At 72.6% G+C, this 112009-nt stretch carries 108 protein-coding genes (1 of these 108 cut by a window edge); 38 read left to right on the forward strand and 70 right to left on the reverse strand.

Annotated elements, in window-relative coordinates; genetic code table 11:
- Window positions 1-37: 37 nt before the first annotated feature.
- The 7 genes from ACZ4U4_RS00265 to ACZ4U4_RS00295 form a co-directional block, all read right to left on the reverse strand.
- Complete coding sequence (locus tag ACZ4U4_RS00265; protein ID WP_467867763.1) at window positions 38-217, reverse strand: hypothetical protein; 180 nt, start codon at window positions 215-217, stop codon at window positions 38-40.
- A gap of 45 nt (window positions 218-262) precedes the next feature.
- Entirely contained in the window at window positions 263-910 is a 648-nt protein-coding gene (locus ACZ4U4_RS00270) for a hypothetical protein (RefSeq protein WP_467867765.1), read from the reverse strand.
- Between the two features lie 185 nt (window positions 911-1095).
- Window positions 1096-1893, reverse strand: coding sequence for a type III pantothenate kinase (locus ACZ4U4_RS00275; RefSeq protein ID WP_467867766.1), 798 nt, complete (start codon window positions 1891-1893; stop codon window positions 1096-1098).
- Window positions 1894-1898: 5 nt separating this feature from the next.
- Entirely contained in the window at window positions 1899-2966 is a 1068-nt protein-coding gene (nadC, locus tag ACZ4U4_RS00280) for a carboxylating nicotinate-nucleotide diphosphorylase (RefSeq protein ID WP_467867768.1), read from the reverse strand.
- A 55-nt stretch (window positions 2967-3021) separates the two neighbouring features.
- Window positions 3022-4833, reverse strand: coding sequence for an L-aspartate oxidase (locus ACZ4U4_RS00285; protein WP_467867771.1), 1812 nt, complete (start codon window positions 4831-4833; stop codon window positions 3022-3024).
- Window positions 4833-6023: a pantoate--beta-alanine ligase gene (gene panC / locus ACZ4U4_RS00290; RefSeq protein WP_467867773.1), complete on the reverse strand. Its 1191-nt coding sequence runs from the start codon at window positions 6021-6023 to the stop codon at window positions 4833-4835. The genes ACZ4U4_RS00285 and panC overlap by 1 nt, the downstream gene beginning before the upstream one ends.
- A complete protein-coding gene (locus tag ACZ4U4_RS00295) occupies window positions 6020-6982 on the reverse strand; it encodes a Rossmann-like and DUF2520 domain-containing protein (protein WP_467867775.1) in 963 nt (320 codons plus the stop codon). The genes panC and ACZ4U4_RS00295 overlap by 4 nt, the downstream gene beginning before the upstream one ends.
- A 354-nt stretch (window positions 6983-7336) precedes the next feature.
- Between ACZ4U4_RS00295 and ACZ4U4_RS00300 the strand changes: the two genes are divergently transcribed.
- Window positions 7337-8560 carry a threonine aldolase family protein gene (locus ACZ4U4_RS00300; protein ID WP_467867777.1) on the forward strand — a complete coding sequence of 408 codons (1224 nt, stop codon included), beginning with the start codon at window positions 7337-7339 and terminating at the stop codon, window positions 8558-8560.
- A gap of 49 nt (window positions 8561-8609) precedes the next feature.
- On the opposite strand, the gene ACZ4U4_RS00305 is transcribed toward ACZ4U4_RS00300, so the two are convergent.
- Window positions 8610-8945, reverse strand: a complete 336-nt coding sequence (locus ACZ4U4_RS00305; protein WP_467867779.1) for a hypothetical protein — start codon at window positions 8943-8945, stop codon at window positions 8610-8612.
- A 99-nt stretch (window positions 8946-9044) separates the two neighbouring features.
- Here ACZ4U4_RS00305 and ACZ4U4_RS00310 point away from each other — a divergent pair, with 99 nt between their 5' ends.
- Window positions 9045-10148, forward strand: coding sequence for a DUF5937 family protein (locus ACZ4U4_RS00310; protein WP_467867781.1), 1104 nt, complete (start codon window positions 9045-9047; stop codon window positions 10146-10148).
- 71 nt (window positions 10149-10219) lie between these two features.
- On the opposite strand, the gene ACZ4U4_RS00315 is transcribed toward ACZ4U4_RS00310, so the two are convergent.
- The 3 genes from ACZ4U4_RS00315 to ACZ4U4_RS00325 form a co-directional block, all read right to left on the reverse strand.
- On the reverse strand, window positions 10220-10927 hold the full coding sequence (locus ACZ4U4_RS00315) for a glycoside hydrolase family 75 protein (protein ID WP_467867783.1): 708 nt from the start codon (window positions 10925-10927) through the stop codon (window positions 10220-10222).
- 212 nt (window positions 10928-11139) lie between these two features.
- The gene (locus ACZ4U4_RS00320; RefSeq protein WP_467867785.1) at window positions 11140-11829 is read right to left on the reverse strand and encodes a response regulator; all 690 of its coding nucleotides are present in this window, start codon (window positions 11827-11829) and stop codon (window positions 11140-11142) included.
- 176 nt (window positions 11830-12005) lie between these two features.
- On the reverse strand, window positions 12006-13205 hold the full coding sequence (locus ACZ4U4_RS00325) for a sensor histidine kinase (protein ID WP_467867787.1): 1200 nt from the start codon (window positions 13203-13205) through the stop codon (window positions 12006-12008).
- A 219-nt stretch (window positions 13206-13424) separates the two neighbouring features.
- Between ACZ4U4_RS00325 and ACZ4U4_RS00330 the strand changes: the two genes are divergently transcribed.
- On the forward strand, window positions 13425-14471 hold the full coding sequence (locus ACZ4U4_RS00330; RefSeq protein WP_467867789.1) for an SAM-dependent methyltransferase: 1047 nt from the start codon (window positions 13425-13427) through the stop codon (window positions 14469-14471).
- Between the two features lie 64 nt (window positions 14472-14535).
- The gene (locus tag ACZ4U4_RS00335; RefSeq protein WP_467867791.1) at window positions 14536-15678 is read left to right on the forward strand and encodes an NADH-quinone oxidoreductase subunit D; all 1143 of its coding nucleotides are present in this window, start codon (window positions 14536-14538) and stop codon (window positions 15676-15678) included.
- Between the two features lie 96 nt (window positions 15679-15774).
- On the opposite strand, the gene ACZ4U4_RS00340 is transcribed toward ACZ4U4_RS00335, so the two are convergent.
- From ACZ4U4_RS00340 to ACZ4U4_RS00355, 4 genes are all read right to left on the reverse strand, one after another.
- Entirely contained in the window at window positions 15775-17181 is a 1407-nt protein-coding gene (locus ACZ4U4_RS00340) for a hypothetical protein (protein ID WP_467867793.1), read from the reverse strand.
- Between the two features lie 64 nt (window positions 17182-17245).
- Window positions 17246-18214 (reverse strand): ABC transporter substrate-binding protein, encoded by a 969-nt coding sequence (locus ACZ4U4_RS00345; protein ID WP_467867795.1) that lies wholly within the window; start codon window positions 18212-18214, stop codon window positions 17246-17248.
- Window positions 18215-18355: 141 nt separating this feature from the next.
- Window positions 18356-19105 carry an ABC transporter permease gene (locus ACZ4U4_RS00350; RefSeq protein ID WP_467867797.1) on the reverse strand — a complete coding sequence of 250 codons (750 nt, stop codon included), beginning with the start codon at window positions 19103-19105 and terminating at the stop codon, window positions 18356-18358.
- Window positions 19106-19107: 2 nt separating this feature from the next.
- On the reverse strand, window positions 19108-19920 hold the full coding sequence (locus ACZ4U4_RS00355) for an ABC transporter permease (protein WP_467867799.1): 813 nt from the start codon (window positions 19918-19920) through the stop codon (window positions 19108-19110).
- 155 nt (window positions 19921-20075) lie between these two features.
- On the opposite strand from ACZ4U4_RS00355, the gene ACZ4U4_RS00360 reads away from it, so the two are divergent.
- Window positions 20076-21242: an ABC transporter ATP-binding protein gene (locus ACZ4U4_RS00360; protein WP_467867801.1), complete on the forward strand. Its 1167-nt coding sequence runs from the start codon at window positions 20076-20078 to the stop codon at window positions 21240-21242.
- A 131-nt stretch (window positions 21243-21373) separates the two neighbouring features.
- Here the strand turns inward: ACZ4U4_RS00360 and ACZ4U4_RS00365 are convergent, their stop codons facing one another.
- The 6 genes from ACZ4U4_RS00365 to ACZ4U4_RS00390 form a co-directional block, all read right to left on the reverse strand.
- Entirely contained in the window at window positions 21374-21868 is a 495-nt protein-coding gene (locus tag ACZ4U4_RS00365) for a DUF3180 domain-containing protein (protein WP_467867803.1), read from the reverse strand.
- 171 nt (window positions 21869-22039) lie between these two features.
- Window positions 22040-22636, reverse strand: a complete 597-nt coding sequence (gene folK, locus ACZ4U4_RS00370; RefSeq protein WP_467867805.1) for a 2-amino-4-hydroxy-6-hydroxymethyldihydropteridine diphosphokinase — start codon at window positions 22634-22636, stop codon at window positions 22040-22042.
- Window positions 22633-22992, reverse strand: coding sequence for a dihydroneopterin aldolase (folB, locus tag ACZ4U4_RS00375; protein ID WP_030288515.1), 360 nt, complete (start codon window positions 22990-22992; stop codon window positions 22633-22635). The genes folK and folB overlap by 4 nt, the downstream gene beginning before the upstream one ends.
- A 376-nt stretch (window positions 22993-23368) precedes the next feature.
- Complete coding sequence (locus ACZ4U4_RS00380) at window positions 23369-23845, reverse strand: nuclear transport factor 2 family protein (RefSeq protein WP_467868910.1); 477 nt, start codon at window positions 23843-23845, stop codon at window positions 23369-23371.
- A 5-nt stretch (window positions 23846-23850) separates the two neighbouring features.
- Complete coding sequence (gene folP, locus ACZ4U4_RS00385) at window positions 23851-24741, reverse strand: dihydropteroate synthase (protein ID WP_467867808.1); 891 nt, start codon at window positions 24739-24741, stop codon at window positions 23851-23853.
- Window positions 24742-24839: 98 nt separating this feature from the next.
- Complete coding sequence (locus ACZ4U4_RS00390; RefSeq protein WP_467867810.1) at window positions 24840-26687, reverse strand: phosphatidylglycerol lysyltransferase domain-containing protein; 1848 nt, start codon at window positions 26685-26687, stop codon at window positions 24840-24842.
- 139 nt (window positions 26688-26826) lie between these two features.
- Between ACZ4U4_RS00390 and ACZ4U4_RS00395 the strand changes: the two genes are divergently transcribed.
- Window positions 26827-27942: an alpha/beta hydrolase gene (locus ACZ4U4_RS00395; RefSeq protein WP_467867812.1), complete on the forward strand. Its 1116-nt coding sequence runs from the start codon at window positions 26827-26829 to the stop codon at window positions 27940-27942.
- A 72-nt stretch (window positions 27943-28014) separates the two neighbouring features.
- Here the strand turns inward: ACZ4U4_RS00395 and folE are convergent, their stop codons facing one another.
- From folE to dacB, 6 genes are all read right to left on the reverse strand, one after another.
- Entirely contained in the window at window positions 28015-28620 is a 606-nt protein-coding gene (gene folE, locus ACZ4U4_RS00400; RefSeq protein ID WP_467867814.1) for a GTP cyclohydrolase I FolE, read from the reverse strand.
- Window positions 28621-28724: 104 nt separating this feature from the next.
- Window positions 28725-30743 carry an ATP-dependent zinc metalloprotease FtsH gene (gene ftsH, locus ACZ4U4_RS00405; RefSeq protein WP_467867816.1) on the reverse strand — a complete coding sequence of 673 codons (2019 nt, stop codon included), beginning with the start codon at window positions 30741-30743 and terminating at the stop codon, window positions 28725-28727.
- Between the two features lie 291 nt (window positions 30744-31034).
- Window positions 31035-31574, reverse strand: coding sequence for a hypoxanthine phosphoribosyltransferase (gene hpt / locus ACZ4U4_RS00410; protein WP_030288495.1), 540 nt, complete (start codon window positions 31572-31574; stop codon window positions 31035-31037).
- A gap of 87 nt (window positions 31575-31661) precedes the next feature.
- On the reverse strand, window positions 31662-32669 hold the full coding sequence (tilS, locus tag ACZ4U4_RS00415; protein WP_467867818.1) for a tRNA lysidine(34) synthetase TilS: 1008 nt from the start codon (window positions 32667-32669) through the stop codon (window positions 31662-31664).
- A 192-nt stretch (window positions 32670-32861) separates the two neighbouring features.
- A complete protein-coding gene (locus ACZ4U4_RS00420; protein WP_467867820.1) occupies window positions 32862-34025 on the reverse strand; it encodes a zinc-dependent metalloprotease in 1164 nt (387 codons plus the stop codon).
- Between the two features lie 74 nt (window positions 34026-34099).
- Window positions 34100-35776, reverse strand: coding sequence for a D-alanyl-D-alanine carboxypeptidase/D-alanyl-D-alanine endopeptidase (dacB, locus tag ACZ4U4_RS00425; protein ID WP_467867822.1), 1677 nt, complete (start codon window positions 35774-35776; stop codon window positions 34100-34102).
- A gap of 86 nt (window positions 35777-35862) precedes the next feature.
- Here dacB and ACZ4U4_RS00430 point away from each other — a divergent pair, with 86 nt between their 5' ends.
- Complete coding sequence (locus ACZ4U4_RS00430; protein WP_003968257.1) at window positions 35863-36357, forward strand: inorganic diphosphatase; 495 nt, start codon at window positions 35863-35865, stop codon at window positions 36355-36357.
- 125 nt (window positions 36358-36482) lie between these two features.
- Here the strand turns inward: ACZ4U4_RS00430 and ACZ4U4_RS00435 are convergent, their stop codons facing one another.
- A complete protein-coding gene (locus tag ACZ4U4_RS00435) occupies window positions 36483-38237 on the reverse strand; it encodes a threonine/serine exporter family protein (RefSeq protein WP_467867824.1) in 1755 nt (584 codons plus the stop codon).
- A gap of 342 nt (window positions 38238-38579) precedes the next feature.
- Complete coding sequence (locus ACZ4U4_RS00440; protein WP_467867827.1) at window positions 38580-39284, reverse strand: DedA family protein; 705 nt, start codon at window positions 39282-39284, stop codon at window positions 38580-38582.
- 311 nt (window positions 39285-39595) lie between these two features.
- On the opposite strand from ACZ4U4_RS00440, the gene ACZ4U4_RS00445 reads away from it, so the two are divergent.
- From ACZ4U4_RS00445 to ACZ4U4_RS00455, 3 genes are all read left to right on the forward strand, one after another.
- Window positions 39596-39964, forward strand: a complete 369-nt coding sequence (locus tag ACZ4U4_RS00445; protein WP_030288486.1) for a YbjQ family protein — start codon at window positions 39596-39598, stop codon at window positions 39962-39964.
- Window positions 39965-40173: 209 nt separating this feature from the next.
- On the forward strand, window positions 40174-40893 hold the full coding sequence (gene leuE / locus ACZ4U4_RS00450) for a leucine efflux protein LeuE (protein WP_467867829.1): 720 nt from the start codon (window positions 40174-40176) through the stop codon (window positions 40891-40893).
- Window positions 40894-40977: 84 nt separating this feature from the next.
- On the forward strand, window positions 40978-42372 hold the full coding sequence (locus ACZ4U4_RS00455; protein ID WP_467867831.1) for a glutamate decarboxylase: 1395 nt from the start codon (window positions 40978-40980) through the stop codon (window positions 42370-42372).
- A 43-nt stretch (window positions 42373-42415) separates the two neighbouring features.
- Here ACZ4U4_RS00455 and ACZ4U4_RS00460 read toward each other — a convergent pair whose 3' ends face one another.
- The 3 genes from ACZ4U4_RS00460 to ACZ4U4_RS00470 all read right to left on the reverse strand — a co-directional run bounded on the left by ACZ4U4_RS00460 (window position 42416) and on the right by ACZ4U4_RS00470 (window position 45571).
- The gene (locus tag ACZ4U4_RS00460) at window positions 42416-43057 is read right to left on the reverse strand and encodes a PadR family transcriptional regulator (RefSeq protein ID WP_467867833.1); all 642 of its coding nucleotides are present in this window, start codon (window positions 43055-43057) and stop codon (window positions 42416-42418) included.
- Window positions 43058-43165: 108 nt separating this feature from the next.
- Complete coding sequence (locus ACZ4U4_RS00465) at window positions 43166-44623, reverse strand: aldehyde dehydrogenase family protein (protein WP_467867835.1); 1458 nt, start codon at window positions 44621-44623, stop codon at window positions 43166-43168.
- Between the two features lie 84 nt (window positions 44624-44707).
- A complete protein-coding gene (locus ACZ4U4_RS00470; RefSeq protein ID WP_467867837.1) occupies window positions 44708-45571 on the reverse strand; it encodes a helix-turn-helix domain-containing protein in 864 nt (287 codons plus the stop codon).
- A 314-nt stretch (window positions 45572-45885) separates the two neighbouring features.
- Between ACZ4U4_RS00470 and ACZ4U4_RS00475 the strand changes: the two genes are divergently transcribed.
- Entirely contained in the window at window positions 45886-46368 is a 483-nt protein-coding gene (locus tag ACZ4U4_RS00475) for an ATP-binding protein (protein ID WP_467867839.1), read from the forward strand.
- A gap of 283 nt (window positions 46369-46651) precedes the next feature.
- On the opposite strand, the gene ACZ4U4_RS00480 is transcribed toward ACZ4U4_RS00475, so the two are convergent.
- Window positions 46652-46891, reverse strand: coding sequence for a DUF397 domain-containing protein (locus ACZ4U4_RS00480; RefSeq protein ID WP_030288466.1), 240 nt, complete (start codon window positions 46889-46891; stop codon window positions 46652-46654).
- 318 nt (window positions 46892-47209) lie between these two features.
- On the opposite strand from ACZ4U4_RS00480, the gene ACZ4U4_RS00485 reads away from it, so the two are divergent.
- Both ACZ4U4_RS00485 and tatA read left to right on the forward strand, forming a co-directional pair.
- Complete coding sequence (locus tag ACZ4U4_RS00485) at window positions 47210-47353, forward strand: hypothetical protein (protein WP_345077515.1); 144 nt, start codon at window positions 47210-47212, stop codon at window positions 47351-47353.
- Between the two features lie 110 nt (window positions 47354-47463).
- Window positions 47464-47697 (forward strand): Sec-independent protein translocase subunit TatA, encoded by a 234-nt coding sequence (tatA, locus tag ACZ4U4_RS00490; protein WP_467867841.1) that lies wholly within the window; start codon window positions 47464-47466, stop codon window positions 47695-47697.
- Between the two features lie 79 nt (window positions 47698-47776).
- Here tatA and ACZ4U4_RS00495 read toward each other — a convergent pair whose 3' ends face one another.
- From ACZ4U4_RS00495 to ACZ4U4_RS00525, 7 genes are all read right to left on the reverse strand, one after another.
- Window positions 47777-48622, reverse strand: coding sequence for a nitrilase-related carbon-nitrogen hydrolase (locus ACZ4U4_RS00495; protein WP_467867843.1), 846 nt, complete (start codon window positions 48620-48622; stop codon window positions 47777-47779).
- A 576-nt stretch (window positions 48623-49198) separates the two neighbouring features.
- Window positions 49199-49609, reverse strand: a complete 411-nt coding sequence (locus ACZ4U4_RS00500; protein ID WP_467867845.1) for a rodlin — start codon at window positions 49607-49609, stop codon at window positions 49199-49201.
- A gap of 697 nt (window positions 49610-50306) precedes the next feature.
- A complete protein-coding gene (locus ACZ4U4_RS00505; RefSeq protein ID WP_467867847.1) occupies window positions 50307-50717 on the reverse strand; it encodes a rodlin in 411 nt (136 codons plus the stop codon).
- Window positions 50718-50948: 231 nt separating this feature from the next.
- Window positions 50949-51140 (reverse strand): hypothetical protein, encoded by a 192-nt coding sequence (locus ACZ4U4_RS00510; protein ID WP_467867849.1) that lies wholly within the window; start codon window positions 51138-51140, stop codon window positions 50949-50951.
- A gap of 371 nt (window positions 51141-51511) precedes the next feature.
- Window positions 51512-51745 carry a chaplin gene (locus tag ACZ4U4_RS00515; protein ID WP_467867851.1) on the reverse strand — a complete coding sequence of 78 codons (234 nt, stop codon included), beginning with the start codon at window positions 51743-51745 and terminating at the stop codon, window positions 51512-51514.
- Between the two features lie 359 nt (window positions 51746-52104).
- Entirely contained in the window at window positions 52105-52515 is a 411-nt protein-coding gene (locus ACZ4U4_RS00520) for a rodlin (RefSeq protein ID WP_467867853.1), read from the reverse strand.
- A gap of 239 nt (window positions 52516-52754) precedes the next feature.
- A complete protein-coding gene (locus tag ACZ4U4_RS00525; protein WP_467867855.1) occupies window positions 52755-52997 on the reverse strand; it encodes a chaplin in 243 nt (80 codons plus the stop codon).
- Between the two features lie 313 nt (window positions 52998-53310).
- Here ACZ4U4_RS00525 and ACZ4U4_RS00530 point away from each other — a divergent pair, with 313 nt between their 5' ends.
- Both ACZ4U4_RS00530 and ACZ4U4_RS00535 read left to right on the forward strand, forming a co-directional pair.
- Complete coding sequence (locus ACZ4U4_RS00530) at window positions 53311-54990, forward strand: bifunctional 3'-5' exonuclease/DNA polymerase (RefSeq protein ID WP_467867857.1); 1680 nt, start codon at window positions 53311-53313, stop codon at window positions 54988-54990.
- A 160-nt stretch (window positions 54991-55150) separates the two neighbouring features.
- The gene (locus tag ACZ4U4_RS00535; RefSeq protein WP_467867859.1) at window positions 55151-56197 is read left to right on the forward strand and encodes a DeoR/GlpR family DNA-binding transcription regulator; all 1047 of its coding nucleotides are present in this window, start codon (window positions 55151-55153) and stop codon (window positions 56195-56197) included.
- Between the two features lie 82 nt (window positions 56198-56279).
- On the opposite strand, the gene ACZ4U4_RS00540 is transcribed toward ACZ4U4_RS00535, so the two are convergent.
- The 9 genes from ACZ4U4_RS00540 to ACZ4U4_RS00580 all read right to left on the reverse strand — a co-directional run bounded on the left by ACZ4U4_RS00540 (window position 56280) and on the right by ACZ4U4_RS00580 (window position 65021).
- Entirely contained in the window at window positions 56280-57458 is a 1179-nt protein-coding gene (locus ACZ4U4_RS00540; protein WP_467867861.1) for an acyltransferase family protein, read from the reverse strand.
- Between the two features lie 212 nt (window positions 57459-57670).
- Window positions 57671-58582 (reverse strand): glycerophosphodiester phosphodiesterase, encoded by a 912-nt coding sequence (locus ACZ4U4_RS00545; RefSeq protein WP_467867863.1) that lies wholly within the window; start codon window positions 58580-58582, stop codon window positions 57671-57673.
- Between the two features lie 258 nt (window positions 58583-58840).
- A complete protein-coding gene (locus ACZ4U4_RS00550; protein WP_467867865.1) occupies window positions 58841-60115 on the reverse strand; it encodes a carboxylesterase family protein in 1275 nt (424 codons plus the stop codon).
- A 206-nt stretch (window positions 60116-60321) separates the two neighbouring features.
- The gene (locus tag ACZ4U4_RS00555; protein ID WP_467867867.1) at window positions 60322-61359 is read right to left on the reverse strand and encodes an amidohydrolase family protein; all 1038 of its coding nucleotides are present in this window, start codon (window positions 61357-61359) and stop codon (window positions 60322-60324) included.
- Complete coding sequence (locus tag ACZ4U4_RS00560; RefSeq protein WP_467867869.1) at window positions 61356-61889, reverse strand: 3-hydroxyanthranilate 3,4-dioxygenase; 534 nt, start codon at window positions 61887-61889, stop codon at window positions 61356-61358. The genes ACZ4U4_RS00555 and ACZ4U4_RS00560 overlap by 4 nt, the downstream gene beginning before the upstream one ends.
- A 66-nt stretch (window positions 61890-61955) precedes the next feature.
- Entirely contained in the window at window positions 61956-62375 is a 420-nt protein-coding gene (locus ACZ4U4_RS00565; protein WP_467867871.1) for a RidA family protein, read from the reverse strand.
- Entirely contained in the window at window positions 62372-63217 is an 846-nt protein-coding gene (locus tag ACZ4U4_RS00570; protein ID WP_467867873.1) for a 2-keto-4-pentenoate hydratase, read from the reverse strand. The genes ACZ4U4_RS00565 and ACZ4U4_RS00570 overlap by 4 nt, the downstream gene beginning before the upstream one ends.
- A gap of 32 nt (window positions 63218-63249) precedes the next feature.
- Window positions 63250-63546 (reverse strand): hypothetical protein, encoded by a 297-nt coding sequence (locus ACZ4U4_RS00575; protein ID WP_467867875.1) that lies wholly within the window; start codon window positions 63544-63546, stop codon window positions 63250-63252.
- Window positions 63543-65021 carry a 2-hydroxymuconic semialdehyde dehydrogenase gene (locus tag ACZ4U4_RS00580; RefSeq protein WP_467867877.1) on the reverse strand — a complete coding sequence of 493 codons (1479 nt, stop codon included), beginning with the start codon at window positions 65019-65021 and terminating at the stop codon, window positions 63543-63545. The genes ACZ4U4_RS00575 and ACZ4U4_RS00580 overlap by 4 nt, the downstream gene beginning before the upstream one ends.
- Before the next feature lie 85 nt (window positions 65022-65106).
- On the opposite strand from ACZ4U4_RS00580, the gene ACZ4U4_RS00585 reads away from it, so the two are divergent.
- The gene (locus ACZ4U4_RS00585; RefSeq protein WP_467867879.1) at window positions 65107-66039 is read left to right on the forward strand and encodes a LysR substrate-binding domain-containing protein; all 933 of its coding nucleotides are present in this window, start codon (window positions 65107-65109) and stop codon (window positions 66037-66039) included.
- A gap of 113 nt (window positions 66040-66152) precedes the next feature.
- Here ACZ4U4_RS00585 and ACZ4U4_RS00590 read toward each other — a convergent pair whose 3' ends face one another.
- Complete coding sequence (locus tag ACZ4U4_RS00590; RefSeq protein ID WP_467867881.1) at window positions 66153-66644, reverse strand: hypothetical protein; 492 nt, start codon at window positions 66642-66644, stop codon at window positions 66153-66155.
- Window positions 66645-67026: 382 nt separating this feature from the next.
- On the opposite strand from ACZ4U4_RS00590, the gene ACZ4U4_RS00595 reads away from it, so the two are divergent.
- A complete protein-coding gene (locus ACZ4U4_RS00595) occupies window positions 67027-67467 on the forward strand; it encodes a VOC family protein (protein WP_467867883.1) in 441 nt (146 codons plus the stop codon).
- Between the two features lie 67 nt (window positions 67468-67534).
- Here the strand turns inward: ACZ4U4_RS00595 and ACZ4U4_RS00600 are convergent, their stop codons facing one another.
- The 4 genes from ACZ4U4_RS00600 to ACZ4U4_RS00615 form a co-directional block, all read right to left on the reverse strand.
- Complete coding sequence (locus ACZ4U4_RS00600) at window positions 67535-67789, reverse strand: hypothetical protein (RefSeq protein ID WP_467867884.1); 255 nt, start codon at window positions 67787-67789, stop codon at window positions 67535-67537.
- A 282-nt stretch (window positions 67790-68071) separates the two neighbouring features.
- Window positions 68072-68758: an MOSC domain-containing protein gene (locus tag ACZ4U4_RS00605; RefSeq protein ID WP_467867886.1), complete on the reverse strand. Its 687-nt coding sequence runs from the start codon at window positions 68756-68758 to the stop codon at window positions 68072-68074.
- Between the two features lie 54 nt (window positions 68759-68812).
- Window positions 68813-69088 (reverse strand): hypothetical protein, encoded by a 276-nt coding sequence (locus ACZ4U4_RS00610; RefSeq protein WP_467867888.1) that lies wholly within the window; start codon window positions 69086-69088, stop codon window positions 68813-68815.
- Window positions 69085-69438, reverse strand: a complete 354-nt coding sequence (locus ACZ4U4_RS00615; protein WP_467867890.1) for a hypothetical protein — start codon at window positions 69436-69438, stop codon at window positions 69085-69087. The genes ACZ4U4_RS00610 and ACZ4U4_RS00615 overlap by 4 nt, the downstream gene beginning before the upstream one ends.
- Window positions 69439-69575: 137 nt before the next feature.
- Here ACZ4U4_RS00615 and ACZ4U4_RS00620 point away from each other — a divergent pair, with 137 nt between their 5' ends.
- The 3 genes from ACZ4U4_RS00620 to ACZ4U4_RS00630 all read left to right on the forward strand — a co-directional run bounded on the left by ACZ4U4_RS00620 (window position 69576) and on the right by ACZ4U4_RS00630 (window position 70998).
- Window positions 69576-70370, forward strand: a complete 795-nt coding sequence (locus ACZ4U4_RS00620; protein WP_467867892.1) for a helix-turn-helix domain-containing protein — start codon at window positions 69576-69578, stop codon at window positions 70368-70370.
- Entirely contained in the window at window positions 70363-70584 is a 222-nt protein-coding gene (locus ACZ4U4_RS00625; protein WP_467867894.1) for a DUF397 domain-containing protein, read from the forward strand. Before ACZ4U4_RS00620 ends, ACZ4U4_RS00625 begins: the two co-directional genes overlap by 8 nt.
- Window positions 70585-70776: 192 nt before the next feature.
- Window positions 70777-70998 carry a DUF397 domain-containing protein gene (locus tag ACZ4U4_RS00630; protein ID WP_467867896.1) on the forward strand — a complete coding sequence of 74 codons (222 nt, stop codon included), beginning with the start codon at window positions 70777-70779 and terminating at the stop codon, window positions 70996-70998.
- Window positions 70999-71143: 145 nt separating this feature from the next.
- On the opposite strand, the gene ACZ4U4_RS00635 is transcribed toward ACZ4U4_RS00630, so the two are convergent.
- The 4 genes from ACZ4U4_RS00635 to ACZ4U4_RS00650 form a co-directional block, all read right to left on the reverse strand.
- A complete protein-coding gene (locus ACZ4U4_RS00635) occupies window positions 71144-72148 on the reverse strand; it encodes a D-alanyl-D-alanine carboxypeptidase family protein (protein ID WP_467867898.1) in 1005 nt (334 codons plus the stop codon).
- 845 nt (window positions 72149-72993) lie between these two features.
- The gene (locus ACZ4U4_RS00640; protein ID WP_467867900.1) at window positions 72994-73725 is read right to left on the reverse strand and encodes a DUF7873 family protein; all 732 of its coding nucleotides are present in this window, start codon (window positions 73723-73725) and stop codon (window positions 72994-72996) included.
- Between the two features lie 68 nt (window positions 73726-73793).
- The gene (locus ACZ4U4_RS00645; protein ID WP_467867902.1) at window positions 73794-74825 is read right to left on the reverse strand and encodes a LysR family transcriptional regulator; all 1032 of its coding nucleotides are present in this window, start codon (window positions 74823-74825) and stop codon (window positions 73794-73796) included.
- Between the two features lie 132 nt (window positions 74826-74957).
- Window positions 74958-75332: a tautomerase family protein gene (locus tag ACZ4U4_RS00650; protein WP_467867903.1), complete on the reverse strand. Its 375-nt coding sequence runs from the start codon at window positions 75330-75332 to the stop codon at window positions 74958-74960.
- Window positions 75333-75470: 138 nt separating this feature from the next.
- Between ACZ4U4_RS00650 and ACZ4U4_RS00655 the strand changes: the two genes are divergently transcribed.
- Window positions 75471-76517, forward strand: coding sequence for a S66 family peptidase (locus ACZ4U4_RS00655; protein WP_467867905.1), 1047 nt, complete (start codon window positions 75471-75473; stop codon window positions 76515-76517).
- A 203-nt stretch (window positions 76518-76720) separates the two neighbouring features.
- On the opposite strand, the gene ACZ4U4_RS00660 is transcribed toward ACZ4U4_RS00655, so the two are convergent.
- On the reverse strand, window positions 76721-77494 hold the full coding sequence (locus tag ACZ4U4_RS00660; RefSeq protein ID WP_467867907.1) for an rRNA methyltransferase: 774 nt from the start codon (window positions 77492-77494) through the stop codon (window positions 76721-76723).
- A gap of 197 nt (window positions 77495-77691) precedes the next feature.
- On the opposite strand from ACZ4U4_RS00660, the gene ACZ4U4_RS00665 reads away from it, so the two are divergent.
- Together ACZ4U4_RS00665 and ACZ4U4_RS00670 are read left to right on the forward strand one after the other, a co-directional pair.
- Entirely contained in the window at window positions 77692-78771 is a 1080-nt protein-coding gene (locus ACZ4U4_RS00665) for a methyltransferase domain-containing protein (protein WP_467867909.1), read from the forward strand.
- 65 nt (window positions 78772-78836) lie between these two features.
- Entirely contained in the window at window positions 78837-80135 is a 1299-nt protein-coding gene (locus ACZ4U4_RS00670) for an HNH endonuclease signature motif containing protein (protein WP_467867911.1), read from the forward strand.
- Window positions 80136-80142: 7 nt separating this feature from the next.
- Here the strand turns inward: ACZ4U4_RS00670 and ACZ4U4_RS00675 are convergent, their stop codons facing one another.
- From ACZ4U4_RS00675 to ACZ4U4_RS00695, 5 genes are all read right to left on the reverse strand, one after another.
- The gene (locus tag ACZ4U4_RS00675) at window positions 80143-81000 is read right to left on the reverse strand and encodes an STM4011 family radical SAM protein (RefSeq protein ID WP_467867913.1); all 858 of its coding nucleotides are present in this window, start codon (window positions 80998-81000) and stop codon (window positions 80143-80145) included.
- Window positions 81001-81010: 10 nt separating this feature from the next.
- A complete protein-coding gene (locus tag ACZ4U4_RS00680; RefSeq protein WP_467867915.1) occupies window positions 81011-82432 on the reverse strand; it encodes an STM4012 family radical SAM protein in 1422 nt (473 codons plus the stop codon).
- A complete protein-coding gene (locus ACZ4U4_RS00685; protein ID WP_467868911.1) occupies window positions 82429-83238 on the reverse strand; it encodes an STM4013/SEN3800 family hydrolase in 810 nt (269 codons plus the stop codon). The genes ACZ4U4_RS00680 and ACZ4U4_RS00685 overlap by 4 nt, the downstream gene beginning before the upstream one ends.
- Before the next feature lie 97 nt (window positions 83239-83335).
- Window positions 83336-84544, reverse strand: coding sequence for an STM4014 family protein (locus ACZ4U4_RS00690; protein WP_467867917.1), 1209 nt, complete (start codon window positions 84542-84544; stop codon window positions 83336-83338).
- Window positions 84541-85482 (reverse strand): STM4015 family protein, encoded by a 942-nt coding sequence (locus ACZ4U4_RS00695; RefSeq protein WP_467867919.1) that lies wholly within the window; start codon window positions 85480-85482, stop codon window positions 84541-84543. The genes ACZ4U4_RS00690 and ACZ4U4_RS00695 overlap by 4 nt, the downstream gene beginning before the upstream one ends.
- A 346-nt stretch (window positions 85483-85828) precedes the next feature.
- Between ACZ4U4_RS00695 and ACZ4U4_RS00700 the strand changes: the two genes are divergently transcribed.
- Both ACZ4U4_RS00700 and ACZ4U4_RS00705 read left to right on the forward strand, forming a co-directional pair.
- Entirely contained in the window at window positions 85829-86062 is a 234-nt protein-coding gene (locus tag ACZ4U4_RS00700) for a hypothetical protein (RefSeq protein ID WP_467867921.1), read from the forward strand.
- Window positions 86059-86925: a sensor domain-containing protein gene (locus ACZ4U4_RS00705; protein WP_467867923.1), complete on the forward strand. Its 867-nt coding sequence runs from the start codon at window positions 86059-86061 to the stop codon at window positions 86923-86925. Before ACZ4U4_RS00700 ends, ACZ4U4_RS00705 begins: the two co-directional genes overlap by 4 nt.
- A gap of 14 nt (window positions 86926-86939) precedes the next feature.
- On the opposite strand, the gene ACZ4U4_RS00710 is transcribed toward ACZ4U4_RS00705, so the two are convergent.
- Complete coding sequence (locus tag ACZ4U4_RS00710; RefSeq protein WP_467867925.1) at window positions 86940-88133, reverse strand: RNA-guided endonuclease InsQ/TnpB family protein; 1194 nt, start codon at window positions 88131-88133, stop codon at window positions 86940-86942.
- A 162-nt stretch (window positions 88134-88295) separates the two neighbouring features.
- Here ACZ4U4_RS00710 and ACZ4U4_RS00715 point away from each other — a divergent pair, with 162 nt between their 5' ends.
- A complete protein-coding gene (locus tag ACZ4U4_RS00715) occupies window positions 88296-90437 on the forward strand; it encodes an ABC transporter permease (RefSeq protein ID WP_467867927.1) in 2142 nt (713 codons plus the stop codon).
- A 206-nt stretch (window positions 90438-90643) separates the two neighbouring features.
- On the opposite strand, the gene ACZ4U4_RS00720 is transcribed toward ACZ4U4_RS00715, so the two are convergent.
- From ACZ4U4_RS00720 to ACZ4U4_RS00730, 3 genes are all read right to left on the reverse strand, one after another.
- Window positions 90644-90877, reverse strand: coding sequence for a hypothetical protein (locus ACZ4U4_RS00720; RefSeq protein WP_467867929.1), 234 nt, complete (start codon window positions 90875-90877; stop codon window positions 90644-90646).
- Window positions 90874-91257 (reverse strand): ArsR/SmtB family transcription factor, encoded by a 384-nt coding sequence (locus tag ACZ4U4_RS00725; protein WP_467867931.1) that lies wholly within the window; start codon window positions 91255-91257, stop codon window positions 90874-90876. Before ACZ4U4_RS00725 ends, ACZ4U4_RS00720 begins: the two co-directional genes overlap by 4 nt.
- Before the next feature lie 419 nt (window positions 91258-91676).
- A complete protein-coding gene (locus tag ACZ4U4_RS00730) occupies window positions 91677-92378 on the reverse strand; it encodes a histone deacetylase (RefSeq protein ID WP_467867933.1) in 702 nt (233 codons plus the stop codon).
- 102 nt (window positions 92379-92480) lie between these two features.
- Between ACZ4U4_RS00730 and ACZ4U4_RS00735 the strand changes: the two genes are divergently transcribed.
- The 3 genes from ACZ4U4_RS00735 (at window position 92481) to ACZ4U4_RS00745 (ending at window position 94895) form a co-directional block, all read left to right on the forward strand.
- Complete coding sequence (locus ACZ4U4_RS00735; RefSeq protein ID WP_467867935.1) at window positions 92481-93149, forward strand: response regulator; 669 nt, start codon at window positions 92481-92483, stop codon at window positions 93147-93149.
- Between the two features lie 58 nt (window positions 93150-93207).
- Window positions 93208-94380 carry a sensor histidine kinase gene (locus ACZ4U4_RS00740; protein WP_467867937.1) on the forward strand — a complete coding sequence of 391 codons (1173 nt, stop codon included), beginning with the start codon at window positions 93208-93210 and terminating at the stop codon, window positions 94378-94380.
- A 116-nt stretch (window positions 94381-94496) separates the two neighbouring features.
- Window positions 94497-94895 carry a hypothetical protein gene (locus ACZ4U4_RS00745; RefSeq protein WP_467867939.1) on the forward strand — a complete coding sequence of 133 codons (399 nt, stop codon included), beginning with the start codon at window positions 94497-94499 and terminating at the stop codon, window positions 94893-94895.
- A 6-nt stretch (window positions 94896-94901) separates the two neighbouring features.
- Here ACZ4U4_RS00745 and ACZ4U4_RS00750 read toward each other — a convergent pair whose 3' ends face one another.
- Together ACZ4U4_RS00750 and ACZ4U4_RS00755 are read right to left on the reverse strand one after the other, a co-directional pair.
- A complete protein-coding gene (locus ACZ4U4_RS00750; protein WP_467867941.1) occupies window positions 94902-95315 on the reverse strand; it encodes a response regulator transcription factor in 414 nt (137 codons plus the stop codon).
- Between the two features lie 194 nt (window positions 95316-95509).
- Entirely contained in the window at window positions 95510-95959 is a 450-nt protein-coding gene (locus ACZ4U4_RS00755; protein WP_467867943.1) for a MerR family transcriptional regulator, read from the reverse strand.
- Window positions 95960-96015: 56 nt separating this feature from the next.
- Here ACZ4U4_RS00755 and ACZ4U4_RS00760 point away from each other — a divergent pair, with 56 nt between their 5' ends.
- The 9 genes from ACZ4U4_RS00760 to ACZ4U4_RS00800 form a co-directional block, all read left to right on the forward strand.
- Window positions 96016-96963 (forward strand): oxidoreductase, encoded by a 948-nt coding sequence (locus tag ACZ4U4_RS00760; RefSeq protein WP_467867945.1) that lies wholly within the window; start codon window positions 96016-96018, stop codon window positions 96961-96963.
- 413 nt (window positions 96964-97376) lie between these two features.
- The gene (locus tag ACZ4U4_RS00765) at window positions 97377-98327 is read left to right on the forward strand and encodes a 3-oxoacyl-ACP synthase (protein WP_467868912.1); all 951 of its coding nucleotides are present in this window, start codon (window positions 97377-97379) and stop codon (window positions 98325-98327) included.
- On the forward strand, window positions 98324-98593 hold the full coding sequence (locus ACZ4U4_RS00770) for an acyl carrier protein (protein WP_467867947.1): 270 nt from the start codon (window positions 98324-98326) through the stop codon (window positions 98591-98593). The genes ACZ4U4_RS00765 and ACZ4U4_RS00770 overlap by 4 nt, the downstream gene beginning before the upstream one ends.
- On the forward strand, window positions 98577-99806 hold the full coding sequence (locus ACZ4U4_RS00775) for an acyl-CoA dehydrogenase family protein (RefSeq protein ID WP_467867949.1): 1230 nt from the start codon (window positions 98577-98579) through the stop codon (window positions 99804-99806). Before ACZ4U4_RS00770 ends, ACZ4U4_RS00775 begins: the two co-directional genes overlap by 17 nt.
- The gene (locus ACZ4U4_RS00780; protein WP_467867951.1) at window positions 99803-100852 is read left to right on the forward strand and encodes an HAD-IIIC family phosphatase; all 1050 of its coding nucleotides are present in this window, start codon (window positions 99803-99805) and stop codon (window positions 100850-100852) included. Before ACZ4U4_RS00775 ends, ACZ4U4_RS00780 begins: the two co-directional genes overlap by 4 nt.
- Before the next feature lie 89 nt (window positions 100853-100941).
- On the forward strand, window positions 100942-102774 hold the full coding sequence (locus ACZ4U4_RS00785) for a non-ribosomal peptide synthetase (RefSeq protein ID WP_467867953.1): 1833 nt from the start codon (window positions 100942-100944) through the stop codon (window positions 102772-102774).
- 31 nt (window positions 102775-102805) lie between these two features.
- A complete protein-coding gene (locus ACZ4U4_RS00790; protein ID WP_467868913.1) occupies window positions 102806-107683 on the forward strand; it encodes a condensation domain-containing protein in 4878 nt (1625 codons plus the stop codon).
- 32 nt (window positions 107684-107715) lie between these two features.
- Window positions 107716-108663: a 3-hydroxyacyl-CoA dehydrogenase family protein gene (locus ACZ4U4_RS00795; RefSeq protein ID WP_467867955.1), complete on the forward strand. Its 948-nt coding sequence runs from the start codon at window positions 107716-107718 to the stop codon at window positions 108661-108663.
- A protein-coding gene (locus tag ACZ4U4_RS00800; RefSeq protein WP_467867957.1) for an amino acid adenylation domain-containing protein crosses the window boundary here: on the forward strand, window positions 108656-112009 show its 5' portion. Its footprint extends 927 nt past the window's final position; 3354 of the gene's 4281 nt are visible here — the first part of the coding sequence; it begins with the start codon at window positions 108656-108658; its stop codon lies beyond the right edge, outside the window. The genes ACZ4U4_RS00795 and ACZ4U4_RS00800 overlap by 8 nt, the downstream gene beginning before the upstream one ends.

The following is a 112009-nucleotide window of genomic DNA, read 5'->3' on the forward strand; positions in this document are numbered from 1 at the left end:
AAGTGCGGATGGCGGTGTCGCCGGATTGTGCGGAAGGTCAGGCGCCGCGGGTGGTGGGCTCCTGGCCGGAAGTGGCCGATTCGGCGAACGCGGCATCCACCGCGGCATCTTCCTTGGCCTTGTTCGCACCACCCTGACTCTTGACCATGACCACAATCAGCGCGGTGAACGCCACGGCCATTAGTGCGGGCGGGAAGAGCGCGGCGACGTAATCCATGGCGGGGGCCTCCTCGGGGCGTGAGGATTCCAGGGTACGCAGCACTCAGACCGTACGGGCCGCGGGGGGCGGCGCGGGGCGACGGCGCGGGAAGACCTCGCCCGGGGTGGGCACCGGGCGGTCGGGCCGCGGCTCCTTGGGGGCGGGCCGCGGGGCGGGCCTGGACGCGGGGTCGGGCGCGGGGCGGCGGGGTGCGGGACGGGGTTCGTCGGCGCTGCGGGCGCCCGGCAGGGTGATCCGGGGGCCGTCCGCCGGGTGGGCCGGGGCGGCCCGTCCGGCGCGTGCCTCGCAGCGGTGCAGCAGTCCGGTGCGGCGGGCGCCCTCGGCGGTTCCGGCGGCCCCGGGGGTGAGGGCGCGCAGGGTGGCGAGGTCGTCGGCTCCGGGGGCGCAGCCGGCGGCGAGCGTCTCGTCGAGGCGGGCGAGGTAGCCGGGGGCCGCGCCGGGGAGGGCGGCGCGGTAGCGGGCGAGGTCGGCGAGGAGGAAGGCGCGCAGCCGGTCGCCTTCGCGCTCCGCCTCGTCGACGGCCTCGGCCAGCCGGAGGTACTCCTGCGGCTCCACGGGGTGTTCGGGTCCGGCGGGGCCGGGCGGGGCGGCGGACGTCGACCGGCGGGCGTGGGCGAGGGCGCGGCGGAGCACGCGCAGTTCGTCGGCGCTGAACACCATGCCGCCGCGGGTTCCGTATGGCATAGGCATGCAGCGGACTTTACGTGCAACTAGGACAAAAAACGCTTAATGGGATTTTGATGGCGTGGGGTGGGGTCTCCGGGGAGCGCCGGAAGCCGCACGGCCCCGGGGTGGGCGTCTGGGGGCGCCTCCCGGGGCCGTGCGGGCCGTTCGAGCGGGGTGCGGGCGCGGGGGCCGGGCCCGCGCCGGCCGGGTCAGGAGCGGGCGACGTTGCGCTCGTGGACGAGGCGGAGGCCGATGAGGGTGAGCCACGGTTCGTGTTCGTCGATCTCGGTGGCCTCGCCCAGGACCATCGGGGCGAGGCCGCCGGTGGCGATGACGGTCACGTCGTCCGGGTCGTCGGCGAGCTCGCGGGCCATCCGGCGGACGACGCCGTCGACCTGGCCGGCGAAGCCGTAGAGGATGCCGGACTGCATCGCCTCGACGGTGTTCTTGCCGATGACGCTGCGCGGCCGGGCCAGTTCGATCTTGCGGAGCTGGGCGCCCCGGACGCCGAGAGCGTCGACGGAGATCTCGATGCCGGGCGCGATGACGCCGCCGACGTACTCGCCGCGGGCGCTGACCGCGTCGAAGGTGGTGGCGGTGCCGAAGTCGACGACGACGGCGGGACCGCCGTACAGCTCGACGGCGGCCAGCGAGTTGATGATCCGGTCGGCACCGACCTCCTTGGGGTTGTCCATGAGGATCGGCACGCCCGTCTTGACGCCGGGCTCCACCAGAACGGCCGGTACGTCGCCGTAGTAGCGGCGGGTGACCTCGCGCAGTTCGTGCAGGACGGAGGGGACGGTGGAGCAGATGGAGATGCCGTCGATGCCGTCGCCGAGGTCGTCGCCCAGGAGCGGGTGCGTGCCCATCAGGCCGTGCAGCAGGACGGCGAGTTCGTCGGCGGTGCGGCGGGCGTCGGTGGAGATCCGCCAGTGCTCGACGATGTCCTCGCCGTCGAAGAGCCCGAGGACGGTGTGGGTGTTGCCCACGTCAATGGTCAGCAGCATGGCGGTCAGCGGTCCTCGTGCTCGTCGTCGGCCGGGGCGGTGGCGGGGGCCTCTTCGCGCAGGTCGAGGCCGATGTCGAGGACCGGCGCCGAGTGGGTGAGGGCGCCGACGGCGAGGAAGTCGACACCGGTGCGGCCGTAGCGGGCGGCGTTGTCGAGGGTGAGGCGCCCGGAGGACTCCAGGATCGCGCGGCCCGCCACCAGGGCGACGGCCTCCTCGGTCTGCTCCGGGGTGAAGTTGTCCAGGAGGATCAGGTCGGCGCCCTCGGCGAGGATCGGCGGGATCTGGTCGAGGCGGTCGACCTCGACCTCGATCGGCACGCCGGGGAACTCGTCGCGTACGGCGGTGAACGCCGCGGCGACGCCGCCCGCCGCGATGACGTGGTTGTCCTTGATCAGCGCGGCGTCCGACAGCGACATGCGGTGGTTGACGCCGCCGCCGCAGCGCACCGCGAACTTCTCCAGGGCGCGCAGCCCCGGGGTGGTCTTACGGGTGTCGCGGACCTTGGCGCCGGTGCCCTCCAGGGCGTCGGCCCAGGCGCGGGTGGCGGTGGCGATGCCGGAGAGGCGGCCGAGGAGGTTGAGGGCGCTGCGCTCGGCGGTGAGCAGGTCGCGGGTGCGGGTGGTGACGCTGAGGAGGACCGTGCCGGCCGCGACGCGGTCACCGTCCTCGACGTGCCGCTCGACCTCGAACTCCTCGGTGCACACCAGGGAGAGCACCGCCTCGGCGACCCGGAGCCCGGCGACCGTACCGGCCTGGCGGGCGGTGAAGTCGCCGGTGGAGACGGACTTCTCGGGGACGGTCGCGACGGTGGTGACGTCCACGCCCTCGTCGAGGTCCTCCTCCAGGGCGAGGTGGGCGATGCCCTCCACCTGGACGGGGTCGAGCCCGGAGGCCACCAGGAGGGCGGCGAGGTCCGGGTCGAGGCCGCAGGTCAGCGGGTCGAGGTCGTAGCCCTCGTCGGGCCCGCCGCAGCCGCAGGCGTCGCCGCAGCCGCCACCGGCGGGCGTCTCGGCCGACGGGCGGCCGATGCCGATCTGGAGGAGGGGGAGGTCGTCGGGGGTGCTGCTCACGGGTGGGCTCCGAATCGGGGAGTGGCGGGTGGTGAGGCGGTCGGTGGGGGGCGCGTCAGGCGGGCGGTGCGCCGGGGGCGCGGGCGGGGTCCGGTGCGCCGGGGGCGGGCGCGCTCGTGCCCGGGGCGGTCGGGGCCGTCGGCGGGAAGGCGGCGGTCTCCGTGGTGTGGACGGACAGGGTGCGGCCGGTGCCGAGGGTGATGCGGAAGTGGCGGCTCCAGGCGGCGTCGTCGCGTCCGGGGTGGTCCTCGCGCCAGTGGCAGCCGCGGGTCTCCGCCCGGCGCTGCGCCGCGGCGACGAGGACCCGGGCGACGCACAGCAGGTTGGTGGCCTCCCACGCCTCGACGCCGGGCTCGGGCGCCTTGAGGTCGGGGGCGGCGTCCGCGGTGGCGGTGGCCGCGTCCCGGTGGAGCCGGTCGAGTGCGGCGGCGGCCCGCGCGAGGCTGCCGGCGCTGCGCAGCACCCCGGCGCCCTCCGTCATGGTGCGCTGCACCTGGGCGCGCGCCTCGGGGGCGAGCAGCGGGAGGGCGGTGGCCCCTGGGGAGACGTCGGCCGCGGGGGTGCCGCCCTGGGAGGCCGGGCCCGGCTCGCCCCGGGCGATGTGCGCCGCGATGCGTTCCGCGAAGACCAGGCCCTCCAGGAGGGAGTTGGAGGCGAGGCGGTTCGCCCCGTGGACGCCGGTGCAGGCGACCTCACCGCAGGCGTAGAGCCCGGGGACGGTCGTGCGGCCCCACAGGTCGGTGCGGACGCCCCCGGAGGCGTAGTGGGCGGCGGGGGCCACCGGGATCGGCTCGGTGACGGGGTCGATGCCGTGGCTGCGGCAGGCCGCGAGGATGGTGGGGAAGCGGGTCTCCCACATGGCGGCGCCGAAGTGGCGGGCGTCGAGGAACATGTGGTCGCTGCCGGTCTCGTGGGCGCGGCGCATGATCGCCTTGGCGACGATGTCGCGCGGGGCGAGTTCGGCGAGTTCGTGCTGTCCGACCATGAAACGGTGGCCGTCCGCGTCGACCAGGTGGGCGCCCTCGCCGCGGACCGCCTCGGAGATGAGCGGCTGCTGCCCTTCCGCTTCCGCGCCCAGGTAGAGGACCGTCGGGTGGAACTGCACGAACTCCAGGTCGGAGACCTCCGCCCCGGCCCGCAGGGCGAGGGCGACGCCGTCGCCGGTGGAGACGGCCGGGTTGGTGGTGGCGGAGAAGACCTGGCCCATGCCGCCGGTGGCGAGGACCACGGCGGGGGCGTGCACGGCGCCCACGCCGTCGTGGCGGCCCTCGCCCATCACGTGCAGGGTGACGCCCGCGGTACGGCCCTGAGCGTCGGTCAGCAGGTCGAGGACGAGGGCGTTCTCGATGGTGCGCAGCCCGGCCTCGCGGACCGCGGCGACCAGCGCGCGGGAGATCTCCGCGCCGGTCGCGTCGCCCCCGGCGTGCGCGATGCGGCGCCGGTGGTGGCCGCCCTCCCGGGTGAGCGCGATGTCCTCGCCCCCGGGGGTGGTGTCGAAGCGGGCGCCCGCTTCGATGAGGCGGCCCACGGCGGCGGGCCCTTCGGTGACGAGGGTGCGGACGGCCTCCTCGTCGCAGAGTCCGGCACCGGCGACGAGGGTGTCCGCCAGGTGCTGTTCGGGGGTGTCGCCCTCCCCCAGGGCCGCGGCGATGCCGCCCTGCGCCCACCGGGTGGAGCCGTCGTCCAGGCGCGCCTTGGTGACGACGACGGTGCGGCGTCCGGCGGCGGCGCAGCGCAGCGCGGCGGTCAGGCCCGCGACGCCGGAGCCCACGACGACGACATCGGCGTCGATGGCCCAGCCCGGGGCGGGCGCGGTCAGCCGTATGCCGGTGGGGCCGGGGACGGTGCCTGTTCCGGTGACGGTCATCAGGACGCTCCGAGGGGGCCTTGGGGTTCGTCGGACGGGGCCCCGCCGGGGGCCTGCGGTGAGGTTACGGCCGCCCCGCCCCGGGGGCGCACGGCCCCCTCGTCCGCGCCCGGGGTGTGCGCATCCTCCTTCAGGGCGGTACGGGGCCCGAAGTGGAGGCGGATGTTGTCGATGAGGCGGGTGGTGCCGATGCGGGCGGCGAGCGCCAGGACCGCTTCGCCCTCGTAGCCGTCGGGGACCTCGGTGAAGTCCGACGGGTCGACGAGCGCGAGGTAGTCCAGTTCCAGCGGCGGTTCGAGGTGGGCGGCGTCGGTGAGGACGGCGTGGGCGGCGGCGCGCGCCACGGCGGGCCCCGGGCGCCCCGCGGCGGCCCGGGCGACGGCCTGGGCGTCCGCGGCGGCCCGCTCTTCGCCGAGGGCGGCGAGCGCCTCGGAGCGGCGCTGGGAGCGGGGCCCGTCGGCCCCGGCGCGGGCGCGCAGCGCCTCCTCGGCGGTGAGCCGGTCCCGGGCGGCGAACAGCGCCGTGGACAGCGCCAGGGCGGTGCGGCGTTCGTCGGCGGAGAGGTAGCGGTTGCGGCTGGAGCGGGCCAGTCCGTCGTCCTCCCGGACGGTGGGGACGCCCACGATCTCCACCGGGAAGTTCAGGTCGGCGGCCATCCTGGTGATGACGGCGAGCTGCTGGGCGTCCTTCTCGCCGAACAGTGCGACGTCCGGGCCGGTCAGGTGCAGCAGCTTGGCGACGACGGTGAGGACGCCGTCGAAGTGCCCGGGGCGGCTGGCGCCCTCCAGGAGCGTGCCCATCGGCCCGGCGGCGATTCTGACCTGCGGTTCGCCGCCCGGGTAGACCTCGTCGACGGACGGTGCGAAGACGACGTCGGCGCCCGCCTCGGCGGCGATGCGGACATCGGCGTCCAGGGTGCGCGGATAGCGGTCGAGGTCCTCGCCCGCGCCGAACTGCAGCGGGTTGACGAAGACCGTGACGACCACTTGGCCGCGCGGCCCCACGCGTTCCCGGGCGGCGCGCACCAGGGTGGCGTGCCCTTCATGGAGGGCGCCCATGGTCATGACGACGGCGCGCGGACCGTCGCCGCGCGCCGTGGCACGCAGTGCGGCGGCGGTGTGGAGGAGTTGGGGGGCACCGCGCTGAGCAGGGGCGGGAGCCGGGTGCGGGCCCGGCGTGGCGGCGGTCATCGGGCGTCGTCCCCCTCGGGCCCTTCATCGCTCCGGGAGCCCTTGCCGCCCCGGGGCGCGGTGTCGGCGAGGACGCCGAGCAGGTCCTCGGCCAGCTCCGGTTCGAGCAGGCCGTGCGCCAGCGCGCGGTCGGCGGTCGTACGGGCCATCGCCAGGTAGCCGGCGACGGCCTGTGGTGCGTGGCTGCGCAGTTCGGCGATGTGCGCGGCCACGGTGCCGGCGTCGCCGCGCGCCACCGGGCCGGTCAGGGCCGCGTCACCGGAGCGGAGGGCGTTGTCGAGGGCCGCGCCGAGCAGCGGGCCGAGCATCCGGTCCGGCGCGGTGACCCCGGCGGTGCGGAGCAGCTCCATCGCCTGCGCGACCAGCGTGACCAGGTGGTTCGCGCCGATCGCCAGCGCCGCGTGGTAGAGCGGACGGGCTTCCTCCGCGATCCACTCGGGCTCCCCGCCCATCTCGATGACCAGGGCTTCGGCGGCCATCCGCAGCTCCTCGGGCGAGGTGACCCCGAAGGAGCAACCGGCCAGCCGCTGCACGTCGACGGGCGTACCCGTGAACGTCATCGCCGGGTGCAGCGCGAGCGGCAGCGCGCCCGCCCTGGTGGCCGGGTCCAGCACGGCCGTCCCGTAGCGGCCCGAGGTGTGCACGAGCAGCTGCCCCGGGCGTACCGCGCCGGTCTCGGCGAGGCCCGTGACGAGACCGGCCAGCGCGTCGTCGGGGACGGTCAGCAGGACGAGGTCGGCGCGGGCCAGCACCTCGGCGGGTGGCACCAGCGGCACCTCGGGCAACAGCGCCGCCGCGCGCCGTACGGAGGCGTCGGAGACCCCCGAGACGGCGACCGGGCGGTGCCCGGCGAGTTGGAGCGAAGCGGCGAGAGCGGGGCCGACGCGACCGGCTCCGACAACGCCGACGGTCAGTCGGGCCGGGCGGTCCTGGGCCTCGATGGGCGGGATTGCGTTCACGTGGCGATGGCCTTCCGTTCCAGTCCTCAGGGGGTACCGGACGATTCATCGCCATGCTACGCGAGTGCCACCGCCCGCCCCCGGGCCCGGCGACGGGCACCGTCCGGCCGTCCCCGACCCCACCGCCGGGCGCCGTCCGCACTGTCGCCGGGCCTGCCCGCCGCCGCGCGCCACTCGCCCCACAATTTCTTCCGCAACACCCTTGACGCACGATTCCCGCAGGTCAGAGACGTACTACCGGCACACGTCGGAGAGTTTTCCACAGGCCGGGCGGCGGCAGCGCCGCGTACGACATCATCGAGGCAACGACGCGGAGCACCGGCTCGGCGGAGACCGGCACGGACGGGGGACACCATGCACGGCAACACCCGGCACGACCACGACCAGCCCAACCGACAGCCCGACCGACACACACCTGCGGACTCGGACACCGGCCCCGGCGCGGGGCCCGGCGCCGAGCGGAACCGACGGCTCGCGGCGGTACACGGCGCGCGACGGACCCTGGCCGCCCGCCCGCAGACGCTCCGCGAACGTCTCGCCGCCCTCGCCGCGAACGCCCCGGGCGCCCACGACCTCGACGCCTGGCCCGACATGTACGGCAACGACGACGGCATCGTCGGCGAGCTGGAGCGCCGCACCGCCGACGCGCTGAGCGCCGAGGCCGCCGCGTTCTTCCCCACCGGGACGATGGCGCAGCAGGTGGCGCTGCGCTGCTGGGCCGGGCGCACGGGCAACGCCACCGTCGCCGGCCACCCGCTGTCCCACCTGGAGGTCCACGAACGCGACGCCTACGCCACGGTCAGCGGCCTGCGGATGATCCACCCGACCGATGAGCCGCGCACCCCGACGGCCGACGAGATCCACGCCCTGCAGGAGCCGTTCGGCACCCTGGCGCTGGAACTGCCGCTGCGGGACGCCGGGTTCGTCCTGCCGGAGTGGGAGGAGCTGACGGCGACCGTCGAGGCGGCCCGGGAGCGGGACGCGGTGGTCCACTTCGACGGGGCGCGCCTGTGGGAGTGCACGCCCCACTTCGGGCGCGGGCTCCCGGAGATCGCCGCCCTCGCCGACAGCGTCTACGTCTCGTTCTACAAATCGCTCGGCGGCATCGGCGGCGCCGCGCTCGTGGGCAGTGAGAGCTTCATCGAGGAGACCCGCGCCTGGCGGCACCGTTACGGCGGGCAGCTCTTCCAGCAGTGGCCGACGGCGCTGACCGCGCTCACCGGGCTGGACACCGAACTGCCGCGCCTGCCCGCGTACGTCGCACAGGCGAAGGTCGTCGCACAGGCCCTGACGGAGGGGTTGGCCGGGTCGTCCGTGCCATGGTTCCGCATACATCCGCAGGAACCGCACACCCATCAGTTCCGGCTGTGGCTGCCGTATCCGGCGCAGGCGCTGAACGACGCCGGTCTGCGGCAGGCGCGGGAGGCGGGGACGAGCATGTTCCCGGCCTGGTTCGAGGACGCCACGCCGGGCCTGGCGACCACGGAGGTGACGGTGCAGGCACCTGCGCTGGAGTGGGCGGCGGACGACATACGGGCGGCGCTGGCGGACTTCGTCACGCGGGTCGGCGGCGCCTGAGCGGCCGGGCGGGCGGCGGGGGGCACGAATCCGGGGTCGGAGCCGTGGCCTAGCTGCACGGGGAGGCCGCGCGGCGGGCGTCGGCCCCGGCGGGTCGCCTGGTGCCGGCCGGGTGCCCGGTGGCGGGCCGGACGGTGGTGCCGGACGGGGACGGATCGTGGTGGAGCGGACGGGGGCTGCGAAGGGACGCCCCCAGGCTCCGGGCGGCACGCAGGGCGCGGGCCGGGAAGCGATCGGCGGGGTCGGTGACGACGGAGGTGAAGCGTCTCCACAGGAGAACCTCGCGGACGGCGCGGACGGTGCCGGCGCCCGGCTGGACGGGCGGGGCCTCGCCCCGCTGTGCGGCACGGTAGGCGTCGAGAAGGTGCTGCTGGTTGGCGTTCATGGCTTCACTGTGGGGCCGCCCCGGGCGGCGGCGCGCGTCGATTGACGGAAGCGGTCAAACGACGTTCCCGCAGGTCGTGGGCGGACGCATGATGAGGGCATGGCCAACGTCATCGACATCACCGGGCTGCCGCCCGAGCGCATCGTCTTCTCGCCGTCGCCGCTCGCGGAGCTGGGCGCCGCGCTGCACGCGCTGTCCGAACCGGGCCACCATCCGGGGCTGCACGGCTGGGTCACGGCGACCTCGTCCGCGCTGAAGACCGACCTCGCCGACCGGCTGTGCGAGGCGGACTTCCTGTGGCGGTCCGCCCGTTCGGACCTGCTGCTGCCGGCCCACCCGGGCGCGACGCTCGCCGACGACCTCGATGCGATGGACACGATCGACGACGAACGGTTCGTGGCCGCCGCCTTCGAGATCACCTGCTCCACCTCGTACACCCGCTGCACACCGTCGCCCCTCGTGGACGCGGCGGAGCGGGCCCGCGTACGGGAGATGGCCGCGGCCCGCGGACCACGGCAGGCCGCGTTCACCGACCGGATGCTCACCGACCCGGACGGACTGCGGGTCTGGCTCAGGAGACTGTTCGAAGACTGTGAGGAGGCGTTCTTCGGAGACATCTGGCGACGCGTCGGCATGCAACTCGCCGCCGACGCCCGGCACAAGACGGAGCTGCTCCGGCGCAAGGGCCTCGCCGAGACCCTGCCCGCCACCTCGACCGCGCTCTCCCTGGAGAGCGGGCCGGGCGGTGGCGCACGCATCCTCGTCGACAAGCTCGCCGGTGGCCGCACCACGGCGTTCGAGGACGCCGACGACCCGGGGGTGACGCTCCTCCCGACGTCGTTCGGCTGGCCTCATCTGCTGGTCAGCCATGCGCCGGGCTGGCGACCGGTGATCCAGTACCCGGTGGCGAGCCCCGAGTTGCCGGCGCCGGCCACGCTGGAACTCGTCCACCAGCGGCTCGACGCACTGGCGCACCCGATGCGGATGAAGCTGTGCCGGTCACTGTCGCGCGGGCCGCACACGACGGGGGAGCTGGCGAACGCGTACGGGATCACGTCGCCCGAGGTGTCCCGGCACATCGCGACGCTCAAGAAGGCCGGGCTCATCCAGACCCGGCGCCGCGGCCGCTACGTGCTGCACCAGCTGGACCTCCAGGTGGTCGCACGCCTCGGCAGCGACTTCCTGGAGGGGGTCCTGCGGTAGGGGGTGGTGGGGAGGGAGGGGTGGGGGCGAGGGGGAGGGGGAGCCCCCCCCACCCCACCCCTCCCCCGCCCTCAGTTCTCCTGCAAGAACTTCTTAGCCAGCTCGTCCCCCCGGCTGACGGCGGCGTTGTGGCTTTCGATGGGCGATGCCTTGGAGTTCTTGAAGAGGAGGTAGGTGACGCCCGAGTCGGCGCCGCCGGTCTCCGGGTCGGGGTCTATTCCCAGGCTCTTGGCGGTCGCGTAGGACGCCTCGCCGATGATCTTGTTGGGGCCGGTGTCCCCGACGACGGCGTATTCGACCTGGTTGTTGTAGATGACGGCGACGACACCGCCGCCGTCGATGCCGTCCTTGGTGTAGTCCCAGATGCTGCTGGAGCTGGGGACGACGACGAAGGGCAGTTTGGCGGCGTTGAGTGGTTTGCCGTCCGACTGGTGGAAGCGGGTGTCGTTCTGGAACCAGGGGTCGGTCTGTTCGTTGCACTGGTCGGTGATCTGGCCGTCGCAGTCGATGTCCATGTCGGCTTTCCAGAAGACCGCGCCGTTCTTGCCGCAGACGGGGACCGTGGCGGCGGTCTCCGTGTCGGTGCGGTACTTGCCGTTGGAGATCTGTTTGCAGTCCTTGAGCTTGGCCAGCAGGTCGGCGGCGCTGACGCTGCCTTCCTGTACGGGGTGGGCCTGGGTGGCGGTGGGCGCAGTGGCCTGGGCGGAGGCCGGCAGGGCGGCTGCGGTGAGCAGCGCGGCGCCGGCGACGGTGGCGAGGGCAAGGTTTCTTGTCCGCACTGGGGAACCCTTCGATTAGGAAAGTTTCCTTACCGAGCGGGCCCAATCTGCTCCCGTTTACGTGTCCCCGTCAAGGCGTCGCACGGAGCGCCGCCGGCCGACCCGCCTAGGTCGCCCGCCCGGAGCACGGTCCGGCGCCCGCCCGGAGCGCGGCCCGCGACCTACCCGGCGGACGGGCCCCGCACGCCCCCGCGACGCGGCGCCCGCGCGCCTCAGCCCGTGGCGCCGCCGCCCCCCGCCCGCACCAGCCCCGACTCGTAGGCGAGGACCACGGCCTGGACGCGGTCGCGCAGGCTCAGCTTGGTGAGGATGCGGCCGACATGGGTCTTGACCGTGGCCTCGGAGAGCACCAGCCGCGCGGCGATCTCCCCGTTCGACAGCCCCTGTGCGACCAGCAGCAGGACCTCCCGCTCCCGCTCCGTGAGACGGCCCAGTTCGGGGCGGGTCGGCTCGGCGTGGGTGGCGGGCAGCATCGGCGTGAACCGGTCCAGCAGCCGGCGGGTGGTCGACGGGGCGACGACCGCGTCGCCGCTGTGCACGGCGCGGATCGCGGTGAGCAGTTCACCCGGCGGTACGTCCTTGAGCATGAAGCCGCTGGCCCCGGCCTTGAGCGCGGAGAACGCGTACTCGTCGAGGTCGAAGGTGGTCAGGATCAGCACCTTCGGCGCCTGCTCGGCGCGGCCGTCGCCGCAGATCCGCCGCGTCGCCTCGACACCGTCCAGGTGCGGCATCCGGACGTCCATGAGGATCACGTCGACCTTGGTGGCCCGCAGCGCCTCCAGCGCCTCCACGCCGTTGCCCGCCTCGGCGACGACCTCCATGTCGGGCTGGGCCGCCAGCACCATCCGGAATCCGGTGCGCAGAAGCGCCTGATCGTCGACGAGCATCACACGGATGGTCATGGCAGGGGGTTTTCCCTTCGGATGCGGAACGGCGGAACGGCGGTGCGCCGAAACGGAAGGACGCGGAGCGCAGGAACGGGACGGGACGGACGCATGGAACCACGCCCCGGGCGGCGGCCGCGGCGGACCCCCGCGACCCACCGGCGGCGCTCACCACCGGCATCCGGTCACGGGCCTCACCGTTCGGGCCGCAGCGGCAGCACCGCGTCGATACGGAAGCCGCCGCCGTCGCGCGGGCCCGCCTCCAGGCTGCCGCCGACCATGCCGACCCGCTCACGCATACCGATGAGGCCGTGGCCGAGACCGTCCGCCCCGCCCTCCTCGTACAGCTCGCTCTGCGCGCCGCGGCCGTCGTCCTCGATGAGGAGTTCCAGTTCGGCGTCCCCGTAGGTGACGCGGACCGTGGCGCCCGCGTCCGGGCCGCCGTGCTTGCGGGTGTTGGTGAGGGCTTCCTGCACGATGCGGTACGCGGTGAGGGCGACGCCGCTGGGCAGCGGCCGGGAGGCGCCGTCGACGCGGAAGTCGACCGGCAGTCCGGCGCCGCGCACCTGCTCGATGAGGTCGGTGAGCTGTTCCACGCCGGGCTGGGGCACGTACTCGCCGCCTTCGGGCTGTTCGCCGGTGCGCAGCACGCCGAGCAGCCGCCGCATCTCGGCCAGGGCCTGCCGTCCGGTGCCGGAGATGGTCTCCAGCGCCTGCCGGGTCTGGTCGGGCGCGGTGTCGAGGACGTAGGCGGCGCCGTCGGCCTGGACGACCATGACGGAGACGTTGTGGGCGACGACGTCGTGGAGTTCGCGGGCGATACGGGCGCGTTCGGCGGCGACGGCGATGCGGGACTGCGCCTCGCGCTCCTTCTCCAGCCGGTCCGCCTTCTCCTGGAGCTGGGCCCAGTACGCCCGCCGGGTGCGGACGGAGTCGCCGAGCACCCAGGCGAGGATGAAGGGGACGGTGAACAGGACGGTGACGAACGCCGCCTCCCAGACGGGCCGCGCGGGGGTCGGTTCGCCGAAGCGCATCAGGAAGAGGCTCGGCGCGAGGCAGGCGCAGGTCAGCGCCAGCCGGGACGCCCAGCGGGTGGTGCCGGAGGCGACGGTGTAGACGATGACGAGCATCGCGAGGTCGGCCGGGTTGAAGCCCACGTCGAGGAGCATCTGGGCGAGGCCGATGAGGAGTGCCAGCAGCAGCATCCGCTCGGGCCATTTGCGGCGCAGCGCGAGGACGGTGCAGAGGCCGAGGGAGATCAGGATGGCGGTGAGGGTCGACGTCCCTTCGTGCGGCGAGACGACCCACAGACCGTTGAACGCCAGGAAGCAGACAGCCCAGAAGCTGTCCACCCCCGTGGGGTGCCGGCGGAAGAAGTCGTAGAGACGCTGCACGTCACCCAGCGTAGGCAGGGCGGGTGGGCGGCGGGGTCAACCGGAGGAGCGATCCTGGCGGACGGCCCTACTCCGGAAGGTGGAGACGGTGCGCGGGCGGGGAGGAGGCCGGATCCGGCCGCGGGGCGCGCGGCCTCCGCCTCGGGGGCGCGCGGCCTCCGGCGCACGCCCCCGCCCGGCCCCGTCGGGGCGCCGCGCGGCGCCCCGTACCGTGGCCCCGTGACGAGCGAGTGGTGCGGCTGGCGGGATGCGGCGGAGGCGGCCCTGTACGGGCCCGACGGTTTCTACACCCGGCCCGGCGGCCCCGGCCCCGCGGGCCATTTCCGCACGTCGGTGCATGTCTCGCCGCTGTTCGCCGGCGCGGTCGCGCGGCTGCTGCGGGAGGTGGACGGGGCGCTCGGGCACCCGGACGAGCTGACGCTCGTCGATGTCGGCGCCGGCCGCGGTGAGCTGCTGACCGGTGTGCTCGCCGCCCTGGAGACGGACCCCGGCCTGCTGGCGCGGCTCCGTCCGTACGCCGTGGAGCGCGCCGGTCGCCCAGCCGGTCTCGACGGGCGGATCCGGTGGTCGGCGCGGTTGCCGGAGCCGGATTCGGCGGTGGGGCTGCTCTTCGCGAACGAGTGGCTGGACAACGTCCCCGTCGATGTCGTGGCGGCGGACGCGGACGGTGTGGTGCGCCGGGTGCTGGTCCGGGCGGACGGTGAGGAGCGGCCGGGCGGGCCGGTCGAGGGGCCGGACGCCGACTGGCTCGCCCGGTGGTGGCCGGCGCTCGCCCCGGAGGCGCTGCGTCCGCCGGGGACGGCGCCGCCCGCCCCGGGGATGCGCGGGGAGATCGGGCGGCCCCGGGACGCGGCGTGGGCGCGGGCGGTCCGTTCGCTGCGCGCCGGGCTGGCGGTCGCCGCCGACTATGCGCACACCCGGGCCGACCGGCCGCCGTTCGGGACGCTGACCGGTTTCCGCGGGGGCCGTGAGGTGGCGCCGGTGCCGGACGGGTCGGCGGATGTGACCGCCCATGTGGCGCTCGACGCGTGCGCCGGGCCGACCGGCCGGCTGCTGTCGCAGCGGGCGGCCCTGCACTCCCTGGGGGTGACGGGCCGCCGTCCGCCGCTCACGCTCGCCTCGACCGATCCCACCGGGTACGTACGGGCGCTGTCGGCCGCGGGCGCCGCCGCGGAGCTAACCGATCCGGCGGGTCTCGGCGGCTTCGGCTGGCTCGTCGAGCCGGTCGGTCCGGAGTGTGCGGAACTGCTGCGTCCGCAGGCGTGAGCGGTACGGGCCAGGGCCGGGCCCGCGTTTCCGGCCGCCTGGTGGCGTGCGCGAGACTGTTCCCATGACGGAGACGACGGTCGGCATCGGCGGCGCGGCGGAGAGCACCGACATGGTGTTGAACATCGGCCCGCAACACCCCTCCACGCACGGCGTGCTGCGCCTGCGTCTGGTGCTGGACGGCGAGCGGATCCAGCACGCGGAGCCGGTGATCGGCTATATGCACCGCGGCGCGGAGAAGCTGTTCGAGGCGCGTGACTACCGGCAGATCATCGTGCTCGCCAACCGCCACGACTGGCTGTCGGCGTTCTCCAACGAGCTGGGGGTGGTCCTCGGCGTCGAGCGGATGCTCGGCATGGAGGTCCCCGAGCGCGCCGTGTGGACGCGGACGCTGCTGGCGGAGCTGAACCGCGTCCTCAACCATCTGATGTTCCTCGGCTCGTACCCGCTGGAGCTGGGCGGGATCACCCCGGTCTTCCACGCGTTCCGGGAGCGGGAGGAGTTGCAGACGGTCATGGAGGAGATCTCCGGCGGCCGGATGCACTACATGTTCAACCGCGTCGGCGGCCTCAAGGAGGACCTGCCCGCGGGGTGGCTCGGCCGCGCCCGGCACGCCGTGGCGCAGGTCCGTTCCCGGATGCCCGTCTTCGACGATCTGGTCCTGGGCAACGAGATCTTCCGCGGCCGTACCCGCGGCATCGGCGTGCTGTCCCGGGAGGCGGTGCACGCGTACGGGGTGTCCGGGCCGATCGCGCGGGCGTCCGGTGTCGACTTCGACCTGCGGCGCGACGAGCCGTACCTCGCCTACCCGGAGCTGCGGGACACGCTGAAGGTCGTCACGCGGGAGGAGGGCGACTGCCTGGCCCGCTTCGAGTGCCTGCTGGAGCAGAGCCACAACTCCCTCGACCTCGCCGACGCGTGCCTGGACCGCCTGGCGGAGCTGGCGCCGGGCCCGATCAACCAGCGGCTGCCGAAGGTGCTGAAGGCTCCCGAGGGCGCGACGTACGCGTGGACGGAGAATCCGCTCGGCATCAACGGCTACTACCTCGTCTCCAAGGGCGAGAAGACCCCGTACCGCCTGAAGCTGCGCTCCGCCTCGTTCAACAACATCCAGGCCCTGACGGAGCTGCTGCCGGGCACGCTCGTCGCGGACATGGTGGCGATCCTGGGGTCGCTCTTCTTCGTCGTCGGCGACATCGACAAGTAGGCCCGCCCGCACCGCGTACGAACGGCACCGGCCCCTCCCCGGAGTTTCGGGAGGGGCCGGTGTTTTCGCTGTACGAGACCGGGTTACGGGCCCGGGCTACGAGATGGCGGTGCGGAGGCCGGCCAGGTCGAGCTGTTCCGTCTCGTCGTGGGCGGTGAGGTCGATGACCTCGCCCACGCCGTCCTTGCCGGTGGCGTCGGCGTCGGCGGCCTGCTCGGTGGCGTCCGTGTCGGCGGCCTGCTCGGTGGCGGGCTCGTCGGAGCCGTCTACGGGGGCCGTGCCCTCGGAGGCGGTGCCCTCCGGCGCCGGGCTCTGCGTATCGGCGCCGTCCGTGGCCGTGGCCTCGGGCTGCGCGTCCTGGGCGTCGTCGGGGACGGCGGCCGGAGCGGGGGCCTCGGTCGCGGAAGCGGTGGCCTCCGCCGGGGCCTCGGCGGCCTGCGGCTGCGGGCCGGCCGCGGGCGCCTCCGCGGGGGCGGGGGCGCGGTGGGCGCCGGTGCCGCCGGTGGTCTCCGACTCCGCCGGGCGGAGCCGGGCGGCGGCGCGGACGGTCTGCTCGGCTATGGCCTCGTCGCCGACGACGTCGGCCAGGTCCTCCTCCATGGGCGCGGGCAGCGCCGGGGGCGTCGCGTTGCCGAAGAAGTCGAAGCCGCCGATCTCGCGGGAGGCGGTGGGCCGGGGCGCGGCGGGCGGGGCGACGGCCGCGGCGGCTGCCGGGACGGGCCGCAGCGACGGCCCGGCCGGTGCGGCCGCCTCGGGTCCGGCGGCGGCCGGGGCCGCGTGCCTGCCGCGCGGGCGGTCGTCGCCGGGTGGCTCCGTACGGGGCTGTTCCGTACGGGCGGCGCGCTGCCGGGCGGCGTTGCGGGCCAGCTCCCGGAGTGCGCGGTCGGCCTGCGCGAACGTCGCCGGGGCGGGGCGCCCGGACACGGCCGCGACGCCGGATCCGCGGCGCACCGCCACCTCCTGACGGGGCGTACCGCCGGTGGCGCCCGGTGCGGTGCGCTCGGCCGCCGGGGCGCCGGCGGGGGCGGGCAGCTGCGTGGCGGGTGCCGTCGCCTCTATGGCGAGCTGGCGGCGGTGCTCCAGGGCACCGGCCCGCTCGGTCTCGGCGGTGGCGTAGCGGCGCAGCAGGTCCGCGTGTTCGGTGCGCAGTCTGGCGAGCTCGGCGCGCTTGGCGCGGAGCTTGGTGTCCAGGGCGGCGCGGATCTCGCGGGACTCCTCGGCGTCCGATTCGAGTTCGGCGATCCGCTCCTCGGTGCGCCACTCGTCGCGGACGCGGGCGCGGCCCAGCTCGGCGACGCGCTTGCCGGCCTTGCGGTCCCAGGCGCGCAGCAGCGCCGCGCCGGTGACCGCGGCACCCGCGGCCCCGGCGGCGAGCACCCGCTGCACCAGGTCGTCGCCGACGAACCAGGTCCCGGCGGCGCAGGCGATCGACGCGCCGGCGACCGAGGAGGGAGGAAGCAGCCGGTGGAGGGGTGGTGAATGGCGGTGGCGTCCTCGTGGCATGGCCAGAAACTTACCGTGCGCCCGAGGCCGATGGGGCGCCGCCCACCAATCCGTTTCCCGGTGGTTACTTCTTCAGCAGTCCCTTGGCCTCCAGATAAGTCCGGGCGACCTCCTCGGGCTTGAGCCGTTCGGCGTCGACCTTACGGTTCAGGTTGATCAGATCTTTGGTGGTGAGGACGCCCGTGAGCTTGTCGAGCGCCGCCTCGATTCCCTTGTCACCTGCGCTTTTGGCATTTACGACGGGCAGCACATTGTCGGCGTTCTGCAGCTTCTTGTCGTCGGTGAGGAGGACCAGCCCGAAGTTGTCGAGGGTGGCGTCGGTGGTCGTCGTCAGAACCACCTGATCGGTACCTTCCTTGACGGCCTGTTTGGACGACGGGGAGCCCACGCCCTTCGGGTCGATACCGGCGACGGATATGCCGTACGTCTTCTCCAGCCCGGGCTTGCAGAACGGCCTGGTCTCGCACTCCTCACCGGCGGCCAGGGTGACCTTCGCTCCGGAGGCGCCGAGGTCGGAGAGGGTCTTCAGCTTGTGCTTCGCGGCGAATTCGGCGGTGACCGCGAAGGCGTTCTGATCGGCGGCGGCGCCGGACGGGAGCACCTTGAGCCCGCGCGGAGCGGCGAGCTTCTTCAGTGCGGTGACGGTCTTGTCGATGTCGCCGGAGGCAACGGGCTCCGCCTTCGCGCCGTTCGTCTTCGCGTTGAGGAATTCGGCGAGTGTGGAGGCATATTCGGGGACGACGTCGATCTGGCCCTTCTCCAGGGCCGGTTCATACAGTTCACGATTGTCGAGGGTCTGGATGCGGGCGTCGTATCCGGCGGCTCCCAGCAGCTGGGAATACAGCTGCGCGAGCACCTTCGACTCGGTGAAAACGGCCGAGCCGACGACGATTTCGCCCTTGCCGCCGCCCTTTCCGTGCGCCGCTCCCTCGTCCTCCAGGCTCTGGCCTCCGCAGGCGGCCAGCGTCGCCGCCAGTGCGGCCACCGTGCCCGCGGCGAGCGCGGTGCGCGCCCCACGCGACGTGCTGCTCATGGACTCATCCTTCGCTTCGTCGGTTCGGACTGCCGTTCTCGGAGCTGTCCGGTACGGGTGCGGGGCCGGGCCCCGCGGGTGCCGTCGGGCCCGGAGCGCCGAGCGGGCCGGTGCAGGGTACGCGGGCGGCGGCGCCACGCATCAGGCCGCGCCGCCGATCGCTACCGCATCGTCATCCCGCGCACCGCTCCGCTCCCCCGGGCCGCGGCCGGTCCGGGCGGCCCGGCGGCGGCCGCGCATCGGGTCGCAGAGCCGGTCGACGGCGACCATCACGCCCTCGACGGCGAGCGCCAGCGCGGCCACCAGGACGGCCCCGGCGACGACCTGCGCGGTGTCGTAGTTGCCGAACCCCGCGGTGATGATGCGGCCCAGTCCGCCGCCGCCGGCCATCGCGGCGAGGGTGGCCGTCGCGACGATCTGGACGGCCGCGGAGCGCAGCCCGGTCATCAGCAGCGGATAGGCGAGGGGAAGTTCGACGCGGAACAGGAGCTGCGGGCCGGACATGCCCATCCCGCGGGCCGCCTCGACGGCGTCCCGGTCGGCCTCACGTATGCCGAGGTAGGCGTTGGTCAGCAGCGGCGGTATCGCGAAGAGCACCAGCGCGATGACCGTGGGCCACTCCCCCTGGCTGCCGAGCGGACCGAGTGTCAGCAGCACCAGCACCGCGAACGTGGGGACCGCCCGCCCGATGTTGGAGAGGTTGACCGCCAGCGCGCCGCCCTTGCCGATATGGCCCAGCCAGAGCGCCACCGGCAGTGCGATCAGGCAGGACAGCGCCAGGCAGACCGCGCTGATCTGCACATGCTCGGCCAGCCGGTGCCAGACGCCCTTGTCGCCCGCCCAATTGGCGGCCGTCGTCAGCCACTGCCAGGCCCCGGTGAGCACGTCCATCGTCAGGCCACCGCCTTCGTCGCCCGGGTGCGCCGGCCGCCCGTCCGGGAACGGGCCCGCGGCCGGTTCCACGGCGTCAGCAGCCGCTGCACCGCCATCAGCAGGAGATCCGCCACGACGGCCAGCAGCACGCAGAGCACCGACGCGGTCAGCACCTCGGCCTTGAAGAAGCCCTCCAGTCCACTGGCGATGAGGTTGCCCAGCCCGCCGAAGCCGACGACGGAGCCGATCGTCGTCATCGCGACCGTGGAGACCGTGGCGATCCGTATCCCGGCGACCACCGCCGGGAGCGCCAGGGGGAGTTCCACCCCGAAGAGCATCCGGACCGGGCCGTACCCCATGCCGCGGGCCGCCTCGCGGACCTCGGCGGGCACCGCGTCGAGCCCGGTGAGGATGTTGCGGACCAGGATCGTCAGGGAGTAGAGCACCAGGCCGGTGACGACGACCGCGACGGAGACGCCGAAGACCGGGGTCAGCAGCGCGAACATGGCCAGTGACGGGATGGTGTAGAGCACCGTCGTCAGCCCCAGCACGGCGCCCGCGACCGCGCGGCGCCGCCGGGCGAGCAGCGCCAGCGGGAAGGCGATCAGCAGCCCGAGGGCCACGGACGCCGCGGTGATGCCGATGTGCTGCACGGTGGCGTCCAGCAGCTCATGGCTGCGGGTGCGCAGATAGGCGCCGCAGATCCAGTCGTTGGCCACCAGGCAGTCGGCGCCGCCCGGCGCCGCGGCCTGCGGCACCCAGGGCCCGCCCGGATCCGCCGGCACCTGCCCGGACGGCCAGGCGGCCGCCGTAAGGCTCCATGGCACGCTCATCCGCCGTCACCTCCCCCGCCCTGTCGCTCACATTTTCGGTGACTGTCTGCGACCCTATCCCCCGGCACTGACATCCGGCCGGGCCGCCATACGTCCGCCACACCGCGTTCACGCGCTGCTGCCCACAATGGGGACCGTCCACCACGGGGGAATGCATGATCCGCTTCGAGCACGTCACCAAGCGCTACCCGGACGGGACGACCGCCGTCGACGACCTGTCCTTCGAGGTTGCGGAGGGGGAACTCGTCACGCTCGTCGGCCCGTCGGGCTGCGGCAAGACCACCACGATGAAGATGGTCAACCGGCTCATCGACCCCACCGAGGGCACCCTCCACGTCGGCGGCGAGAACATCGCGGACACCGACCCCGTGGAGCTGCGGCGCCGCATCGGCTACGTCATCCAGCAGACCGGCCTCTTCCCGCACAAGACCGTCCTGGACAACACCGCGACCGTTCCCCACCTGTTGGGCACCCCGCGGAAGCAGGCCCGCCAGCGGGCGGCGGAACTCCTCGACCTCGTCGGCCTCGACCCGACCGTCTACGGGCACCGCTACCCCGACCAGCTCTCCGGCGGCCAGCGCCAACGCGTCGGCGTCGCCCGCGCACTCGCCGCCGACCCGCCCGTCCTCCTCATGGACGAACCGTTCGGCGCCGTCGACCCCGTCGTCCGCGAACACCTCCAGAACGAGTTCCGCCACCTCCAGCGCACCCTCGGCAAAACCGTCCTCTTCGTCACCCACGACATCGAGGAGGCGATCCGCCTCGGCGACCGCATCGCCGTCTACGGACAGGGCCGCATCGAGCAGTTCGACACCCCCGCGGCCGTCCTCGGCGCGCCCGCCACCCCGTACGTCGCCGAGTTCGTCGGCGCGGACCGCGGCATCAAGCGCCTCTCGGTCACCCCCGTCGAACCCGGTGACCTGGAGGAACGTCCGGTCGTCCGGCTCGACGACCCGGCCGGTCGGGCCGCCGAGACGCTCGCCGCCGACGACGCCTCCTGGGCGGTCGTCCTGGACGGCGAGGCGACGCCGTACGGCTGGGTGCCCGCCGCCGCGCTCACCGGCGGCGGCCCGGACGGCGCCACCGTCCGTGACCACGTCCGCCCGATGGACGCCACGCTGCCGGTGGGCGCGCCGCTGCGGGAGGCGTTCGGGGCGCTGCTGGGCCACGACGCCGGGTGGATAGCCGTTCTCGACGAGGGGCGCTACGCGGGCGTCCTCACCCCCGGTGGCCTGCACGCCGCCCTGCGCCGCGCGACCACCGCCGACGCCTCCCGCACCACCCGCGAGGCGGTCACCCTGGACACCGTCCCGGGCGCCTGATCACCCGGGCCCGGCCGTGCGGGCCCGTACGGCCGGGTCGTACGGGCCCGGTCATGCAGAAGGCCCGCGCATCGAACGGCGCGGGCCCACGGGCACATACGGGAGCCGCCGCGAGACGGCCTCCCCGGCGTTCACACCGACGTGGCCCCCGGCCCCGGTCCGTCCACGTCGTCGTCCTCCGGCAGCTTGCAGACCCGCTCCAGGAAGAGGGCCGCGGCGACCACGGCGGCGCCCGCCAGGACCGAGAGTCCGGCGTAGATCGTCTGATCGCGGCGGGGCCCGGCGTCGAGGCCGGTGGTCAGCAGGAAGACGCCGACGCCGCCGTAGAGCCCGGCGACCAGCGCCGCGACCAGGGCGCTGGCCTGCCCGAAGATCAGCACACGGGCGGCGAGCAGCGGCTCCACGCCCTTGGCATCGGCGCGCCGCTCCCGCTGGGCGCGCAGCCGGGCGCGGAACGAGAAGGCGGCCGAGCCCAGCAGCGCGGCGATCAGCGCCAGCACGATCGGCGCGGCCACCGGGACGCTCGGCAGGCTCCCGAAGCTGTCCCACAGCCGGGCGCCGGCCCACGCCAGCACCCCGGCCACCACGAACAGCCCGACCAGCACCTTGATACGTAGCTGCTTCACCGGGCATTCGCTCCTTGCACCGTCATGGCCGTACCGCTCGATCCGTCCCGCCGCACCGCGGCGCTCACGCCCTACGCAACCACGGCGGCGGCGCCCTCGCCGTTCACGACGTACGCGACCGGCCGGAGCGTCGGCGTCCGCGCGGTCCGCACGGACCCGCAAGCCTAACGATTACTCGGGCAGCCGCAGTTCCAGGTCGGTGCGGAGCGTGACGCCCTCGCTGCCGATCTCGGCCAGCAGCTCGGCGACCGGACCGCGCCCGGGGACCTCGGCGGACGGGTCGACGTCGTGCCACGGCACCAGCACGAAGGCCCGCTCATGGGCGCGCGGGTGCGGCAGCGTCAGCCGCGGGTCGTCGGAGACGACGTCCTGGTAGGCGAGGATGTCGACGTCGATGGTGCGCGGGCCCCACCGCTCGTCCCGCACCCGCTCGAATGCCTCCTCGATGGCGTGGCCGCGCTCCAGCAGGGACTCCGGCGGCAGCGTCGTCTTGATCAGCACGACGGCGTTGAAGTACGCGGGCTGGGAGCCGGGCTCGACGCCCCAGGGCTCGGTCTCGTAGACCGGCGAGACGGCCTTGACCCGCAGGCCGGGCGTGTCCTCCAGCGCGTCGATCGCGCCCTGGAGGGTCTCCAGGCGGTTGCCGAGATTGCTGCCCAGGGAGATGACGGCGCGCTTGGGGTTGGAGAGCGTCACATCGGCCGCGTCCACCTGCTCGACGACGGAGGTGGGCACCGGCTGGACGGTCGGGTCGCTGCTGGTCTTCATACTCGGCTCCGGGTGATGGTGATGGTCACGTCGTCGAAGGGGACGGTGATCGGGGCGTCCGGCTTGTGCACCACGACCTCCACCTCCTGCACCCCCTCGTGCTTCAGGCACTGGGTGGCGATCCGCTCCGCGAGGGTCTCGATGAGGTCGACCGGATCGCCCTCGACGATCGCCACCACCTCCTCGGCCACCACGCCGTAATGGACGGTCTTGGCGAGATCGTCGGTCGCCGCCGCCGGACGGGTGTCCAGACCCAGCACCAGATCGACGAGGAAGGTCTGGCCCTCCTCACGTTCGCGGGGGAACACCCCGTGGTGCCCACGGGCCTTCAGCCCACGCAGCGCGACACGATCCACGCGAATCACTCCCACCGGTCTGGCACCTGCGGCGCCCCTGCTCGTCGGATTCCGGACCCGCGCCGAACGCCTCCGGCACATCGCCCGTTGTCGAATCTACCTGCGAGCACCGACAACGCTTGCCCACGGGGGCTATGGACAAGGGCCGTCGCTGCTGCTAAGAACCGGCCCTGCGAACCGGGCCCGGGGCGGCCGTGCGACCGCCCGCGCGGCCTCTTACCCCTGACCGCACACCCCACCCCTACCCGCACCGCACTTGGCTCGAACGGGTGCCCGCCGTCTGCCGGGCTGACCCCGGCCGCTGACGCCGCCCCCCGGATGCCGTACCCCGGCCGCCTCCTCGGCGCCTCTCCCCCGCGCCGGGCGACCGCCCAGGTCAGACGCCGCCCGCGACCTCGCCGGGGCCGGCCGGGCCGTCGTCGTCCTCGTCGTCCTCGCCCTCGGTCAGCACCGGCGACCCGTGGTGCGACCACACCCGCCAGCCCTCCTCCGTACGCCGGAAGACATTGGTCGCCACGACCAGCTGGCCGATCAGCGGCCCCACCGAGCCGTCGTCCTCCGCCGGGCCGCCGCTGAGGATGTTCTCGGTGCAGGTGACCAGCGCGGTGTCGCCCATCACATCGATCTCGACGTCGGTGAGGAAGAACTGGATGTACTCGGTGTTCGCCATGATCAGCGCATACGAACGGAGCACCTCACCGCGGCCGCGCAGCACCGGCCAGCCCGGGTGCACCACGCTGACCTGCCCGTCCAGCCAGAGCGCGGTCAGCGCCTCCTGGTCGCCGCGCTCCACGGCCTCGTACAGCTCCGTGTTCGCCTGCTCGACCAGTTCGATGTCGGTCCGTGGGCCCAACCCGCTCACACCGCTCCCGTCATGTCGCCCTGAATGTCGTCCGCCGCGGTCTCCAGCGCGCGGGCGACCCGTACCGCGTCCGCGCTCGCCCGTACCTCGTGCACCCGCACCGCCCAGGCGCCCTCCCGCGCCACCAGCGCCGATACCGCGGCCGTCGCCGCGTCCCGCTCCCGGGCCGGCGGCGGAGCCGCGCCCTCGCCGCCTGCCAGCACCCTGCCCAGGAACCGTTTGCGGGATGCGGCCACCAGCAGCGGACGGCCCAGCGCCCGCAGCCGGGGAAGGTGTGCGACCAGCGCCAGGTCGTGCGCCGCCTCCTTGGCGAAGCCCAGACCGGGGTCGATGACGATGCGCTCGGGGGCCACCCCGCCGGCCACCGCGCGCTCCATGGCGCGGGACAGCTCGTCGACGACCTCGCCGACGACGTCCGCGTAGAGCGCGCGGTTGTTCATGTCGATGGACTGACCGCGCCAGTGCATCACCACGAACGGCACCTCGGCGGCGGCCACCGCCGGGATCATCGCCGGGTCGGCGGCGCCCGCGGAGACGTCGTTGACCAGCCGCGCCCCGGCCGCCACCGCCTGCTCCGCGACGCCGGCGCGCATGGTGTCGACGGAGACGACCGCGCCCGCCGCGGCCAACTCCCGGACCACGGGGATGACGCGGCGCAGCTCCTCGGCCTCGTCGACGCGCGCGGCGCCCGGCCGGGTCGACTCGCCGCCGACGTCGATCAGATCGGCTCCCCGCGCCACCAGGTCCAGACCGTGTTTGACGGCCAGCTCGGGGTCGAACCACGCACCGCCGTCGGAGAACGAATCGGGCGTGACGTTGACCACGCCCATCACCGCGCAGCGATCCCACTCCGGCAGTCCGGCCACCCGGTCACGCAAGGTATTCATGTCCCCAGCGTAGGCGGTGTTCCGGCCACCCGAACGGAGGCCACCGGCGCCCGGAGCGGTCCTCTCCGCTCCGCACCCGGCGCCGGTCCGCGCCGCGTTCAGGCGGCCCGCTCGACCGTGTCCCGGGCGGGCCGCGCCGTCGGCACATGCGCGCACGGCCGGGGCTCGGCGGGCGTGCGGCGGCGCAGTGCGCGCGGCAGCCCCAGCTCCAGATAACCCTCGGCCTGGAGCGCGGCCAGCCCGATACGCGGGATGTCACGGCTGTTGCGGAAGACGACGAAACGGGGCTCCCAGCGCGGCTGGAACTTGTCGTTGAACTTGTACAACGACTCGATCTGGTACCACCGCGACAGGAAGATCAGCATGCCGCGCCAAATCCGGATGACCGGTCCGGCGCCCAGCTTCTCGCCGCGCTCCAGGGACGAGCGGAAGACCGCGAAGTTCAGCGACACCCGCGCGATCTTCAGCTCCGGCGCCGCCTGGAGCGCCGCGACGATCAGCAGCTCGTTCATCCCCGGGTCGGCCGCGCGGTCGCGGCGCATCAGCTCCAGCGAGATACCGTCCCGGCCCCACGGCACGTAGTGCTGCATCGCCTTGAGATCGCCGAACGGACCGGGCTCCGCGCCCTCCTCCGGCGCCTGGTGCGCGGTGGCGATCACCGCGTCGCCGTCGGTGACCGCGTCGATCCGGCCCAGCGCCATGGAGAAGCCGCGCTCGGTGTCGGTGTCCCGCCAGGCGTCGGCCGCCCGCTGGATGACCTCCAGCTCCGCCGGCTCCAGGTCGCGCACCCGCCGCACCCGGGTCTCGTAGCCGTTGCGCTCGATGCGCTTGACCATCTGGCGGACGTTGCGCATCGCCCGGCCGCTGAGCGTGAAGCCGGCCACGTCGACGATCGCCTCGTCACCCAGCTCCAGCGCGTCCATCCCGGTCTCGCGGGTCCACACCTGGCCGCCGGTCTCGCTGCAGCCGGTCACCGCGGGCGTCCAGGAGTGCGCCCGGGCCACCTCCATGAACCGCTCGATGGCGCCCGGCCACGCCTCGACGTCGCCGATCGGGTCGCCGCTGGCGAGCATCACCCCGGAGATCACCCGGTAGCAGACGGCCGCCTTGCCGGTCGGCGAGAAGACGGCGCCCTTGTCGCGGCGGAGCGCGAAGTAGCCGAGCGAGTCCCGGCCGCCGTGCCGCTCCAGCAGCTCCCGCAGCCGCCGCTCGTCCTCCTCGGTGAGCCGCGCCGCCGGATGCTCGGGGCGGAACGCCAGATAGGCGGTGGTCGCGGCGGTCAGCAGCCCGAGCGCGCCGAGCGAGTAGCCGACGGTGTAGTCGACGTGGTGGGTGTACGCGATGGGGCCCTCGAAGCCGCACAGCCCCCACAGGACGTGCTGGACGCGCTCCCACCCGGTCGGCGAACCGACGGTACGGCCCGGGTGCGAGCTGACGATCACCATGCCGATGCCGAAGCTCGCGCCGCCCAGCACCACCGCGTTGACCAGCGCCTTCCAGCGGCTGCGCGGATCGGGCAGCGCCGCGAACTCCTTGCGGTGCCACACCAGGAAGCCGAGCAGCAGCAGCGAGAGGACCGCGCCGAACACCGAGTGCCGGTAGATCAGCTGGGCCAGCGCGCCGACCGGCAGCAGCGCCACCGCCGCCGTCCACGCCCGGCGCTTGCGCCGTTTGAGGCCGTGCGCCAGGAGGAGCAGGAGGATGCCGACGACGAGGGAGGCGGCGGCCGCGAGCGGGCTGACCGCGCCCGGCAGCACCTCGGCCAGATGGTGCATCCGGCTGTGCCGGAAGCGGGGGAAGACGCCGGAGGCGATGTCGAGGAGGCCGACGACGGCGCCGGCGCTGCCGATGAGCGGCGGCACCGATGCGGGCCGCGGGCCCCGGAGCCAGCGTGGCCGACGCCACGCAACCGTCCCGGACTTTTCGCCATCTAGCCTGTCAGACATCACTTTCCCGTCGCCCCGGTCGAGAGAACGTGCGAACCTGGTCGCAGCTTCCGGACTATTGCGCCCTGTATGACGGCGTTTCAGGGCTCGGGGTTCCAACAGCGGACCGGCGGGCCGGCCGCCCGGGAGAAAGCACCTCATGGGTCTCACCAGCAAAAAGCTGCTGATACTGGCCATCGTCCTCGCCGTGGCGTTCTTCGTGCTCACGGTCTGGCTGTGGCCGCGGCTGTCGGGACGCAGCTGGCGCCCGGTCCTCGGCCGGGTCGGCGCCCTGCTCCTCACACAGGTATCGCTGTTCGCCGCCGTCGGACTCGCCGCCAACAACTCGTTCGGCTTCTACGCGTCCTGGGCCGACCTCTTCGGGCAGGAGCAGGAGCCCGGCGTCGTCACGAATTACCAGACCGGTCCGGACGGCACCCGGCTGACGAAGCTCGGCGCCGAGCGGTTCAACGTCGACGGCAGCTCCCGGCCGAAGGTCGCCGGGCGGATCGAGAAGGTGGTGCTGCACGGCGAGAAGTCCGGCATCAGCAGCCCCGCCTTCGTCTATCTGCCGCCGCAGTACTTCCAGCCCGCCCACGCCCACAAGGTCTTCCCGGCGGCGCTGGTCCTCACCGGCTACCCCGGCACCGCCCAGGCGCTCTACAAGAAGCTGCACTTCCCGCAGACGCAGTACGCGCTGCACGGCAAGGGCAAGATGCAGCCGATGGTCCTGGTGATGATGCGGCCGACCGTCGCCCCGCCCCGTGACACCGAGTGCGTGGACGTGCCCGGCGGCCCGCAGACCGAGACGTTCTTCACCGAGGACCTGCGCCGCGACATCGCCGGCCACTTCCGCGTCGGCAAGGACGCCAAGAGCTGGGGCGTGATCGGCGACTCCACCGGCGGCTACTGCGCGCTGAAGATGACGATGCGCCACCCGGAGTCGTTCTCCACCGCGGTCGCCCTCTCCGGCAGTTACAAGGCGCCGCTGGACGCCACCACCGGCGACCTCTTCGGCGGCGACCCGCAGCTGGAGCGGGAGAACAACCTGCTCTGGCGCCAGCGCCACCTCCCCGCGCCGCCGGTGAATCTGCTGGTCACCAGCAGCAAGCAGGGCGAGGGCAACTTCCACCAGACGCTGAAGTTCATCCAGCAGACGAAGTCGCCGTCCAAGATCTCGTCGATCATCCTCGACAGCGGCGGCCACAACTTCAACACCTGGCGCCGCGAGATCCCCGCCGCCATGGAGTGGCTGGGCGGCCGGCTGAAGGTGTGAGGAAACGGCACGGCACACGGACCGCACGAAGGGGCGGGCGCTCACGGGCGCCCGCCCCTTCGTCGTACCGCCTTACCGCGCGAGTATCAGGCTCATCGCCTCGGCGCGGGTCGCCGGATCGCGGAGCTGACCGCGGACCGCGGAGGTGGTGGTCTTCGCACCGGGCTTACGGACCCCGCGCATCGTCATGCACATGTGCTCGCACTCGATGACGACGATGACGCCGCGCGGCTCCAGGATCTCCATCAGGGAGTCGGCGATCTGCGTCGTCAGCCGCTCCTGGACCTGCGGACGGCGGGCGAAGACGTCCACCAGCCGGGCCAGCTTCGACAGCCCGGTGATCTTCCCATCGGCGGACGGTATGTATCCGACGTGCGCCACCCCGACGAACGGCACCAGGTGGTGCTCGCAGGTCGAGGTCACCTCGATGTCCTTGACCAGCACCATCTCGTCGTGGCCGATGTCGAACGTCGTGGTCAGGACGTCCTCGGGCGCCTGCCGCAGCCCGGCGAAGATCTCCTTGTACGCGCGCGCCACCCGTGCCGGGGTCTCCAGCAGGCCCTCGCGGTCCGGGTCCTCACCGACCGCGATCAGCAGCTCCCGCACGGCGTTCTCGGCACGCTTCACGTCGAACTCGCCGATCGTGGCGTCGCCGTCCAGCGTCACAGGGTCGGTCATGTGGTGCCTCGTTCCTTCTGCGCCCGCTCCGAATGCGGAAACCGCGCCTCCCAGGCTAGAACCTGGGAGGCGCGGCGGACATTCCGGGGCGGTGTGTGTTCCCGTCAGCTTTCGCGGGAGTCTTCCGAGGGCCCCGTCTTCTCCGTCTTGTCCATCGAGACGGTGCCGTTGCCCGGGACCGTGCCGTTGGCCGGGGACAGCTCCCGCGGGGAGAGCACCGGCGGACGGGACGACGGGGTGCGCCGCGAGGAGCCGGTCCACGCCGGGCGGGCCGGACGCTTCACGATGTGCTTGAAGACCTCGGCGATCTCCTCCTTGCCCAGAGTCTCCTTCTCCAGGAGCTCCAGGACGAGGTTGTCGAGAACGTCGCGGTTCTCGACGAGGATCTCCCACGCCTCGTTGTGCGCGGTCTCGATGAGCTTCTTGACCTCCTCGTCGACCAGCGCGGCGACCTCCTCGGAGTAGTCGCGCTGGTGACCCATCTCGCGGCCCAGGAACGGCTCGGAGTTGTCGGTGCCGAACTTGATGGCACCGAGGCGCTCGGTCATGCCGTACTGGGTGACCATCGCGCGGGCGGTGGCGGTGGCCTTCTCGATGTCGTTGGCCGCGCCGGTCGTCGGGTCGTGGAAGACCAGCTCCTCCGCCGCACGCCCGCCCAGCATGTACGCCAGCTGGTCGAGCATCTCGTTGCGGGTGGTGGAGTACTTGTCCTCGTCGGGCAGGACCATGGTGTAGCCCAGGGCCCGGCCGCGGGACAGGATCGTGATCTTGTGGACCGGGTCGGAGTTCGGGGAAGCCGCCGCGACCAGGGCGTGTCCGCCCTCGTGGTACGCGGTGATCTTCTTCTCCTTGTCCGACATGATCCGGGTCCGCTTCTGCGGACCGGCCACGACGCGGTCGATCGCCTCGTCCAGGAAGTGGTTGTCGATCAGCTTCTTGTCGCTCCGGGCCGTCAGCAGCGCGGCCTCGTTGAGGACGTTGGAGAGATCGGCACCGGTGAAGCCGGGGGTCCGCTTGGCGACGGCCGTGAGGTCGACGTCCGGCGCGACCGGCTTGCCCTTCTGGTGGACCTTCAGGATCTCCAGACGGCCCTGCATGTCCGGACGGTCGACGGCGATCTGCCGGTCGAAACGGCCGGGACGCAGCAGCGCCGGGTCGAGGATGTCCGGACGGTTGGTGGCGGCGATCAGGATGACGCCGCCCTTGACGTCGAAGCCGTCCATCTCGACGAGGAGCTGGTTGAGCGTCTGCTCGCGCTCGTCGTGACCGCCGCCGAGACCGGCGCCACGGTGGCGGCCCACCGCGTCGATCTCGTCGACGAAGACGATCGCCGGGGCGTTCGCCTTGGCCTGCTCGAAGAGGTCACGCACCCGGGAGGCACCGACACCGACGAACATCTCGACGAAGTCGGAGCCGGAGATCGAGTAGAACGGCACGCCGGCCTCGCCCGCGACGGCGCGCGCCAGCAGCGTCTTGCCCGTTCCGGGCGGGCCGTACAGCAGGACACCCTTGGGGATCTTGGCGCCGACGGCCTGGAACTTCGCCGGCTCCTGGAGGAACTCCTTGATCTCGTGGAGCTCCTCGACCGCCTCGTCCGACCCGGCGACGTCCGCGAAGGTCGTCTTGGGCGTGTCCTTGGTGATCAGCTTGGCCTTGGACTTCCCGAAGTTCATCACCCGGGAGCCACCGCCCTGCGCCTGGTTCATCAGGAACAGGAAGATGATCGGGATGAGGATGAAGGGAAGCAGCGTGATCAGCAGCCCGACGAACGGGTTCTGCTTCGACGGGGCGACCGTGTAGCCGTCCTTGATCTCGCCGGTCTGGTACTTGGCCTGCAGGTTCTTCGCGATGTCGACGCCCTGGTCGCCGATGTAGCTCGCCTGCAGCTTGTTGGAACCCTCGATCTTGTTGTCACCCGACAACTCGATCTTGATCTTGTTCTCGTCGCCGGTCGTCAGCTCGGCGGATTTCACCTTGTTGTCAGTGATCGCCTTGACGACCTGACCGGTGTCCACCGTCTTGTAGCCGCCGGATTCCCCGACGACCTGCATCAACACGACCACGGCGAGGACGGCCAGCACGATCCACATGACCGGCCCACGGAAGTATCGCTTCACGTCCATCCATACGGAGCCGTCAGGGCCCCGTCCCTCCTGCCACAGTGAGGCACAACAGCCCTGCGGAGGGCTGGTCGTGCGTACGGTGTATTACTGGCCCGAAAAATTGAGTGCCTTCGGACGGTACCCCAGCATTGTCACCCGTCGGCGACGCCGACAGCGAACAATGTCCACACGGATTCCGTTCTCTGCTTCAACGGCGGGCGGCCCCGGCGGGTTCCCACCGCCGCGCGGCCGCCACGCCGTATCTCTTCCAGGCCCTCGCCGATCCGTACGACCGGCGAGCGGGTGCCGTCCTCAGCCGCCGTACACGTGCGGTGCGAGGGTGCCGACGAACGGCAGGTTGCGGTATTTCTCGGCGAAGTCGAGGCCGTAGCCGACGACGAATTCATTGGGAATGTCGAAGCCGATCCACTTCACGTCGATATCGACCTTGGCGGCCTCCGGCTTGCGCAGCAGCGTGCAGACCTCCAGCGAGGCGGGCTCGCGCGAACCGAGGTTGGACAGCAGCCACGACAGCGTCAGACCGGAGTCGATGATGTCCTCGACGATCAGGACGTCCCGGCCCTTGATGTCGGTGTCGAGGTCCTTGAGGATGCGCACCACGCCGGAGGACTTGGTGCCCACGCCGTACGAGGACACGGCCATCCAGTCCATCGTGACGGGGGTGGACAGCGCCCGCGCCAGGTCCGCCATCACCATCACGGCGCCCTTCAGGACGCCGACGATGAGCAGGTCCTTGCCCGCGTACTCCGCGTCGATCTTCGCGGCCAGCTCGGCCAGCTTCGCGTCGATCTCTTCTTTGCTGATGAGTACCGACTCAAGGTCGGAGCCCATGTCCTTGTCGTCCACCCGTGCCACTCTCGCTCGGTTCGGTGTCGTGTCCGTCGCCGGACTGATCAGGCGGGGCAGCGGTCCTGCGGCTCAGCCCTGCCGAATGACAAGTCTGCCACCCTGCCGTCGAACACCGACGCGCCCGGGGAGATTGAGAGCGCCCTGCCCACGCCAGGCCGTGATCAGCCGGTCCACTTCCTCGATGTGCCGGGCGAAGAGCGAACCGGCCGGTGCGCCCGCGTCGATGACCGCCCGGCGCAGCACCCGGCGGCGCACCGCCGGCGGCAGCGCGAACAGTCCGGCGACGTCGAGCGTGCCCTCCGCGCCGCGGACCGTGCGTTCGGCGTCGGCGGCCCAGGAGTCGAGGGCGTCGGCGTCGTCCCGGGAGAGCTGTGCCGTACGGGCGAGGGCTTCGACGACGCCCTTGCCGAGCGCCTTCTCCAGGGCGGGCAGCCCTTCGTGGCGCAGTCGGGAGCGGGTGTAGGAGGGGTCGGTGTTGTGGGGGTCGTCCCAGACCGGGAGGGACTGGATGAGGCAGGCGGTGCGGGCGGTCTGGCGGTCGACGCCGAGGAACGGGCGGCGGTAGCGGCCCAGGTGGCCGGTGGTCGCGGCCATCCCGGAGAGGGAGCGGGTGCCGGAGCCGCGGGCGAGGCCGAGGAGCACGGTCTCGGCCTGGTCGTCGCGGGTGTGGCCGAGGAGGACGGCGGCGGCGCCGTGGCGTTCGGCGGCGGCGTCGAGGGCGGCGTACCGGGCCTCGCGCGCGGCGGCTTCGGGGCCGCCCGCCTTGCCGACGCGGACGGTGACCGCCTCGGCCGGGTCGAGGTGGAGGGAGCGCAGCCGCAGGACGACCTCGGCGGCGCGGAGGTCGGAGCCGGCCTGGAGGCCGTGGTCGACGGTGACGCCGCCCGCGCGGACGCCGAGCCGGGGGGCTTCGAAGGCGAGGGCGGAGGCGAGCGCCATGGAGTCGGCGCCGCCGGAGCAGGCCACCAGGACGAGCGGGGGCTCGGTCCTGGCCTGGGCGCAGTGCCGGTTGAGTACGTCGTGGAGTACGCGGCGGACCGCCAGGCGTATCGCGGCGACCGCTGGATGGGGACCCATGTCCGTTTCCAATCGTTCAGCTGGGGAGCCTTGGTCCGTGGACGACACATTCGTCACACAGAGTGCCTAGATGGTGACAGAGGCGAGCAGTTCCCCGAGCATTGCACGCCTATCCCCTGGTAACGGTCCCTCAGAAGGGTGATTACGGGGGCGCACATCTGCCGTCCGGCGTGCGCGCGGCGCGTCTTTGCCCTACGGTGCTCCGTCCCCCGCACCCGGTGCTCCGTCTCCTGCGCCCTTCACCCGGGCGATCCAGTCGGCGGGCGCGGCGATCTCCTGCTTGGTGGGGAGGGTGTTGGGAGACGTCCAGACGCGGTTGAAGCCGTCCATGCCGAGGTCGTCGACGACCGCGCGGACGAAGCGTTCGCCGTCGCGGTACTGGCGCAGCTTGGCGTCGAGGCCGAGGAGCTTGCGCAGCGCGAGGTCGAGACGGCCGGCGCCGCTGGCCCGGCGCTGCTGGAACTTCTCGCGGATCTCGGCGACGGAGGGCACCACCTCGGGCCCGACGCCGTCCATGACGTAGTCGGCGTGGCCCTCCAGGAGCGACATCACGGCGGTCAGCCGGCCGAGGATCTCGCGCTGGGCCGGGGTCTGGACGAGGTCGACGAGGGAGCGGGACTCCGCCTCGCCGGATTCGCCCTCGGGCCGGGCGCCGGTGAGCGCCTGGGCGGCCTCGCGGAGCCGTTCCACCAGGGTGCCCGGGTCGATGTCGGTCTCGGCGAGGAACGCCTGGACCTCGCCCTCGATGTGGTCGCGCAGCCAGGGCACCGCGGTGAACTGGGTGCGGTGGGTCTCCTCGTGCAGGCAGACCCAGAGGCGGAAGTCGTGCGGGTCGACCGCCAGCTCCCGCTCGACGTGGACGATGTTGGGCGCGACGAGCAGCAGCCGGCCGCCGCGGGCGCCGGCGGGCAGGTCCCGCGAGGCCGGGGCGAACGTCTCGTACTGGCCGAGGACGCGGGAGGCGAGGAACGACAGGAGCATGCCCAGCTCGACGCCGGTGACCTTGCCGCCGACGGCGCCGAGCACCGCGCCACCGGGGCCGCCGGGGCGGCGCTCGGCCATCTTGGCCAGCAGGGGTTTGAGCACCGCGCGGAACCCGGCGACGTTCGCCTTGATCCAGCCGGGGCGGTCCACCACGAGGACGGGCGTGTCGCGCGGCGCGTCGGCGCCCCCGGACTGCGCCATCCGGGTGAAGGCGCGGACGTGTTCCTCGGAGGACCGGGCGTGCGCGCGCAGCTCGGCGACGATCGCCCGCGCCTCGTCGCGGCTGACCTCCGGACCGGGCCGCACGAACCGCGTCGCCGTCGCCGCCGCGAGGTTCCAGTCGACCATCTCGACTCCACCGATGCTCGTCATGCGTTTCACGGTACGTGGGTGCATCGCTCGGGGGTAGCCGAAGGTCGCCCCGCGGGGCGGCGGGCTCCGGCGGATCAGCGGCAGCCGCAGTTGGCGACCGCCGAGGCGAGGGTGTCGAGGGCCTTCTGGGCGCCCTGGGCGTCGCTGGTGCCGTTGGTCATGAACGCGAAGACCAGCAGCCGACCGTCGGCGTCGACGACGGTCCCGGCGAGGGTGTTCACGCCGGTCAGGGTGCCGGTCTTGGCGCGCACCGCACCGGCGCCCGCGGTGTCGGCGTAGCGGCTGCCGAGGGTGCCGGTGAAGGCGGCGACGGGCAGTCCGGTGACGATCGGGCGCAGTTCCGGGTGGTCGGGCGCCGAGGCATGCAGCAGGAGGCGGGCGAGGAGTTCCGCGCTGACCTGGTCGTCGCGGTCGAGCCCGCTGCCGTCGTCGAAGCGGGCTCCGGCGAGCGGCAGGTGCTGGGCGGCGAGCGCCTTGCGGACGGCTTCCCCGGCGCCGGAGAAGCTGGCGGGGCGGTGGGCGCCGAGGGCGGTCTGCCGGGCCAGGGCCTCGGCGATGTCGTTGTCGCTGTTGGTCAGCATCCGTTCGACGAGGGCGCCGAGCGGCTGGGAGCGGACGGTGGCCAGGCGGGTGGCGTCCTTCGGCGCGCGGGCGGCCGACGGGGCGCCGTCGACGGTGATGCCGCGTTCCTTGAGCCGGGCGGCGAAGGTGCGGGCGGCGGCGGCCGACGGGTCGTCGGCGCGCGGCGCGGGGCCGTTGTCGCTGTCGTCGAGGCGGCCCTCGTCGGCCATGAGCGGGGTGACGCGGGCGAGGTTCTCGTTGGGGCCGATGGAGTGCAGGGCGGGCCCGGAGTAGAGCGAGGTGTCGTAGGCAAGAGAAACCTTCTTGCTACCGCGCTTCGCGAGGGCGCGGGCGGTGTCGTCGGCCAGGTCGCGCAGGCTGGCGGGGCCGTCGGCGCCCGCGCCCGCCCGCGCGGTGAGCGTCGGGTCCCCGCCGCCGACCAGCACGATCCGCGGCGCCGCGGGCTTGCCGCCCTTCGCGTCGTCCTTGGACTTCTTGTCGTCCGTGCCGCCCTCGGGGTGCTTGCCGTCGTCCGCCGCCTCCGCCGCGGTCACCACCGTCGTCTCGATGCGGTGGTCGGGGCCCAGGGTGGTGAGGGCGGCGACGGCGGTGGCGAGCTTCACGGTGGAGGCGGGCACCGCCGCCGCGGTGGGCTTGGCGGCGAACACCTGGTGGCCGGTGGCGACGTCGATGACCGACGCGGTCCGCAGCGCGCCCAGCGCCTTGTCCTTGAGCAGCGGCGAGAGCGCGTCGGCGAGCCCGGTGCCGGTGGGCTGCGGGGCCGCGCCGCGCCCGGTGGCGCCGGCCCCCGGGAGGCCGAGCGCCGGGAGGACCTGCGGGAGCGAGGGACCGCCGCCCGCGCTCCCCGGCGCACCGTCGCTGCCGGGCGCCCCGCCGTGATGTACGCCACCCGTACCGGCCGCGGCCCCCGCGCGGGCCCGCTCGGCCGTACGCTGACCCGAGTCCCAGGGCCCGGCCACCGCCACCGCGGCCGTCGCGGTCGCCAGGCCCGCGGCGGTGGCCACCGCCGTCAGGCGCCAGGTGCTCCGCGTACGCGGCGGTGCGGCGTGCCAGGTCCGGCGGGCCTCGTGGCCGGCCCGCTGTGCCGTACGGGCCGCGGTACGGGCGCACGCCCGGGCCGAGCGTCGCGCCGTCTCCCATTTGACCTGCCACGATCCGGTCTCCGGCACCTTGGACCAGCCCCTTTCGCCAGCACCCACCTGCGTGGGGGACACTTAATCACCAGACCTATGTGTTGATCATGGAGGAGCCACCCGTGGAGTTCGACGTCACCATCGAGATCCCGAAGGGTTCGCGGAACAAGTACGAGGTGGACCACGAGACCGGTCGGATCCGCCTGGACCGTCGACTCTTCACCTCGACCAGCTACCCCGCGGACTACGGCTTCGTCGAGAACACCCTCGGCGAGGACGGCGACCCGCTGGACGCGCTGGTCATCCTGGACGAGCCGACCTTCCCCGGTTGCCTCATCAAGTGCCGCGCCATCGGCATGTTCCGGATGACCGACGAGGCCGGCGGCGACGACAAGCTGCTGTGCGTCCCGGCGTCCGACCCGCGCGTCGAGCACCTGCGGGACATCCACCACGTCTCGGAGTTCGACCGCCTGGAGATCCAGCACTTCTTCGAGGTCTACAAGGACCTGGAGCCGGGCAAGTCCGTCGAGGGCGCCGACTGGGTCGGCCGCGCCGAGGCCGAGGCCGAGATCGAGGCGTCGTACAAGCGCCTGGAGGCGCAGGGCGGCGCCCACTGACACCGGGCTCCCCGGGGGCCGTCGCAGGCCCCCGGACCCGGCGCACGGCGCGCTGATTTTCGTAACGGAACGGGCGGCACCCACTCGGGGTGCCGCCCGTTCCGTTGGCGCATTCCGGCCGATGGTCAAAAGCCGCGGGTGCGCTTGGCCGCGCGGCGGCCGGCGCCGGGCATCTCCGGCCCGGGGGCGCGCAGGAAGAGCCGGGCGACCTCGCTGCCGAGGTTCACGCCGACGGCGATGGCGAGCGCCAGCGACGCCGCCTTGATCAGCGAGGCGATGCCGTCGAGGAGATTGCCCTGGGCGAAGTTGAGCAGCCCGAAGTACGTGGCGCTACCGGGCAGCAGCGGGCCGATGGCCGCGGTGACGTACGGCAGCGCCGAGGCGTAGCGGTAGCGGGACAGCAGCTGGCCGAAAAGGCCGACGAGACCGGCCGAGATGGCCGTGGACGGCACCGCGTTGAGCCCGGCGACGTTGGCGAGGGCGCCGTAGACGACCCAGGCCACCCCGCCGTTGAGGGTCGCGAACGCCACCGTGTGCCGCTCCTGCTGGAGCAGGACGCAGAAGGCCAGCGCCAGCAGCATGGACGCGCCGGTCTGCACCAGCGGCTCGTTGTAGACGTGCAGCGCCTGCTCGGGGTTGAGCCGCTTGAGCCCGGGGTCGAGCTGGAGCCCTATGTAGAGGATGCCGAGCACGCCGACGACGATGCCGACGATGAGGTAGACGACCTCCAGGAGGCGGGCGGCGGCGGTGATGTAATAACCGGTCAGCCCGTCCTGGACGCCCGCGACGAGGGCCCGCCCCGGGATCAGGGCGAAGAGTCCACCGGTGATGACCGCGGACGCCTGGACGTTGGCGTGCGCCAGACCGAAGCCGACACCTATGGCGGCGGGCGGCATCGCGGCCACCACGAACTGGTAGAACTCCGGCAGCCCGCGGCCGGACGCCAGCCAGGCCAGCCGGTCGCCGAGCATCGAGCCGACCGCGGCGGCGACGAAGACCAGCAGCCCACCGCCGACCAGTATCGAGGCGCCGCCGGAGAGCAGCCCGGAGGCGAGCGTCAGCGCCCAGGTGGGGAACGGGTGGCGGTTACGGCGGATCTCGGCGAGCCCGCGGTACGCCTCCTCCAGGGTGATGCCCTCGGAGGTGATGTCGTCGACCAGTCGGAAGACCGCCGACAGCCGGGTGTAGTCGACGCCGCGGCGCCGCACGGTACGGCTGGCGGTGACCGGGTCGTCGACCAGCGACGGCTGGTACGAGATGGACAGCAGGGTGAAGGTGACGGTCGGCTCGACACGCTCCAGCCCGTAGGCGTGCGCCACGCCGAACATCGCCGCCTCGACGTCCTCGGCGCCCTCACCGCCGGCCAGCAGGATCTCGCCGATACGCAGGGTGAGGTCGAGGACGCGGGGCACCGCGGGCCCGGTCTCGTCGTCGGGGCGCTCCGTGCGCTCCGGGGTGGGGCGCTCGTGGATCGGCATCCGCAGCATGGTCCGCATCCGGTCCTGCCACGGCGCCTCCTTGGTGAGGCTGAGCACCGGAATGCCGTGCGGCGGGGTGAAGGCGGGGAAGCCACCGGTGGGCGCGCCGCCCGGCGGGGCGAAGGCTGAACCTTCCTGCTCCGAGGGGACTTCCGGCTTCAGCCCCTCGGGCAAAGCGAATTCGGAGGTGGTGCTGGACTCGTCCTCGGGCAGCGGTGGCTGAGGGACGCCCAGCGGTGGCGTGAAGGCGCTGCGCACCTCGTCCGACGTCGACTTTCTGTCCTCGTCGGGAGGCTCGGCCGGGCCGTTGCCACCGCCGCTGCTCCGCCCGCGGTGGTGGCCGTTCTGGGGGTGTGGTGTGCCGTTGGTGGAGCGCTGGCCGCGCTGTGGGTCCGACGCCACGTTTCTTCGCTCCTCGTACGCCTCCTGCGACCGTCAAGGACACGATGCCTGATGACGCTTCCGGGCGCGCGGGGCGGGGGTTGACCGGTTCCGACAAAGGAGTCGGACAGGATGAACTGCACATTCCCGACGGTGCCGGGGGCCATGCCCCGTAGGGCGTGACCGAGGGGAGAGTACGGGAGTGCGGCGGGATGGTGTGGAGGCGCATCCCGTACCGGGAGCACGCCCGCGCACCCCACGGCGAACCGCCCGCCCCCGGGCGTGGGGACGGGCGGTCGAGGGGCGTACGGAGAGGGGCCTCGGCAGCGTGGGAATTCCTACGCTGCCGGCCTCCCCGCAGGCTCAGCGCTTGGCGTGTCGGCCGCGACGGGCGTCACCCGGCGCGCCACCGGCCACGGCCTGCTCGGCCACCACCGCCTCGGCCTTCTTGGCCTTGCCGCGGGCCCGCAGGTACTCGATGGCGATCGGCACGACGGAGATCAGCACGATCAGGATCAGTATGGCCTCGATGTTCTTGTGCACGAACTCGACGTTGCCCAGCGCGGCGCCGAGCACGGTGACCCCGGCGCCCCACAGGAGGCCGCCGATGATGTTGAAGGTGAGGAACGAGCGGTAGTTCATCCGGCTCACGCCCGCGATGATCGGCGTGAACGTCCGCACGATCGGCACGAAGCGGGCCAGGACCAGCGACTTCGGTCCGTACTTCTCGAAGAAGTCGTGGGCCTTCTCGACGTTCTCCTGCTTGAAGAGCTTGGAGTCGGGCCGCTTGAAGAGCGACGGGCCGACCTTCCGGCCGAAGAGATATCCGGTCTGATCGCCGAGGACCGCGGCCAGCACCACCAGCGCGCACACCAGCCACAGCGGCTTGTCCATCTTGCCGGTGGTCACCAGCAGACCGGTGGTGAACAGCAGGGCGTCGCCCGGCAGGAAGAACCCGATCAGCAGGCCGGACTCCGCGAAGACGATGACCAGGACACCGATCAGACCGAAGGTGCCGATCAGGAAATCCGGGTCCAGCCACTGGGGGCCGAGCGCGAGAGTGTTCACGGGGTGAAGGCTCCTGTGTCGAGGGCGCCGGATCTGCGGTGCGACGGAGGAAGCGGCGGGGATCGGGCGCGTGTGCGGGCCCAAAGCTATCAACGCCGGATGACCGGGCAGGGTTCCTCCGCCCACCCGACCGGGTCCGGCCGGGCCGCCGCACCCGGGGCGCCCCGCTCCGTCCGACCGGGAGGAGAAGCCCTCCGCCGCAGGTCGGAGCGGTCGCCGGCGGTCGCTCGTCCCGGCGGAGGATGCCCGGCCGCGGGAACCGGGCGATGCTTGCGTCACAGGCGCCACACAGTGAAGGAAGTGCGAGACGTATGGGCATCGAGGAATTCGGCGGCGGACAGCAGGCCCAGTCCGACGTGCTGGTGGTGACGACGAACGACGTCCCCGGTTTCACCGTGCAGCAGGTCATCGGCGAGGTCTTCGGGCTGACCGTCCGCTCGCGCCATCTGGGCAGCCAGATCGGCGCCGGGCTGAAGTCGATGATCGGCGGCGAGCTGAAGGGCCTGACCAAGACGCTGGTCGAGACCCGTAACCAGGCCATGGAGCGGCTGATCGAGCAGGCCCGCTCGCGCGGCGCCAACGCGGTGCTCATGTTCCGTTTCGACGTCACCGAGGCGGCCGACGTCGGCACCGAGGTCTGCGCCTACGGCACCGCCGTGGTCCTCGCCCCGAAGAGCTGACCCGCGCGGGCCGCGGCGCCCTCCGCGGAGACCCGCCCCGGCCTGCGCACCGCCCGGTCGGCGCGCCCCTCGTACGGGGGCGCGCGGCGCACCGCCGCCCGCCCCGGCCGGGCACCCCGCTCCCGCCCCGGACACCACGCCGTGTCCGGGGCGTCCGCATGGTGAAAAGACTTGTGGCGGGACGGGCCCCGGGTGAGATTCTGCGGCCCATGTTCGGGATAACTGACCTCTCCACCTATTTGGCGGGCCTCGCCCTGATCATCCTGCTGCCGGGGCCGAATTCGCTCTACGTCGTCTCGGTCGCGGCCCGGCTCGGCCCCCGCGTCGCGTACCGCGCGGCGGCCGGGGTGGTCTGCGGGGACACGGTGCTGATGGCGCTGTCGGCGGGCGGTGTCGCCTCGCTGCTCAAGGCCAGCCCGGTACTGTTCACGATCGTGAAGTTCGCCGGTGCCGGCTATCTGACCTGGCTGGCCGTCGGGATGCTGCGCGGCGCGGTGGCCCTGTGGCGCGGCCGGGCCGCCCGTACGTCCGACGAGGCGGCGACCGGCACCGAGCCGGCGGCCGCGACCGCGGTGGCCGGGGCGGCCGCCGCCGAGGCCCCGGCCGGCGACGGCAAGGAGCCGGTGGAGCGCCCCTACCGCCGGGCCCTGGTGGTGAGCCTGCTCAACCCGAAGGCGATCTTGTTCTTCATCTCCTTCTTCGTGCAGTTCGTCGACCCGTCCTACGCGCACCCGGTGCTGTCGTTCCTGGCCCTGGGCGCCTGGGCGCAGCTGTTCAGCCTCACCTACCTGTCGATCCTGATCTTCAGCGGTACGTATCTGGCCGCGACGTTCCGGCGCCGCCGGAAGCTGACCGCCGGCCTCTCCGCGGGCGCCGGCGCCGCCTTCCTGGGCTTCGCCGCCAAGCTCTCCCTCGCCGGGACGGGCTGACCCGGGCGCCCCGGCCACACGCCCGGCCCCTCCCCGCGGGCCGCCCGCCGTCCGCCGCCCTAGGGTCGGCCGAGGAGGTGCGGCATGACCCTGCACAAAGGCGCGTCCGCGCGGCCCGGTCACCCGGTCAACCCCTTCTACGGCGAGGCCGACCCGATCGGCGGCATGGCGGAGACGCCGCCCCGGCACACGCTCCCGGACGGCCCGCTCGCCCCGCACACCGCCTATCAGTACGTGCACGACGAGCTGATGCTCGACGGCAACGCCCGGCTCAACCTCGCGACCTTCGTCACCACGTGGATGGAACCGCAGGCCACCGCGTTGATGACCGAGTGCCGGGACAAGAACATGATCGACAAGGACGAGTACCCGCGCACCGCCGAACTGGAGCGGCGCTGCGTGGCGATACTCGCCGACCTCTGGCACGCCCCCGACCCGGCCGCCGCCGTCGGCTGCTCGACCACCGGCTCCAGCGAGGCGTGCATGCTCGCCGGGATGGCCTTCAAACGCCGCTGGAGCCTGGCGAAGGACCGCAAGGGCGCCCGCCCCAATCTCGTCATGGGCACCAACGTCCAGGTCTGCTGGGAGAAGTTCTGCACCTTCTGGGAGGTCGAGGCGCGCCAGGTCCCCATGGAGGGCGACCGCTTCCACCTCGACCCGCAGGCCGCCGCCGACCTCTGCGACGAGAACACCATCGGCGTCGTCGCCATCCTCGGCTCCACCTTCGACGGCTCCTACGAACCGGTCGCCGAGATCTGCGCGGCGCTCGACACGCTCCGGGAACGCACCGGCTGGGACATCCCCGTCCATGTCGACGGTGCCTCCGGCGGGATGGTCGCGCCCTTCCTCGACCCGGACCTGACCTGGGACTTCCGCCTCCCCCGGGTCTCCTCGATCAACACCTCGGGCCACAAGTACGGCCTGGTCTACCCCGGTGTCGGCTGGGCCCTGTGGCGCGATGCGGCGATGCTCCCCGAGGAGCTGGTGTTCCGCGTCAACTACCTCGGCGGCGACCTGCCGACCTTCGCGCTGAACTTCTCCCGGCCCGGCGCCCAGGTCGTGGCGCAGTACTACACGTTCCTGCGGCTGGGCCGGGAGGGCTACCGCGCCGTCCAGCAGGCCACCCGGGACGTGGCGACGTCACTGGCCGCCCGCATCGCCGCGCTCGGCGACTTCGCCCTGCTCACCCACGGCGACGAACTCCCGGTCTTCGCCCTCACCACCGCCCCCGGCACCACCGCCTTCGACGTGTTCGACGTCTCCCGGCGGATGAAGGAACGCGGCTGGCTGGTGCCCGCGTACACCTTCCCGCCGCACCGCGAGGACCTCGCCGTCCTCCGGGTGGTCTGCCGCAACGGCTTCTCCCAGGACCTCGCCGACCTCTTCCTCAGCGACCTGGAACAGCTCCTGCCGGAACTCCGCGCCCAGCCCCACCCTTTGCAGCGTCCCGCCCGCAAAGCCACCGCGTTCCACCACTGACACCGGAGCCACCGGCCACCCCGTCGCCCCCCGGTGGCCGTCCCTACGCCTCGTCCCCGGGGTGGACCTCACCCGTCGCGTACGGATTCTCCGCGCCCTCCGCCAGCACCCCCACGAACGGCTCGCCCTCCCCTGCGAAGACGTACGCCCCGCCCTCGATCCGCGCGATCAGCCCGCGGGTCCAGGCCGCGCCGTGTTCGGCGGCGTCGACCCACATGTGCATGATCTCGCCGATGTGTCCGAGCCCGTCGGGCACCTCCGCGGGCAGGTACTCCTCGATCGTCGTCGCCCGCCACTCCTCCAGGGCCCGCACCCGCTCCCGCAGCAACGCCACCGCCTCCGCCCGCGGAAGCTCCACGAGGAAGCCGAGCCCGGCGCTGAGCACGTCGTTGCGCTGACCGGGCCGCGCCAGCGCATCCCGCAGCAGCGCGAAGAACTCCGCCTCGCCGGCGTCCGTCATCTCGTACTCGGTACGCGGCGGACCGCCGTCCGGGCTCGGCGCGGTGTCATGGGCGCGCAGCAGTCCCTGCTTCGCCATCTGCTTGAGCGCGTGGTAGATCGAACCGGGCTTGGCCTGCGCCCACTCGTGCGCGCCCCAGTACTCCAGATCGCCCCGCACCTGATAGCCGTGGGCCCGCCCGTGCTGCCGGACGGCACCCAGGACCAGCAACCGCATCGCCGACATCGCCCCTCCGTCCACCGCACCCGGACGCGAAACGACCGGCGCGCCCGGTGGCACCAGCCTAGGGGCGCCCCGGAGCGGCGACCGGCCCCGGGGCGTACCGCGCCGCCGTCAGAACGGGAAGCGGGAGCGGCCGTGCTGGATGGAGATCCACTTGGTGGTGGTGAACGCCTCGACCATCGCCTCGCCGTTGAGGCGGCCGACACCGGAGCTCTTCTCGCCGCCGAACGGCACGATCGGCTCGTCGTGCACGGTGCCGTCGTTGATGTGGATCATGCCGGTCTCGATGCGCTTGGCGAACCGGACGCCCCGCTCGATGTCCGCGGTGTGCACCGCGCCGCTCAGCCCGTACGGCGTCGCGTTGGCCAGCCGCACCGCGTCCTCGTCACCGTCGAACGGCACCAGCACCACCACCGGACCGAAGATCTCCTGGCCCAGCAGCCACGAGTCCTCCGCCACCCCGCCGAGCACGCTGGGCCCGACGAGCGTGCCGTCGCTCTTGCCGTGCAGCAGCGCGGTGGCGCCCTCGCCGACCGCCCGCCCGACCAGCGAGGTGATCGCCTCGGCCTGCCCCTCGTTGATCAGCGGTCCGATGTGGGTGGCCGGATCGGCCGGGTCGCCCACCTTGAGGGACGCGACCTTCGCCACGAACTTCTCGGTGAACTCCCGCTCCACCGACCGGTCGACCAGCACCCGGTTGGCCGCCATACAGACCTGACCCTGGTGGATGAAGCGGCTGAAGACCGCGGCGTCCACGGCGTAGTCGATGTCCGCGTCGTCGAGGACGACCAGCGCGCTGTTGCCGCCCAGCTCCAGCACGGTGTGCTTGAAGTGCCCGGCGGCGACCGTCGCGACGTGCCGGCCGACCTTCTCGGAGCCGGTGAACGAGATGACCTTGGGCACCGGGTGCGCGATCAACGCGTCACCGATCTCGGCGATGTCGGTGACCACGACATTCAGCAGTCCGGCCGGCAGCTCGGCCTCCTCGAAGATCCGGGCGACCAGCCCGCCGCCGCAGATCGGGGTGTTCTGGTGCGGCTTGAGGACGACGGCGTTGCCGAGCGCCAGCGCCGGGGCGACCGACTTCATCGACAGCAGCAGCGGGAAGTTGAACGGGCTGATCACCCCGACGACGCCGACCGGCAGCCGGTAGAGGCGGTTCTCCTTGCCGTCGATCGGCGACGGCAGGATGCGGCCCTCGGCGCGCAGCGCCAGCTGCATCGCCTCCCGCAGGAACTCCCGGACCAGATGCAGCTCGAACCCGACCTTGGCGTGGGTGCCGCCGACCTCCGCGGAGATCGCCGCGGCCAGCTCCGCCTCCCGGTCGTCGATGATCCGCAGCGCCCGCTCGAAGACCAGCCGCCGGGTGTACGGGTTGGTGTCGGCCCACGCCTGCTGCGCGCGCTCCGCGGCACGGTACGCCTCGTCGATCTCCGCCGCCGTGGCGACGGGTATGGAGGCCAGCTTCTCCCCGTTGTAGGGATTGAAATCGACGATGTCCCACGAGCCGCTGCCGGAGCGCCACTCGCCGTCGATGAACTGGTACGCCAAGTCGTCGAAGTAGGACATGCCATCCCGATCTGGAGAACTGGGCGCCCGAGGAGCCCAGTTGTGGGGTATTGCCTCCTGATGGCTGGTCATCCTACCCACGCGTCACATCAATTGGAGTAGACCACGCAAAAGGTCACGACTCTCCGCAGGACTCGGCCCCTCCTCCTGCAACCGCCCCATCACCCGTGCGTACTGGGCGACCTCCTCGGGCTTGTCCACGTAGAGCGCGCTGGTGAGCTGCTCCAGATAGACGATGTCCGGCAGCCCGTCCTCCTGGAAACCCAGCATCGTGAAGGCGCCGCTCTCCCCGGAGTGGCCGCCCATCTGGAAGGGCATCACCTGAAGACGCACATTCGGCCGTTCCGACACCTCTATGAGATGTCTCAACTGCTCGCGCATCACCTGTCTCTCCCCGTACGGGCGACGCAGCGCGGCCTCGTCGAGTACACAGTTGAACTCCGTCGGGCGCTCGGCGACCAACAGCTTCTGCCGCTCCAGCCGGAGCGCTACCCGGCGCTCGATCTCCTCCGGCGTGGCGTCCGGCATCCCGCGCCGCACGACCGCGTCCGCGTACTCCTCCGTCTGCAACAGGCCGTGGATGAACTGCACTTCATAGGTGCGCAGCAGCGAGGTGGCGCCCTCCAGGCCGATATATGTCTGGAACCAGCCGGGGAGCACATCGGAGTAACTGTGCCACCAGCCCGCGACGTTGGCCTCGCGCGCCAGGGACTGCAGTGCGGCGCGCTCCTGCTCGTCGCTCACGCCGTACAGCGCCAACAGGTCTTCCACATCGCGGGACTTGAAGCTGACCCGCCCCAGCTCCATGCGGCTGATCTTGGACTCGGAGGCGCGGATCGAGTAGCCCGCCGCCTCCCGCGTAATGCCGCGCGACTCCCGTAGTCGGCGCAGTTGCGATCCCAGCAGGATCCTCCGCACCACCGACCCGTTCGACTCACTTGCCGACACCGTTTCGCCCCTCCCATGGCCCCGACCCGCCCAACAACGCCCGGCAGTCTGCCACGTTCCTGCGTCGTTGAGTGCTCGGCCGGTTACTGATATGTGAGGTCCGCGCATGCCCTCCACACCCTGCACAGGAGAAGAATTCACCGCGAACCGGAATCCATCCTCATAACCCTGGCACGTGCACGTGCATCTGCCCTTGCATCTGGCGTACGCATTCGGAACCATGGGCGTCGCACGCATGCACGCTCGTGAAAGATCCGCCAGACCCTGCTGGACCGGCCGGGTCATGACGTCCGCGAACGCCAGGAGTGCCTCGCATGGGGACCAAGGTTTTGACCAGGCTCGATCCATTAGGGCAGAGCGTCTTTCCCGTCGACCCCTGGACAGTCTCCGGCTCCGCCTCCTGCTCGCTGCCACCGCACTACGAATCGGTGGGCGGCGCGCGGAAGTTCACCCGCGACACGCTGCGCGACTGGGGCCTGGAGGGCCTCTTCGACGGCGTCGAGCTGGTCGTCTCCGAGCTGGTCACCAACGCCCTGCGCCATGCGGTCCTCGCCGCCCCGCAGCTGGCGGACGACACCCCGCCGGCCCGGCTGCACCTGATGCACTGGTCCTCGCGGCTGGTGTGCGCGGTGCGTGACCCCAGCGACGATTCGCCGGTCGCCGGCGAGGCGGACTTCGGCGCGGAGGGCGGTCGCGGGCTGTATCTCGTGGAGTCGTTCAGCGACAGCTGGGGCTGGCATCCGCTCTCCGGCGCCCCGCACGGCAAGATCGTCTGGGCCCTCTTCCGGGTTCCGTAACCCCTTCCCCCCCGGTGGCGCACACCGCTCCCGGGCCGGACCGCCACGGGCGCAGCACACGCCGGGGCCACCACCACCGGGGCCCCGGCACACCTGCGCCCGGACGCGGCGACGGGCGCCCGCGAGGGCGTACGGATCCGGCGACGCGCGGGCACCCGCACGCCCGCCCAGGGCGCCGGAAGGGCCGGAATCCCCGCACGTCAAGGCGCGGACCGCACCCGGCCCGCGCCTCCGCAAAACACCTCTGACCTGCGGCGATACGCCTCGGTCGCGCCCCCGACGGTCAGTCGCGGATCAGGTGGTCGAACTCGCCGTCCTTGACGCCGAGCAGCATCGCCTCGACCTCGGCGGGTGTGTAGATCAGCGCGGGCCCCTCGGGGAAACGCGAGTTCCGTACCGCGATCTCCCCGCCGGGAAGCTTCGCGAACTCCACGCAGGAACCCTGCGAGTTGCTGTGACGACTCTTCTGCCAGGCGGCGCCGGGGAGATCGGTCGCGGCCATCCCGTTGTATGCGTGCGGCACAGGGGCTCCCCCGGATCATGACTGACGTTCAACTACTCGGCAGCATAACCAGGTTCACATGCAGATGCATGCACAGATGCACGTGCACGACGGGCGGTGCCGACGCCATTACCGCACGTCAAGCACGGAAAGCCCACTCAAGCCCCGCTACCCCCGCCCCCCTCACGCGTCCCACCGGTTGCCGCTGGGACGTGCGCCGACGTCAACAGGTTCCCGACGATCCCGTGAGACCCGCACCCACCCCGGTCGACACAAACCCCTCACCCCGCCGCGGCCACCCGCCAAGCCCCCTCGGTGCCGCCGGGATACCATCGCTACATGATTACCATTTTCAATAAGATTCCCGAGGTCGCCACCGCCGCCCGCTACGCCGTCCGCCGCGCGGCCCACCGGGCCGTCACGCTCTCCGCACACGCCCCGCGCGAGGAACGGCGCCCCGACGGCCGGGCAGCTCCCTGGTGAACGACGAGGGGCACCCCTCCCCCGGATGCCCCCCTCCCTCGGCCGCCGTGTCCGTTCCGGTCATACTGGGCAGAACGTCCGCAGGCACCCCCGACGAAAGCGAGCGCCCCATGCTCCGGAACGCCTTGGAACCCTGGCACCTGGCCCTGATCATCGTCGCCTGTGTCCTGCTCTTCGGCTCGAAGAAGCTGCCGGACATGGCCCGCGGCCTCGGCCGCTCGATGCGCATCCTGAAGTCGGAGGCGAAGGCGCTCAAGGACGACCGCGCCGCCGAGACCCCCGAGCAGTCCGCGGCCGCGCCCACCGCCGCGCCCCGTACTGAGGCGACCAACGCCGGGCGCTGACCCCGGCCCCGGCCGCCGGAGCACCGCCCCACGGGCCGCAGCCCGGCAGGGACCGTCCCGGCGGCCCCGTGCGGGCCGCTCAGTGGTCCCCGCCCTCGTCGATCAGCCGCCGCACCTCGCGGTCCACGAGCCCCAGCCGCGCCTCGGCGACCAGCGGCACCGCCCGGCGCTGCCGACGCGCCTCGGACGGGTCGACGTCGACGGTGACGAGCGCCGGCTCCCACTTGGGCTCCTGCGCCACCACCGCGCCCCGGGGATCCACCACCCGCGAGCCGCCCCAGAAGGTCGCGCCGTGCTCGCTGCCGACCCGGTTGACGAAGACCACCCAGCACTGGAGCATCTTCGCGGTGTACGAGAGCAGGGTGCCCCAGTAGAGCTCGGTGTCCATCGCCTCCGGGTCCAGGCTCGCCGCACTGTTCGTCGGTACGAACAGCACCTCCGCGCCGTCCTGCACCGCCAGCCACGGCAGCACCGGCTGCCAGGCGTCGTTGCACACCAGCGTCGCCGCCCGCCCGCCGCCCGACGCCTTCTCCAGGTCGTAGGCGCGCATCGACTGTCCGGGGCTGACGTGCTTGCGCTCCTCCCAGGCCAGATAGTTCGGGAGATAGAGCTTGCGGTGCGCATGCTTCAGCTCGCCCGCCGCGTAGTACGCCGAGGTGTTGTACGCGCGCAGGCTGGTGTGCTCGTGGAACCCGATCACGACATCCGGGCCGAGCGTGCTCAGCTCCAGCAGCCGCGGGTCACGTACCTCCACGGAGGTGTCCCGCTGCAGGACACCCAAGTGGTAACCGTGCAGGCTCAGTTCAGGGAAGACCACCAGATCCGAGCCCTCCGCCGCGGCCCGCTCGATCTGTTCCCGGGCGACGGCGAGGTTCCCCTCCACATCCCCCAGCAGGCAGTCGGTCTGCGCCAGCGCCATTCGCATACCGCACTCCCCCTTTTCGTCGCATTTGAGGGCTTCGTCCTGCCATTTTCGCAGAGGACGCCGCCTCCGGCCCCGGCGCGGACCACCGCCCGCGTCCGCCCCCGGCGCACACGGCGGAGAGCGGCGCACCCGGCCACTCCGTTCGAGCCGCTTCAAACCCCCTGGGTGCCCGGTCCCACCAATGAGGGAAAGAACGATCCTTCCCGTACCGGGGAAGGGCCCTGGCGCGTTGATCCGCACAGCCGTCGTCCGCGCCGGGTGGCTTCCAGCCGCAGCGCCACCGGGCCCGCAGGACGACGGCGCTGCGGTCGAGTCGTCCGGCGATGCCGACGGTCGCCTCGACCGGGCGGCCCAGGCCGAGCGGCCCGCCGGATCCGCTCGGCCGGCCGCCGAGCATGTCCCCCACCGCGGACCCGCCGCTCACGGCAGGCCCCGCCCCTCTCCTCCGCCCGCCCCGGGACCCGGAACGCGGCGACCTCACCACGCCACGCTCCGGGCCCGGGGCGAACGACGGCCCGGCCCCGTGTCCGTACGCCCCGGTGACGGAGCGCACACGGCAGCCGGGCCGCCGGGCCGTCAGCGGTTGCCCGCGCCGTTCGCGGACAGCACCGGGATGTCGTCCAGGAGGTGCGACAGCGGCTCGTCGCCCTTGGCCTGGGTGGAGTTCTCGGCGCACTGCTGGTTCTGCGGGTTGGACAGGACGTTGATGTCCTGGACCGTGACCGGCACCAGCAGGCCGACGAGCGAGCCGACGTTCGCCTTGACCGGGATGCCGAGGCACAGGTCGTTCAGCGAGCTCTGGACCAGGCCGGCGGAGGGGCTGAGCTTGCCGCGCGTGGTGGAGTTGCCGTAGGCGGTCTGGGCGCCGTTGCCGTTGACGGTGGACGTGCCGTGGTCGTTGCCGGTCGCCATCGCCTGCGGGGCCGCGGCGGCGGAGAGCCCGAGCACCGACGCCGCAACAGCGGCGCCCGCCATGATCTTCTTCATCGTACAAACCCTTCGGTACGCGGACTTCCGGTACAGAAGCCCTGTTTCAACAACCCGCCACACCGCCCCTGGTTCCGGCCCGTCACCCGAACAGATGGCGATCCGGTGGGCGCCCGGCCGTCACCCTTCGCTCACACGCGCCTCACGCGGCACCCGCCGCTCAAACAGGTCGCCGCGCTCAAGGGGCGGAGCGCCGTCCGGACGCCGGTGGCGGAGCCGCTGAACGCCGTCCTGGGCGCCCCCGGCCCGCCGCGCCTGCCCAAGACCCGACGGATCCCGGAGCGGATGGGGCCCGGACACACACGAGGCCCGCGCCGCCGATCTCTCGACGACGCGGGCCCGGTGCCGCTTCCGGCGGCATGCCCACGCGTCCGCAACCCCATCAATCCCGCGAACGCATGGGCATGCGTCCCTCCACACACCATGACCAACGAATGACCCGGGCCTGTAATGGTCACGTACCGGTAACGATGCCGGACATTCCGTCCCGGCCTTTTCCGGCACCCTTTCCGTCACCCGGATTTCCCCTGCCCGCATTCCTCGCGTACGCATTTCCGTGACCCGTACGCGCACCCTTCCGATTTCCGTACGCATCACCACACCGGAATCCGTTCGAAGGGGAAACGGATGCGGGCAAAGGGAAACCCGGGCCGCCCGGAAGAAGGAGGGCCGGGCGGCCCGGGTCAGCGGGTGCCGGTCAGTGGTTGCCGGCGCCGTTGCCCGAGAGCAGCGGGATGTCGTCCAGAATGTGCGACAGCGCCTCATCACCCTTGGCCTGGGTGGAGTTCTCGGTGCACTGCTGGTTCTGCGGCGAGGACAGCAGGTTGATGTCCTGGACCGTGATCGGCACCAGGCCGACCAGCGAGCCGATGTTCGCCTTGGCGGGCAGACCGATGCAGGGCTTGTTGAGCGAGCCCTGGATGAGACCGATCTGCGGGCTCATGGAGCCGTACGTCGAGGAGTTGCCGTACGCCTGCATGGCGCCGTTGCCGTTGACGGAACTCGTGCCGTGTTCGTTACCGATCGCCATCGCCTGCGGGGCGGCAGCGGCTGCGATACCAACGATGGACGCAGCCGCGGCTGCGGTCGCCAGAGCCTTCTTGATCATTGATTGTCCTTCGCTTTCCGGGTTGCCCGGGGCCGGGCAACATGCCCAACTTCGGCCGTCCGGCCGAGTTGCGCTGATTCACTCAAATGAGCTGGCGTCCCCGACCTGTCAATTACCTGATCGGGATCGCCTGGGAAGTGATCACAGGAACACGGGGCATCCGGCGCCGCGGACGGAGAATTCTCCGGTGCTGAGCTTTCCCGCACCCGTCGCCGCGCTCCGCGTACGGAATTACTTCCCGAGCGGCAGGCCGCCGAGCAGCTTTCCGTCCCGGGTCGCCCCCGTGGCGCCACCCAGGATCTTCTTCGGACCGGACTCCGCCTTCTTCCCCACGCCCGTGACGGTGTCGACCAGCGGCCGGATCTGGTGACCGTCGAGCTGCTCACTGTGGAGCGCGTCGTTGAGGCCACCGTTGAGGCTCATGCTCGGTGACGTCGGCTGCTCGTTCGCAAAAGCGGGAACAGCCGCGCCGAGAGCCATGACGGAACCGGCCAGAACGGCGGCTGACTTCGCGTACTTCACTGTGAACTGTCCCTTCTCGGGCGGTGTTCGACGGGACGCGACATCCCGGCCACATGAGCATTCACTTCGCTGCTCGGATCACCGCATTCCCTCTGCCCAACGATTCCCTGCCCGCGGAGAAACCCCCGAACATGCGTGTTTCCCGGAACGGGTTCCGAAAAGGCGCGCGAATTGCTACAGGCGCAGCGAATTCGGTGCGGGCACCGGTCGGCCCCGGTACACGGAATGTGCACCGGGGCCGATCGGGGCAACGTGATCCGAAATGCTTCGGATCAGTCGGAGACGCAGGTGTTGCCGAAGGCCGGGTTGAGCAGCCCGATGATGTCGATGGTGTTGCCGCACAGGTTGATCGGCAGGTGGATCGGCACCTGGATGTTGTCACCGGAGATGACACCGGGGTCGTTCGCGGTGACACCCTCGGCGCCCGAGTCGGCGAACGCCGGGGCGGCGGCACCGACGGCCATGAGGGCACCGGCGGCAACAGCGGCGATCTTGGTGTACTTCACTTTGAGCCCTTTCCTGCAGCGGATCGGTAACGCGCACGTCCTTCGTGCCGCACGGGCGCAAACCGCCGCCCGTCACTCCGCTGCCGATATTGGTAACGATGGCCCCTCGCCGACGAAACTCCCGCGGAGAAGTTTTCGGAAAAATCGTCCGAACGGCCTGGATCCGCCCGGCAGTTGCCGCCGCAATAGCGCGGCCGCGCCGTCGAAATCACCGCGGGACACACGTACGAGGGATTCGCCGAATACGAATTCCTACTGAGAGGGGTCGAACTGCCCCGCCCCACAGAGGTGGCGGGGTGCCGCCGGTCCGGTCCGCCCGGGAGGAGAGAACCGGGGGGCCGGCCGGCGGCCGAGCGGGGTCAGCGGTTGCCGACGCCGTTGGCGGACAGCACCGGGATGTCGTCCAGAATGTGCGACAGCGCCTCGTCGCCCTTGGCCTGGGTGGAGTTCTCGGTGCACTGCTGGTTCTGCGGCGAGGACAGAACGTTGACGTCCTGAACGGTGATCGGGACGAGGCCGACGAGGGAGCCGATGTTCGCCTTGAGCGGCAGGCCGATGCAGGGGTTGTTGAGGGTGCCCTGGATCAGCTCCAGCTGCGGGCTCATCTCACCCTTGGTGGTGGAGTTGCCGTACGCGGTCTTGGCGCCGTTGCCGTTGACCGTGGAGGTGCCGTTGTCGTTGCCGGTCGCCATCGCCTGCGGGGCGACGGCCGCCGAGACGCCGACGAGGGACGCGGCTACGGCCGCTGTGGCCAGGACCTTCTTGATCACGATTTACCCTTTCGAAGCGGAGTGCCCGTATCCGGAGCGTCCTGGACAACTCGCTTCGTGGGGTGCGGTTTCGCCGGTTCACCCGAATGACGCGAATCCGTAGGCAGATATCACCGCATCCGGGTGGCGTGGTATTGCGGGCCGTGTCCCGGGAACGGCGAAGGCCGGCCGGGGACCGTGGGTCCCGGCCGGCCTTCGGGGCGGGCGTCCGTGGCGTACGGGCGCCTGCCGGGGAGGCGTCAGCCGTTGACGCAGGTGTTGCCGAACGCGGGGTTGAGCAGCCCGATGATGTTGATGGTGTTGCCGCAGACGTTGACGGGGACGTCGACCGGGACCTGGATGTTGTTGCCGGAGATGACGCCGGGCGAACCGACGGCGGCACCCTCGGCGCCGGCGCCGTGGGCGGAGGCGACACCGGCACCACCGATGACGGCGATACCCGCGGCGGCGGACAGAACGGCGGCCTTGGAGACAAACTTCACGGCGAACCTCTTCACTGAAGCAGCTTTCGGGACTTGCGCGTACGCGTAGGCGACGCACAGCCGCGCGGAGCGACAAGCTGTTCAACGCATGAACAGCCGACGGGTAGCGCCACTTTCGGGTGAATCCGGGGCATGTGTGTTCGTAGCCGCCCCCTGTGGATGACCTGCGCGGGCGTGCGGGGCGTGCGGACCGGGCGTGTGGGCCGGGTGGGTGCAGCGCACCACGTACGGCGAAGCCGTCGGCCGACCGCGGACGGACCTGGCGAAACCGCTGGTCAGAGCGATTGTCAGACCCTGCTGCAAGACTCCTGGCATGAGATGGGCGGTGGCGGAGACGGGCGACGGGGGTGTGCGTCTCTGCCCGCTCACTCCGGACGGGAGACCCGCGGGGCCGGTGGTGCGGGAGCCCTCGCTCGCGGCGGCGGTGCGGGCCCGGCCCGAGGTGGAGCGGTGGGTGTGGCGCTCCACCCCCGAGCTGTACCGCGGGCTGCTGGCGGCGGGGCTGCGGGTGGAGCGGTGTTACGACGTCGAGGCGGCGGAGGCGCTGCTGATCGGGCACGAGGAGGGGCAGCGGGGGCAGCCGCGATCGCTGGCGGCGGCATGGGCGCGGCTGCGGGGGCTGCCGGTGCCGCCGGATGCGCCGGTGCGGGCGGCCGACACCCAGCCGTCGCTGTTCGAGCCGGGCCCGGTGCCGCTGCCGCCGGGGACGGACGAGCTGACGGCGCTGCTGGAGGTCTACGCGGGCCAGGTGGCGTGCACGGAGCGGGCGGAGCGGCCGGAGCGGATGCGGTTGCTGCTGGCGTCGGAGTCGGCGGGGATGCTGGTCGCGGCGGAGATGACGTGGGCCGGGGTGCCGTGGCGGGCCGATGTGCACCGGGCGTTGCTGGACGAGCTGTTGGGCGAGCGGTTCCCCGGCGGGCTGGAGCCGCGGCGGATGGCGGAGCTGGCCGAGGAGGTGTCGCGGGCGTTCGGCGGGGCGCGGGTGCGGCCGGATCTGCCGCAGGACATCGTCCGGGCGTTCGCGGGCGCGGGCATCGCGCTCAGCTCGACGCGTAAGTGGGAGCTGCAGCGGATCGACCATCCGGCGGTGGCGCCGCTGCTGGCGTACAAGGCGCTGTACCGGCTGCACACCGCGCACGGCTGGTCGTGGTTGCAGCAGTGGGTGCACGAGGGGCGGTTCCGGCCCGCGTATCTGCCGGGCGGGACGGTATCCGGCCGCTGGACGACGAACGGCGGCGGGGCGCTCCAGGTGCCGAAGGTGGTGCGGCGGGCGGTGCGGGCCGATCCGGGGTGGCGGCTGGTGGTGGCCGACGCCGATCAGATGGAGCCGCGGGTGCTGGCGGCGGTCTCGCGGGACCGCGGGCTGATGGAGGTCGCGGGCACCGGCCGTGATCTGTACGCGGACCTCGCCGCGCGGGCCTTCGGCGGCGACCGGGACCGCGCCAAGCTGGCGCTGCTGGGCGCGATCTACGGCCAGACGTCCGGGGACGGGCTGAAGCACCTGGCCGATCTGCGGCGGCGGTATCCGGCGGCGGTGGCGTACGTCGACGATGCGGCGCGGGCGGGCGAGGAGGGGCGGCTGGTGCGGACGTGGCTGGGGCGGACGTGCCCGCCCGCGTCGGTGGCGCCGCCGGAGGAGGCCGGGCTGCCGCAGGAGGAGGACGCGGAGGGGGCCGGGTACGGCGGGGGTGCGGCGGCGCGGGCGCGCGGCCGGTTCACCCGGAACTTCGTGGTGCAGGGCAGCGCCGCGGACTGGACGCTGCTGGTCCTGGCCGGGCTGCGGCGCACGTTGTACGAGGCGGGGCTGCGGGCGGAGTTGGTGTTCTTCCAGCATGACGAGGTGATCGTGCACTGCCCCGCCGAGGAGGCGGAGGCGGTCGCGGCGGCCATCGCGTCGGCGGCGGATGCGGCGGGCCGTCTGGCGTTCGGTCCGACGCCGGTGCGGTTCCCGTTCACGACGGCGGTGGTGGACTGCTACGCGGACGCGAAGTGAGGGGCGGGGCGGCGGGGCGGCCGGGTGGTGGTTCGGGCGCCGGTCCACAGCCCGCACGCCGATTCGAGGGCACGACCTAAAATCCGGGGGTACGGGACAACCCTCAGGCGGCCGGCCGTGCTGAGGGCGGCCGACATCCGATCCGCGAAGGGACGACGCGTTGACCGACAGCGAAGGCAATCGGGCCTCGGTCACGGACGGGGGCCCGCACGGCCGGGCCCCGGAGACCGAGCGGTCGGGCCCGGCGGCAGGTCGGCGGAGCCCCGGGACGGAGCGGCCGGATCCGGAGGCGGCACACCCGGCCGCGACGGACCCGCGCACCCCGGAGGCGGACCCGCGGGCCGCCCCGGAGCAGGCCGCCGCGGGGCACGCGGGCGCGGCCGGTCCCGCCGCAGGTCACGCGGCCGGTGCCGAGGCGCCCGCCAAGCTGAGCCCGCGGGAGCGGCGTAAGCGGATCGCGGACCGGGTGCTGGCCGAGGGGCAGGTCACCATCGAGGAGCTGGTGCAGGAGCTGGGCGTCAGCCAGATGACCGTGCACCGGGATCTGGACACGCTGGAGCACCAGGGGTGGCTGCGGAAGGTGCGCGGCGGGGCGACGGCCGCGCCGAACGCGCTCTTCGAGTCCAATGCGCGGTGGCGGGGGAATGAGCAGGTCGCGGCGAAGGAGGCGATCTGCGCGGCGGCGCTGGCCATCGCCGAGCCGGGCCAGGCCGTGATCATCGATGATTCCAGCACGGCGCTGCCGCTGGCCCGGGCGCTCTCCTCGCGCGGTGCGTACACCGTCATCACCAACTCCCTCCAGGTGATCAACGAGTTGGCGGAGGAGCCCGACATCCGGGTGATCGCGCTGGGCGGGGAGTACCACGCGGCGTTCAACGCCTTCCTCGGCATGTCCACCGCCGACAGCGCCCGCAGCTTCCGCGCCGATGTCGCGTTCCTGTCCACCTCGGCCGTCGACAATGGCCACTGCTATCACCAGGCGCAGGAAAACGTCCTGGTCAAGCGGGCGTTGATGGCGGCGGCGCGGCGGAAGGTGCTGCTCGTCGACCATTCGAAGTTCGGCCGTCAGGCGCTCTACGAGCTGGCGCCGCTCGCCGATTTCGATCTCGTCATCTCCGATGCGCGGCTGCCGCAGGAGGAGCAGGAGGCGCTGCACTCGCTGGGCGTGCGCTACGAGTTGGTGTCCGAGGAGACCCACCGGGTGTGACGTACGACGGGCCGTGACCCACTGACAGGGCGCCCGCCTCCGGAGTCTTCCGGTGGCGGGCGCCCTGTTGCGTCGGAGCAGGTCAGCGGTGGCGGGCGGCGCCCACCGGGTCCTTCTTGAACGCCCAGTCCATCTTGGGCTCCATCGCGAAGCGGAAGACGCGCTGCACGGGTGGGGTGCACAGCAGCGTGATGACGGTGCCCGCGATCAGGGTCAGCACGATCGCGCCCCACGGGGTGTGCACCCAGGAGACGTCGTACCAGCCCCAGAAGCGGGAGCCCTTGGCGAGGAAGCCGTGCAGCAGATAGCCGTAGAGGGTGCCGGCACCGAGGGCGGTGCACCACATCGTGCGGCCCGGGATCCAGGCGAAGAAGCAGGCGACGAGGACCAGCGAGCAGCCGAACATCGCGAGCGTCATGACGGCGCCGCTCCACCAGGGGGCGTGGAGATCCTGCGCGGCGTCGCGGTGGTAGAACCACGCGGCGTTCATCCGGGGCGCGGCCCAGTACGCGAAGAGCAGCGCACCGGCCATGACCGGGACGGCGGCGATGCGGGCCCGGCGGTTGCGGACGAGCTTGAAGTGCTCGGCCTTGAGGTTCAGTCCGAGGACGAAGAACGGCAGGAACTGCAGGACGCGCTGGAGGTCGAGGTCGTTACCGATCTCCGGGGAGAGGGAGGCGGCGACGGCGATGGCGAGTGCCAGCGGGATCGGCCAGCGGACGACCTTCCACAGCGGGGTGGTCAGCCGCCAGATGAAGAGCGCGACCAGGAACCAGGTGAGGTACCAGGGGTCCAGGAGGCTGATGGGGTAGCCGGGGTCGTCGTCCGCCCACCGCTTGAAGAAGGTGTACGCCGTCTCGAAGAGGATGTACGGGACGGCGACGCCGGTGATCAGTCGCTGCAGCCGGTCCTTGCGCATGTCGAAGCTGCGCGAGAAGTAGCCGGAGATGAGGATGAACGCCGGCATGTGGAAGGCGTAGACGGTCATGTAGAGGGCGGCGGCGGCGCGGCTGCCGTCCCGGAGCGGTTCCCAGGCGTGGCCCATCGCCACCAGCACGATGGCGAGGTACTTCGCGTTGTCGAAGAACGCGTCGCGCTGCTTCTTCGGCGCGGGCGCCGCATCCTGGCGCGGGGCCGGGGACTGCCGCGGGACGGCTGCGGCGGCGGGCGGGGCGAGGGCGGTGGCGGTGGCACCGCCCGCGGTGGCCTGCGGGGGCATCGGGACGCGGCGGTCGCCGTGGTCGGATATGTCGTTCGTCAAGGGCCCTCCCGGTACGAACCCAGAGGAGGGGCGGGACGAGCAATCGCGCCGGGTGCCACGAAGGAACCCATCGGCCGGATTCTGCGTCTCCATACGTATGCGGGGGGCGTGGCGGCGTCGAACATCTCAGGCACCTTAGCTCTGCCGCGCGAATCCCGTAAATCCTTGCCCGGGCCGGTTCTGACAAGGGCCGGATCCCATTTCTGGGCACGTTATGCGACAACTCCGTCGATTCCTCGCGCCGCTGCGGCGGGGGTGTCGGGGGTCGCGCCGGGGCCCCATCCGTAGATGCGCAGCGGGGCGCCGTGCGGGCCGCGCAGCCGGTGGACGGCGGCGGCCCAGCGCGGGGTGAGGTGGTCGAGCGGCGGGTTGATGCCGTCGGTGAAGCGGGCGTAGCGGGCGGCGTCGCGGAGGGTGGGCGCGCCGAGGACGGCGGTGCGCAGGCGCGGGTCGAGTCGGTGGACGGTGCGGACGGAGCCGGCGTCGAAGCTCTGGATGACGAGGCGGCCGTGGTGGGCGCGGCCGAGCCAGCCCTCGGCGCGCAGCAGGCGGAGGGTCTGGGCCTCGATGCCGGGGTAGCGGGCGGGGTTCTTCAACTCCAGCAGCAGCGATTGGTGGTGCTGGTCCAGGCGCCGCAGATAGCGGGTGAGGGTCGGCACCCGCTCCCCCGCGAACCGTGTGGCGAACCAGCTCCCGGCGTCGAGCCGGGCGATCTCGGCGGCCGTGAGATCGGCCACCCGCCAGGGGGCGCGGCCGGGCAGGGCGCGCACCGCGTCGGTGGTGCGACGCAGCGTCGCGTCGTGGACGACGACGAGCTGCCCGTCCTTGGTGCGCTGGACGTCGTTCTCGACCCAGGTGAGCCCGGCGCGGTGGGCCGCGTCGACGGCGGCGAGGGTGTTCTCCGGCGCCCGGCGGGCCGCGCCGCGGTGCGCGATGACCAGCGGGGCGGCGACGGCGGGGGCGGTCGGCGGGCCGGGGTGGTCCGCTGCGCCGCGGGGGTACGCCGCCGGGGCGACCGCGGGCCGGGGGCCGGGGCGGGCGGCCGGGGCGGTGAGAGCGGTGCCGGTGGCGAGGGCGGCGAGCAGGGTGACGGCGGCGGCGCGCCGTAGGGATATGTGCGGCACGGTGCCTCCAGGTCGCTCGCCCGCCGGACGGCACCGTGGCGGCCCCGTCCCGTGCCGCACCGCCGGGAGCCCGCACGGTCCCGGCGGACGGCACTCCTCGACGGTCGCCCGGCGCCGGAGCCGCGGCGAATCGGGCGCGGCTGTCCGGGGGCGGGGGACCCGGGTGGGGGAATGCGCAAGGACGCTCCCGTGCGGCTGCCCGCCGGGGGGGCGGGCAGCCGGATGCGGGCGGCCGGGTGCGGCGGGCCGCCGGGGGGCCTACGAGTTCGGGCTGTCCGGCGGGGTCTGCGGGCCCAGGCCCCAGCTCACCGGGTGGCCCTCCGTCGCCGCCGGGTCGACCTCCCCGGTGCGGGCGAAGGCCGCCCACTCGCCCCGCAGCGCGCGCCCGAACTCGTCCGCCTCGGACCAGGGGACGTCGCCGAGCATCGGCGCGTCCCGCCACGCCGCCTCGTCGCCGAGCAGCAGCGGCAGCTCCAGGCAGTGGACGGCGCCGAACGGTGAGCCCGCCGGCTCCCAGTCGAGGCGGTAGGTGGTGACGCGGGCGCCCGCGGCGGTGGCCCAGGCGGCGAACTCCGTGATCGGGGCGGCGAAGGCGGGGCCCTCGGCGGCGCGGGCGTCGGCGCGGGTCAGGCCGAAGGCGGTCAGCTCCTCGCGGTTCCAGCCGATGAGCAGGTCGACGCCGTCGAGGCCGGTGGCGGGCGGGGCGGCGGGGACCGGGTCGGCGCCGACGACGGGGGAGAACGGCGGCGCGACACGGCTGCCGGTGCGTGCCGTGACGCTTTCGGCGGCGACCGCGACGGCGGTGAGCAGTGCGTCGGGTGCGGCGGTGAACGGGTCGCCGTCCAGCGTCGCGAGGAAGGCGGCGCCGTCCGCCTCGGCCTCGGCGGGGTCGGTCTGGACGGGGCCGAGGACCGGGCTCTGGAGGATGGCGCGGCGCAGCAGGCGCGGAGTCTCGGGGTGGCGCAGCAGCAGGGCCAGGGAGATCGCCCCGGCGGACTGTCCGGCGACGGTGACCTGTGCCGGGTCGCCGCCGTGCCGGGCGATGTTCTCGGCCACCCAGCGCAGTGCGGTCAGTTGGTCGAGGAGGCCGAGGTTTCCGGCGGCGACGTCCGGGTGGCGGAGGAAGCCGAGCGGGCCGAGGCGGTAGTTGACGGAGACGACGACGAGATCGCCCTCGGCGCTGAGCCGGGCGCCGTCGTACCAGTCGAGCAGGCCGGAGCCGCTGGAGAAGCCGCCGCCGTGCAGGAAGACGAGGACGGGCCGGGGCGCGGCGGGCGCCGCCGGGGCGGTGATGCTCAGGTGCAGGCAGTCCTCGTCCTGCGGCAAGCGCCGGGCGGTGCCCATCACGGCTTCGAGCCGGGACGGCGGCTGCGGGCAGATCGCGCCGGACACCGGGTCGTCGGCGCCCGCGGGGACGGGGACCGGCGGCCGGAAGCGGGCGGCGGTGGCGTAGCGGAGGGGTCCGGTGCGGCGGACCGGGACGCTCCCCCGGTCGGTGGGGACGTCGACGACGTGGCCCGGTGCGCTGTTCACAGGCGGCTCTCTCCTTCGGTACGGGGCGGGGGGGGGCGGGCGGCGGCGGTACGGGGCCGGGCCCGGTGGCCGCCGCCCGGGTACAACGTACGGATCCCGGCGGCCGATCCGTCCGGGGGAGGCGGAACGGGACCGGCCGCCGGGAGGTTTCCGGCCGATGTGCGGGCGGTCGCGGCGGGGAGTGCGGACCGGTCCGCGGGCCGCGTTCAGACCGGCGGCAGCCCCAGGAACCGCCGGGCGTTGCCGCCGAGGATCGCCGCGCGGTCAGTTTCGTCCAGGAAGTCGGAGCGGTGGACGACGGCGCCGACGGGCCGCTCCCCCAGCGGGTAGGGGTAGTCGCTGCCGACCATCACCTGGCTCGCGCCGAGGGTGTCGACGAGGGTGCGCAGCGCGGTGGGTTCGAAGACGACCGAGTCGACGGAGAAGCGGTCGGTGTAGTGCGAGGGCGGCAGCGCGGAGGTGGCGATGGCGTCGGCGCGGCGGTGCCAGGCGTTCTCCAGGCGGCCCAGCCAGAACGCGAAGGAGCCGCCGCCGTGCGCGAAGCAGATCCGCAGGGTGTCGGGGACCCGGTCGAAGACGCCGCCGAGGACGAGGGCGAGCACCGAGAGGTGGGTTTCGGCGGGCATCCCGGTCAGCCACTGGGCCATCCAGCGGTCCAGCCGCGGGGAGGCCGGCATGTCCCAGGGGTGGACGAAGACAGGGGCGCCGCGGTCGGCGCAGTGCTGGAGGAAGGTGACGATGCCCTCGTCATCGAGGTCGCGGTCGCCGACGTGGTTGCCGATCTCCACCCCGTGGTGGCCGTTGGCGAGGCAGCGGTCGAGTTCGCGGCAGGCGGCGTCCGGATCCTGCAAAGGAACCTGCGCGAAGGGCAGCAGCCGCCCGGGGGCGGGGGCGCAGATCTCCAGGGCGAGGTCGTTGAAGATCTGCGCGACCTTGACCGCCTGGTCGGCGGGGCGGGCGTAGTTGAAGAAGACCGGGGTGGGCGAGACGACCTGGGCGTCGATGCCGTCGGCGGCCATGTTGGCGAGGCGGGTGCCGGCGTCCCAGCAGTCGGCGCCGATCCGGCGGAACTCCCGGGAGCCGACCATGATCATGGCCTCGCGTTCGGAGGTGACGCGCAGCCAGGGCCAGTCGGGCGCGGGCCCGGCGGCGGTCGCCAGATCGGGCCAGCCGAGCGGCACGTAGTGGGTGTGGACGTCGATGCGGGAGGCGCCCACGAGGGGGTCCGGGGTGGGTCTGGTCACGGTGCGGTTCCGCTCTTGCCGGGGTGCAGGGTGCCGCAGGCGCGGCAGGTTCGGGCCCGGGCGTCGCCGTGGAAGGCGGTGAAGACCGGGGGGAGGTCGCGGACGATGTCGCGGACCTGGAGTTCCACGTCGTGGACGAGGGCGTGGCAGCCGGGGCAGTACCACTGGAAGCGCTCCAGGGTGCCCTCGTCCCGGACGCGTTCGACGACCAGGCCGACGGAGCCCGCCTCGGGGCGCTGCGGGGAGTGCGGGACGCCGCCGGGCAGCAGGAACATCTCGCCCTCGCGGACATCGATCCGCCGGGGCCGTCCGTCGACCATGACGTTGATGTGCATGGCGCCCTTGACCTGGTAGAACCACTCCTCGTACGGCTCCAGGTGGTAGTCGGTGCGGGCGTTGGGGCCGCCGACGACCTGGACGATGAAGTCGCTGGTGCCGTCCCAGATCTGCCGGTTGTTCACGGGTGGCCGGAGGTCGTCGGCGTGGTCGCGTACCCACTGGGCGAAGTTGATGACCGGAGGCAGGTCCATCGTGCTCCTCGGGTTGGCGGTACGGAGGGGGCGGGCACGCCCTGGGGCGCGGGCCGGGGCGGGCGCCTAGGGTGCGGGCCGGTGGGCGATGCCCTGGATCTCGATGAGCAGGTGCGGGTGGGGCAGTTGGTGGACGGCGACGGTGGTGCGGGTGGGCCCGCGCTCGTCGAAGTGCTCGGCCCAGACCGCGTTGTAGCCCGCGAAGTCGTTCATGTTCACCAGATACGCGGTGACCTGGACGAGATCGTCCAGGGTGGCTCCGGCGGCGGCCAGCACCTCGCGGACGTTGGCGAGGACCGCGCGGGTCTGCTCCCGGATGTCGAGGGTGGTGGCGCCCATCTCGTCGGCTTCGGCACCGGCGATGGTGTTGTCCGGCCTGCGGCTGCTGGTCCCGGAGAAGAACACCAGGTCACCGGCGGTTTTCACATGCGGGAACCGGCCGCGTGGGGTGGCCTTCCCGGGGACGACGATGCCGTCATTGCTCATGAAGGGTTCCTGATCGTTGCGGCGGGCCCGGCGGCCTCGTCCCCCGCGGCGTCCGCCACGGTGAAGGCGACGCGGCCGAGTCCGGCGACGGTGGCCTCGATGTGGCTGCCCGGGGTGAGGGCGACGGCGGGCGTGGCGGCGCCGGCCAGCAGGATCTCCCCGGCGCGCAGCGGGTGGCCGAGTTCCCGGGCGCGGCGCAGCGCGGCGTGGACGGCGCGCAGCGGGTGGCCGAGGATCGCGGCGGTGGAGCCGGTCTCGGCGGTGCGCCCGTCGATCTCCAGCCGGACGCCGCGGTGGGCGAGGTCCCCGGCGTCGGCGAGCGCGGTCCAGGGCCCGAGGACGTATCCGGCGGCGGAGGTGTTGTCGGCGACGACGTCCTCCAGGGTGAACCGGAAGTCGCGGTACCGGCTGTCGATGATCTCCAGCGCCGGGGCGACGGCATCGATGGCCGCCTCCGGATCGACGGCGTCCCCGGGCCGCACATCGACCGCGAGCCGGAAGGCGACCTCGGGTTCGACGCGCGGATGGACGTAGTCGGCCAGGGAGACGCGGGCGCCGTCGGGCAGCCGCATGGCGTCGGTGAGGCGGCCGAAGATGACGTCGAAGACGCCCATCTGCGCCGCCTTGGTGCGGCTGGTGAAGCCGAGCTTGACGCCGCTGGGCCGCTCACCGCGGGCGGTACGCCGCTCGATCAGCAGCCGCTGCACGTCGTACGCCGCATCGAGGCCGAGCGGCGCGGCGGCGGTGAGCTGGGCGACCGGGGCGGCGCCGGTGGCCGCGGCGTCCAGCACCGCGGCGGCCTCGGCGAGGTCCCAACCACCGTCATCAGCAGGGGAGCTCATCGGATCGTCTTCCTTCCGGGCGGCGTGGACGGTCATGACGTGCCGCCGCTCTCTGGTGCAGGGGCGGCGGCCCCGCCCGGCGGGTCGGCCGGGGTGAGCGGCCGCGGGGTGACGCCGAGGGGGACGGCGTCGCGGGAGGTGTTGCCGGCGACGGCGCCGGCGCTCCGGACGCCCCACCCGCCGATCCACCCCCGTACCGGCGCACCGGGCACCCCGCTCGCAGCGGCCTGCCGCAGCCGCCCGGCGACCTCCGCGATCCGGGCGTCAGCGGCCCGGTCGGCGGTCAACTCACCGCAGTACACCCGCTGTTGAGGTACGCGCTCGCTCACAGCTGCACGCACACATTCGTCGGCTCGGTGTAGAAGTGGAGGGAGTGCGCCCCGCCCTCGCGGCCGATGCCGGAGAGGCCGGTGCCGCCGAAGGGCGAGCGCAGATCGCGCAGGTACCAGGTGTTGACCCAGGCCATCCCGGTCCGCATCCGCTGGGCGACGCGGTGGCCGCGCTCCAGGTCCCGGGTCCAGACGCAGGAGGCCAGCCCGTACGGGGTGTCGTTCGCCAGCCGGACGGCCTCCTCCTCGGTGTCGAACGGGATCAGCCCGGCGACCGGCCCGAAGATCTCCTCCCGCATGGTGCGGGAGGTGTGCTCAAGGCCCGTCCACAGCGTCGGCTCGATCCACGCGCCGCCGTCCAGCTCCGCGCCCATCTCGGGGACGCCGCCGCCGGTCAGCACCTCCGCGCCCTCGCTGCGGGCGAGTTCGAGATAGCCGAGGACCTTCTTGCGGTGGCCCTGGGAGATCAGCGGTCCGGTGGTGGTCGCCGGGTCCTCGGGGCGGCCCGGGCACAGCGCGCGGGCGCGCTCCGCGAGCCCCGCGGCGATCTCGTCGAAGAGTGGCCGCTGTACGTAGACGCGCTCGGTGCACAGGCAGACCTGACCGGTGTTGGTGAACACCGACCGGGCCAGCCCGTCCACCGTCCGTGCCACATCCGCGTCGTCGAAGACCAGCGCGGCGTTCTTGCCGCCCAGCTCGAACGAGACGGGCCGCACGCCCGGCGCCGCCGCCCGCATGATCGCCGTGCCGGTGGCGGACTCGCCGGTGAACGTCACGCCGTCCACGTCCGGGTGTCCGGCGAGGAAGGCGCCCGCGGAGTCCGGGCCGAAGCCGTGCACGACATTGCAGACGCCGTCCGGCAGCCCGGCCTCCTTCAGGATCTCGGCGAGCAGCGTCGCGGAGGAGGGCGTCAGCTCCGACGGCTTGACGACCACGGCGTTTCCGCAGGCCAGGGCCGGTGCGAGCTTCCAGGTGAGGAGGAGCAGCGGAAGGTTCCACGGCACGATGACGGCGACGACGCCGAGCGGCCGGCGGACCGCGTAGTTCAGCGCCGTACGCCCGCCGGGCAGTTCGGTGAGGAAGGAGTCGAGGCCGGTGGCGGAGATGGTGTCGGCGAACGCCCGGAAGTTCGCGGCGGCGCGGGCCACGTCCAGGTCCCGGGCCATCGCCAGGGGCTTGCCGGTGTCGGCGACCTCCGCGGCGACCAGTTCGTCGGCGCGCCGGTCGATGACGTCGGCGATCCGCCGCATCAGCTCGGCGCGCTCGGGGACGGTGGTGTCGCCCCAAGGGCCGGTCAGGGCGCGGCGGGCGGCCCGGACGGCGACGTCGACGAGGACCTCGTCGGCCTCGTGCACCTTGCCGACGAGTGCGCCGTCCACCGGGCTGAACCGGTCGAAGGAGCGCACGCCGTCCACGAAGGCGCCGTCCACGAAATTGCGGATCTCCCGCACGGGGAGCGAAGTGCTGCGGCTCATGACGCCGAGGCTAGGGAGCGCAGCCATGCCTGAATAATGCTCTTTGCGTTCCCCGCGATACCTCTACGGGCATACCGTGACCCCTATGGAGAGCGAGAGGCTGCTCGACGGCCGTCTGAAACTGCGCCACCTCACCCTCGTCACCGCCATCGCCGACCAGGGCAGCGTCATCCGCGCCGCCCAGGAACTGCACATCACCCAGCCCGTCGTCACCCGCGCCCTGCACGAGCTGGAGACGATCCTCGGGGTCCCGCTGTTCGAACGGCACCACCGCGGGGTGACGCCGACGCTGTACGGGGAGTCGTTCATCGGCCACGCCCGCGCGGTCCTGGCGCAGCTGCGGCAGGCCGGCGCGGAGCTGGGCCACCTCGCCGCCGGTCACCTCGGCTCGGTCACCGTCGGCGTCCATCTGGCCGGGTCCAACCTGCTGCTGCCACGGGCGATGGCGGCGCTCAAGCGGGCGCATCCGGCGGTCACCGTCGTCGTCCGCGAGGCCACCCCGGACACGCTCCGCGCCGGGGTCCTCTCCGGGGAGATCGACCTGATCGTCGGCCGCCTCTCGGGGCAGCCGCCGCGCCGCCTCACCCAGGAGCAGCTCTACCGCGAACCGGTCCGCCTCACCGCCCGCACCGACCACCCCGTGCACCAGCTGCAACAGCCGTCCCTCGCCGAGCTGCGCCGCTACCCGTGGGTGCTCCCCGTCGACCGGACCGCGCTCCGCGCCGAGCTGGAGGAGCTGTTCACCCACGCCGACCTGGAACTCCCCGACGACCGCGTCGAATGCACCTCCATGCCCACCCTGCGCCACTTCCTCCTCGCCACCGACGCCGTCGCCGTCCTCCCCCTCCTCCTCGCCACCCAGGATCCGGACCTCCGCCTCATCGACACCCCCTTGAAATCCATCAGCCAGGCCGTCGGCCTCACCCGCCCCGCGGACCGGCCGCTGTCGCCCGCGGCGGACACGCTCCGGACGTATCTGCGGCAGGAGGCGCGGGGGCTGGCGCGGTTGGTGGAATAGCGGAGCCGCCGTTCCGACGAGGAACGGCGGCGATCACGCACCTTGGGAAACAGCCCGCATCTCTCCACGATTGTGGGAGGACGGACGGGCGTGACCTTGTGGACCTGCCCGTGTCACCCGATGGTGACCCCGGCGGTGGCGTTCGCCTCCGCGGGCAGGTATTCGTCATTGCCCCGGAACTTTGCGGTGTAGCCGTGGGCAAGCCCCTTGATCCACGTCTGAGGATCTCCGGCGTACTGCGGGGATCCGACCTTGACGTCCCCATTGGCATCGGTGAATCCGCTGCCGACTTTCCTGTCCTTGACGAAGAATTCGACCCGCAGGCCCTTGACGCCGTTCCCGTTGACGTCCGTGGCGGTTGCCAAACCCGTACCGGCGATCAGCGAAGAGAGATCGCCACTTGCCGCCGAAGCGTCAAGGTTGAGGGGCTGCTGCTTGGCCGGCTTGCTCGGCTGACTCGACTGGCCCGACGATCCCTGCTGATTCTTCATTTCGTCGATGGCCTTCTTCAGCTCATCGATCTGTTTCTGCTGATCCTCGATCTTCTGGTCCTGCTCCTTGATTTTCTTCTGCTGCGCGTCGATCATGTCCTGGTCTGCGCCCATGGGACTTTCTCCTCTGCGCCTTCATCTCTGAAGATGATCCCGAACATACTGGAGGGGCACCTTTAAGACCGCCCCCTGTTCCAGGCTGGCACGGCCACACAGAGTCCGCCCGTCGATCAACTCGGGCCGAAACAGCGGGAGAACGGGCTCGGGCGCCCCCGGTCACCATCCGCGTAAATCCTGCAAGAGCTCCCTGGGCGAGTACAATTCACCACACCGCCACGGGGACCGATATCGCCCCCTCTCCCCCGCGCCCCCAAGGATTTCCCCACCGGTTTTCCGCGGCGCCACCGACTCACCGACCACCGGCCCGAAGAATAAAAATCGACCCGCCGAAGAAACCAACGAACCATCACGGAAAACCGAGGTTAGGCTTTCTCCCATGGCGATTCAGCGGATGGACAACGTCGGCATCGTCGTCGACGACATGGAGGTCGCCAAGGCGTTCTTCACCGAACTCGGCCTGGAGCTGGAGGGCACGGCCCCGATCGAGGGCCCCTGGGTGGACCGCATCCTCGGCCTCCCCGACGTCCGCACCGAGATCGCGATGATGCGCGCCCCGGACGGCCACACCCGCCTCGAACTGACCACCTTCCACAACCCGCCCCCGCTCACCCCCGACCCGGCGGACCCGCCGCCCCACACCCTGGGCCTGCGCCGACTGATGTTCGCCGTGGACGACATCCGGGACACGGTGACCAGACTGCACACCCACGGCGCCGAACTCCTCGGCGAGATCACCCGGTTCGAGGACGCCTATCTGCTGTGCTACCTGCGGGGACCGGGCGGCGTGATCATCGCGTTGGCGGAGGCGCTGGGCTGACGGCGGGGCGGCCGGGCGGGCTGGTGTGAGTCAGGCCGCCTCGTGCAGCCTGACTCACGGTCTCGGGTCAGCCCGTACGCGTGCCGCGGTATGCCACCGGGCCTTCGCCGGGGAACCGGGCGGTTCCCTGGAAGTTGCTGCCGCCGTCGAAGAACGTCACCGAGCCGCTCCCCTGGTCACCGCTCCAGGTGACCGTGGTCCCCGTCGAGGGGGCGCCGCTCTCGGGAACGACCTGGTTGCGGTTCACGATGCTGAGCTTCAGCGGCGCGTCCGGCTGCCAACCGCCGCCCCCCGTCTGGATCTCCGTGTTGTACGTGGCCATGAGTTCCTCCTGGCTCCGTGAACGGTGTCGGGCGCCTGCCACGCGCCCTCACCATGACGTTCGCCGTCCGCCAACTCCCGTAATCCCGTGGCCAGTTGATTGCCAGGGCAAACCACACCCGTGAGGGATTCGCGCCGCATGCCCTGGTCAGCAGGTTGACGAGGACTCCCACCCCGACCACCCACCCCCTTGCGAACGGAAAATTTCACCAGCCCGGGGAGACCGCTCCTGCCACAGAAACATGGCCTCGGACGACGCCCCCCCCGGCAGCCCGCCGCCGCCTCAGCCGCCCGCCCCCGTCCCCCGCCTCTTCTCGACCCGCTCCCGCGCGAACTCCCTAACAATCTCCGGCAGTTGCTCCACATCCAGCAACGACGGCAACAGCTCCGGCTCCGTCATCACCGCGCGGAACGTGTACGCCACACTCACCCCGTGCGCGGGCCGCCGCACGACCGTCACCGGGTCCCCGGCCCGGATCTCCCCCGGCGTGATCACCCGCAGATACGCCCCCGGCAACCCAGCCCGCACGAACCGCCGGTTCCAGCCACGCTCCCCCATCCACCCCTGGAACGTCCCGCACGGCGTCCGCGGACACGACACCTCCAACACTACCTCCGCCCCGACCCGCCACCGCTCCCCGATCACCGCCCCGTTGACGTCCACCCCGACGGTCGTGAGGTTCTCCCCGAACGCCCCGTTCCCCAGCGCCCGCCCCAACTCCCGCTCCCAGCCGTCCAGATCCTCCCGCGCATACGCGTAAACGGCCTGGTCAGCGCCCCCGTGATGCGCCACGTCGTACACCCGGTCGCCGGCCAGACCGACCTCCCCCACCCCCTCGGCCAGGGGCGCGGCCACGGCCACGCGCCCCTCCACCGGCCGCTTGTCGATCCCCGTCCTCCCGCCCGTCTCCCGCCGGCTCTTCCACGGGTTGGGACGGGGACGGCCTACGTTGACGGAGAGCAGCTTCATGGGGCGACGGTAAGGCGGGGAGCCTTGGGTGGGCCAGGGATTTCCCTTGGGCCGCTACCCCGGCCCCCGGCTCACCGCGATCCGACACACCTCCCGCAGCGACTCCCCGAGGCGGGCGACGGCGTACCGCAGCTGCTCGGGTGTGGTGCGCCGCTCGGCCGCCAGGCGATCGACGTGTTCCAGCAGGTCGAGGGCCATCTCCAGCTGTACGGTCTCCATCTCGTCGGCCAGCTGTGAGACGAACCCGGTGCCGTCCCCGACCACGTAGCAGGGCTTGCCGTCGTCCCCCGTCCACGGCAGCAGCCGCGGCGTCCGCGCCGCGCCGCTCATACCGCCGCCCGCCCGGCACGCGCCGCACCCGGAACAACGCCGCCCCCGAGCGCGGCCCGCACCAGCGCCCGCCTGCGCGCCCAGCGCCACTCGGCGCCGGCCGCCAGCTTCCGCTCGTACGCCACGAGCCGCGGCGACAGCAGCAGCCCCTCGGCCGGGGCCGGGCGGCGGCATCGCGGCGGCCGGATCGGCTCCACCCGGAACGCCTCCGGATCGACCGGCCGCGCCCCGCCGTCCGCCCGGTGCCGTCCGCTCGGCGGCCACCACATCACGACGGCGAGCGGCACCAATGGGGCGAGCGGCGCCCAGGGCAGGACGCGCTCACATACCTGGACGAGGGATTCCAACACGTCATCAACTCCCGATCAGTTGAGGGCACACGACAGCATTTCACTGTGTAGTGATTCCCTCACAGACTGAGACCACGAGGGCTACCCTGACCAGGGGGTGCGAGGTGACTGCCCCGGCGTCACATGGGAGTTGACGAATGAGCAACAGCTACGGCGACTGGCTCCGCGCCCAACGCGAAGCGGCGGGCATGACCCAGCAGGAACTGGCCGACACCGCGATCATGACCCGTTCCCACATCGCCCACATCGAGGCGGGCCGCCGCATCCCGTCCAAGGAAGACGCCCGGAGGCTGGACCAGGCGTTGGGCACGGGGGATGTGTTGAGCAGTTTCCTGCCGGAGGACACGACAGCCGTACCCGACCGTTTTGCCGATGCCCTGGACCTTGAGAGGCAGGCCACGCGGATCCAGGAGTTCGCTTCCACCCTCGTGCCGGGCATCCTTCAAACGGAGCGGTACGCCCGTGCGGTCTTGCGTACCGCCTTTCCCCCGTGGAGCCCGGAGGAATGTGACCGCATCGTCGTCACACGACTGAACCGGGCTCAGATACTCGCCCACCCGGTGACACCCATAGTGTGGATCCTCATGGATGAGGCTGTGCTGCGTCGGCCAGTTGGCGGCCGAGAGGTGATGGCGGAGCAGATCCAGCACATCCTTCAGCTGGGCGAGACCGAGCGGGCACGCGTGCACGTCCTGCCGAAGGCGCTCGGGGCACATCCGCTGATGGCGGGGCTGCTTTCTCTGATGTGGTTCGAGGACCAGCCTCCCCTCGCCTATTCCGAGGGGATGTCCGTGGCCAAGCTGCACGATTCGCCGTCCGTGGTCCAGCGGTTGCAGGGCCTCTACGCTCTCGCCTTGAGCGACGCGCTGTCGTTCGAAGAGTCCATGGCCCTCATGAGGACAATCGCGGAGGAATACAAGAACAATGGCTGAGCACCTCTCCCTCAATGCCACCCTGCTCACGGGCTGGCGCAAGTCCTCCTACAGCGACAACGAAGGAGCCAGCTGCGTCGAAGTCCTGGACGGCCACCCCAACGCCGTCCCCGTCCGCGACTCCAAGAACCCGCACGGACCTGCGCTGCTCATCCCGACGGACGGCTGGACCGCCTTCATCGGAAGCGTCAAGGGCGGAGACTTCGTCTCCTGACGACGGGATTCTGAGAGCGGGCGCCGGGCCGGAACGGAGTTCCTGAACGGCGCCCGCTCTCGCATGGCGGCACGTCCACGGGGGCAACCTGGCCGTGGACGAGGTGCCACCTCGGGCGCCGGGCATCCCACATCGATCGGCTGACGCACCATGTGACAGCGGCCGACGCACATCGGCGAAGGAGACCGCCCCATGACCGATCACACGCCTACGCAGGCCATCGGGTCTTCCGGCTGGCGCAAGTCGACGTACAGCGGCGCCGAGCCGGGTAGTTGCGTCGAAATCCACGACGGCCACCCCACCGCCGTCCCCGTCCGCGACTCCAAGAACCCGCACGGCCCCACGCTCCTCATCCCGACGAACGACTGGACCGCATTCATCGGAAGCGTCAAAACCGGAGACTTCGCCTCCTGACGCATGGGACCGGCTGCTCACCGCCTTCCCCATACGCCTCGGCCGGTAAGACCGGGCGCCGTCCCCACCCCCAAACCCCCACCACATCCGCCGTGGGGGCGGGGACGAGGCAGGGGCCTGGGAGGTGTTTCAACGGGTCAACGGATCAGTGTGCGAAGCCCCAGTCGAGGATCTTCTTCGCGTCGTCGAAGCGGCCGTTGTCGTCCTTGAGGATGGCACCGACGAGGGTGCGGCCGTCGCGCTTGGCGGCGAAGACGAGGGCGTAGCCGGCCTCGGGGCCGCTGCCGGTCTTGATGCCGAGGGCGCCGTCGTACGTGGACAGCAACTGGTTGGTGTTGTTCCAGGTGTAGTACCGGGTGTGGCCGTTGGCCGCGGGGGCCTCGGCCTTGAACTGCTGGTTCTTGACGACCTCGGCGAAGACGGGCTGGAGCATCGCGCGCTGGCCGAGCTTGGCCATGTCGCGGGCGGTGCTGCGGTTGTCGCCGTTCGAGATGCCGTCGTAGCTGTCGAAGTGTGTGCCCTTCAGGCCGAGCTGCTGCGCCTCGTCGTTCATCTGGCGGACGAAGTCGGCGACCCGCTCGTCCGTGGTGGCGCCCTGACCGTAGTGGTCGGCGAGGGCGCGCGCGGCGTCCGCGCCGGACGGAATCAGCATGGCGTGCAGCAGCTGGCGAACGGTGAGCGTGTCACCGGTCTGGAGGTCGGCGGTGCTGGCGCCGACCTTCTGGACGTAGTCCCGGTACTCCTGCTTGACCTGGATGCCGTGCTCCAGCCACTCGGGGTGCTTGAGCACCACGAGCGCCGTCATGATCTTGGTGGTGCTGGCCATCGACACGCTCTCGTCGGCCTTGGCACCGCCCCACATCTCGCGCTCCTGGCTGCCGTCGCGGGCATCGAGGAGGAAGGCGTGGTCGGCCTTGACCTGGGGCGCGTCCTGGGACTTGGGGTCCTGGGCGGCGTCGGCGGCCTGCTGCTGGACGGCCGCCTGCTGGCGGTGCGCGTCCTGCTGGTCGTCGGCGGAGTGCGTGGCACCGGGGGTGGCGGCCTGTGCGAGGCCGCTTGCGGTGATCGGCAGTGCGGCGCCGACCATTGCCACCATCGCGATCCGGACCCCGGTGCGGTGTATCCGGTTCGGGCGGGCGTGGGAACCCATGGGTATCCCTTTCTCCCGGCGTTTGAACGCCGGTAGCTCGTGGTAACTCGGTTTATCTCGAACCTACTTGTGTGCAGACACCAACCGTCAAGCCCGTTATGTCATAGCCCCGTAACGAGCTGAGGCGGAGTGGAGAAGTTGTGTATGTGGCGGGTGGGGCCTGTGGGGTTGCTCGCGGGGAGTGAACGGAAGACTCCTCCGGGACATCAGGGTTCCGCCGGGCCGTTTACCTGTGACGAGCGATCACGTCGCGCTTGACCTGCCCGTTTTAGCGGCGGGAGCGACCGTCACGCCGGAGCGGAGACCCGCTTCCGCCCGTTTGGTGGTTGCGGATTCAACCTCGGGTGATCACTTTCCGTGAGGTGCCGATCGGGGCGTACGGGCGGATGGCCGCCCTGGTCGGAGGCGTTCGGGGAGGCGGATCGGGTGCGCTCCGCGCCGGGAACGGCAGCGGGCCCGGGGGCGTAGCCTGCCCCCGGGCCCAGTGGTGCCGCCCTGTGCTGTCGCCGGCGCGGTGAAGAGCGCGGGTCATACTGAGGTCGTCGTGTTCTGCCTTTGAACTACCGCGCATCGGGAAAGTGGCTGCACGGGCCGGACTTGAACCGGCATCCGACGACGCGGGCCCGGCCCGGTCGTTCCGGCGAACGGCGGCGCATACTGAATCTGGAGCAAGAGTCTGAGATTGATCGCGGTGTGCCTCTGCCGATTGGGCCACCGCGGCCCGAAGTGCCGCGGGGAGGACTTGAACCTCCACTGACCACCGCGTTCGTCACGACAAGCCTCAGTTTCAGCTTGCGCTCCTCGCGCACCCCGGGCGCGCTGCGGCGTCCGGGGAGTTGATGGGGCTACCCGAAGAGGTAGCCGAAGACGGCGTCACCCACCCTCTGGTCGGTCACCTCCGCGCCGTTCGCCTCCTCGCGGGCGAACTTCACGGCGGTCTGCAACTTCTCGACGCGGTCGAGGAGTTCGTTGACCCGGCGGGCGGGGAGCGCGCCGGAGAACTTCACGGTCGTCCAGTACCCGACGGGTATGTCCTCGTAGTACACGTCGACCTGCGCCGGATGCTTCTCCGTCGCCTCGGCCTTGACGTGGTTGCGGGGCACCTTCTTCGTCCGGACGGTGCGGACCGGCTCGGTCTTCCAGGCGTCGGTGGACGGGTCCTGCACCCAGGACTCCGACGCGTCGAGCACCGGCAGCTTGCGGACGAAGGCGGCGAGGTCACCGAGCTGCTTCTCCAGGAAGAGGAGGTACGCCACCGGCACCTGGGGGAGGAGCACGCGGCCGTCGACCGTCACATCGGCGCGGGCGGTGCAGTTGGCCCAGTCCTTGGTGGCGGTCACATCGAACAGCCTGGTCAGGGTGGTGGCCGTCGACCGCAGGACGTCCTCGGCCTGGACCTGCACCTTGGTGGACTCGGGCGGCAGCTGCTCACCCTCCTCGTCCTTGGGCTGGTACGTCCGCGCGATGCCGGACAGCAACGCCGGCTTCTGGAGGCCGTGCTGGGCGGCCGTCAGGTCCTGCTGGGACTTGGACTTGACGCCCTTCTCGACCGCGATGATCTGATTGAGTTTCGCCACGCCCCCACAGAACCATGACGTTGCGTGACTGGCGAATGATTATTCGAGCGAGGGGCGCGGGGGTGGGCTCAGGGGCCCGTCGGGGTCGGCTGCTGAGCCGGGGCCGCTCCCCCGGGCCGTGTCCGTAGGTGCGCGCTCGCGGTGGTCAGCGCGGCGAGGCGTTCCGGGGCGGTGGTGGCGCGGACCGCGAGGTACATGCGCAGGGTGAGCGGGTCGCCGTCCAGGGGGCGCAGGGTGACGCGGCGGGAGGCCACGGCGTCCGCCGCCGACGGGTACAACGGGGTCCAGCCCGGCTCGCCCGCCCCGATGTCGGCCAGGGTGTCCTGGAGGCGGACCGACGGCGGCCCCATGACGGGCGTGAATCCGGCGGCGCGGCAGGCGGTGTGGACGGCGTCGAAGAGCACCGGGTTCGTCTCGCGCGGGGCGATGCGCAGGGGCAGGGCGGCGAGGTCGGCCAGCCGGAGCGGGGCGCGGCCGGCCAGGGGGTGCGCGGTGGGGAGGGCGACGCGCAGCGGGTCGTCCCAGAGGGGGAGGAAGCGCAGGTCGGGGTGGGTTTCCTCGCGGCCGGGGTCCGTTCCGTCGCCGGGGTGCGGATCGCCGCCCAGGGGCGCGTCCCCGGGCGGGTGCGGCTCGCCCCCGGGGAGGGGCCCGGACCGCGCTGCCCGGAGGAACGCCGCGTCCAACCGCCCCGCCCGGACCTCCGCCAGGCGGCGCGGCGCCTCCAGGGTGCGGAACACGAAGCGGGTCCCGGCGCCCTGGCCGGGGAGCGCGTCCAGGAAGTCGTCGAGGCGGCGCCCCAGACCCGTACCGATGCCGACGTGGAGGACGGCCTCCTCGCGGGCGGCCAGGCGGCGGGCGCCGGCGGTGAACGCGTCCTGGGCGGCGAGGAGTTGACGGGCCTGAGGGAGCAGCTCCCGGCCGGCGGGGGTGAGCGTCACGGTGCGGGCCGAGCGGTCGAAGAGCGGGAGGCCCAGCTCGCGTTCGAGGCGCCGTATCTGCTGGCTGACCGCGGGCTGGCCGATGTGCAGCCGGGCCGCCGCCCGCCCGAAGTGCAGCTCATCGGCGACCGCGACGAAGTACTGGATCTGCCGCAGCTCCACGCCGCCCCGCCCTCCCGCCGGGCGACAGGGCCGCGCCCGTACCCGGAACTCGTACCCCGCGCCTCCCCGGTCGGGGCGGGATACGGGAGAGGGTCGCACAGCGCGACGGGCGGGGCGGGCGCGGCCCGCGGCTCAGCGGGCGGCCGCCCGCGCCGCCAGCGTCTCCCCGCCGATGGACCAGCTGTCGGCGGGGATCTCCTGCACATTGACCCAGACGCTCTCCCGCTTGCCGCCGGTGGCGGACACGTAGGCGTCGGTCAGCGCGCGGACCAGCTCGGCCTTCTGCTCGGCGGTCTTCCCGGGGGTCTGCTGCACCTGGATGAGAGGCATGGTGTCTCCTGCTCGAACGCGTCGGATGGATCCGATGGATCCGGATGGGTCTGGATGACGTGGCTTACGGGGAGGGCGGGGGCGCAGGCCGGTGCGGGCCCCGGCGGGGCCTTTCCGTCCGGCGTTTCCGCCGTCCGTGACAGTCCAGCACCGGGCCCCGCGCCGACCAAGGCGCAATCCGCACCGGCAGCGATCAGCGATCGTGATGAGTCGAGGTCAGGGGCGTCCGGAGGCGACGCGAGGGGGCGCTCAGGAGTCCCGCGGCCCCGGGAATTCCGTGTACGGCGGCCCGCCCCGCGTGCCACGATCCGCCCCATGCCGACACCGCCCCCGCCCCCGCTCCGTTTCCCGGCCCCGCTGCGTCCCGGCGACCGCATCGGCGTCACCGCGCCGTCGAGCGGTGTACCGGCCCGGCTGCGCGCCCGGCTCGACGTGGCGCTCGACGACGTACGGGCCCGTGGTTACGAGGTCGTCGTGGGCGCCTGTATGGACGGCGCCGGGCATGTCAGCGCCCCGGCGGCGGAGCGGGCCGCCGAACTGACCGCGATGCTGTGCGATCCCGGGATCCGGGCGGTGGTGCCGCCGTGGGGCGGCGAGACGGCGATCGATCTGCTGCCACGGCTGGACTGGCAGCGGCTGCGGGCGGCCGAACCGACCTGGCTCGTCGGCTTCTCCGACCTGTCGACGCTGCTCACCCCGCTGACCCTGCTCACCGGCGTCGCCACGCTGCACGGCACCAACCTGATGGACACCCCGTACGCGGTGCCGGACGGGCTGCTGTCGTGGCTCGATGTCGTCGCCGCGCCCCGGGGGCACCGGTTCACGCAGGTGCCCCCGGGGCGTCACCGCTCCACCGGGTGGGACGACTACGCCGCCGACCCCGGTGTCCGTACCTGCATCCTGGACGCCCCCGGGCGGTGGGCCCGGCTGGACGGCACCGGGGACGTCACGGCGTCCGGGCGGCTGCTCGGCGGCTGTATCGAGTCGCTGTGCAACCTCACCGGCACGCCCTACCTGGACACCGCCGCGTTCGCCCGGCGTACGGCCCCGGACGGGCTGCTCGTCTACGTCGAGGCGGCCGACGACGACGCCTTCACCATCTGCCGGAATCTGCACGGGATGCGGCTCGCGGGCTTCTTCGACCAGGCCACCGCGGTGCTCGTCGGCCGTACCGCGGCGCCCGACGCGCCCTCCCTCAGCCAGCACGAGGCCGTCCTGGACGCCCTCGCCCCGCTCGGCGTCCCGCTCCTCGCCGACGTCGAGTGCGGCCACGTCCCGCCGTTCCTCCCCCTCGTCAACGGCGCCCGCGCGCACGTCGTCCACACCGCGGAACGCAGCGCGTTGACCCAGATCCTGGAGTGACCCGGACCCTGGGACAATCCCAGTCCTAGACCCTGGACTGTCCCCGAACCTGGAGTGAGCGGCGGAGGAGGGACGGAGGCGAGGAAAGGAGAGGAGAGGCCGTCGGGCGTCCGGAATGAACAGGGAGGCAGCCGGATGGATCAGGCGCGGAAGATCAAGCGCCGGGAGATCAGGCGCCCGGAACCATCAGGCACCCTGCCGGATCAATCCTCCGACCCGGCAGCCTCCGCCGCCGTCCCCGCCGCGCGGACGTCCGCCACCCGGAACAGCCCCATCGACCGCGTCCCCACCCGGAACTTCCGGGCCGGTACGCCGGGTACCGGCGGGAACTTCCGGCCCCGGATGCCGATCGCGATGACGCCGCGCTCCGGCAGCACCCGGGCCAGGCTCGTCAGCATGCCGGGCAGTCCGGTGCCGCTCGCGCCCTGCCACTGGACACGTTCGCCGTAGGGGACGTCGGTGACGACGATGTCGGGGGCGAACCCGGCGGCGGCCCGCTCCAGGGCGGACGGGTCGAAGGCGTCGGCGTGGGCCACGGTGTGCGGGAGGTCGCCGCCGTCCGCGGCGAGGCGGGCCGCGAGGCGTTCGGCGGCGGCCGCGGCGTCGGCGTAGCCGGGCTTGTCGAAGCGGGCCGCCTTCTCGCGCTGTTCGGCGGCGCGGGCGGCGAGGCCCTCTGCGGTCAGCAGGGCGAGGTTGGCGCGGGCGATCTCCAGGGAGGCGTCGTCGATGTCGGACGCCACCACGGCCGCGATCCGGTCGCGGTGCACCAGGCCCAGCACCGTCGAGAGGTACCCCTTGCCGCAGCACGGGTCCCACAGGACGGCCGGTTCACCGCCGCCGCGCAGCGCCAGCGCGCGCTGGAACGTCTCCGCGGCCAGCCGCACCGGGAAGGCCGTGAAGCCGGGCGCGGAGCGCAGCACGAAGCCGCTGGCGAGGTCGGAGTGGTCGACGCGCTCCGTCGCGTAGCGGTAAGCCACCGGTCGTCTCCTCCACTCGCGTCCGGGCCGCCGTGCTCACGCACCGGGTCCGTCCTGTTCTCTCGCCTCCGTCACGATATCCGCCCTCGTCACAGGCCCGGGGCCATGCGGCGGCGGCCCGGGGGCGGCCCGGCGCTGCCGTAGACTCCCGGGGAGTTTCGGGGCAGGACAGGACACAGAGGGCGGAGGATTCGCGCGTGGGCGTGCGGCTGCTGGCACGGACCCTGCGGGGCGTCGAAGAGGTCTGCGCGCAGGAGATCACCGCCCGCGGTCTGGGCACCGTGGAGCGCCTGCGCCACCGCGAGGTGTGGTTCACCGCCGAGGAGCCGGACGCCCGGCTGCTGGACCTGCGCACCGCCGACGACGTCTTCCTGGTGGCCGCGGTGATCCGCGGCGTCGGCCACACCAAGGCCGACCTCGCCCGCTTCACCCAGCCGTCGCGCACCGCGCCGTGGCGCCGCCTGCTGCGGCTGCGCGGCCGGTGCGGCGGGCCCGACTCCGCGACCCGTGTCGACGTCGTCGCCTCGTACGTCGGCAAGCGCAACTACAACCGCTACGACATCGAGGACACCGTGGGGGAGCAGGCCGCGGCCGTGCTCGGGCTGCCGCACCACTCGCGGCGCGACGGCGCGGTGCCCGACGACGGGCAGCCGTTCCCGATCCGGGTGACCGTCGAGGGCACCGAGGCGATGCTCGCGGTCCGGCTCACCGCGCGCCCCCTGCACCGCCGCGCCTACAAGCAGGAGTCGGTGCCCGGCACGCTGCACCCGCCGCTCGCCGCCGCGATGGCGCTCCTCGCCGGCCTCTCCCCCGGCGACCGGGTCCTCGACCCGTCCTGCGGCACCGGCACCCTGCTCATCGAGTCCCGGCTGACCGTCGACGGCCTGCGCACCCTCGGCACCGACCACAACCCGGCGACGCTCGCCGCCGCGGTGGCCAACGCCTGTGCCGCCCGGCCGTCCGGCGCCGCCGCCATGGCCTGGGCGGTCGCCGACGCCGGGCGGCTGCCGGTCGCCGACGGGCAGGCCGACCGCGTCCTGAGCAACCCGCCGTGGGGCCTCCAGGTCGCCCCGGGCGGCACCCTCGCCACCCGGCCCGCCGCGTACTACGAGGAGATCCGCCGCGTCCTGAAGCCGGGCACGGGCCGCGCCGTCCTGCTCCTGCACGAACCGGACACCCACCTCGCCCTCGCCCGCGCGGCAGGGCTGCGGGTGCACGACAGCCGTCCGGTGAGCCTGTTCGGGAGCCATCCGGCGGTGGTGACGCTCAGCCGGTGAGGCCGGGCCGGCGGCTGCGCCGCCGGTCACCGGGTGTTGTCAGTGCCCTCGCCTACTGTTCCGGCATGGCGTTGGCAGACCTCACTCCCACGGCGGTGCTCCAGGCGATCGAGGAGTACGACCGCCTCGGTCAGGACGCGTTCCTGCGCAGGTACGGATTCCGGCGCGCCCTGCGCTACGTCCTCGTCCACGACGGCCGGCGGTACGACTCCAAGGCGATAGCCGGTGCCGCCCACGGCCATCTCGACGGCCGGGCCCCGCTGCGGCCGCGGGACTTCTCCGGTGGCGCCGCCCACGCCGCCGGGCTGCTGCGCGGCCTCGGCTTCAAGGTGATCGACGCCGCCGCCGCGACCGATGCCGCGCTGGGCCAACTCCTCGACCGCATGGGCACGTTGCGGGTGAGCCGCGCCGCGGGACGTCCGGCGCTCCACCAGCCGATCGTGCTGCTGTGGGCCGTCGGCCGGGCCGCCCGCGGTGAGCGGCGGATCCTGCCCTGGTCCGAGACGGAGCAGGCCCTCGGCGCCCTGCTGCTCCGCCACGGCCTGCACCGCGAACGCCCGCGCCCCGACTATCCGGTCGCCGCCCTGCACCGCGCCGGGCTGTGGGAGCTGAGCGGCCATACGGAGCCGGTGCCGCGCGCGCACGGTGACACCGCGCTGCGCGGCTGGTTCCGGCAGCAGCGGCCCGACGGCGGCCTCGACGCCGAGGTGTACGCCCTCCTCGGCCGGTCGGCCGGGGCCCGGAGCGCCGTCGTCGAGACCTTGCTGAGCACGTACTTCGTGGATCTGGAGCCGGGGGCGCTGTTGGAGGCGGTGGGGCTGACGGAAGTCGCTTGCGGCGAGGGCGAGTTGGGGGCGATACCTGGCGCAGGAGAGGGCGAGGTGGAGGCGGTCGGGATCGGTCCTCGCGGTTCCGCTCCTCTCCCGGCCGGCCCCCGCCGGGCAGACCCGCACGACTCCGACCTGCGCGGCGTCGTGCTGGCCGCCGAGTACGACCGGCTCTCCCGGATGGCCGAGGAGCGGCAGAGCGCGAACCGCGGGCGGCGTACGCCCCGTTCCGCCGCGCCGGTGCGGTCGGCGGAGGCGCGGCGGGCGGTGCTGCTGCGCAGCGGGCAGCGGTGCGAGAACCCGCGGTGTACGGGGGCACCCGACGATGTCACGGTCGCCGGTGAGCCGATATTGGAGGTCGATCACGTCCTCGATCTCGCCGGGGGCGGGCCCGACCTCCCGGACCACATGGTGGCGCTCTGCCCCAACTGCCACGCCGTCAAGACGCGCGGCCGCACCGGCGAGGAGCTGCGGGCCGTCCTCCTCGACGTGGCCCGCAGCCGCCATGCCCGGCTGCTGCGGGGCACGGACGGCTGACCGGCGCTCAGCCCGCGGTCCCGTACCCCGCCGGAATCCGCTCCAGCACGCCCCCGGCGAAGACGTCGTACAGCGGCAGCGTCGCCAGATGGACATAGCCGATGTGGCAGTCGCAGCTGGTCAGCGGGCAGGGGCGGGGGCGCAGCGCGGGGCGGAAGGTGTCGTCGTAGAGGTTGCCCAGCTCGGTGGGGACGAAGTGGCAGCGGCGGACGGTGCCGTCGCCGTCGACGGAGAGGACCGACTCACCGGTGCGGCAGGGCAGCCCGGCGCTGCGGTGCGGGTGGCGGCTGTACGGGAAGAGGGGGTCGAGCGCGGTCCAGGCGGCGGCCTCCGCGTCGGTGTAGGTGTGGCCCTCGGCGGCGTTGATCCACAGGTAGACCTCGGCGGGCAGCTCGCGGCGGAGGCGGGCGGCGAGGTCGTGATGCTCGGGGAGGCCGACGACGCCGACGCTGAAGCGGACGCCGCGCGCGGCCAGTTCCCGGGTCTTGCCGAGGAAGCGGTCGTACGGGGTCTGGCCCGGGTGGAAGGTGCACCACAGGGCGAGGGTGTCGAGGTCGGCGGCGGCCAGCCAGTCGGTGCGGCAGCTGAGGTTGGTCTGGATGGCGACACGGCGGACGTGCGGCAGCCGGGACAGCTCGGTCAGCGCCCGCCGGTACCAGGAGCGGACCAGACCCTCGCCCCACGGGGTGAAGAGGACGGACAGCCGGTCGCCGGTCTGCGCCGCCGCCCAACCGGTGAAGCGCTCCACCGCGGCCCGGTCGGCGCGCAGTTGCTCCCGGCTGTCGCGGCGCTTGGCGAACGGGCAGTACGGACAGTCGTAGTCGCAGGAGGCGAGCGGGCCGCGGTAGAGGAGGGTCAGGTCCATCGGGGGCGGCTCACTTCGGCTCGTAGGCGGCCATCGCGGCGCGCACCGCGGGCGAGAACAGCTCCGGGCCCAGCGCATCGGAGTGGGCCAGCCCCTCGGGCGTCAGCCGCAGCAGGCCGTCGCGCTCCGTCAGCCAGCCGCGGGCGGTGAACGCGGCCAGCTCGGCGGGGAAGTCGTCGGCCGGGTGGGTGCCGAAGCGGGCGCGGTAGCCGTCGAGCGGCATACCGGCGGCCTGGAGCACCGACTGGAGGAGGTGCCGGCGGCGGGCCTCGTCGCCCTCGACGTACCGGCCGACCTCGGCGCGGGTGAAGTCCTCGGTGGCGGTGTACGTGTCGATGATGCCGCGGACCTCGCGCATACCGACGGCGTAGTCGAAGGAGTAGTGCAGCCGGGAGGTGTACGAGCGGGCGCCGCAGCCCAGGCCGATCATGCCGTCGGTCTGGCAGGCGTGGTCGTCGGGGCCCTGCGCGGGGGCGCCGGGGCGGCGGAACATCCGCATCGACACCTGCTCGTAGCCGTGCGCCAGCAGGTGGTCGCGGCCCTGGCGGTAGAGGGCGAGGCGCTGGGCGTCCCAGGCGGCGTCGCCGGTGGTGTCCGGGTCCCGGCCCGGTGCGCCGAGGGCGGTGAGGGGGCGGACGTAGAGCGGGTAGAGGTACAGCTCCTCGGGCCGCCAGGCGAGGGCGGCGTCCAGGGAGGTGCGCCAGGTGGCAGGGGTCTGGCCGTCGATGCCGTAGATGAGGTCGATGTTGAGGATCGGTATCCGGGCGTCGCGGATGCGGCCGAGGGCGGCCTCGACGTCGGCGCGGCGCTGCGGGCGGACGGCGGAGCGGGCCTCGGCGTCGACGAAGCTCTGCACGCCGATGCTGACGCGGGTGGCGCCGCGCTCGGCGAGGACGGCCAGCCGGTCGGCGGTGGCGGTGCCCGGGGAGGTCTCGACGGAGAGGGGGACGGCGCGCAGGTCGGCGCCCATCCGCCGCTCCGCGATGTCGCAGAGCCGGATCAGTTCGTCGGCGTCGAGGTAGGTGGGGGTGCCGCCGCCGAACGCCGCCGCGGCGAACCGTACCGGCCCGTCGTCGCCGAGCGCCTCCCGCACGGCCGTGGCCTGGCGGTCGAGCGCGTCGAGATAGCGGGTGGCGAGGTCGCCCGGGGCGCCGATGCGGGTGAAGAGGTTGCAGAAGCCGCAGCGCACCTCGCAGAACGGTATGTGGAGGTAGAGCGACAGGGCGTCCTTGGGCTCGCCCGCCCACAGCTCCCGCAGCGCGGGCCGGGGCGCGAGCGGCCGGTACGCCGTCTTGTGCGGGTAGGCGTAGACGTAACCGGTGTACGGGCGCGGGGCGGCGGGCCGCTCCGCGGGCGGGGCGGCGGCCTCCGGCTCACCCGGAGCCGGGACGGCGACGGTCTGCGGGGCGGCGGGCGGCGTTGCGGCGGTCATCGTGCGGCCTCGTCGAGGAAGAAGTGGGCGTACGGGACGGTCCAGACGGCTTCGTGGCCGAGGCGGTGGCCGGTGTAGCCGTCGTCGCCGTAGGTGGTGCCGTGGTCGGAGCAGACGACGGCGAAGCAGCGGCGGCGGCTGCTCATCGCGGCGAAGAGGCGGCCGATGTGGCGGTCGACGTACTCCAGCGCCGCGGCGTGGCTCGCGCGGGTGTCGCCCGCCTCGCGGGTGGCGCCGGGCAGATGGAACCAGTTGGGCTGGTGGAGCGCGGAGACGTTGACGAAGAGGAAGAGGCGCCGCGCGGGGTCCAGGGCCGCGACGACCTCCTCGGCGCGGGTGACCTGCGCCGCGAAGGAGTCCGGTGCGGCCACCGAGAACTCCGGCTCCCAGTGGCTCTCCTGGAACAGCGACGGCAGTACGGAGCCGAGCGCCGCCTGCTTGTTGAAGAAGCCGACACCGCCGATGCAGACCGTGCGGTACCCGGCGGCGGCCAGCCCGCCGACCAGGTCGGGGGTGTCGAACACCCAGGTGCGCCCGGCGGTGGTCTCGCTGCCCGCGAAGCGCGCCGCGAAGAGCCGGGGGTGCGGTCCCGGCGCCGCCGGGGTCGGCAGGAAACCGGCGAACATCGCCTGGTGGGAGGCGTAGGTGAAGCTCCCCGGGGCGTGCCGCTTCTCCCAGGCGCCGCCCGGCAGATGGCGCGCGAGGTGCGGGATGCGGCCCGCGGCGGCCAACTCGGCGGCGACGTCGTACCGCAGGGTGTCGAGCGTGACGAACAGCAGGTCGTCCCGGCCGACGACGGCGTTCATGTCGGGGGCCGGTGCGGGAGGCGCGGCCTCGGCGGCGGACGGCTTCGGCGCGTCGGCCGGCCCGGGCTCCGCCGTCCGCCCGGTGTCTTCGGCGGGCTCAGGCAGCCGCATGGGGTATCTCGTCCGTTCTCTTCGCCACGGCGGCGATCTGTGCCGCGTAGGTGTCCAGGCCCTCGGCGCCGCTGCCGGGCAGGCCGGTCAGGCGCGGGAGGAGGTCGCCGAAGGCGTTGACCTCGCCGACGGCGAAGCGGCGCCATCCTGCGCCGGGCAGCAGATCGACGCCGACGCAGTGGGTGCGGGGGAAGCAGGCGGCGGCGCGTTCGCACAGCTCCAGCGCCTCGGCCCAGCGGCGCGGTCCGGCCGCCGCCCTCGCATCGGCCCACGCGCCCCGGGCGCCGCCGAGATGGAGGTTGGTCATCGGCACCCGGCCGGTGCGCACCACCGCATGGGTGGCCCGGCCGCCGGTCACCACGACCCGCAGATCGGCGACGCGGCCGCCGAGGGACGCCTTGGGCAGCCAGCGTTCGAGGTGCAGTCCGTCCGGGGCGAGGGCGTCGACGATCCCGGCGATCTCGCGTTCGTCGGTGTAGGTGCGCACCCGGAGGGAGTTGACGAGGGTGCCGTCCGCGGCCCGGGCGACGGAGGTGGTGGCGCGGATGCGGCCGGGTCCGGCGGTCTCCAGGGCGAGGACGCCGGAGGCCGACGAGCCGTGCGCGGGCTTGACGAAGACCCGCGGCAGCCCGTGCTCCCGCATCAGCGCGCGCACCTGTGCCCAGCTCCGCGCCCGGTCGGTGACGCCGGAGGTCGGCGAGGCCGGGACCCGTACGCCCGCGCCGTCCAGCACGCCGTGGCAGCGCCGTTTGTCGAAGAGGACCGCCAGTTCCTCGGGGTCGTCGAGGCGGCGGCCGCCGGAGAGGGTGCGGACGGCGGCGAGCAGCCCGGTGTACCAGCGGGCGGTGCCGGCGACGCGGGCCGGATCGCCGGGGCCCCGCAGCGCGGCGTCGACCTCGGCGTTCTCCCCGGGTGAGTCGATCCGTACGGTCTCGTGCGCGGCGAAGCGGGCGCCGCCGTCGCGCAGGACGGTGCGCCAGGACACCACGCGCGGCGCGGGCAGCCCGGCCGCCCGCACGGCCGCGGCGAAGAGCGTGACCCGGCGGTTCTCCGGATTCCCGACGACGGCGAAGCGGGGGCCGGGAGCGCCGGGAGCCGCGGGCCCGGACGCCTCAGGCCCGGGACCGGACGCGGCTGCCGCGGGCGCCACGGCCACCGGCCCGGCCGCCCCGGGCGCGGGCTCAGGGGTGGTCACTCCGCGACCGCCACATACCGGTCGCCGTCCTCGTCGGCGGTCTCCGGCTCGCTGAGGTCCACCTCGACGCCTGCGGGCGCGAGGGCGGCGCGCACCCGCTCCTGCATCCCCTCGGTGAGGTAGTGGTGGTGCAGGTCGAGCCGGGTGAGGTGGGTGAGCGGCTGACCGTCCAGCAGCGCCGTGGCGCCCGCGTCGCTCAGCGTCCCCATCGACAGGTCCAGGGTGTGCAGCCGGGCGACGACCGGGGCGGTGGCCAGGGCGGCGGCGATGTCGTCCTGGATCTCGCTGTTGTGCAGCGCCAGATGGGTCAGCCGGGGCCAGCGGGTGCCGTCCAGGAACGGCGCGAGGTCCTCGACGGTGGTGTTGGCGCCGTACCAGGACGAGCCGAGCCAGAGGTCGAGGCGCTCCAGGGCGGGCAGTTCGCAGCCGGCGACGCCGCACACCACCGCGGCGTCCACCCCACCGGTCTCGATCGTCAGCCGCCGCAGCGCCGGGTGGGCGACGGCGGGGAACTCCAGGGACGTGCCGCCGCGGACGCCGAACTCCTCCAGGGCGGGGAACGCCGTCAGCAGCCGGGTGGCGTCCTCCTGGACGATCCAGGAGATCTCGCACTCCTCGAAGGTGATGTCGCCCAGGAACAGCGCCCGCAGCCCGCTCAGCCGCGCCCGCTCCGCCAGCAGCGCCTCACGGACCGGCCCGGGGCCGTTCTCGAACGACTCGCCCCAGGTGCCGACGATCAGCGCCCGCACCCGGGGCAGGTCGACCGTCTCGGCGAAGCGGGCGAACAGCTGCGGCCAGCTCTCCTCCGCGTCCCACTCCTCGACGGCGAGCCGCCACGCCACCTCCGCCGCGTCCGGCAGCTCCGCCCCCTCGCCCAGCTCCCCGAAATCGTGCACGGGCAGGCCGTGGAAGTGCTCCAGGTGCCGCGAAATCGTCATGTCCCACCCCTGACGTCGAGACGGCGACCGCCGGATCCGGCCGCACGGTGTTCGATGCCCGTTCTACCAAGCACCACTGACAACGGCGGACGGACCCGCCGGGGGTGGTGACCGCCACCGGCCACGAGGCGCGCCGCGCGGACGGCCGGACCAGGGGCTTCGCCCCCCTGCCCAGGGGAAGCACTCCCTCACCTTTGACAGCCCACAAATCCACGTGTCAGCCTTAACTAACATGTCAGTCTGAACTTACATGCTTCGAGTGCTCCGAACTGGCGCCGTTCGAGACCACGGCCACCGCCGTGGCGGCGGACGCACCGGAGACAGTCAGCGACACGAAAGGAACGACATGACCGGCGCCGTCATCACGATCGCCATCGTCACGGTCATCGCCGGCGGCAGCACCGCGGCGGTGGTCGCCTACTTCCGGCTCCAGCGCCACCGCGCCGACGCCGTGGCGATGGCCGCGTACCGCAAGCTCGCCGAGGAGGCGTCCGCCGGGCACGCCCGCCTCCAGGACCAGCTGCAGACCCTCGACGCCCGCCTCACCGCGATCGAGACGCTGCTGCGGAGCGTGGGATGACGACGGCGGTCAAGTCCCTGCTGGTGGCGCCGGTTTCGGCCGCCCTTCTGACGCCCCGGCGGCTGGCCCGCGCGGCCAATCCGCCGCGCATGCTGGTGTCGGCGGCGACCTGGCGGGCGACCGGCTACCTCGTCGGCCACGCGGTGGCCGGGTCGGTCTTCTGCGCGGTGGCCACCACCGCCGTCCTCGCGGGCCTCCTCCTCGGCCAGCTCACCCTGACGGTGGCGCTGGCCTCCGGCGCCGCCTGGGTGGTCCGCTGCTGCGCCCAGGTCGAACGGGGCCGGGCCACGCTGGTCGACGCGCCGATCCCGTACGCCTACCAGCCCGTCGCCGAACCGGGCCTCGCCGGGCATCTCAAGGCCCGGTTCACCGACCCCGCGTTCTACCGCGACTGCTGCTATCTGATCCTGCTGCACCCGCTGCTGCTCCTGCTCGATCTGCTCACCCTCGCGCTGTGGCTCGGGCTGCTCGCCGGGGCGGCGCTGCCCCTGTGGTTCTGGGCGGTCGGCGCCCGGCAGGCCGACGGCTCGTACGTCCACGGCGTCCGGCTCGGCCGGTCCAACGGCCTGGGGCCCGGCATCTGGATCGACAGCTGGCCCGCCGCGCTGATCGCCTCGGCGGTCTTCCTCGCGCTGGCCATGTACGCGTCGTACGCCGTGGTGGCCGCCGCCCGGCTGCAACTCACCGTCGCCCACACCCTGCTCCGCCCGCCGCCCGACCCGCTCGCCCCGGCCCGGCGCGTCCTCGCGGAGCCCGGTCCGCTCACCGCACCGCCCACCCCGCCCGGCCCGGACGCCGGGTCCACCGCCGCGCACGCACAAACACACACGGAGGACATCGCACTTGACTTCTCTCCCTCCTGAAGGGAGGGGGATTCCTACGGCTCGCGCCGTGGGTTTTTCTGCTTCGTCGCCGACTGCCCGCCCGGCACACGCCGTTGAGGTCTTACACCGGCTCCACAGACAGCTGCCGTCAGCCCGACGGCCAGAAGGTTCTTCGCCGCGTTCACGTCCCGGTCATGGACCGCCCCGCAGTCACACGTCCAGGTACGGACGCTGAGCGGCATCTTCCCTTGGAGGGTGCCGCAGGCGGAGCACAGCTTGGACGAGGGGAAGAAACGGTCCACGACCACAACTTCCCGCCCGTACCAGTCCGCCTTGTACTCCAGCAGGCTCCGGAACTCGTGCCAGCTCGCATCACAGATGGCGCGGGCAAGGGGCCGGTTCTTGACCATGTTGCGCACGGTCAGATCCTCGATCACGAGCGTTTGGTTTTCACGCACGAGACGAGTGGTCAGTTTGTGCAGGTGATCACGCCTGCGGTCGGCGATCCGGGCGTACACCTTGGCGACCTTGCGGCGGGCCTTGGCCCGGTTCGCGGAACCCTTGGTCTTCTTGGCCATGGCCCGCTGGGCCTTCGCGAGCTTCTTCCGGTCGGTGCGCTCGTGGCGCGGGTTGGCGATCTTCTCCCCGGTCGACAGGGCCAGCAGGTGATCAAGGCCCACGTCGATACCGACTGCCGTGTCCATGGCGGGCAGCGGCTGCACCGACGGGTCCTCCACCAGCATCGACACGAACCAGCGGCCCGCCGCGTCCTGCGACACGGTCACCGTGGACGGAGACGCACCCACGGGCAGCGGCCGAGACCAGCGGATGTCCAGCGGCTCGGCCATCTTCGCGAGGATCAGCCTCCCCTCACGGAAACGGAAACCGCTGGTCGTGTACTCCGCACTCATGCGGGACTTCTTCCGCGACTTGAAACGCGGGTACCTGGACCGCTTGCCGAAGAAGTTCGTGAACGCGGCCTGCAAGTGCCGAAGCGTCTGCTGCAACGGCACCGACGACACCTCGTTGAGGTAGGCCAGCTCCTCGGTCCTCTTCCACGTCGTCAGCATCGCGGAGGTGGCGTTGTAGTTGACCCGCTCCTGCCGCGCCCACGCTTCCGTACGGGCGGCGAGTGCCAGGTTGTAGACCTTCCGAACACACCCGAACGTGCGCGACAGCTCGGCCGCCTGCACATCGGTCGGATAGAAGCGGTACTTGAACGCCCGCTTCACATGGCCCGTGGTCATGCTCACAAACTAGCGTGACTGCTTATTAAGATTAAACCTGCGGGTCAGGGCACTGAGATCCGGCCCGGCGCCCAACTGACCGGCCACGGCTGGTCGTCCGCGCGCCTCGCCCCGTACCGCACCACCGAGGGCGCCGCGCCCGCCGGGGAGCGGGAGATCGCGGTGGACGCCCGGTTCGCCGCGGAGCACGGCGTCCGCGTCGGGCAGCCGGTGCGGCTGACGGTGCGCGGCCAGGCCGGGACCTACCGCGTCACCGCCCTGGTGTCCGGCGCCGGTGACCCCGCGACGGTCTTCCTCACCGACACCGCCGCCGCCCGCGCCACCGGACGGCCCGGCACCCCCGACGCGCTCGGCGTGTTCACCGCGCCGGGCGCCGACACCGCCACCGTGCAGCAGGCCGTCACCGAGGCCGTGGCGGGCGCGGAGCGGGCCCCCGGGATCGCACCGCCGCAGGTGCTGACCGGTGACGAACGCGGCTGGGCGGAGCACCCCGAGGTCATCGCCGAGGGCAGCAAGCTGGTGACGCTGGCGTCCGTCTTCGGCGGGCTGTCCGCGGCGGTCACCGTCTTCGTCGTCTCCAGCACCGTGGGGCTCTCCCTCAACCAGCGGCAGCGGGAGTCGGCGCTGCTGCGGGCGATCGGCGCCACCCCCGCGCAGCTGCGGCGGATGGTGCTCGGCGAGACGCTGGTCGTCGCCGTCGTGGCGACCGCGCTGGCCTGCTTCCCCGGGCCCGCCATCGGCCGGGCGCTGCTGAGCGCGTTCGCCTCCGCCGGAGTGGTCCCGGAGACCATCGCGTTCCGGGCCGGTTTCGTGCCCGTCGCCATCGGCGTCGCCACGGCGCTGCTGACGGCGCTGGGCGCGGCGTTCCTCGGCGCACGGGCGGCGACCCGCACCCGGCCGACCGAGGCGCTCGCCGAGGCGTCCCTCCAACGCCGCTGGTTCAGCGCGCCCCGGCTGATCTTCGCGCTGCTCTTCCTCGCGGGCGGTACGACGCTGGCGCTGGTCACCGCGGGCGTGGACGGGCCGACGGCCGGCAGTACGGCGACGCCCGCGGCGATGCTGTGGACGGCGGGATTCGGGCTGCTCGGGCCCGGCCTCGCCAAGCTGATCACGGCGGTGCTCCGCGGTCCGCTGCGCGCCTTCACCGGGCTGGCCGGTTCGCTGGCCTCGCTCAACGCCAAGGCCCGCACCAGCCGGTTCGCCGGTGCGGTGATGCCCGTGATGCTCGCCAGCGGCCTGGCGATGGCCCTGATCTACCTCCAGACCACCCAGTCCAGCGGCGCCGAGCGGGCGTTCCGGGAGGACCTGCGCGCCGATCTGGTGGTGACCGCCGCCGACGGCGGCCTGCCGCTGGATCTCGTCCCCACCGTCGCCCGGCAGCCCGGCGTCGCCGCGGCCTCCGCGCAGATCTCCACCCTCGGCTTTCTCGACCCGCCGGCGCCGAAGCCGGATCCGGGCGACAAGCCCGACAAGCCGAAACCGGAGAAGCTGCCGCTCCAGGGCGTCACCCCGGACGGTCTGGACCGGACGACGGCCTACCGCGCGGCCACCGGCAGCCTCACCAAGCTGACCGGCGAGTCCGTCGCCCTGCCGACCACGATGGCCGACGAGGGCGGGTACAAGCTGGGTGACCGGGTGCCGCTGCGGCTCGGCGACGGCACCCCCGTCCGCCTCACCCTGGTGGCCACGCTCGACGGCCGCCGCGGCTACGAGACGGCGCTGCTCCCGGCCGCCCTGCTGGCGCCGCACACCGGCACCGGGCTGCTGCCGCAGATCATGGTGAAGGCGGCGCCCGGGACGGATCCGGCGAAGCTGGCCGGCACGCTCTCGGCCCTGGCCACGGCCCATCCGGGCCTGCGGGTCACCGACCGCGCCGCGCTCACCGTCGCCCGGGCGGACGCCGACGACACGCAGACGTGGATGTCGTACCTGCTGCTCTGCATGGTGGTGGGGTACGCGACGATCGCGCTGGTCAATACCCAAGTGGTCGCGACGACGGAGCGGCGCCGCGAGTTCATGCTGCAACGCCTCATCGGCTCCACCCGGCGTCAGGTGCTCCAGATGATGACGGTCGAGGCGGCGCTGGTGGCGATCGCCGGGATCGTGCTGGGCGTCCTGGTCGCCGCGCTGACGCTGGTGCCGCTGAGCATCAGCGTGCTGGGCTCGCCGATCCCGGACGGCTCCCCGTGGATCTTCATCGGGGTGGTCGCCACGGCCGTCGGCCTGACCCTCGCCACCACCCTGCTCTCGGCCCGCCTGGTCCTCCGCGGCAAGCCGGGCCAGATGGCCGGGGTGCGGGAGTGACCCCCGGCCCCTGACGCACCGAGAAAGCGGCGAGGGCCCCGGTACGCGGTACCGGGGCCCTCGCCGCGCCGGTGCGGCCGACGGCGGGCGGTCAGGAGGCCCGGCGTGCCCGGTACCGGGACGCCACGACCCCGCCCATGAAAAACGCCGCCGGCCACCGCGCTCCAAGCACCGGCACCCGACGGCGTACACGCACCGAACCCGGCTCAGTCGACGCTGCGCAGCAGGCTCTCCACGCTCTTGACCCGCGCTTCCAGCTCCGCCAACTGCCCACGCAGCGAATCCTGCTGGGCGACGGCTTCCTCGGCGAGTTTGCGGTACGAGGCCATCGCCACGGCGTCCGCGCGATGACGCTGCAACCGGAAGTACGCGACCACGCTCGCGGTGATCCCGCCGACGACGATCAGTACGACGGCGATGGCGATGACGGCCCCGGTCATGTGCGCTTCCCCTTCACGTCTTCAGATCCCCGCCGGTCGGCCGGGGCCTCCCCACCCGTCCGCTCCGACGGGGCGGCGTCGTCCGCCGCCTCGTCGGCCCGCACGGCCGCGAGGATCGTATCGATATTCACGTGGAGGTCGAACGGTGCCAGTTCGAAGTACTTGAGCGCCTTGCCGTCGTCGGACAGCTCCAGGTTCCCGGACACCAGACCGGCCTTCTCCAGGCGCTCCAGATGCATGTAGAGGAGGGGCCGGGACACGCCCAGGCGGCGCGCCAGCTCGCTGACGTACAGCCGCCCGCCGGACAGCTCCGCGATGATCCGGAGCCGCTGCGCGTGACCCACCGCGGCGAGCACAGCCAGAAGCTCCTCGCTGGTCACAGCCCACCTCTGACATCCCGGTTGATAGTGGAACGAGAATTTCCCACCCCATACGCGCCTGTCAAACGATCGGGCGCGGGCCCCGGGCGGCGCTGCTGGGCGCGGTGCGGTCCCAGCAACGAGGTCGGCTTCGTCCGCGCCCTGCGCGAGCGCTGCCACGACCGGGCCCGGGAGACCGGCGCGGTGCTGCTGCCCGCCTTCGGCTACGACTACCTCCCCGGCCTCCTCGCCGGAGCGCTCGCCGCCCGGCGCGGCGGCGACGCCGTCCACAACGGCTGGTTCCCGGCGCTCAGCCACGCCACGAACGCCCTGTCCGCCCGCGCCGCGGCCGCGGACCGGCGCCCGGCCAACCGGCGTCGTCTCCCCGCTCACCGCCTTCGGCACCGACACGCTGCGGGAGGGCTGCGCCGGGATCGGGCTCACGACGGTGTGACGCCGTCGGCCTGCGGAACCGCCGGACCGGCCATCGCCGCCCGTACGTCCCGCGGGCTCCAGTGGCCCGCGGCCCCGGGGCGCGCGGCGACGTACGCGGCCACCGTCGCGGCGTCCCACGCCCCGGCCGCCAGCAGCCCGGTGGCCACACAGCGCACATAGGCGGCGGTCGGCACCGTCCAGGCCACGTCCCGCATCCGCCAGGGCGCCGTGATGGTGAGCACGGGCGCGCCGTCCAGCCGGCCCGCGCAGACCAGCGTCTCGTACCGGCCGGGGCCCAGCGCCATCCGGCCGTGGGTGAGCACCTCGGTCAGGTCGAGGTCGTCGCCGGGCGGCCGGCCCATCTCCTGTGCCGCGATGTCGGAGAACTGCCCGGCCGTCAGCAGATGGGCCCGGGCCAGGACCCGCCCCGCGGCCTCCTGGTCGTAGTAGGCGCAGCCGCCGCCCCACACCGGTGACCGGGTCGCGAGGTACATCTCCCCCGACAGCTCCACGGCGGCCGACTCCGCGGGCGGTCGCCGGTCGCGGCAGCCCGGATACGTCCACATCGCCCCGGCGGGCCGGCCGCCTTCGATGTAGCAGGCCAGCCGCTCCCGCTGCACGTTCGACCCGTAGGCGGCGTACCAGACCCGCTTCGGGGCCTCGCCCCCCGCGCCCGCCGCCTTCTCCGGAACCCGTACCGCGTCCATGGGGTCAGTCTCCCCGCGCCGCGGCGGGCGCGCGCCCGGAGGCGCACCGCCTTGACGCCATACGTGCCCGGAGTCGGCCCGCAGTGCGGCACAATCCCGCTCGTGACCATCCGTCTACTGATCGCCGACGACCAGGAAATGGTCCGCCGGGCGATGCGCCGCATCGTGGCGAGCCAGCCCGACATGGAGGTGGTCGGGGAGGCGGCGAACGGCGTCGACGCCGTGGCGCTGGCGCGCACCCTCGCCCCCGATGTCGCGCTGGTCGACATCCGGATGCCGGGGCTGGACGGCCTGGAGGTGACCCGCCGCCTCACCGACCCCGCCACCGGCTCGCCCGTCCGCGTCGTCGTGGTGACCACCTTCGACCTCGACGAGTACGTCTACCCGGCGCTGCGCTTCGGCGCCTCGGGGTTCCTGCTCAAGCGCTCGGGGCCGGCGCTGCTGATCGAGGCGGTCCGGGCGGCGATGGCGGGTGACAGCCTGATCAGCCCGTCGATCACGGTGCGGCTGCTGGAGCACGTCACCGGCCCGGCGAACGGCCGCCGCCCGCGGCGCCGCGATCCGCTGCTGACGGAGCGCGAGGCGGAGATCGCGGGGAAGGTCGCCGAGGGCCGGACCAACGCCGACATCGCCCGCGAACTGTTCATCTCCGCGGGCACCGTCAAGACCCATGTCGCCAGCATCCAGCGGAAACTCCAGGTGCCCAACCGCGTCGGCATCGCGGTACGCGCCTGGGAGCTCGGCTACGCCACGGGGCGCACACCGGGCTGACGCGCGCCCCCGGCGCGAATCGGCTCCCCCGCCCGCGAAAGCTCCGTAGCCTCCCACCATGGACCACGGCATCTCTCCCCGGCAGCGGCGCCGGTGGCGGTGGGCGGGGGCGGCCGCGCTGCCGATGCTCGTCCCCGCCGTTCCGGACCCGGCGGGCGCGGCCCCCTTCGCGGTGCCGGCGGCGCTGGCGCTGGCGGCGGCGATCGGGGCCCGGCCCGGCGGGCGGATCTCCCTTGCGCGGGCCGCCGGGGCCGTGGCGGCGCTCTCCCTCGTCCTGGACGTGTGCCCCTTCGGCAAGCCGGGGCTGATGCTCCTGTGGTACCCGTTCGAGACCGTCGCCCTGCTGGTCCTGCTGGAGCGGGTGGTCCGCCGGGTGCCCGGTCCCCGGATGGTCCCGGTCGCCGCGGTGACCGGCGCCGCCGCGGTGCTGCTGCCGCTGCGCTTCACCCTGCACGCGCCCACCACGGGGCCGAAGGAGTCGGTGGTCGCCGCCGCGCTCGCCCTCTTCCCGGCGGCCGCCGCGGCCGGCGTCGGGCTGTATCTGCGTACGCTCGACCGCCGCCGGGCGCACGCCGTGGAGCTGGCCCGCCGCGAACAGCGCCTCGAAGTCGCCCGCGATCTCCACGACTTCGTCGCCCACGAGATCACCGGCATCGTCCTGGAGGCGCAGGCGGCGCAGTTCACCACCGAGCCGGCCCACGCCGAACACCACGCCCTGCTGGCCCGCGTGGAAGCCGCCGGGCTGCGGGCGCTGGACTCCATGGACCGTACGGTGACCGCTCTGCGCGGCGCCGGTCACCGCCCGCCGGAGCCGCCGCCCACCCGGATCCACGGCCTGGCCGACCTGCCCGAACTCGTCGACCGCTTCGCCGCGATGTCCCCCGCGAAGGTCACCCTGACGCTCCCCGACGACGCACTGGACGCCCTTGCCCCGGAGTCCGGGGACACCGCGTACCGGGTGGTGCTGGAGGCCCTGACGAACGTACGGCGGCATGCGCCGGGGGCCGGGCGGATCGCGATAGCCGTGGCCCGGACCGGCGGCCCGGCGGTGGCGGTCTCCGTGGTGAACCACGCCTCCCCCGCGGCGCCCGCGACCGCCCGGCGCGGCGGCGGCACCGGTCTGGCGGGCCTGGCCGAACGGGTCGCCGCGCTGGGCGGGGCGCTGACGGCGGGCCCGTACGGACCGGGCTGGCGGGTGCACTGCCTGCTGCCGGCGCCCGCCGCCGGCTGAGCGATATCTGCCGTTCGGCAGATGTGCCGGTGGCCCGGATCCGGGACCGTCCGGGGAGCAGCACACCAGGTCGCCTCCCTGCCGGGGGCGCACCGTTCGTCTCCCAGGAGGAACCGATGTTCTCAGCCACCCCCGCGAAGCGGCCCGCCGCGCTCCTCGCCACCGCGGCGGTGGCCGTCACCGCCGTCCTCGGCCTGTCCGGCTGCTCCGTGGACGCCTCGAAGACGACGCCCGCGTCGAAGACCTTCCCCTACAACGGCAGCGCCCTGAAGCTGACCACCCACGAGGTCGCGACCGAGGTCGTCGCCACCGACCGCAAGGACATCAAGGTCACCCGCTGGTTCGACGCCGCCGCCGGCACCGAGCACCTGGTGTGGCGGCTGAAGGGCGACACCCTCGACATCGACTCCGGGTGCAGCGGTATCGCCTTCTGCGACGCCAAGTTCAGGGTCGAGGTGCCCAAGGGGGTCACGGTGACCAAGGACGGCGTCAAGACACCGGCCGGGCACCGCTGACCGGCCTCACAACCACCCCTGCTGGGCCGCCTTCAGCCCCGCCTCGAAGCGGCTGCGGGCCTGAAGGCGCTCCATGATCGCGGCCATCATCCGGCGGGCGGTGCGCGGCGAGATGTGCAGCTTGCCCGCCACGGCCTCGTCCGTGTGGCCCTGGCCGATGAGGTGGAGGAGCGCGCGCTCGGCCTCGCTCAGCCCCGGCTTCGGCGCCGGATCGTCGGCGCCGAGCGGGGCGGACTGGTTCCACGCCTGGTCGAACAGGGCGGTCAGGGACGCGATGACCCCGGGCCCGGTCAGATAGAGCACGCCCTTACGGGTGTTGTCGGGGTCCAGCGGCACCAGGGCCGCGCGGTGGCCCGAACCGTCCTGGCCGGTTTCGCCGGGCCCTCTCCCCTTCCTCCGCTCCGGCCGCGTGCAGACCATGGTTTCACCGGGCCGACGCGGAACACCGAAGCCGGATCCGGAGAATCCACCCACTCACCCCCAGGGGACACCCATGTCCGTCAACGCCCGCATACTCGCCGCCGCACCCCTCGCCCTCGCCGGCCTCGCCTTCACCACCGCGTCCGCCGCCTCACCCGCGAGGCGGCCGACGCCCTTCCGGAACGCGACGCCCCTCAGGAACGGCCGGCCGTGGCGGAATCCCCGGCCGAGGGCACGTTTCCGGTCCAGGGATCCCGCGCGGCGCCGCCCGCCACATGCTCCTCGTAGGCCGCGACCTTGCGGCTGATCAGCCCCAGACAGCCGGTGAGTTCGGCGATCCGGGCGGTCACCTGCTCCTGGTGCTCACGGAGGATCGCCAGCCGGTCCGCCTCGTTGCCCGGGCCGCTGCGGACGAGGGCGGCGAACCGCCGGATGGTGGCCAACGGCATCCCGGACGCACGGAACTTCGTGCAGTTGAGCAGCCACTCCACCTCCCACTCGCGGTAGACGCGGCGGCCGCTCGCATTCCGCCGCACCGGGTCGACGAGCAGCCCCTCGCGCTCGTAGAGCCGTAGCGCGTCGACGCTCAGACCGGTGCGCTCCGCCACCTGCCCGATCGTCAACTCCTGCGCGGTATCTGCCATGCCGCGGATCGTACGGCGTTGACCTGGACCGCGGTCCAGCTCCTAGCGTGCCCGCCATGGGAACACCTCAGCACACCATCGGATCGGGGTTCGGCGCCCGCAGCACGGCCGACGACGTCCTGCGCGGAACCGACCTCTCCGGAAAGCTCGCGCTCGTCACCGGCGGCTACTCGGGCCTGGGCCTGGCCGCCACCCGCGCACTCGCCCGCGCCGGCGCCCGCGTCATCGTCCCCGCCCGCCGCCGCACCGCCGCCGCCGAGGCCCTCGCCGGTATCGACGGCACCGAGGTCGACGCACTGGACCTCGCCGACCAGGACGACATCCGCCGCTTCGCCGACCGCTTCCTCGCCTCGGGCCGCCACCTCGACCTCGTCCTTGCCAACGCCGGCATCATGGCCTGCCCGGAGACCCGCACCGGCCCCGGCTGGGAGGCGCAGTTCGCCGTCAACCACCTCGGCCACCACGCCCTCGTCAACCGCCTCCGGCTCGCCCTCGCCCCCGGCGCGCGCGTGGTCGCGGTCTCCTCCGCCGGCCACCAGCTCTCCCCCATCCGCTGGGACGACGTGCACTTCACCCGCGGCTACGACCGCTGGCAGGCATACGGCCAGGCAAAAACCGCCAACGCCCTGTTCGCCACCCACCTGAACACCCTGGGCCGCGACGCCGGCATCCACGCGTACTCCCTCCACCCCGGCGCCATCCTCACCCCCCTCCAACGCCACCTCTCCCGCCCCGACATGATCGCCAAGGGCTGGATCGACGAGCACGGCACCGTCATCCACCCCGACTTCAAAACCCCCGAACAGGGAGCGGCGACCGCGGTGTGGGCAGCGACCTCCCCCCTCCTGACGGACCACGGCGGCGCCTACTGCGAGGACTGCGACCTCGCGGAACCCACGACGAGCACCGAGGGCTGGTCGGGCGTCCGCGACTATGCGGTCGACCCGGACGAGGCCGCCCGTTTGTGGGAACTGTCGGCGGGGCTTACAGGGGTGGGGGCGTAGGGGCCACGAGCCGGACCCTGCACGCCGCCCCCGCCACCTGGCGTTTTAGCTGCCCCCTTAAAGACATGGCGGCCATACCACCCCGAAGGCAGGCTGAGGCCGCTCCCCTTCCGCTCCTGAGCAGATGCCGATGAGCAGGTGATCCAAGCACGGAGGCCAGACCTCGACAAAACAGACGCAGGCCCGACATATCTCTCCGTTCAACTCCACGCTGTGTGACGCCAAGCAGGCTCCCGGAAGCCGCACGGTCCAGGAGGAGGTTCGCCGCACGGGAACGCCGGCGGCGCGGCATCCCCTGACGTGCACCGCGCCGGGCCCGGAGATCCTGCCTCAGACGAGAGGGAACGAACGTGCCCCAGCAGGCCCTCCACCATGGCGCAGCGCCCCTCGCGCTCCGCAGCGCTGCCTGGTATCTGCCTGAGCGCACTCTGCCGATCACCGCTGTACGGACGGTCGACGAGGCCGAACGCGCCACCCGTGACGGTCTGGGTATCGCCACGATCCGGGCCGACGACCAGGTGAGCTCCGTCACTCTCGCGGAACGGGCTGCGCGCCGGGCTCTCCGACAGGCGGGGCTGGACGCGCGGGACCTGGGCGCCCTGGTGATGGTGGAGTCCCGAGCACCGGAGACGCTCCTCAGCTCCGAGGTGACTCAGCTCCAGCAACGGCTCGGCGCCGACGAGGCCCTCACCTTCTCCGTGGGCGGGCTCGGCTGCGTCTCGATCACCCCGGCCCTGCTGACGGCCCGCGGACTGCTGGCCGCTGACCCTGCCCTGGACAATGTCCTGGTCGTGCACGGCAGCAAGCCGGCCGCCGCCCTGCGCTACCGCCATCCCGTCACGGTGAACGGGGACGGCGGGCAGGCGTTGCTGCTCTCCCGCAGCGGGCGGATACGCATAGGTGACATCACCCAGCTGACCAACGGGCGTTACTGGGATCTCTTCCACGTCGACTACCGAGACCGCCCCACGGCTCAGTGGCGCGAACAGTGCACGGATCCCCGCGCCTACTCCTTCCGCCTGGCCGTGGAAACGCGCAACCGTCTCTCCTCGATGCTGGGCGACCTCCTACGGCGCAACGGAATCACCCGCGGGGACATCGGCGGGTTCGTCAGTCAGAACCTGTCAGCCGGGAGCTTCACTTTCCTTGAGGACGCCTTGGACATCGAGCTGCTGCCGGTGTGCCGAGAAAATCTCCGGACCTACGGACACCTCGGCCCCAACGATGTCTTCCTCAATCTCTGCACCGCGCTCGATCGCAACGACCTGACCCCTGGCAGCCTCGCGGTTCTGATCAACGTCAGTCCGGTGGCCGCCTGGAGTCTGGTGCTGGTGGAAACAGGTCAACAGGAGGGCGCGGCGTGAACGACATCACCCGGCAGATCACCGACTTTCTGAGCGCGGCGCTCCGCCGTCCGGTCGAGCCGGACGACGACTACTTCGCACAGGGTCTCGCCGACTCACTGTTCGCACTGGAGTTGGTGACCTTCGTCGAGAGCCGGTTCGCCCTCGCCATCGAGGTCGAAGACCTCGATCTCGACAGCTTCAGGACCGCCAACCGCATCACGGAGTTCATCCGGCACAAGGCCGATGCACCTGAGCGGGGAGAGGCACATGCCGAGGGTCTCTGAAGACGGCCCCGAGGCCACGGCGGCGGGTTCGCCGGTCCGCGACCTGTCCCACGTGGCGGAAGACATCGCAGCCGCCGCCCGTTCCTCGTCCTCTCGTTGGGACCTGGACGGCGCACTTCCCGATGCGGTGCGTGCGGAGTGCGCCGCGTCAGGGCTGCTCGCCGCCGACCTGCCCGAGCGGTACGGGGGCGCGGGCCTCGATCCCCTCGCCCTCGGGGAGATCACCGCGCGGATCGGTCGCGAGTGCAGCGCCCTGCGCGGGCTGCTGACCGTACAGGGCATGGTCGCGGCGGCACTGCTGCGCTGGGGAACGGCACAGCAGCGGAACGACTGGCTGCCCCGGCTGTCCCGTGGCGAGCTGACCGCCGGTTTCGCGGCGACCGAGCAGGCCGCCGGCAGCGATCTGGGCTCGGTGGAGACCTGCATCGAGGCGTCGGGCCGGTCGGGCCATCCGGAACTGGTCGTGAGTGGCCACAAGAAATGGATCACCTTCGGTGCGGTCGCCGACGTGCTACTGGTGCTCGGCAAGTACGAGGGGAGGCCGGCCGCCGTTCTCGTGGACGCGGACCGTACAGGTGTCGAGCGGGAACCGGTGAAGGGGCAGCTCGGCATGCGGGCCGCCCGGATCGCCCATATCTCCTTCGACCGCGTGCGGGTGCCCCGGTGCCAGCTCGTCGCCCCTCCCGGCCTGGGCCTTTCCCATGTCGTCGGGACCGCGCTCGACCACGGCCGCTTCACGGTTGCCTGGGGATGCGTGGGCATGGCGGAGGCATGCGTCGAGGACGCCGCCACCCATGCGGCCGTCCGTCGGCAGGGCGGCATCTCCCTGGGTGACCACCAGTTGGTCCGGTCCCTGCTGGCCGGAGCGGCGGTGGAGGCCGCCGGAGCCCGCGAACTCGCCCGCAGGGCCGCGGAGGCGCGTGCCCCGGGACCGGGGCACGGGGTGGCCGAGACGCTCATGGCCAAGTACGCGGCGGCCTCCGCGGCGGCGAAGGCAAGCCGCGACGCCGTCCAGGTACTCGGTTCGGCCGGCTGCGCGCCCGACAGCAGAGCAGGCCGTCACTTCCGGGACGCCAAGGTCATGGAGATCATCGAAGGAGCGCAGCAAGTGTCCGAACTCCACATAGCAGAACGCCTGTTACGCAGGTTCGGCGGAACAGCGCCCGCCGCCGGCCATGCCGCCGGGCCCCGCCCGTCCGGAGAGGCGTCATGACAGCGGCAGTGGAAGCTCCCACCGTCAAGTGCCTCGTGTGGGACCTGGACGACACCCTGTGGGATGGCGTCGTTCTGGAGGGCGATGAGCCCGCTCCCTTCCCGGCGGCGCTGGAGACCCTGGCCGAACTGGACCGCCGCGGCATCCTGCATGCCGCCGCGAGCCGCGGTGAGCGAGAGGTGTCCCTGCGTCATCTGGCAGAACGCCGCCTGGCCGACTGGTTCTGCGCGGTGCAGGTGGGCTGGGGTGCCAAGTCCGGTGCGGTACGCCGGATCGCGAAGGCCCTCAACATCGGCCTGGACACCATCGCGTTCATCGACAACGATCCCGTGGAGCGCGCGGAGGTCGCGAGCGAACTCCCCATGGTCCGCTGCTATTCGGCGACGGACGTCGGGCGGCTCCCACAGCTCCGGGACTTCCAGCCCGAGCACATCACCGCGGAGGCCACCGGACGACGCCGGCTCTACCAGGCCGAATGGCAACGCCAGGAAGCCGAGGAACGGTTCACCGAGGGGCGCCAGGCGTTCCTCAACTCACTCGACCTGGTCATGGAGCTGCGGCCGGCCACCGAGGAAGACCTCTCCCGGGCCAGCGAGCTGACCGTCCGCACCCATCAGCTCAACAGCACAGGGCTGACCTACGGAATCGAGGAACTCCGTCGGCTGAGTGCTTCGCCGGACCACCAGGTGCGGCTGGCCACGCTCCAGGACCGCTTCGGCGACTACGGGATCATCGGGCTGTCCGTCACCGAACTCGTCGGGCAGGACGCGGTCCTGCGGTTGATGTTGATGTCCTGCCGGGTCGCCTCGCGTGGTGCGGGCAGCGTGCTGCTGCACCATCTGATCCAGCAGGCCCTGGCGGACGGCCGACGCCCGGTGGCGCATTTCATCCCGACCGAGGCCAACCGAAATCTCCTGGTCACCATGCGCTTCGCCGGCTACGAGACCACGGTCACCGGCGAGAACCACCTCGTGCTCGCGGTGGACCCGGAGCGTCCGCCGGCCAAGGCCCCCGGTCATATGCGCGTGATCGTCGGTGCGGCATGAACAGCACAGGAAGCGAGGCTGCGATGACGCGACGTCCCGCCGGCACCGGTGAGCGCGCTCCCGCACCGTCCCCCGCGAAGGTGCGGCCTGTGTGGACCGCCTTCCGAAGCCAGGTGGACCGGACGCCCGAGGCGATCGCGCTCGTCATCGGCGGGGTCTCGTTGACGTACCGCGAGCTCGACCACGCATCGGCCGGTCTTGCGCGTCTGCTGTGGCAGCAGGGGCTGCGGCCGGGGCGGGTCGTCTGCGTCCGGACGCAGCAGAGCGCCCTGTCGGTGGTCGCCATGCTCGCCGCCCTGCGCACCGGCGCCACCTGGGCAATCCTGGAACCGGACCTGCCCGTGGGAAGGCTCGAAGCGCTGTGCCGGGACGTCGACTGCGCGGTGGTGCTGAGCGCGGGCGGCGATGCCGTACCGGCCTCCGCCCTCGCGGCGCTGCCCGACCCGCCGACGGTCGTGGAGGCGGCGGGCCTCCCGCTGACGCGGCTCGTCGAGACGGGCCGGCAGGAGCCGCCCACCGGCCCGTACCCACCGGTCCCGGAAGAGTCCCCCGCCTACGTCGCCTACACCTCGGGGTCCACCGGTGTGCCCAAAGGCGTGGTGGTCAGCCGAGGCCAGCTCGCGGCGTCCATCAGCGGACGGGGGCCGGTGTACGGCACCGAGCACTCCGTCTTTCTGATCGCGTTGCGGCTGTCCTTCGACGGGATTCTCGGCGGAATGTTCTGGTCGCTCACCGGCGGCCACACACTGGTGCTGCCCGATCCCCGGCAGCTCGTGCAGGTGGCGGAATTCGCCCGGCTGGCCAGGGAGCACCGGGTGACCCACCTGTTCAACATTCCCTCCTACTACCGGGCGGTACTCCAAGATCCCGGCGGCCTGCCCGACACACTGCGTCTCGTGGTCGTGGGAGGTGAAGTGTGCACACCTCAGCTGGTGGGCGCACACCACGAGCGACTGCCACAGGTGCCGATCGTCAACGAGTACGGGCCCACCGAGACGACCATCGCCTGCACGGTGGAGGTCGATCCGGACCCGGCCTGGGAGCGCGTCCCCATCGGGCGTCCCTGGCCAGGAGTGCAGACCCTGGTATTGGACGAGCGGCTGCGCGAAGTCCCGGCCGGCGAGCGGGGGGAACTCTACGTCGGCGGGTCCCTGGTGGCGCTGGGCTACGCGAATCAGCCGGCCCGTACGGCCGAGCGCTTCATCGCGGATCCGTACGGCCGACCGGGCGGGCGTCTCTACCGCACCGGGGACATCGCCAGCGTCGACGGACGAGGCGCGCTGCACTACCACGGCCGATGGGACGATCAGGCCAAGATCCGCGGCACGAGAATCGAACTCGGCGAGATCGAGAGCGCGCTGGAGCGCCATGCCGGCGTGGAGCAGGCCGTGGTGCTCTGCGAGCCTGCCGAGCAGGACGAGCCGCAGCTGATCGCCTTCGTGCTGCCGACGCCCGGCAGCAGGCCGCCGGACACCGCGGAGCTGCGTGGGCACTGCCGTGGCCGACTGGTGGAGCAGGCCGTGCCGACCCTGTTCATACCGGTCGACCACATACCGCTCGACCACAGCACCAAAGCGGACCGGGCCGCGCTCCGCACGCTGATCCCGGCGGACCGGCATGGCCCGAGAGGCTCTGCGGGCCAGGACTGGAGCGGCCACCGGCTCGCTGTCGGCCGGATCTGGGCGGAGGTCCTCGGACACTCCGACTACGCCCCGGACGACAACTTCTTCGCCGTCGGCGGAAGCTCGATCAAGGTCATCGACCTGCACGACAGGTTGGACAGGCAATGGCCTGAGGTACTGCGGGTGGGCGAGCTGTTCGACCACATCACCATCGCCTCCCAGGCGCAGCGGATCGCCGACCGCCTGGGTGAACACCCGCCGGACGAGGAATGTGTGCCGCCGGCCACATACGAGCTCTGACACCCGCGAACGGAGAGGCGATATGAGCGGTATGGGCACGACACACGGCGGGCCGGCCATCGCGGTGATCGGCATCGCCACGAGATTTCCTCAGGCGGATTCCCTGGCCGCCTTCCGGGCGAATCTGCGAGCGGGGAGGGACTCGGTGCGTCCGATACCCTCCGAACGGATCCGGAACACGGGGCTCGATCCCGAGCACGACTATCCGGAACAGGGTTACCTGGAGCGGATCGACCTCTTCGATCACCAGTACTTCGGGCTTTCCCGGCGCGAGGCGGAGGTGACCGACCCGCAGCACCGGCTGGCACTCCAGCTCACCCAGGAAGCCCTGGAGAACGCCGGATACGCCCCGTCCGAGCTCCGGGACAGCCGGACAGCGGTGATCTTCAGCTCGCCGAGCAACGGCTACGCACCTCTGGTACGCGAGCACGGCACCCTCGGCATGAGCGGAAACATCCCCTGCGCCCTGCCCGCCAGGATCTCCCACCTCTTCGGTTTCACCGGACCCTGCTACGGGGTGGACACCGGCTGCAACGGCTCCCTCGTCGCCGTCCACCAGGCGTGCCGTGAACTCCGCGACGACGACGCGGACTACGCCGTCGTCGGCGGGGTGAGCCTGCGCCACCTGGTACCGCCGGCGACCGCGGTGGCGGACTTCCCCGGCATTGCCTCACCCACCGCCCGATCCCGTGCGTTCGACCGTGCCGCGGACGGCGCGGGCGCCGGCGAGGGCGGTGGCGCGGTGCTCCTCACCACGCTGGAACGGGCGGTCGAAGAGGGCTCGTTCATCCACGCCGTGATCCGCGGTAGCGCCGTGGTGCACAACGGCCGGCATTCCGCGACCATCAGCACTCCGAGTGCCCGCTCACAGGCTGAGGTCATCACCAAGGCATGGCGTCATGCCTCGCTGGACCTGGCGACCGCCGGATATATCGAGACGCATGGTTCGGGCACCCGGCTCGGTGACGCTGTCGAGGCCGAGGGCTTGGCCCTCGCCCGTTCCGGCGGCGACCGTACGGTGAAGGTGGGCTCGGTCAAAACCAACATCGGGCACCTGGATCACGCCGCGGGAATCGCCGGGCTGATCAAGGCGGTACTCAGCGTCCACCACGGCGAGCTGTATCCCTCGCTGCACTTCGAGGAACCCGCCGACGAGGTCGACCTCGAAGGTGCCCGCCTCGAGGTCGTCACCTCGTTCGAGCAGTGGGACGACACGATGCGCCGGGCGGGCGTGAGCTCGTTCAGTCTCGGCGGCGTCAACGCGCACTGCGTGGTGGAGCAGCCCCCGGTGACCGCTCCGGTGCGCCCTGCCGTCGGCGCACCGCAGCTGGTGGCGGTGTCCGCCCGAAGCCGGGCGGACCTGCTCTCCCAGTGCGAGCAGTTGTCGCTCGCACTGCGCGGCACCGACCTCCCGCTGGCCGACATCGCGCGGACGCTGAACGAGGGGAGGGAGCATGATCCCTACCGCGCCGCCGTAGTCGCCCGGGACGCCTCCGAGCTGGCGGCACGCCTGGCCGCCGAGGTCACCTGGCGCCGGCTCGAAACGTCCGAGAAGCCCGAGGCGGCCAGGACCGCTGCCGCCGGCCCCGTGGTCACGCCGCGGGTGGTCTTCCTGCTCTCCGCGGATGCCGCACCCGGCGAGGCGGCCGAGCAGCTGCCGGACGCGTTGCCGGCACCGGCCGACCGCACCGCGATGGTCGGCGGACAGCTCGCCACGTACCGGCGGCTCGTCCAGGCCGGGGTCACGCCCGACGGGCTGATGAGTTCGGGGTTCTCCCGCTACACCGCCAGGTACCTGCGGGGCGATCTCAGCGCCGAAGACACCGCAACGCTGAGGCGGGCACGCAGCGGGCAGGACCCCGCGCTGTCGGGCAGCCCGCTCCGGGTGGAGCAGCTGTACGCGGCAGCGGACGAGCAGCTCTCCGACGGCCCCGTGGTGTTCGTGGAGCTGGCGCTCCGCGGCGAGATCAGCGACCGGTTGGCGACCCGTCTCCACCACCGCGAGGACGCCCGCGTGCTCCGTCTGCGCCCTGGTGCCGCCGACTCCGCCGCCTTGGAGCTGCTGGGCCGGTTGTACGAGCAGGGCGTCAGCCTGGACTGGTCGGTGCTGCGAGCCACGTCGGCACGCCGGGTTCCGCTGCCGGGACATCCCTTCACCGGCGTTCGCTGCTGGGCCAGGCCACTGGGTGAGGTGCTGTCCTACGACGACGTGGTCCGTAGGCCCGCCGCCCCGGCTCCTGCTCCAGCTCCGGCTCCGGCACTGATGCCGACACCTGAGCCCACGGCCGCCGCCGAGGAGCCGAACCACCCGGCCGACGAACAACGGACCGCGGAATCCGGGACCGTGCTCGACTGGCTGCGGAGCAGCCTCGTCGAGCTGCTGCACGCGGACGGGGTCCCGGCCGATGCGGACTACTTCGCCATCGGCGGCAACTCCGTCATCGCCCTCCAGCTCCTGGATCGGGTACGAGAGCGGTACGGGGTCCGGCTCAGGATGGCCGATATCTACGACCACCCCGCCATCAGCTCGCTCGCGCAGGCCATTCACGACCGGGCACGGGACGCGCCCGCGCCGGAATCGCCACACACCACCGCTGCGCCTGCCGCCCCGGCCGTCCCCGAACCACACGGCGCGGAATTGCCGCCGATCGTCCCAGGTGGGGAGCTGATGCTGTCGTACGGGCAGGAGCGCATGTGGTTCCACCACCAGCTCGACCCGACGACCACGCTCTACAACCTCCCCGGCGCATCCCGGTACCGCGGCCCTCTGGACGTCGAGAATTTCAGGCTCGCGTGGGAGGACCTGGCCAGGCGCCACGAGGTGCTGCGGTCGAATCTCGTCGAGACCGCCACCGGCGGTTCGGGGCTGAAGATCCGCCCCGAACTGGGGGAATTCTTTACGTATCTGGATGTCTCCGCCGAGAGGGATCCGAAGGCCGCAGCAGATGCGGTCGTCACCTCCGCCATGCGGTGGGTCTTCGACATCGCCAACGATCCGCTCGTGCGGGTGACCGTCGTGCGGACCGGCGAGGACGACCACATCGTCTGCTGGTGCATGCACCACGCGGTGAACGACGGCTGGGCCCCCCAGATCCACATGCAGGAGCTTCTGGAGTTCTACACGGCCCGCCTGCACAACCGTGCCCCCGAAGTCGACCCGCTACCGGTGCAGTACACGGACTACGCCCGCTGGCAGCGTGAGCTGATGGCCGACTCGCGTTTTGACGGTGAACTGAGCTACTGGCGCGAGCGGCTGAGCGACCCGCCCGCCCTGGAACTGCCCACCGACCGGCCGCGTCCCGACAGGATGGACTTCGCGGGTGCGACCCACGAGTTCACCCTCCCGGGCACCCTGGTGCAGCGGCTGCGCGCACTGGGCGCCGAGGAGACGGCCACGCTGTTCATGGTGCTGCTCACCGCCCTCAACGTGCTGCTCGCCCGTTGGTCGGGCCAGCAGGACATCATCGTCGGCACCCCGACCGTCGGCCGGAGTCGGCCGGAACTGTGGGGCCTGCTCGGATTCTTCAACAACACGATCGCACTCCGCTCGGACCTCTCGGGTGACCCGAGCTTCCGTGAGCTGCTGCGCCAGGTGCGCGGGGTGGTGCTCGGCGCCCTGGACCACCAGGAGGTCCCGTTCGACCAGGTCGTGCACGAGGTCGTGGGAGACCGTGATCCCAGCCGTAACCCGCTCTTCGACGTGATGTACGTGCACCAGACACTGCCGCCCGCCGCCGCTTTCGGCGAGATGGCCGTCGGACCGGCGCACGACCCGGAGGTCATCCCTCATTTCCCCGGGCTGCCGCCCGGCACCGCCAAGTTCGACCTCTCGATGATCGTGGGCGAGTTGGCGGACGAGGACGAGATCGTGGTCACGATGGAGTACGCAACGCAGCTCTTCGACGCCGCCACGATCTCCGCCATGTCCGATGCGTTCGTGAAACTGCTGCACGCCATCGCGGAGGGCGAGGACGTGTGCTACCGCGACCTCCCTGTGTACGGCTCTTTCCTGGGCGGACGGCGGGCCGAGCCGCCCACGCTGTCCGGCGAACGCCCCAAGCCCTGGACAACCTCTCGGCGGGAGGACCAACTCGCCTACTGGGGCCGGACACTGACGGGCCTGCCCGACGGGACGCTGCCGCTCGATCGGCCCCGGCCCGCCCACGGCACCGGCGCCACCGCCACCCTCGGAACCCGGGTCCCCGAGGACCTCGCTCACGCGGTGGGACGTACCGGGACCGGGGAGGGCGTGCTCGCGGCCCTCACCGCCCTGCTCGCCCTGCGCACAGAGGCGGACGAGGTCCTCATCGGACTGACCGACACGGCGCTTCCCCTCTCGTCTGCCCACCCTCGGACGGAGACCTACGCACGGAACCTGCCGCTACGTCTGGACCTGTCCGACGACCCGTCCTTCGAGCAGCTCACCACCCGGGTGCGGCACACCCTCACCGCCGCGGCACAGCACCAGGGAGTTCCGCTCACCGACATCGCGCGGGCAGCCGGAGTGCCTCACGAACCCGGCCGGGCACCACTGTTCGACGTGGCGTACTCGTACAAGGTGCTGCCGAGGGCGGTCGGCTCGGTGGCCGGCACGGAGAAGGCCGCTGTGCGGTCGCCCGGCACCGACGCAGAGCGGATCACCCTGCCGCCCGGCCGCAGCGAGCTGGACCTCTCCTGGTCCGTCCTCGAAGGGCCGGGACAGGACGAGCTGTCCCTCTCTTTGGAATACCGCACCGAGCTCTTCGACCGTTCGAGCGCCCGGGCCCTCATCGATGGGCTGCTCGCGATGATGCGTGCGGCCACCCGCGCCCCCGGTGCACCGCTGTCGAGCCTGTGGCCTCTCCACACGGCGACCGGCCCAGGCACACCTGTGCAGGCGGTCACCGCACGCTCCGCACACCACGACTGACGCGGCCCGGCCGACCAAGGAGACTTGCCACAGTGGGCGATCAGAAAGACGTTCAGCAGAGCGCGCCGACCGTTCCGGCCGGAGCGCTGGTGGGCATCGTCGGTGCCGGCACGATGGGGGTCGGTGTCGCGCAGTGCTTCGCCGAAGCCGGTCATCCCGTGGTCGTCATGGACAACGACCCCGAGGTACTGGCCTCCGGGCCCACTCGGCTCCGCGCCGGAATCAGGACGTCCGCACTGCTGCGCCGAGGGGACCGGCGGCCGCGGGCGGGCGCGCCCGCGCCGCGCACCGAATCCCTCGTGACCTGGTCCGCCGAGCTCGGCGACATGGCGGACGCTCTCCTGGTGGTGGAGTGCGCCAAGGAGGACGAGGACATCAAGGAGGGGATCCTCCGTGAACTGGACCGGATCTGCGGCACGGAAACGATCTTCGCGTCCAACACCTCGTGCATCCCGGTCAGCCGCCTCGGCTCCTTCACCGCCCGCCCCGACCGGGTCATCGGCACCCACTTCATGAACCCGGCTCCGCTCAAGGACGCGGTGGAGGTGATCTGCGCGCCGGAGACCAGTGGTCTCACCGTGGAGCGAACGGAGGCGTTCCTCTCCCTCGTCGGCAAGCACGCTCTGGTGGTACGTGACGCCCCCGGCTTCGTCACGAACCGGGTGCTGATGCTGACGCTCAACGAGGCGGCCGCAGTGCTGGGCGAGGGAACCGCCGACGCCGAGACCGTGGACCGCATTTTCCAGGACTGCTTCGGGCACCCCATGGGGCCGTTGCGCACAGCCGACCTCATCGGACTGGACACCATCGCCGACTCTCTGGAAGTGCTACGCCGGCATACCGGCGAGGACCGCTTCCGGCCCTGCTCCCTGCTGGCCCGTCTCGTCGCCGAAGGCAACGTGGGACGCAAGTCGGGCAGCGGCTTCTACCCGTACCCACCCCAGCACCTCGTCGCGCGGGGAGGAACCGATCATGGCTGACGGCAAGGGCATCCGCACGGCCGTATCCGACGCCGAGGATGACGGACCCGCCGGCCGGGAATCCGGTTCGCGGACCACCGCCCTCAGCGACCACACCGCCCAGCTCGTGGAGATCCACGGCGATCTGGACATCACCACGATGGGCACGGCAGTCGCCCAGGTCATGGCAGAAACCACCGCACGGCGCAGGCACGCGGGCGGCGAGGGAGCGGACGGGTCGCCTGCACCGGAGAGTCCGGGCGGCCTGCCGCTGACCGTGGTGGACCTGAGCACGGAGGCGGACCCGCGGGGCGCGGCGGATGCGTGGGCTCGCGCGGCACTGGAGCGGGGAGCGGAGCCCACACGGGGCGGCGAGGAGAGCCAACAGATCTGGTCCACCCAGGCATTGCTGCGGCTCGGCCCGGAGCACCACCGCTGGTTCCACCGACACCACCGGGCCGCCGTCGACCACTTCGGCTGCTCACTGATCACCCGTCGGGTTTCCGAGGTCTACACGGCGCTCACCGAGGGCCTTCCGGCCGCTGACGGCGCACTGGCCACCCGAGCCCAGCTCCTCTCGTCAACGGCCGAGTACGCCGGGTCCCCCGCGCAGCAGGCCGACCGCGCCCACTGGCGCCGACGGCTCACCGACCTCCCCGAGCCGGTGACCTTCGCCCCCGCTCCCGCCCGGGCCGCCGACGGGTTGCGCGCACCGGTGAATTCCCGCCCGGTGAGGCTCGGCGCCTCCGGCACCGAACGCGTCCGTGCCGCCGCCCGGCACGGCGGTGTGCCGGTGCGGGCAGTGCTGTACGCCGCTGTGGCGGCCTACGCCCACCGGCTGAGCGGTGCCACGGATGTGGTGATCGGTATGCCGGTGGACGGCCGGCCGAGCCGGGTGAGCAGGCGTGTCGTGGACGCGCGCGATGTCACCGTGCCGCTTCGGCTGACGGTACGGGCCGTCACCACCTTCGCCGAACTGGTCCAGGAGGCCGCCCGGGAGTCGCGCGAGGCACGCATACACCAGCGGCTGGGCCAACGGGAGATATATCGCGAGGCCGGAATGCCGGACGAGCGGCCCCCGCTCTTCGGGCCCGTCGTCGACATCCGCACCCCCGGGCCCCTCGTGCGGTTCGGTGAACTGTCCGTGACGGTGCACGACCTGGTGCCCGACCCGGTCCACGACATACGCGTCACACTCGACGACGGCCCCGCGGATCAAGGTCTGAGGGTCGTCTTCAGCGGTGCGGAGGATCGTTGTCCCGTCGCCGAACTCGACGCACACGCCCAGCGCTTCCGGCAGCTGTTGTCCCTGGCCTCGGCCGGCCCGGAGCGCCCGATCGGCACCTTCGCCCCGTCGGCAGCGGACGAACAGGCGGCCGTCCACCCGGGGACGAGCGGCCCAGCCTCCAAAACGGCCCACCACACGCTCACCGACCTGCTGGAGAGCGCCGCCCGGAACCACTCCGAAACGGTCGCCGTCATCGGCACCGACGAGAAGATCACCTATACCGAGCTCCACGCGCGCGCCAACCGGCTGGCCCGGCTCCTGCTCGACCGGGGCGCCGGACCGGAGTCGGTCGTCGGGCTGCTGCTCCCTCGGCGCGCCAGGACGCTCGTGGCGATGCTCGCGGTGCTCAAAACCGGCGCCGCCTACCTGCCTCTCGATCCCGGATACCCGGAGGAACGGCTCCGCTTCATGGTCGAGGACGCGGAACCCCTCTGTGTGCTGACCGACACCGCCACCGACGCGTATGCCGCGGACGCCGTAAGCCGGTCGACCACGATCATCCGGCTCGACTCCCCCGTGATCGCCGAGGAGCTGGCACGCTTCTCACCCGCAGCACCGAGCGACGATGACCGCCCCGAACCGCTGCGGCCCTCGCATCCCGCGTACATCACCTACACCTCGGGCTCCACCGGCACTCCCAAGGGGGTCGTGGTGCCGCACCGCGGTGTGGTCGCACTGGTGGACTGGGCAGCCGCGGAGTTCGGCACCGCATCGTTGGCGCAGGTGCTGGCGGCGTGCTCCTTCAGCTTCGACGTGTCGGTGGCCGAGATCTTCCCGGCGTTGGCGGGCGGCGGCAGCGTCGAGGTGGTCGAGAGTCTCCTGTCGTTGCTCGACAACGACCCACCACGCTGGTCGGGTGGCTTGTTGTGCGCCATCCCGTCCGTGTTCTCCAAGCTGCTGGAGAGCGCGGGGCTCGATGTGTCGGCCACGACGCTCTTGATGACCGGGGAAGCCCTCCCCTCGGCCCTCGCCGCGCGGATCCGGGAGATCATGCCCGGCACCCGGCTGCTCAACGCGTACGGGCCCACGGAAGCCACCGTCCATGCCACCGCGGCCGGCCTCCACGCCGCTGCCGCGACGTACGACGGTCCTGCGGCGGAGGGTGCGCCCCCCATCGGACGGCCGCTCGGCCACGTCCGCGCCTATGTGCTCGACACCTCGCTCCGCCAGGTGGAGGCCGGTTGTCAGGGCGAGTTGTACCTGGCGGGAGACGGCCTCGCCCGGGGGTATCTGCGTCGGCCCGGGCTCACCGCGGAGCGTTTCGTCGCCGACCCGTTCGGCCCGTCCGGCGCACGGATGTACCGGACCGGGGATCTGGCCAGTTGGCGTCCCGATGGGCAGCTCGCCTTCCTCGGCCGCGCGGACGGGCAGGTGAAGGTGAACGGCTTCCGTATCGAACTCGGCGAGGTGGAGGCGGTGCTCGCTCGGCACCCCGCCGTCACCGAGGTCATGGCCGGTGTCCGGGAGGAGACAAGCGGCCACACCCGGCTCGTGGCCTACCTGGTGCCCTCGGAGGGGGCCCGCCTGCCCAGTCACCACGCACTGCGGGAATGGGTGGCCGAGCGGCTGCCGGCGCATCTGGTCCCGGCCGAGCTGCATGCCGCCTCCGCGCTGCCGCGTATGGGCAGCGGCAAGCTCGACCGCAAGAAGCTCCCGACGGGCGTACGGCCGCTGGAGGCCGGCGCGCCCGAAGCCGACGGAGCACGGGAGGAGCAGATGGCGCGGGCGTTCCGCGAGGTGCTCCGGCTCACCGACGTTCCCGCGGACGTGAGCTTCTTCGACCTCGGCGGCGACAGCATCATGTCCATCCAACTGCTGAGCCGACTGCGCCGGGGAGGGCTTGTCCTCACACCGCAGGACATATTCGAGCACAAGACGGTCAGAGCGCTGGCTCAGGTCGCCCGCGCGGCGAGCCGTACGAGGAGCCCGGATCCCGTGGAGCGCACGGCAGCGGAGGACATGCGCCCCTCGGCCTTGAACGGGCCGGGCACCGCCACCGTCGTGGCCGCCGACGGAAGAACCGGGACAGCTACGGCCCCGAGGGACGCGCTCGCCGGGGCCGCAACGGCCGCCGCGCAC

The sequence above is a fragment of the Streptomyces sp. NPDC029159 genome, from assembly GCF_055564055.1.

What these genes read in the sequence shown, in the direction of transcription:
- ACZ4U4_RS00695 (WP_467867919.1), bottom strand. Translation starts at nt 85,482, where the DNA reads ATGACGATTTCGCGGCACCTGGAGCACTTCCACGGCCTGCCCGTGCAC.
- ACZ4U4_RS00350 (WP_467867797.1), bottom strand. Translation starts at nt 19,105, where the DNA reads ATGGACGTGCTCACCGGGGCCTGGCAGTGGCTGACGACGGCCGCCAAT.
- ACZ4U4_RS00705 (WP_467867923.1), top strand. Translation starts at nt 86,059, where the DNA reads ATGACGACGGCGGTCAAGTCCCTGCTGGTGGCGCCGGTTTCGGCCGCC.
- ACZ4U4_RS00745 (WP_467867939.1), top strand. Translation starts at nt 94,497, where the DNA reads ATGTTCTCAGCCACCCCCGCGAAGCGGCCCGCCGCGCTCCTCGCCACC.
- ACZ4U4_RS00775 (WP_467867949.1), top strand. Translation starts at nt 98,577, where the DNA reads ATGCCGAGGGTCTCTGAAGACGGCCCCGAGGCCACGGCGGCGGGTTCG.
- ACZ4U4_RS00595 (WP_467867883.1), top strand. Translation starts at nt 67,027, where the DNA reads ATGGCGATTCAGCGGATGGACAACGTCGGCATCGTCGTCGACGACATG.
- ACZ4U4_RS00445 (WP_030288486.1), top strand. Translation starts at nt 39,596, where the DNA reads ATGGGCATCGAGGAATTCGGCGGCGGACAGCAGGCCCAGTCCGACGTG.
- ACZ4U4_RS00780 (WP_467867951.1), top strand. Translation starts at nt 99,803, where the DNA reads ATGACAGCGGCAGTGGAAGCTCCCACCGTCAAGTGCCTCGTGTGGGAC.
- ACZ4U4_RS00685 (WP_467868911.1), bottom strand. Translation starts at nt 83,238, where the DNA reads ATGAACGCCGTCGTCGGCCGGGACGACCTGCTGTTCGTCACGCTCGAC.
- ACZ4U4_RS00340 (WP_467867793.1), bottom strand. Translation starts at nt 17,181, where the DNA reads ATGCCACGAGGACGCCACCGCCATTCACCACCCCTCCACCGGCTGCTT.
- ACZ4U4_RS00505 (WP_467867847.1), bottom strand. Translation starts at nt 50,717, where the DNA reads ATGATCAAGAAGGCTCTGGCGACCGCAGCCGCGGCTGCGTCCATCGTT.
- ACZ4U4_RS00285 (WP_467867771.1), bottom strand. Translation starts at nt 4,833, where the DNA reads ATGACCGTCACCGGAACAGGCACCGTCCCCGGCCCCACCGGCATACGG.
- folK (WP_467867805.1), bottom strand. Translation starts at nt 22,636, where the DNA reads ATGAAGACCAGCAGCGACCCGACCGTCCAGCCGGTGCCCACCTCCGTC.
- ACZ4U4_RS00355 (WP_467867799.1), bottom strand. Translation starts at nt 19,920, where the DNA reads ATGAGCGTGCCATGGAGCCTTACGGCGGCCGCCTGGCCGTCCGGGCAG.
- folE (WP_467867814.1), bottom strand. Translation starts at nt 28,620, where the DNA reads ATGACCGACCCTGTGACGCTGGACGGCGACGCCACGATCGGCGAGTTC.
- ACZ4U4_RS00635 (WP_467867898.1), bottom strand. Translation starts at nt 72,148, where the DNA reads ATGGGTTCCCACGCCCGCCCGAACCGGATACACCGCACCGGGGTCCGG.
- ACZ4U4_RS00360 (WP_467867801.1), top strand. Translation starts at nt 20,076, where the DNA reads ATGATCCGCTTCGAGCACGTCACCAAGCGCTACCCGGACGGGACGACC.
- ACZ4U4_RS00755 (WP_467867943.1), bottom strand. Translation starts at nt 95,959, where the DNA reads ATGGCAGATACCGCGCAGGAGTTGACGATCGGGCAGGTGGCGGAGCGC.
- ACZ4U4_RS00730 (WP_467867933.1), bottom strand. Translation starts at nt 92,378, where the DNA reads ATGGACGCGGTACGGGTTCCGGAGAAGGCGGCGGGCGCGGGGGGCGAG.
- ACZ4U4_RS00720 (WP_467867929.1), bottom strand. Translation starts at nt 90,877, where the DNA reads ATGACCGGGGCCGTCATCGCCATCGCCGTCGTACTGATCGTCGTCGGC.
- ACZ4U4_RS00345 (WP_467867795.1), bottom strand. Translation starts at nt 18,214, where the DNA reads ATGAGCAGCACGTCGCGTGGGGCGCGCACCGCGCTCGCCGCGGGCACG.
- tatA (WP_467867841.1), top strand. Translation starts at nt 47,464, where the DNA reads ATGCTCCGGAACGCCTTGGAACCCTGGCACCTGGCCCTGATCATCGTC.
- ACZ4U4_RS00395 (WP_467867812.1), top strand. Translation starts at nt 26,827, where the DNA reads ATGGGTCTCACCAGCAAAAAGCTGCTGATACTGGCCATCGTCCTCGCC.
- ACZ4U4_RS00740 (WP_467867937.1), top strand. Translation starts at nt 93,208, where the DNA reads ATGGACCACGGCATCTCTCCCCGGCAGCGGCGCCGGTGGCGGTGGGCG.
- ACZ4U4_RS00420 (WP_467867820.1), bottom strand. Translation starts at nt 34,025, where the DNA reads ATGACGAGCATCGGTGGAGTCGAGATGGTCGACTGGAACCTCGCGGCG.
- ACZ4U4_RS00455 (WP_467867831.1), top strand. Translation starts at nt 40,978, where the DNA reads ATGACCCTGCACAAAGGCGCGTCCGCGCGGCCCGGTCACCCGGTCAAC.
- ACZ4U4_RS00590 (WP_467867881.1), bottom strand. Translation starts at nt 66,644, where the DNA reads ATGGGCGCAGACCAGGACATGATCGACGCGCAGCAGAAGAAAATCAAG.
- ACZ4U4_RS00760 (WP_467867945.1), top strand. Translation starts at nt 96,016, where the DNA reads ATGGGAACACCTCAGCACACCATCGGATCGGGGTTCGGCGCCCGCAGC.
- ACZ4U4_RS00485 (WP_345077515.1), top strand. Translation starts at nt 47,210, where the DNA reads ATGATTACCATTTTCAATAAGATTCCCGAGGTCGCCACCGCCGCCCGC.
- panC (WP_467867773.1), bottom strand. Translation starts at nt 6,023, where the DNA reads ATGACCGCCGCCACGCCGGGCCCGCACCCGGCTCCCGCCCCTGCTCAG.
- ACZ4U4_RS00300 (WP_467867777.1), top strand. Translation starts at nt 7,337, where the DNA reads ATGCACGGCAACACCCGGCACGACCACGACCAGCCCAACCGACAGCCC.
- ACZ4U4_RS00305 (WP_467867779.1), bottom strand. Translation starts at nt 8,945, where the DNA reads ATGAACGCCAACCAGCAGCACCTTCTCGACGCCTACCGTGCCGCACAG.
- ACZ4U4_RS00500 (WP_467867845.1), bottom strand. Translation starts at nt 49,609, where the DNA reads ATGAAGAAGATCATGGCGGGCGCCGCTGTTGCGGCGTCGGTGCTCGGG.
- ACZ4U4_RS00610 (WP_467867888.1), bottom strand. Translation starts at nt 69,088, where the DNA reads ATGAGCGGCGCGGCGCGGACGCCGCGGCTGCTGCCGTGGACGGGGGAC.
- ACZ4U4_RS00655 (WP_467867905.1), top strand. Translation starts at nt 75,471, where the DNA reads ATGCCGACACCGCCCCCGCCCCCGCTCCGTTTCCCGGCCCCGCTGCGT.
- ACZ4U4_RS00675 (WP_467867913.1), bottom strand. Translation starts at nt 81,000, where the DNA reads ATGGACCTGACCCTCCTCTACCGCGGCCCGCTCGCCTCCTGCGACTAC.
- ACZ4U4_RS00680 (WP_467867915.1), bottom strand. Translation starts at nt 82,432, where the DNA reads ATGACCGCCGCAACGCCGCCCGCCGCCCCGCAGACCGTCGCCGTCCCG.
- ACZ4U4_RS00700 (WP_467867921.1), top strand. Translation starts at nt 85,829, where the DNA reads ATGACCGGCGCCGTCATCACGATCGCCATCGTCACGGTCATCGCCGGC.
- ACZ4U4_RS00465 (WP_467867835.1), bottom strand. Translation starts at nt 44,623, where the DNA reads ATGTCCTACTTCGACGACTTGGCGTACCAGTTCATCGACGGCGAGTGG.
- ACZ4U4_RS00625 (WP_467867894.1), top strand. Translation starts at nt 70,363, where the DNA reads ATGGCTGAGCACCTCTCCCTCAATGCCACCCTGCTCACGGGCTGGCGC.
- ACZ4U4_RS00310 (WP_467867781.1), top strand. Translation starts at nt 9,045, where the DNA reads ATGGCCAACGTCATCGACATCACCGGGCTGCCGCCCGAGCGCATCGTC.
- ACZ4U4_RS00335 (WP_467867791.1), top strand. Translation starts at nt 14,536, where the DNA reads ATGACGGAGACGACGGTCGGCATCGGCGGCGCGGCGGAGAGCACCGAC.
- ACZ4U4_RS00605 (WP_467867886.1), bottom strand. Translation starts at nt 68,758, where the DNA reads ATGAAGCTGCTCTCCGTCAACGTAGGCCGTCCCCGTCCCAACCCGTGG.
- ACZ4U4_RS00495 (WP_467867843.1), bottom strand. Translation starts at nt 48,622, where the DNA reads ATGCGAATGGCGCTGGCGCAGACCGACTGCCTGCTGGGGGATGTGGAG.
- ACZ4U4_RS00320 (WP_467867785.1), bottom strand. Translation starts at nt 11,829, where the DNA reads ATGACCATCCGTGTGATGCTCGTCGACGATCAGGCGCTTCTGCGCACC.
- ACZ4U4_RS00475 (WP_467867839.1), top strand. Translation starts at nt 45,886, where the DNA reads ATGGGGACCAAGGTTTTGACCAGGCTCGATCCATTAGGGCAGAGCGTC.
- ACZ4U4_RS00390 (WP_467867810.1), bottom strand. Translation starts at nt 26,687, where the DNA reads ATGTCTGACAGGCTAGATGGCGAAAAGTCCGGGACGGTTGCGTGGCGT.
- ACZ4U4_RS00265 (WP_467867763.1), bottom strand. Translation starts at nt 217, where the DNA reads ATGGATTACGTCGCCGCGCTCTTCCCGCCCGCACTAATGGCCGTGGCG.
- ACZ4U4_RS00275 (WP_467867766.1), bottom strand. Translation starts at nt 1,893, where the DNA reads ATGCTGCTGACCATTGACGTGGGCAACACCCACACCGTCCTCGGGCTC.
- ACZ4U4_RS00620 (WP_467867892.1), top strand. Translation starts at nt 69,576, where the DNA reads ATGAGCAACAGCTACGGCGACTGGCTCCGCGCCCAACGCGAAGCGGCG.
- leuE (WP_467867829.1), top strand. Translation starts at nt 40,174, where the DNA reads ATGTTCGGGATAACTGACCTCTCCACCTATTTGGCGGGCCTCGCCCTG.
- ACZ4U4_RS00510 (WP_467867849.1), bottom strand. Translation starts at nt 51,140, where the DNA reads ATGAGCCTCAACGGTGGCCTCAACGACGCGCTCCACAGTGAGCAGCTC.
- ftsH (WP_467867816.1), bottom strand. Translation starts at nt 30,743, where the DNA reads ATGGACGTGAAGCGATACTTCCGTGGGCCGGTCATGTGGATCGTGCTG.
- ACZ4U4_RS00570 (WP_467867873.1), bottom strand. Translation starts at nt 63,217, where the DNA reads ATGAGCTCCCCTGCTGATGACGGTGGTTGGGACCTCGCCGAGGCCGCC.
- ACZ4U4_RS00670 (WP_467867911.1), top strand. Translation starts at nt 78,837, where the DNA reads ATGGCGTTGGCAGACCTCACTCCCACGGCGGTGCTCCAGGCGATCGAG.
- ACZ4U4_RS00585 (WP_467867879.1), top strand. Translation starts at nt 65,107, where the DNA reads ATGGAGAGCGAGAGGCTGCTCGACGGCCGTCTGAAACTGCGCCACCTC.
- ACZ4U4_RS00270 (WP_467867765.1), bottom strand. Translation starts at nt 910, where the DNA reads ATGCCTATGCCATACGGAACCCGCGGCGGCATGGTGTTCAGCGCCGAC.
- folP (WP_467867808.1), bottom strand. Translation starts at nt 24,741, where the DNA reads ATGAATACCTTGCGTGACCGGGTGGCCGGACTGCCGGAGTGGGATCGC.
- ACZ4U4_RS00600 (WP_467867884.1), bottom strand. Translation starts at nt 67,789, where the DNA reads ATGGCCACGTACAACACGGAGATCCAGACGGGGGGCGGCGGTTGGCAG.
- ACZ4U4_RS00565 (WP_467867871.1), bottom strand. Translation starts at nt 62,375, where the DNA reads ATGAGCAATGACGGCATCGTCGTCCCCGGGAAGGCCACCCCACGCGGC.
- ACZ4U4_RS00560 (WP_467867869.1), bottom strand. Translation starts at nt 61,889, where the DNA reads ATGGACCTGCCTCCGGTCATCAACTTCGCCCAGTGGGTACGCGACCAC.
- ACZ4U4_RS00710 (WP_467867925.1), bottom strand. Translation starts at nt 88,133, where the DNA reads ATGACCACGGGCCATGTGAAGCGGGCGTTCAAGTACCGCTTCTATCCG.
- ACZ4U4_RS00630 (WP_467867896.1), top strand. Translation starts at nt 70,777, where the DNA reads ATGACCGATCACACGCCTACGCAGGCCATCGGGTCTTCCGGCTGGCGC.
- ACZ4U4_RS00750 (WP_467867941.1), bottom strand. Translation starts at nt 95,315, where the DNA reads ATGGTCTGCACGCGGCCGGAGCGGAGGAAGGGGAGAGGGCCCGGCGAA.
- ACZ4U4_RS00460 (WP_467867833.1), bottom strand. Translation starts at nt 43,057, where the DNA reads ATGTCGGCGATGCGGTTGCTGGTCCTGGGTGCCGTCCGGCAGCACGGG.
- ACZ4U4_RS00530 (WP_467867857.1), top strand. Translation starts at nt 53,311, where the DNA reads ATGAGATGGGCGGTGGCGGAGACGGGCGACGGGGGTGTGCGTCTCTGC.
- tilS (WP_467867818.1), bottom strand. Translation starts at nt 32,669, where the DNA reads ATGGGTCCCCATCCAGCGGTCGCCGCGATACGCCTGGCGGTCCGCCGC.
- hpt (WP_030288495.1), bottom strand. Translation starts at nt 31,574, where the DNA reads ATGGGCTCCGACCTTGAGTCGGTACTCATCAGCAAAGAAGAGATCGAC.
- ACZ4U4_RS00790 (WP_467868913.1), top strand. Translation starts at nt 102,806, where the DNA reads ATGGGCACGACACACGGCGGGCCGGCCATCGCGGTGATCGGCATCGCC.
- ACZ4U4_RS00580 (WP_467867877.1), bottom strand. Translation starts at nt 65,021, where the DNA reads ATGAGCCGCAGCACTTCGCTCCCCGTGCGGGAGATCCGCAATTTCGTG.